The following is a 99,496-nucleotide window of genomic DNA, read 5'->3' as shown; positions in this document are numbered from 1 at the left end:
AACAGGCATCTTGCCTGTTCCTTGAATTAAGCTGTAATTCTTTATTGTTTGTGGAACAGGCATCTTGCCTGTTCCTTTAATTAAGCTGTAATTCTTTGTGGAACAGGCATCTTGCCTGTTCCTATAATTAAAGCAACCTACTTACAAACTTTTTAAGGAATAGGAACAGACCGCAACAACTTGTCAACAATCGTCTTAGCCCTTCTTCCCCCCGCCGGAATCAACCGGTGAGACAGTACGTGCGGCGCCAAATCCTTCACATCATCCGGGGTAGCAAAATCCCGCCCCGAAATAAACGCCAAAGCCTGCGACGCCCGGTGCAAAGCCACCGCGCCCCGGGGACTCACCCCCAGAGTAATCTCCTCATCCTCCCGCGTCGATCGCACCAAATCTACAATATACTGTTTCAAAGAGCCTTCCACCTTCACACCAGCGCACAAACGACGCAATTCCTGCACTTCTGCCAAAGAAATACAAGGCTGCAAATCTTCAACAGCAAAACTATCAGAAAGCCGTTCCAACATTTGCAACTCTTCCAACGCAGCGGGATAGCCCAAAGTCAAAGACAAAGTAAACCGATCCATTTGCGCTTCCGGTAACGGAAAAGTGCCTTGATATTCGATCGGGTTCTGAGTCGCAATCACAAAAAACGGCGTCGGAACATTTCGAGAAACTCCGTCTACTGTCACCTGCTTTTCTTCCATCACTTCCAGCAAAGCTGACTGAGTTCGCGGCGTCGCCCGATTGATTTCATCAGCAAGCAAAACATTAGCAAAAACTGGGCCGGGCAAAAACTCAAACTCTCCGCTGCGCGGATTCCAAATATTAGTACCGGTGACATCCGTCGGTAACAAATCGGGAGTGCACTGAATCCGCTGAAACTTCCCATCGATCGATCGCGCCAAAGACTTCGCCAGCAGCGTTTTTCCCACACCAGGCACGTCTTCCAGCAGCGCGTGTCCGCCCGAAAACACGGCTACCAGCACCAAGCGAATAGCATCCGCTTTGCCAACCATAGTTTTGCCTAGATTTTGTTTGAGCCGCTCAATATGTTGTCTCATATCCCTGATTTCTAATTGTTAATTGCGAATTGCTAATTGCTAATTGTTGAAAAGATATCAAGATTGCCAAATTCTTGAGTCTTTGCCTTGCGGACTTCGTATTTGTACAACTAGAATTTAGTCTGACTCATCTTGCACCATTTTTAAAAGCGATCGCCTGTTCTAGATCACATAATTATTAGACTTTAGCAGTTAAGAGGCTTCTAGCAATATCGCAATCTGCCTGAATTTGAGTTTTGAGAGCATCCAGAGAAGCGAATTTTTGTTCGGGTCGCAAAAACTCTACCAAACTCGCACTCAAGGTTTGACCGTACAAATCCCCAGACCAATCTAACAGGTGAACTTCCACAGTGGGTTGCAGACCGTCTACCGTCGGGCGGCAGCCAACATTCATCACCCCATTGACAAAAGATAAATTGGATGCTGTGCCGGGGATTACAGATTTGGGGTTTTCCCGCTGATAGGAAGAACTTTCCTCTTTCATATTTTCCCATCCATGCTTCAGCGAGACTCGCACTGCATACACGCCAAAACGTGGCAAAAATTTTTCCGGCGGCAGTTCGATATTAGCAGTAGGAAATCCGATCGTCCTACCCAGCCGCTGTCCCCCAACCACAGTTCCGACTAAACTGTAAGGTCGCCCCAGCAACTGATTCGCTCTTCTGAGGTCGCCGGATGCCAGACCTTCGCGGATTGCAGAACTGCTGATCCGATCGCCCTCACCGCAATTGTGCAGCGGTACAAGAGCAACATCAATACCGTAACCAGAGGCGATCGACTGCAAATCCACAGCCGTCCCAGCGCGTCCCCGCCCAAACCGAAAATCAACCCCCACACTAATTCGACTCGCTTTTAGTTGCCGCACCAAAATTTCCTCGACAAACTCACAAGCAGTCAAAGCCGCTAATTCTCGATCGAACGGCAGCAGCACAAGTTGCTCGACGCCCATGGCTGCGAGCAATTCTACCTTTTCTGCCAGAGGTGTCAGCAGTTTTTTCGGTTGACCCGTAAAAAATTCTTGCGGGTGCGGATCGAATGTCACCACAGTGCTGTAAAGTCGATCGACCCCATCAGAATCGATTCCAGAAAGGCTGTTGCCGTCGGCCCGAGCGCCTATCAAACCCTCGAACTTATGGCGGCTGTCGGCTCGATCCGGCGGTGCTGCTGAGTCATTTTCGCAGGTCGCCGGATGTTCTGTTTCCCAATTTTGATCTGTGCCAACGTTTGAGCGCAAGTTTTGCCCCGACGCAATCACCCTGGCAGAATTTTGCCCAGGCGATCGATTTAAAATTGGCTGCACGACTTGTCGATGCCCTAGGTGCAAACCATCAAAGTTTCCCAAGGCAACAGAAGTTGGAGTCAGAGCAGCGGTAGAAGAAGAAGTTACCCACACGCTTAAAATTTTGACATACTTAGTGCGATCGCCAGTCGATTTTAGATTTTAGATTTTAGATTTTAGATTTTACTCCACAGATAAATCTGGAAGGTTGAACTTTGGTCTAAACTTTTTGGTTTTCCACCACTTAAGCCGGGGGCTTGTATCCGTCTCTGAGGTCAGCCCTAACTTAAATTTGAGATTTCTGACCTCAAGATTTCAGAACCATCGGGCAATCTCAAATCCATCAGACAGGCACTTGAGGCGCTTGCACCGACACTTCAGACAAATTGTTATCAGGAGGCAGCAATTGTAACGACAAACCTTCCCGCGCCATCAAACTGTTCGGGAATCTTTGAGCCACTTGTTCTCCCACCTTGTCTAAAAACTCGTCATTGTGCAGCGGGTCGTGGTGAAAAATCACCAACTTTTTGACATTAGCAGCCTTTGCCACCTTCACCGCTTCCTGCCAAGTCGAATGTCCCCAGCCGACCTTGCTGCTTTTCTCCGCATAATACTCCTCATCGGTATAAGTAGCGTCGTAGATCAGCACCTCAGCATCCTGAGCCAAATACAGCACATTTTCGTCTAAACGATCGGGAAAATGTTCGGTATCAGTCACGTAAGCAGCCGAATACCCCCGCCAGTTTACGCGGTAGCCTATAGCTTCGCCCGGATGGTTCAGCAAAGCAGTTTCCACCTTAATCTCTCCGATTTCCAGCGGTTTGCCCACTTCTATATCGTTAAATTTCAGGTCTGCCCCCATAATTTGCAGGGGTACCGGAAAATTGGGGTGCAGCATCTGGTCGTGGAGGCGCTGCTGGATAGTAGCCTTATTAGGAGCAATAGCCCCATAGATGTGAAAGCAGTTCCCAGGAATAAAAGCTGGGACAAAAAATGGGAATCCTTGAATGTGATCCCAGTGAGAGTGAGTAAAAAACATATGAGCTTTTACGGGCATCTGGGACAGGAGAGTTTGTCCCAAAACCCGCAATCCAGTACCGCCATCGAAAATTAGGCGACTCTCACCCACTCGCATTTCTACACAGGGCGTGTTGCCCCCGTAACGTACTGTTTCTGCCCCGGGAGACGCTATGCTACCTCTAACGCCCCAGAAGTGAACCGTGAATTGGTTGTGCATACTAGACATGGGTTTTCTTGCAAGATTGTTCCGGCGAGTTATCGATAAGGTGTTTACATATTACTAAGGGCTTTACCATCAAACCCAAGTTCTTTGACGGTCGAGTTCCCCACTTGTGGGAACTGCCAAGAGTCTCGCTCATCGCGAGAATGCAAAACTGTTGGGCTTGACAACTGAGCAATAAATTACAAAGTAGACGTTGGAAGTCTCGATCGTAACTATTCTTTTCGTCTCTTCACTAGCCTAACCTCCGCAGACACACTTTGGGGCAGTAGTTCTGTCTGAGTTTGGTCAAAAGCCGCTGTTTCTCCAGCCTCTGCAATTGCCGAACCGGATTGCGCGGTCGGTTGCTTGCCTTGCTGCTTTACCGGTTTGAACCCGGATGATGGCTTTCCTGCTATCTAGTCCGGTCGATCGACCATAATATGCAGGTGGCGGGGCTGTTTTACGCCGATATCTGGCCGATATTGGCGATCGGGCGTGAACGCGCCGCTACAAGAATGACGGTTAATTTACCCGACTTGAGATGCTCCCGCCATTTAACCCCTGCCCATGAGCATCCGGGACTCCTTTTTAGCAGAACCCGGTTTAATTAACTCAACTCCCATTAATTCAAAAATCTTAGCAGTTTAGGAATGCTCCTGCTATTAATTATCAACCAATACTGTCTGGATGCTCGGCCCGCTGCGGTTCGTCCCGCTAGCGGTCAAGCTGAACCCAGCCTCATCTGACACCGGGTAGCAGCGAGAGTCCGGGCCTGCGGGCAAAAGGCTAAATTTTCGTCGTGCATTTCTTGGCGGACGAATTGAATCACTCAAAATTCCCCTATTTTCGGAAATTAAAAAATTTCGCTTTTTGGCTATCATGCCAACTCCGATCGCCATTCTGTCTCAAGAGCGATGCAGAAATATTCCCTGTTAACCTGTGGTGCTTTTCTCAACAATCTTCAATCGCTCTATTTTTGGTAAGGATTTCTCGGAATTCGGCGCATTTGCGGTACTCGCCACGGGTTTGAATTTCCGGTATCATAGAAGCTTAGAGTCTTATTTGCCGAGAATCTAAATCAGTGCTAAAAAAGCCTGGATAACTTTAAGTTATTTTTCAAAAAAGTCAGTATGAATCAAGTTAAAAAAACTACAACCAAGCTGAATAGATCGCCGGTGAAAGTGTCCGATCGCACTTTGGAACTCGGTAATCTTCCCTTGAGCGACCTGTCTTTAGAAATAACTGATGGTCAAGCTTTGAGAGAATTGAGTTCGGACGATCGCCCGTCGGCAACCCCAACAGCCACAGGCCGGACTGCCGAAACAAGACGCCGGAGGGTAGATGGTAAGACCTCCTGGGCCCGATCGCCTGTGGTTTCTACTGCGTTTCTCAAGTGGCTGCTAGAGAGTTTGACTCGATCCAAAGGTTGGCTGGCAGTTATCACCCTGGCAGCAGTTTGGGGGTGGTGGAACAGTGAATTACTGTTTTCCACAGGCCTGGGGATAGCAGCGATGATGGTGGTTTACCGAGGGCAGTCGTGGGACTGGCAATTGCTGCGGGCAAAAGGCGAGCAATTTTGGGAGGGCCCGAACCGCCGATTCGTTTTAGCCGTCGGCACCGGCGGCATTGCTACCTTGGGCGCTTACATGAGTTTGGCGATTTGGGCGGACTCTGAGAGCCACTGGATGGCTTTGAGCCTAATTTTGCAGAATTTGGGTACGATCGCGATTGCAGGGGTGTTGCTGCGGCAAGGGTTGAGTCTGGGGGCAGCAAAAGATGAAGATGCGATCGATCGCATCTTGGCGGATTTGACTGATGCTGACCCCGTGAAGCGTTTGATTGCTGTGCGGCAAATGACCGATTTGGTGAATCAGGGTGGGTTTGGCCCTGTGAGCTCTGTCAAAAGTTCCATAGCCCGTTCCCGCGCTGCCGAGTGCTTTCGCCTGATGCTGAGTCGGGAACCAGAAGCTTTAGTCCGCAATGCCCTTCTCGAAGGTTTGCAGACTTGGGACGCTACTTATGGCATGGCTTTAACTAATGCGAATGGGAAGTCCCGCGCTCTACCGAAGGTGAGCGTCGGGATGAAAGCTCGCGGTGAAAATAAATTGAGCGACAGCGAATCAATATAGTTTTTGTGTGCTACGCTCATCTTATCGGTATTCTGCAATCTTGATAAATGTATAAAGCCTACAAGTACAGAATCTATCCCACAAGTGAGCAAGAAACCTTGCTTGCAAAGTCTTTTGGTTGTGCGAGATGGTTTTGGAACTATGCTTTAAATCTATGTCAAGAAACTTACAAAAATACTGGCAAAGGACTATCTAGGGCATACATACAAGGCTTGCTCCCTCCACTCAAAAAAGAATACGAATGGCTAAAAGAACCCTATTCTCAATGCTTGCAGGTGGTGGCATTGAATCTATCTACTGCCTACAAAAACTTCTTTGACAAGAGGGCGATGCTGCCCAAATTCAAGTCAAAGCACGGCAGGCAGTCGATCGGCTACCCTCAAAATGTCAAATTCGACGGTGACTATATCAACCTACCTAAGATTGGTTTAGTTTTCTGTCGGCGACATCGTGATTTTGAGGGCGACATCAAGACCGTTACTGTGTCTCGCAACCCGGACGGCAAACATTTTATTTCTGTTTTGATTGACGATGGGAAAGAAAAGCCTGAGTTAGTCCCAGCAGATAAAGCTATTGGCATTGATGTAGGGTTAACTCATTTTGCGATCACCAGTGATGGTTCTAAGTTTGGCAATCCCAAACATTTTATCAAGCGTCAACGCAACCTAAAACGTAAGCAGCAAAAGCTTTATCGCAAAAAGAAAGGTAGTCAAAACCGAAAAAAGGCAAGACTGGTAGTGGCAAAAGTTCACTCCAAAATTGCTAGATGCCGTGAAGATTTTCTACAGAAGCTATCCCGCAAGATAGTTAACGAAAACCAAGTTATTGCAGTGGAAAATCTCAATATCAAAGGCATGGTCAAGAATCATAATTTAGCTTCATCAATTAGTGATGTTGGCTGGGGTATGTTCTGCACGATGCTTAAGTACAAGTCCGAGAGTGAAGGAAAACAATATGTCGAGATTGATCGATGGTTTCCTAGCTCTAAGACTTGCCATGTATGCCTAAATCGAGTTGATAATCTCACTCTTGATGTTAGAGCATGGAGTTGTCAGCGTTGTGGTACTCACCATGACCGTGATGTAAACGCAGCAATCAATATTAGAAATGAAGCCTTGCGGATTTTGGCGTTAGGAACTAGCGCTTCTGCCTGTGGAGAGGATGTAAGTCGATCTGGTAAAACTTCGGTTTTATTGGACGCCCCGCCCCGTTGAATCAGGAAGCCAGCGCTGTACCCCTTAAGTGGTCAGCGTCTGGTAGTTCACAATCCAAACATCAAGTCATCGACTATTAGCTGACCGTCAAAAGCGTAAAAAGTAATTTTATGAATATTCGGAGCTTTTACGCGCAGGGGAGTCCTAGGGTCGATCGGAGAATTAGACCCCACCAGATTGGGCGCCGGCATTTCATCCTGAACTATTGGGTTGCCGTCAATGTCACAAGCAGATAAAACAGTTCGTCGCGAACTGGTGACAAGTCCTGACACCCAGCGAACTGGATACTTAAAAGTTACTTCTATCAGTCCGCTTTTGGGGGCCCCCATTAACACTGTTGCCCCAGAACCAGTGAAAAATGCTGGGTTTGAAGGTTGGATGGCGACGGCATTGCTAAAAGTCACCCCCCAATGTGCAAACTGATGTTCTACTACTTCAAAGCATTTCAAGTCTTCTAAAGCTACGCGGACGATCGCAGGTACCGTGGCGCGCGATCGCACCTCTGACCCTGCGCCTGAGCGTTCTGGAGTGGCGACAACAGACTTTTTGCCGTTTAAATCCATGCTTCGATAGGCTGTATCAAATTCTGCAAACCCGTCTGATTGAAGACTTTTCGCATCAACCATAAAACCCTCGCGATCCCTTTTTCTGAGCAGTTGCATTTTAGTAGACCTCCCTGAGATTAGTTATTTCTTGTGTTTTGGAATTGATAACGGCGAGGCCCGTGATTGCCAAACCTGCAATTAGGAATCGAAACCCCATTGCCCGCCCTCCAACAAAGACTTTCGACCTCAAAAGCCACTGCTCCGCAAAATATCGTGATTAATGATTTGTGATTGGCGAGCGTCGGCCAACCTGCCGCCTGCCTGAAAGCGAGTTCTAATAGTCCTCCTTTCCGAGCGCCTGCTTTCGGGGTTAGCGAACAGACTCTATTTTGTTGAGGGGTCTCACCCATCATTTTGCTATTATCTCCGATCGGCGGTAGTTTGCAACAGTAAGGATAACTACACAGCCGAATTGCCCAAATCGCAAAACTTACTTGCTGTCTGTAGTTTCACGCTTCACCTGTACTAAAATAGATTTAAATCATTACTCAATCTTTACAAAAACGCCACCAGCTTTGCAAGTTTTTTAAACAAAGACGGGGCGACGGAAAAGAATCTAAAATATAACAGCGATTAAGGTTAGTTTATGCTTGTACCCCTCGGCTTCGGTCAGCGATCAATAGTTACTTCTCTCGGCAGAATGGTTTACTACACTGCTGAAAAAATGCCTTGGATGGGGTTGCCGACCTCAACTTCGGAAAATAAGCCGAACTTAGTATTTTTTCACGGTTTTGGCGGCGGGTCGAGTGCCTACGAATGGTCGAAAGTTTATCCGGCTTTTGCCGCAGAATATCGAATTTTAGCACCGGATTTAATCGGTTGGGGGCGATCGGAACATCCGGCAAGAAATTATCAGGTTGAAGATTATATCACAACTTTGATCGAATTTCTCGAAAAAACTTGCGGCAGTCCGACAGAGGTGATTGCTTCTTCGCTGACAGGGGCGATCGCGATTCGAGCTGCGATCGCACGGCCGGATCTCTTCAAATCCCTGATTTTGACCATACCCAGCGGTTTGTCGGATTTCGGACAAGATTACGGCAGCAGTTTCTTCGCTAAGCTAGTCAACACGCCGATTTTAGATCGCTTGCTCTACAGTACCGGAATCGCCACCGACGGCGGCATCCGTAGCTTCCTAGAACAACGCCAATTTGCCGACTCGCGTCGCGTTTACCAAGAAATTGTTGATGCTTACCTCCAATCTGCTTTGGAACCCAATGCAGAATATGCCGCCCTGTCTTTTGTGCGGGGAGATTTGTGCTTTGACTTGTCGCTGTACATCACTCAGCTAACAACGCCGACAGCGATTATTTGGGGAGAAAAATCGCAGTTTACCGGGCCCGATATCGGCCAGCGGTTGGCAAACCTCAACCCCGAAGCAATCAAAGTTTTTCAACCTCTGGAAAACGTAGGTTTGACTCCGCAGTTAGAAATTCCCGCTGTCACGATTGGCTTAATTAGGCAATACTTAAAATTGCTTTCGGAAGGGTAAAGAAGTTCGGCAACGGATTTTGTAACGGATGTAACGGATGTAAAGGATGTAAAGGATAGAAGGAAGAAGGAATATGAATTCCCTCTTCCCATTAGCAATGACTAATGACTACTGACTACTGACTACTGACTACTAATTATTCTTTTACTCGCACGTCGATAACGCTGGCGTTGAAAATGTACTTGTTGCCTTCAAGCTCTAGCGTAGTGCCAATTTTGACTTTCGTATTACCTAAAACCGGGCCATTTTCAGTAAGTTGACCTTTTCCCTCTAAGGTAAACATCATATTTCTGCTGAAGGCTTCTTCTTCTCTGGGATCGGGGAGAGCTTTCAGAGTGCCGTTGGGCTGAGGAACTGCTAGGGTTCTGGTGAGAGTTTTGACCGATTTGATGGTAATCTGACCGGACGGTTGATTGCGGATCACCACATTGATTTTATCACCTGTTTTGAACAACTCTGGAACGTTTGTTCCTTTGAGACCGATCGCAATTGCATCAATCTCTACAGGTTTGATACTGGTGCCGACTTGGGCGACGGAACCGCCAGAAGTGCCGGGAAAGAAAAAGATTCCGACTGCAACTAGCAGTACGATCAGAGCGGCAGCTACGTCTAGAATGCTGAGTTTGCCGAACAGTCGGCCTTGAGAATCTAAAATTTTCATAAATCGCCTATTATACTGATAGCGACAGGAGTATGTTTACAAGCTCAGGACTTACACAGAAATCGATGAAAAACAGATGCTGTGATTGCTTGGCTACCGCTGGCAATGACATACTTTATTGATGCGTAAGTCCTGAAGCTAAAAGATATTACCACAACGATCGCCCCAAATCCGCATGACTGGGGCACTTAACCCGGAAGGCCGTTGACGGCGGTTGGTTGGTCGTGGGTCGATCGCCCAGAAGCTGGTGGCGCGGTTAAAAATTGACAAAAAGCTAGAATAGCAACTAAGCAGCCTCAAATTACGTCTGCCTATTGAGTGACTTTTCGAGTTTTTCCTCAAATTTTATCTAACTTCTCCCACGTATCAATCATGTTAAAAAGTTTTTGGTTGACTTGCCGGCGTACTTGTGGCCGGGGGATTTATCTGTTTCTGTCCCTGATGGTGGCTGCGGGTATCTGGGTGGTTTCCCCGGAACCGACTCAAGCATTTTCTTTGCCCGAACTTATTTTTCGAGGCATTCAAGTTATTCAATTGTCGAATATGTCCGATCGCCAAGAGGTGACTATTGGCCGACAAATTAATCAGCAGTTAACCAGGAGCCAGTTTAAGATTGACCGCGATCGGGACACTACAGAATATATTAACCGTATCGGTCAACGACTCGCTCAAGAAAGCACTCGCCCCAATATTCCTTATACTTTTCAAGTGATTGACGACGACGCGATTAATGCTTTTGCAACTATGGGCGGTTTTGTTTATGTGAATAAAGGCTTGATGACAGCGGCGGACAATGAGGCAGAATTGGCAAGTGTGATCGCCCACGAAATCGCTCACATTAATGCTCGCCACGCGATTCAACAAATGCGTCAAATGGCCATCGCTTCAGGCGTAGCTTCCGCCACTGGGCTCGATCGATCTCAGGCGGTTCAGATTGGGGTGGAATTGGCTTTGCGCCGTCCCCACAGTCGCCAAGCTGAGTATGAAGCCGATCAGTTGGGATTGCAAACTATGGGGCGAGCAGGCTACGCTCAATCTGGGATGGTTGATTTTATGAAAAAGTTGCTCAACAAGCCTTCTCCTCCTAGCATTTTGAGCACTCACCCGGCAACTGGCGATCGTATTGCTGCTATTTCACAGGCGATAGATCCGGATCTTGCTAGCGGTGAAGGTTTGAATAATGAGGATTACAGGCTAGAAATCCGCAGGCTTTTAGGTTCGTAGAAATTCTCAATCTGTCAGGGGCTCTATTGTTTTCTCTTCTCTTTTCTTCTCTTTTCTTACTTCGCGCTCTTCGCGCCTTCGCGGTTCGTTAAAAAATAAATCCAGTTATATCATGTCCCATGGATTAACCATAATAGCCCGGTCGGGGCGGGTTTTTGAGATTGTCAATTATTGGCACGTATTGTTGGCTCACGGGCCCCTACAAAAATCGCGGTTCCTCCACCGGACATGATATTACTAGGGTACGTCAGAAGCAGGTTAATTTCGATTTAATTGATCGAACTTAAACTGACGCACCCTAAAACTACAAATTGATTTAACACTCCTGTGGAACAACATAATCGATCGCAGCTTGGGGGGGTGGAATCGGCTGCGGCTTCAATTGCCGGACAACTTCGTCAAAGGGCAAAATTCGGACTTGATTGTTAAATACATTTACTTGATAAACTCTGCGGTAGCTGAGGTCAAATCCTGTCAGCCAGCCGCTTTTGGGATGATAAGCACCCGTGTCAATATCCAACCACCCTTCGCCCCTGACTAATTCGCCCGGTCTGACCCCATGAAAGGTAAAGGTGATCGTGTGACCGGTGATAATTAATTTATTGGGAAAATAGGGTTTCGACATGGTGTGAAATTCCCTGCGAATCCAACACAGTTGTTCGATCGACTGTTCATCGAGCGACAGATGGGGGTCAACGCCGGCGTGAACCAGCCAGATGTCCCCTAAGTCCAGGTGCGTGGGGAGCGATCGCAGCCACTCTAAGTGTTTATACGGCATCATCCCTGTATCTCTGTAGCTCGCTACTGTCGCATCGCCACCACTGTAGAGCCAAGATTGCCACGCTCGCATATCCATCGGCGTCCCCGACAAAGCCTCCAGCATCAGTTGTTCGTGGTTGCCCAACAGAGTGTGGTAGGGGCTTTGCTGCACAAAATCTAATACCTGAGCGCTTTTGGGGCCACGATCGATTAAGTCTCCTAAAAAATAGACGCGATCGTCCAAGCCGGGGGCAAGTGCCTCTAGCAGGGTCATTAACCCGTCGTAATGCCCGTGTACGTCCCCGATAACAATGCGCCGATGCTCCATTGTGTTTATCCGCTTCCCTGACTCAAAAGCCCCATCTCTAGCTTATAGCATCTGATTTTGCTGTTATTTGCCTCCCCTCTTTTACGGTGGAGGGGTGTCACCCATTATAGTGCTTTTTATAAAGATTCTGTAAAGCTCACCAGTACCTGTTTGCGTAGCTACTGATATAAACACAGGCAAGCTGCTAATTCTGCTTCTGCAACTGCTGTTACTGAGGCAAAGCTTTGAGTTATTTCACGCTTTAGGGTGCATCAGCGATTAGCCGACGGATTAAGTCGAAAATAATCCTAGCTGACACACCGTAAAATACGATCGAGCCTTAACGATTGTCACTGAGTCAAAGCTTTGAGGAATGTCTGGAGTTCTGCCAAAAAACCTTTCTTTTTTAAGGGTTTGGCAGGTGCGGTGGAATCAGGATCGGCGCTTGGGAGAGAACCGGCTAAAATCCGCTCTAAATCGTCTCCGACAGGTTTTTGGGCGGTTTCAGAAATTAGTTGGTATTCGTCGTTTGTTTCCAGCCAGACTTGCCACGATTGGGGGTAGCAGCGGAATAAAGCAGCAGTGTCGAGGGGTCTGATATAGTAGCAGGATTCAATTTTGCTGAGGAATCGATCGCGCAATTGGCGGCCCGCATAGCCTATACCTATGGTGGCAACATCTTCCAGACGCGGGTTGAGTAGAATTACGGGGCGACCGGCCGCAGCTATATAAATTTTTTCGACTTGGGCAACTTCTACGGCTGCTGGATTGATCAAAATGAAAAGTTGATCTTCCGGTGATATTTTATCTTCAACAGGGGTGCGACTGCTACCCAAATCAGTGACTTTAAACGGTGTTTCTCCCCAGTCGCGGCGCGCGAGGGCTGCCGCACCGGTGTCGGGAAAAAAGACTTTTACTCCGGGGTATATTTCCTCAAATTCTGGGAGAAATTGTAGGGTGATAGACTGTGCTTGCAGGGCGATTTCTGGAAATACTAATTCGACTTGCAGTAGAGTTTTGCCGTCCGAGAGGGCAGCGGCGGTGGCAATGCGGGATTGGGCGATCGCCTCGTTGAGATCCTTGGGCAGTTCTGTCATTAATTTAATTGTTTTTACTCGACTTCTCTCAATCTAATTTTACCTGAGATATTGCACCATTTTCAATTACTTGTTTAGGAACAGGCTTTTCGGCCTGTTCCACAAAGAGTGAATTTTCTTGTGGAACGGGCATCTTGCCCGTTCTTGAGCATAGTACAAGATGTAAGTTTTACCGCATTAAGCAACAAAAGCTAACACCGATACAGGCGAACCGGAACCTCCCAAAAGACGCAATATTCCGATAACTAAAGTGATTTCAGCCGCAGGTAACAAGTCGAGATTTGCTAGATTTTCCAGCACTATTCGTTGCTTTTCCAATACCAATTTGTTAACCGCAAAACTTTCATCTCGCCCGGTATCGACTCCGTGGGTGTCGGTGCCAATTCCCGCGATAGAGCGTTCTTCTAGCAAAAATTGAGTTGCTGCTTTGCCAAATCCCGGAAAGTGGCAAATTCCGCGATCGTCTCGGTTGAAAAATGCTTTCTCGTCATCCCATTTTTCTTGCCAGCCAGTATACAATAAAACTAGATTTCCCGGTTCTATAAGTTTGTGCTGCCGTTCCCAAGTCAATATATCATCAATTGTTAAAGTGTAGTCGGGATTGGCAAGACTTTGCTCTCGGATGTCGATCGCAATTGCCGGCACAACGAGCGACTGCGGGGAATAATTATCAATGCTGGCGCCTCCTGCATAAAAGCTGTTGGGTGCGTTAATGTGAGTGCCGCTGTGTTCGCCCATCGAAAATTTTCGCAGGAAATACCCGTCTGTTTCTATTTGAGATACTGTGGCAATTTCTGTCGCTGGATCTCCTGGCCAAATGGGAATATTTGGGTGAATTGAATGGGTTAAGTCTACAATTGTGCTATAGGCGATCGTTTTGAGATTATTGGAGTTTAATTGGTCTGTCATCAGGTAAAATATATCTATTATTTATTAAACACAGTTTATTCAATTCTAAAATCTAAAATCTAAAATCTAAAATCTAAAATCGATTGACCGTCTGCACTCTCAATCTAAAATCTAAAATCTAAAATCTAAAATTCGATTAGTCGATCGAGGGTTGCTTCCATCACATCCTTTGTTTGCCCGGAAACAGTATACACCAAAGCTTCTCGATAAACTCTCCCCGCCGGGTGTACCGCACCGTTAGCAGCACCGCTAGAAACTGCTACCGCAGCGTGTCCGCAACGCACGGCTAAATCAATGGCTTGAGCTCGCAGCGCTAATTGTTCTGCTTTCGAGCTATGTTGAGATTGTGGGAAATTCTGTTTTAGCCGATCGAGCTTTTGCTCTAGTTTTTGGTAAGCCGCCGCTATAAAAGGTGAATTCTTAGCAGCCCCGGCGGCTGCAATTACATCCAATGCTGCTCGAATACAGCCAAAAGTAGCCGGAACAAAATTCAGTATATTTTTGGTGTCGTTTTCCGCAATCCAGCCGACAGGTTTAATTGAAATTATTTCCGATTCATGCAGCAACCAATTATCGAGAGTTGCTGTCACAGTATTAGTCGAGTTCATGGCGATTAACTGCATGATTTCGCTACAAGCTATTTTACCATATTCGCCTTCAATATTGGCAAAAGGCACTAAACCGAAAACAGCGCGTTCGTCAGGAAGTACCGCCGCTACAATAAACTTTTGAAACAAGCGAAAACCTGTTACCCAAGGAACTTTTCCTGACAGTAAATAGCCCGCTTTTGTGGGAGTTGCGGTGACGGCAGGATTGCCCGATCGCCTTAAATGCGAAAACCCAATACCCAAGCGTAACTCTTTTTGGGCGATCGCGGGCAAGTATCTGCTTTTTAGCATTTCATTGTCGCTGTTGGCAATCATCCCAGTTGCGCTGTGGTGCTGAGTTTGCAGGAAAGACAAAGCGCCGGAATATCGAGCCGTCAATTCCTGATATTTGTAAAAAATCTCGGGTGCAATTTCGGCACCGCCCCATTTTTGGGGAACTCGCAATGCTAAGAGCGATCGATCTTCCAATCCCGCAACTGCTGTTTCTAGCGCTTCCGAGTCGCTGTCGATAATTTCCGCGTGGGGTGAAACGCACTTTTGCAGGTAACTTTCTGTGCTGTTGAGAATATATGGGGAATCCATTTTATATAATTATTTTATAGCTGTTTTTCTCTAAATCATTGTGAACCAGCCTAAAAATCTGCCCTCAAACTAACTTATTTACTCACATTTTGCACCAGTCTCTAGAACAGGCTCTCCGGCCTGTTCCACAAAAAGTAAATTTGTTGTGGAACGGGCAGGATAGCCCGTTCATAAAAGGCTTACTGAGAATACCCAAAACTAATTTATTTCCACATTTTCCAAGGAGCCTTTCCTTCATCCCAAAGTTCGTTTAAATACTTGTATTCTCGATAAGTATCCATCGCAAAGAAGAAGCCATCATGACGGTAAGCCATCAACTGTCCGTCTGCTGCTAAACGCTGCATCGGCTCCTGTTCTAAAATACAATCATCTCCCCCCAAATACTCAAATACCCGGCGGTTAAATATCATATATCCAACACTGATCCAGCCATCTATTTGAGGTTTTTCAGAAAACTGTACTACGCGGCTATCGCTGTCTACATCCAAAATTCCAAAGCGAGAAATCGGACGGAATGTGGTGACAGTTGCCAGCTTACCATGAGACTTGTGGAAATCGACTAAAGCCTCAATATTGACATCAGCTACTCCATCGCCGTATGTCACCATGAAATTCTCGCGATCTATATATTTTTCTATCCGTTTGACCCGCCCTCCTGTCATGCTTTCCGCGCCAGTTTCAGCCAGTGTCACCTGAAAATCTTGTTCGAGATGTTCCTCGTGATAAGTGATCGTATTTTGCCGTCCCAGACAGATAGTAAAGTCATTGTTCATGGCTTCATAATTAAGGAAATATTCTTTAATCATGTTGCCGCGATAGCCCAAGCACACAATAAAGTTTTGGAAACCGAAGTGTGCATATATCTTCATGATGTGCCAAATAATTGGATGTCCCCCCACCTCCACTAAGGGTTTGGGACGAAATTCTGTTTCTTCTCTGAGACGAGTACCGAGACCACCTGCTAGGATAACTACTTGCATTTTTTTTATTTTTAAAAGATGATCAATTAATTTATCATCAATAATCAGGGATTTATTCAAAGAATTATTAACTTTTTCTCATAGTGAGTGAAGCTTTGTCAACCCCAGAAATCACGAATTATTATAAATAATCGTAGGGTGATCCGTGGACACCGTGTATTTAGTAATAATCCTAGGGTGTTCCGTGCACACCATGTATTTAAATGCTGCGCGCAATTTCTAACTAACAGTAGGGTGGGTACTGCGGACAGTATATTTGAATACAGCGCGCAATTTCTAACTTAGGAATGGTAGATTAGGAAATAGACAAAAAAACAGCAAACACCTATACTAAATATAAGAAAGAGATTAAGCAGCAATGAAAAATCAACTCGATCGCCTAAAAAATTTTTTAGGTATCCTCTGTGCGATCGCCTCCATAATTATATTATTCCAATGGGCTATACCTGGTGTTTACGCCACGGTTGTTGCACCGAAAATCTCAACCATACCAGAAACCACCGTAGCTTTTGTACCCAACATACCGGGCGGGGGATTAGAATTTCACGAATCAGCAGGAGGACACACTTTAGAGAGACACGTTGGTAAAACAGAAGCACAACTAGCACAGCGACTCGCAAGCGAAACGAGAATTTCTGCTGCATCTTCTTTTATCGATCGTTCCGTCGCCGAAGCGGCTATTGCAGAAGCAATGAACAGAAATCAAAGTGCGATCGACTCCTGGGTGAAAAGTCGAGGTAATCGTTATACGATCGACTACAATGCCAACAGAATCATTGGTATTACTCTGCGTCGCCGCGCATCCAAAGCAACTTCAACATCTCGCCTGAGAATCGTCCTCCAGCGCAGCGCCAAATTACCTCCCGGATACTTTATTCTCACAGCCTATCCCCAATGATCGATCAATTTCCTCATTTAACCCAATTTTTCAGTTCCTACTTTCACCAAGACTGGCAGTTAGAAGCTGACACTCCCAGCGATGTAGTGAACAACTACCGCAGCAGCGAACCGCCCGCAAGTGTTGAAGCTGCATCGCAAGAGCTCAGCAAACTGCTCGAAATGCCGATCGCCCCCGCCGATTTAGAAGCATTTATCCTCGATGAATTAGGGTGTTACTACGACCCCCAATCCGAAAATCAAACAGTCAGAGAATGGTTGGAATCTGTGCAAAAATCTTTGAATAATCCCAGCTAAACTTTATATATTTGTAAGGACGCGGCAGTGCCCTGTCCCACAATTTGTCTATATATTTGTAAGGACACGGCAGTGCCCAATGCGTGTCAAATTAAGCTTTTCGTCCGCTAGTCCTCGCGCCTACCCGCCAGTCCGCCAGGGAATGAATTCCCTGTCTAATAGTCAAAGTCCTCTAAAAGAGGACTGAATAATTCATTAGTCCTCTTTTAGAGGACTTCAGCTTTGAGGCAGGGGTTTCAACCCCTGTCGGACTATCGGTTTAACGTTAAGTTGACACGACGAAAGGCAGTGCCGTGTCCCTACAATTTGTTCACAATCTAATAGGATTGCTAGCTCACTTGCTAACCGTCAATAAGTAGCCTTCGTGGACGTTGAAATTAGGGATAACATAAGCCAAGCTGCCGCTACCAACCGAAAAAGTTTCTTCTTTAACGGTGACAAGCTTTGGCACGGCTCCTTCTTGATTGTTAGGGATCTTTTCTAACTTTAGAGTGATTTTCTGACCTCTTTGAATACCTAGCTGCTCCAAATTGCCGAGGGTTAATGTTACCGTTGTTGCTGAGGAAAAATTGGGATCGAAATAACCTAAAAGTATCTGTGCTTTACCTTCAGGATTGGACTTGCTGGCTAAAGCGACAAGGCGATTGTTATTTGACCAACTCCGCACCCGCGAATTAACTCCGTCAGCATAAGCTTTGTAAGCCCACCAAGCTGCTCTCGGTTCAAAAGTATTAGGCGTGACCATCCCACTTAGCGTATTGTTGAAGCAATTGCTAACTTTATTTGGCCCTTTAGTATCCCAACAAGCTCTGCAAGCACCGTCAGCTTTTGCATACTCTAAGTTATACAAATAACCTAAGATTTCCCCCGGCTGGTACTGCGCTAAGTTGCCGACAATTTCGTTGACGTAAATTTTTTGCAATTTCAGTTCCTTGTAAGAGGGACTTTGCTGAAAATTGCGTTTAGCCTCAATTACGTGATCGTCAACAAATAAGATCATCGTGTCGTTAAGTTCGTGCCACGAGAGGAAATTTACTTCAAGTTTGTTAGCCTTGCAGTAATCCAAAAAAGCGGCGAGATATTCTTTGCTGTAGCGGCCGAGGCTGGGCCCGCCAATCATTGCTGACGGCCCCAATTCTTCCCGCAAAATTTTGTAAGCTCTTTTGTAAGTTTCAAAGAATTGTTCTCTGCTTCCGTTCCAAAATGGATCTTTCCAATCTGGCTCATTCCATACATCCCAAATAATTTTTTTGCCTTTATTTTGCTGGGCTAATTGCCGCACGAATGCTTCCCACGCGGGGTAGTTTTGATAGGGCCAGCCATTGGGATTGCTACCGTAGCCCCACAAGTCGCTGACTACTAACTGAAACTCGGCTCCGCTGGCGATTATGCGATCGTAAATATCGAGTCTCCCCGCCCGCCAAAGTTTGGGCTGCAAGGGTTTAATAGAACTATCCGGCGGCTGGCTAGTATCAATTCCGTGCAGGATGCCACTCATGGAAATTGTACCGGTGGCTGGCTGTCCAAAATCTACTGTAACGTTCGATCGCAGTTGGGCGATCGCTCTTGGCTGTCCCAAATAGGCTATTAACAGAACAGTGACAATAGCTAAACAAATTGGCAGCAGTTTATTAATACGTGGGAACTTGAATGTAAATTGCATATCTTTTGTTTGGTTGATGTTTTGTGGAATGGGCCGGAGAGCCCGTTCCTAAGAATGCTGCAATATCTCAGTTTTAACGAACGGATGACAACACTTCAAAACCCTGTATTGATTCTATCACTTGTTGCCACGAGCGGGAGTTGATCAGCTCGTGGGTATCGAACGGAACTCCTTTTTCTGCTGCGAAAATACCAAAGTTTTTCACCCAATCAAAGATAGTTTCCGTGGTAAAATAAGGTGTGCAGGCCCAAGCAGATTGCAAATTATTCACCATCTCGGACATATCTCCCCGATCGTAAGCCTCCCAAGCTTTCCACACTAAATAATAGTATTTCAGCAGGCTATCCACTTGCTGTAGCTGCTTTTTGAGTTTCGGACTAATAGAGAAACTGTCGCTCTCATCGTCACTTACCAATGCCTGTTCAATTATTTCTCCATATTCCCGAAGCATCCGTTCTTCTTGGAATAGTTCTTCGGCTCGCGCTTTGCACGCTTGTCCTGCAAGTCTACGCGATTCGGGATTTTCTGCCCATATTTCCACCGTTTCTACCAACTCTTTTACTGTTCCTTCTGGGTCGATTGTAGGATCGGGCAGCAACTTTCCCGTATCTCCCAATTCTTCAGGAATCCCGCTGACTGCTGTGGCAATTACGGGCAATCCTTTTGCCATTGCTTCCATAATTGCTAGCGGCATTCCTTCTGCTTGGGAAGATAAAATAAAGATGTCGCTGGCGTCGAGCCAATCGGCAATATCCCAGCGCTGTCCTAAAAATTTAACCTGTTCTTCTACTCCCAATTTGCTCACAGTTGCTCTTAATTCAGGTTCCATATTGTCGTGAGTAGTAGACCCCGGCCCGGCCCAAACAAAGTAAATTTGGGGCCAAATTGGACGATTTTTCAATTGGGCGATCGCCTGCAATTGATACTGATATCCTTTAATTGGAGTCAATCTTGCCGCTGTAAAACAAACGACAGCATTTTCAGGGATTCCTTGTTCTTGACGCAGGCGTTGGCGAGTGGAAAGATTCGGTGACTCAAAATAACTATTTGGTCTGCCATAATAGATTACTTTTCCCCGTTCTAGACGCGCTTTAAATAGACTTTGGAACAAGTTTAAATTCTCGTGGGAAACTGCTACTGCTGCTTTGGCTACAATGTACTGATAGGCAACTGCATCGAAATAGGGAATTTGATCGCCGCGATCGAAGGTTTCATAATTGCGATTGATATAACCCAGACTGATGATGTACGGTATATTTTGCTCGATCGCAACTTGTTTAGCTGCAAAGTTAGCCATCGGCCAGCCGTCACTAAATATAATTAAATCCGGTCTAGCTTGGGCGTAAATCTTTTGAGCATCATCCAAATTGTAAGCTATTCGCAAAAACTCTTTCATCGTGTCGAACTCTAGCCAAATATGTTCGATACCTAGCTGTTTTTGTTCGGTAATTAAAGGATTAGAAGCTTGACTTTGAACGCTGGTTACTCGGTAGCCATCCGCCGCTAATTTACACATCAGCGAGTGGTTGAACTGAGCCAATCCGCCGACTCCTGAGTCTTCTGTGTACAGGAGTACGTGCTGTCTTGGCTGCCGAGAAGTCGAACGGGGAGCCGATTGAAACTGGTAAGGATTGTTAGCTGCGATCGCCACTATGTCTTGCCATTCCTGTAAATTGGTTAAGGCATAGGCATCAAAGTTGTAGCCGTACTGTTCCGAAACCCCCTTAAAAGTTTCCAGCCAATTAAAAACAGTTTCAGTGCCTGTCAAATGAGTGTAATACAGAGATTTTTCCAGACATTCGACCATTTCTGGCAAATATCCGTCGCGGTACATCCGCCATGCTATCCATACGAAACACTTGTAACGTTCCGCCCGTTTCAAGTCGCGGATGTGCTGAGGCAAATCTGGCCGCGCGAAAAATTGCTCCATCAAAATTTCCGTATTTTTCATTAATTTGCAGCCGTTAGACATGATATTGCTGTCGTGCTGACGATAGCAGGTTAATATCTCTTTTAACCAAACTGACTTGCAGCCTTTTAAACCTAAACGTAGCACAAAATCTAAATCTTCGGTTGGCGGCAAGCGATGCTCGAAACCGCCCAAGCGTTCCCACCACTCTCGCCGCAGCATCATGGCGCTAGGACGCACTGATTTGTAGAAAACAAAGGCTTCTAAATCTAATTTTGGTTCTTCTTCCCAAGGCTTTACTCCATAGATGCCTTCCTCGTTTTTGTCAACGATAACCCAACCTGTCTGCACCATATCTAATGTAGGGTCAGCGTCAAAGCAAGCTACTTGTTTTTCTAGTTTTTCTGGTAAGAAGAAGTCGTCAGCATCTAGAAAAGCTAAAAATTCCCCTTTTGCTAATTTGCAAGCACGATTCCGAGCAATTGCTGCTCCTTGGTTATCTTGATAGATGTATTGAATTAAATCGAGGTAAGGTGCTAAAACTTGGCGAGTGTTGTCAGTTGAGCCGTCGTCTACGACGATAATTTCCCAGTTTTGATAAGTCTGGTCAAGAACACTCTCTACGGCTCTGACAATGTAGCGATCGCAGTTGTAAGCCGGGATGATGACACTGACGCGCGATTTTTTTGAAGGAATGATATTAGCCATTAACTGTTTCCATTCTGGTAAGTTTATGAGATAATTTGCATCGATATTGCAGCCGTAGGTGTTAGAAATTTTAGTGATGCGCTTTACCCAATCTGCTATAGTTGCTGTCAGGGAGTACGGGGTATAATCCAAAGATTTTTGCAAATAGTCAGTCATTTCTGCCGGATGGCCACTGTAGTACAGTTGCCACGCCATCCATGTCAGAGCCTCATAAAAAGCAAGCTTTTCTAATTGGCGGATATCCTCTGGTAAGTCTGCTCTACTGAAGAAATTTTGCTTTAATTTAATACAAAGGTTTGCCTGTTTTATCGCTCTCTGGATGGACACATTTTGCCCGTGCTGGCGGTAGCATACTGTCACTTGAGGCAACCAAGCAGCTTCGCAACCAGATAGTGCTAAACGCACAATTAAGTCGGCATCATCTACTGAATCATACTGAGAATCAAAGCCACCGACTCGTTCCAGCCACTGCCGCGAAAACATCATGGCGCTGGGAAGTAGGGGCATATAAACAATCCAGGTTTTTAAGTCTAGCTGAGGCAAGTATTCCCAGGGTGTGACATCGAAAATACTTTCGCCTTGCTCTTTAACCATTCGCCAGCCACTATTAACAATTCCTAGTGATGGCTGAGCGTCAAATAACGCAACTTGTCCAGCTAACTTATCGGACAAGAAAAAGTCATCTTGATCTAAAAAAGCAATTAATTCACATCGGGATTCCTGAATTCCTCGGTTGCGAGCGGCAGCTACTCCTTGGTTTTCCTGATAAACATAGCGAATTTTTTCAACATAAGGCTGCAATGCTTGGCGGGTGTCGTCGGTTGAGCCGTCGTCTACGACGATAATTTCCCAGTTTTTATAGGTTTGGCTGATGACGCTTTCTACCGCTTGCGCGATGTAGCGATATCCATTATATGCTGGAATAATTACACTTACTCGCGGTGTCGGATTTGCTATTGACATGAATTTTATCGGTGATAAGGAAGGGTTCGGCAACGGATTCTGTAACGGATGTAACGGATGTAACGGATGTCAGGCAGAAGGCAGATGCAATTCTACTGTTGAGAGCAATCCGAATTTGAAATGTAAATTTGGTATTTTAACGTGCATAAAATACAGATTCAATACCCTGTACTTCCTCGACTAATTGTTGCCATTCTACTGAATTAATTAGAGAATATGTATCTAAACTATGCCCTTTAGCTGACGAAAAATTGCCAAAATATTCTACCCAGTTTAACAGCGTTTCTGTACTCAAAAAAGGTGTGTACTTCAAAGATTCTTGAAGCCACTTCTGCATTCCGCTTAGATCTTCTTGACAGTAAGCCTGCCAAGCATTCCACACTAAAGAGCTGTAGTGCACCCGGTTTTCTATCTTCGCCATTGACCTCTGCACCTTTTTTTGAGTAACAAATGGATCTGTTTGACGATCGCAAAGTAAAGCTTTTTCGATCGCCTCCATCGACTCTGCCAACATCCGTTCCTCTTTAAACACTTGCTCTGCCCGCTGCTTGCAAGCTTGACCGATTTGATGTCGCAATTCTGGATTCATCGCCCAAGCTTCTACAGTTTCCGCCAATTCCCTCGCGGTTCCCTCTGGATCGGTATTCGGATCGGGCAACAATTTCCCAGTATCGCCAAGCCCTTCAGGAATCCCGCCCACAGCCGTTGCAACTACCGGCAATCCCTTAGCCATCGCTTCCATAACTGCAAGAGAAGGCGCTGCATCTGCCACAGAAGTCAAAATGAATATGTCGCTAGCATCCAGCCAATCTAGGATATCCCAGCGTTGTCCGATCGCCTTCACGCGATCGCTCACGCCTAACTCTTTAATAGTTTCCCTCAATTCTATTTCTACATTATCAGCGCTTCCCTCACCCGTTCCTGCCCACACAAAATACAGTTTAGACCACACAGGAGACTGCTGCAACTGCTTGATTGCTTCAATCTGATATTGATGCCCTTTAATCGATGCCAATCGAGCAGATGTGAAACAGACAATCGCCTCTTCAGGAATTCCTATTTCTTGCCGCAGGCGTTGACGAGCTGCAGCATTAGGATGTGCAAAATATTCAGAAGAACGCCCCAAGTAAATCACTTGTCCTCGCTCTTTTGGCAACTTGAAATGTTGGCACAATAAATTCAAATGTTCGTAAGCGCCAACAATCAAGGCTCTAGCTTGCAGGCAGTGGTAGAGCACTCCTTCTACATAAGGCACTACATCTCCGCAGGCAAAAGTGGCGTGTTCTGGCATAACTAACCCAATCACCATCATGTATGGTATTCCCATTTGCATCACTACCTGTTTAGCTGCAAAATTGGAAAATGGCCAACCATCGCTAAAAATAATCATATCCGGTTGATTGCTAGCAAAAAGCTCTCGTGCATCCTGAGTATTTCTTAACACCCGCTGTAAATCTTTATGCCCGCTAAAATCCAGCCACAAGTGTTCTATACCTAACTCTCGTTCTCGCTCAAGCAAGGGGCTAGAATGTTTGGTTTGCACGCAGGTGACTCGATAGCCTAACAAGGCTAACTCACAGAGAATGGCATGATTGTACTGCGCTAATCCTCCCACGCCCGGATCGTCCGTGTTGTAGAGTAGAATGTGGGCTTGCGCTTTTGAAGGTGTGGGAATAGAACTCTGTTGAGATTGGGGTGGATTAGTCATCACCATCTGAATTATCTCTTGCCATTGGGCTAACTTACTCAGCGAATAAGCGTCAAAATTTTCACCATATTCTTCAGAAGCCATCTGAAAACTTTCCAGCCAATTCAACACTGTTTGTGTGGGCGAAAAAGGCGTATATTGCAATGACTCTTCTAAACACTGGGCCATCTCTGTTAGATGGCCGTCGCGATACATCCGCCATGCCAGCCACTTTAAGCATTGATAGCGTTCTGGGTTTTTTAACTGCCGGATTGACTGGGGCAAATCGGGTCGAGCGAAGAATTTTTTCATCACAATTTCTATATTCTTCATTACGCGAAAACCGATTGACATGAGATTAGAATTGTGCTGGCGATAACAGGTAAGTTTTTCTTCTAACCAAACTGCTTTGCACCCTTTTAAAGCTAAACGCAAGGCAAAGTCTAAATCTTCTGCTAGTGGCAACTGAGAATCGAAACCGGCCAATTTTTCCCACCAGTTTCGGCGCAGCATCATCGCACTGGGTCGCACGCATTTATATAGAATAAAGCTTTCTAAATTTAATTTAGACGCTTGTTGCCAAGGCTTGACAGCAGAAATCTCTCGCCCGGTTTCATCGACGATTACCCAACCTGTTTGCACCATATCTAAGGTGGGGTTAGCGTCAAAGCAAGCTAGTTGTTTCTCTAGCTTGGATGGTAGGAAATAGTCATCGGCATCGAGAAAGGCTAAAAACTCGCCTTGCGCTAGTTGGCAAGCAATATTTCTGGCTGCTGCTACTCCTTGATTTTCCTGGTATATGTAGCGAATTCTGTCACAATAAGGCTGCAATACTTGCTGCGTGCTATCTGTCGAACCGTCATCTACAACTATAATCTCCAAATTAGTAAAAGTTTGACCTAGGGCGCTTTCCACGGCTTGTACGATGTAGCGAGATCCATTATATACAGGTATAATTACGCTTACTTGCGGTGTTTGAGTAGCTGTTGACATTATTTAGCTCGCTGTTAACCTATGATTATATAGTTTAGATTAATTTGGCGGATTTTCATCATTATTCTGTGTTCGGTTGATCTAATTACAAAAACTTGAATTTTGGCAAAGTGTAGCATATAATTTTACATGGAATGACAACTCAAAAGGAAAATAAAAAATGAATTCAGAAACAGTGCAAGTGAATTTCCAGCAGCAGGCAGAAATTTATTTGGCTACAGGGAACTTCGATCGGGCGATCGCACTTTGCCAACAAATTTTGGCATCTGAACCCAATTCAGCAGAGACTTGCAAGACCTTGGGAAAGGCGCTGCAAGCTCAGGGTAAACTAGAAGACGCAAGGTATTGGTATAAAGTTGCGATCGCCCTGCAACCCGATTTTGCCGAAGCTTTTGCTAACCTAGGCACTCTCTGTGCTACTTGGGAACAGTGGCAAGAGGCGATCGCCTGTTACCAAAAAGCCATCTCCCTGCAACCAAACTTTGCAGGATTTTACCGTAATTTGAGCCGGATATTTACCCAAGTCGGTCAAGCTGAAGAAGCAGCAGATTGTTGGTATCAAGCACTCATGGTGGAACCGATAGAGATAGCAGAAGAATATCTCGATTTAGGTAATACTTTGTTGGCGCAAAACAAGCCAGAAAAAGCGCTGACTTGTTACCACCGCACGATTTATTTAAACCCCAGCTTTTGCGAAGCTTACTGCCAATTAGCAGAAGCTGCTAGCGAGCTAAAGCAGTGGGACGAAGCTATTGTTAACTACCGCAAAGCTATTCAACTCCAGCCGGAGATTTCTGATTTTCATTACAAATTAGGCAATGTTTTGCAAGCTAAGGAACTCTGGCGCGAAGCGGAGGCAGCCTACCGAAAAAGTATTGATTTAAATCCCAATTCTTTTTTGTCATACTACAACTTAGGCAGCGTGCTGCTCAATTTAGAAAAATGGCAAGAAGCTGCGATCGCCTACCGCACGGCGGTGGAAATTAACCCGGATTATTCTTGGTCTTACTACAGCATCGGTGTAGCTTGCGATCGATTAGAAGAATGGTCGGAATCCGCCGCAGCTTACCAGCGCGCTACTGAATTAGATCCGAATTTTTTTGCAGCTTTTCACCAGTTAGGAGATGCTCTTGTTAAACTAGAAAAATTGTCGGAAGCTGAGGCTGCATACGAACAGGCGATCGCACTAAATGCGGATTTATTTTGGTCTCATTATAACTTAGCTTTGACTTTAGTTCAACTTCAAAAGTTTGAAGCCGCAACACTCGCTTATCGGCGGGCGATCGCACTCAATCCAGAATTCTCTTGGACTTACCACAATTTAGGAGCAGCGCTGTTAAAAACCCAACAGTGGAAAGCCGCAGCTACCGCTTACCAACGTGCTATTGAACTTAATCCCACTATTTCTTGGTCTTATTACAATTTAGGCGATGCTTTGAGTGGAAATCACGCATGGAACGATGCTGTTTCCGCCTACCTTTGTGCGCTTCAAATCGAGCCGTCCCTCCCGAAAATTTACATAAAATTAGGTGAGGCTCTAACTAAAAGAACTCCGGTAGATTCAGATGTAGCAACTAGCTACTATCACCACGAAATGCAGCCGCTGCACGCTCCTGAATTTTACTGCGAAATAGCCCAAAAGTTTGCTGAGAGCGATCGGCTTAACGAAGCCATAATGTTGTACTTGATGGCATTAGAAATTAGACCCAAAGATCCAGAAATATCCCAAAAATTAGAGGAGATTTTAGAAAAACAGCGTCAAACAGGGGAATCTACTCTATTATTAGAGTTAGAGGCTAAGGATATTCGCGATCGCTACATTGCCAGAGTAGTCAAAGGCAAGACTTTTGCAGAAGTCGGCGGCTTGTGGGGAACTGTCAGCGAAAAAGTATCTGTAGCTAGCAAATACGGTGCAGTTTCTCTGACAATGATTGATGCCATGCCGGCATCCCTCCACTGGTGGCAAGATTTTCACGATCGCATGACAAGTTTAAATATTGCTAATTATCACTGTATCAATCAAGATATCACTCAGATTCAACTTGCAGACATTGGCGAACCTTACGATGTAGTTCACTGTGCAGGAGTTTTGTACCATCACCCCCATCCGTTGCAGATTTTAGTTGCCTTGCGTCAGATAACTCGCGAGCATTTAATTTTCACTTCAGCTATTACCCAAGAAGTTATAGAGAATGAGTTAGGACGCTATGAACTTCCGCCTTCTGGAGTAATGTTTATTCCAGCTTTGGACGACGCTGAACGAGCTATTTTAACAGCTTATTGGCGGCCATACATCAACAACAACGCACTTATAGGGATAACTGAAAAAGCAGTTTTTGACATGGACAATTTTGCGGCGTGCTGGTGGCTACCTACAGCTAATGCTTTAGAAGCTATGTGCGAAGTCGCGGGATTTAAGGTTTTAGATAAAGGATTGACTTGGGACAATAATGCTCTGACTCTGCTGCTGGGGATTTGAGGATTGCTAAACGAACAATAACAGGACTTGCTTGTGCACAAACGGCTAAACACCCGGTTTAGGAGCGGGTTCCTCATTTTCTTTCTCGATATTCCTACTAGAAACCGGGTGTTTTCCGTAAATCCTAAATAAAATAGCTGCCCACATTTTTGTGAAGAAAACAGGAACAGGGAAATAATCAATGAACAATCAGCAACCAGAGACGCCACTAGGAAACATTTTAGTAGTAGACGATACAGCAGAAAACCTGCGTCTGTTGTCTACGATGTTGACTCAGAGAGGATACACCCCCCGCTGCGTGATTAACGGAAAAATGGCTTTGAGAGCGTGCAATTCTAATCCACCAGATTTGATTTTGCTCGACATAATGATGCCGGAAATGAACGGTTACGAAGTTTGTCAGCATTTGAAATTAGAACCTAAAACTCGCGAAATTCCGGTAATTTTTATCAGCGCTAAAGATGAAGTATTTGACAAAGTAAACGCATTTGCTGTGGGAGCTGTTGACTATATCAGCAAGCCATTTCAGTTTGAAGAAGTGCTGGCCCGCATCGAAAGTCACCTCAGCCTGCGGAATTTACAAAAGCAGCTAAAAGAACAAAATATGCTGCTGCAAGAAGAAATTACGAGCCGATTAGCAGTGGAAAAAACTCTTCAGGAGAAAAACCAAATTTTGCAACAAGAAATCAGCACCCGTCGCGCCGTTGAAAAAGCTCTGCAAGAGCAAAATTTGGTACTCCAGCAAGAGATATCCCACCGCCAGCGCGCCGAATCTGCTCTATTAAAATCTAACCAAGAATTGGCGCGTTCAAATGCAGAACTAGAACAATTTGCTTATGTGGCTTCTCATGACTTGCAAGCGCCTTTAGCAACCATTGCTAGTTACGCTCAACTTTTAGAAAAACGCTACAAAGACCAACTCGACAGCCAAGGTAGTAAGTTTATCGGCAATATCGTTCAGGGCTGCACCAGAATGCAAACTTTAATTGACGATTTACTCGAATATTCCCGCGTTGGCAGGAGTCGGAAACCTTTTCAACTGACAGATTGCAATCATGCAGTCGAGCAAGCACTCGCGAACCTGCAAGGGGCGATCCGCGAGACTAAAGCCGTTGTCACCTACAGTGAATTACCCGCGGTAATGGGGGATATTTCTCAACTCGTACAACTATTTCAAAATTTAGTCAGCAATGCGATTAAATATCGCCACGATGCAACGCCTGTGGTTCATATTACCGCTTGCAAACAGGAGGAAAACTGGTTAATTTCTGTCTCAGATAATGGAATTGGGATTGCTCCACAGCATCAAACACGTATCTTTCAAATTTTTCAGCGCTTGCACACTCAAAGAGAATATTCTGGGACTGGTATTGGTTTAGCAATTTGTCAAAAAATTGTGGAACTTCACGGCGGATCTATCTGGGTGGAATCGGAACCGGAGCAAGGTTCAATTTTTTACTTTACTCTCGCTTAATTGAGGTATAGTTTCGCCAATGTATAAGCTATAATCTTGGCAAAATTAATCACTTTCTCTATTCTTAAAATGTGTTACATCGAATATATAATGTAGAAATCAAAAAAAATAATAGGGGGAGATAAAAACATTAAATAATTGTTGGTAAGGAGTGTGAGTATCGGGGTGGGGATATGGGCTACAGTTGCATTCATTGTTTTAATTGGTATAAATGGCAATTTAGAATAAAACTTCTTTTCCGTTGACAGTCTAGTTGGTGCGTGATATAATTTTACTTATTAAACATATTATTTGTAAAGATTGCTTACCCTCCCCGAATCTGACGATCGATGTATGTGTACGTGGAATTGAATGACTGCCCGGAAAATAAAAGGTAAAATTCCAGTTATTTTAATATTTTCTTGATTAACAAATATTATGAAAGCAGTTTTTAACTTAGCTTTGCCTCCTATCTGCTTTAAAGTTCTGTTAGTAGAAGACAACCCTCATGAAGCTGAGCTGATTGAAGATTTGCTGTCAGAAATAGGCGGCGCGCAGCGTATAGTGCTGACGAAAGTAGAGCGCCTCAGCGAAGCGCAGCAGCGATTGAATCAAGAAACTTTTGACATAATTTTATTAGACCTTTCATTGCCAGATAGTCGGGGAATCGAGACGGTTGCTCGGGTACAAGAGTACGGGGTAAATGTGCCGATCGTAGTTCTGACCGCCCAAAACGACGAAGAACTTGCCCTGCGGTTGATTTCTGTCGGCGTACAGGATTATTTGGTAAAAAGAAAAATCGACAGCGAACTGTTAATTCGATCGCTCCGCTACGCCATAGAACGCCAAAACAGTCAAGATGCTTTGCGAAAAAGTGAAGAAAAATATCGCTCGGTGGTGGAAAATTCCCTGATCGGCATTGCCATCATCGCTCCAATTATTGACAGCGAAATTCCTCTAAATTGCCACTGGATAGAAGTTAACGATGCCCTGTGCAATTTGCTGGGCTATGAGCGCTACGAACTCGTGCAAAATAATTGGCTAGAGTTGACTCATCCAGAAGATTTGGAGGCTAATTGTGAAAATTTTTCTCAGATGTTAGCAGGTAGGAGCGACGGTTACATCTTAGACAAAAGGTTGCTCAGAAAAAATGGCGAAATAGTTCACACGCGAGTTTCCCTGCGCTGCATCCGCCGCCTGGACAGGTCTATCGACCGGATAATAGAAGTAGTGTTGGACGTGAGCGATCGCTACCGCTACGAAGCCAAACTGAGAGCATCAGAAGAATTTTTAAACCACACCATAAATGCTACGCCAGACCCAATTTTTGTCAAAGACGAGCAACACCGCTGGATGATATTAAATGATGCTTTTTGTCAGTTGGTCGGCAAATCGCGGCAAGAACTGCTCGGCAAATCAGATTATGACTTTTTCCCCCCATCAGAAGCTGCTGTTTTTTGGACAAAAGATGAAGAAGTATTGACAACGGGTATCTGCTTGGAAACCGAAGAAAGCTTCACAGACTCTGCCGGAAAAGAACACATAATTTCTACCAAAAAAAGCGTCTTCCAAATAGCAGACGGCAGTAAAGTAATAGTGGGTACAATTAGAGATTTTACCGAATACAGACAGCAACAAAAAGCCCTGGAACAAAGCGAAGCTCGCTTTCAAAAATTGGTAGCTAACCTGCCGGGAATAATTTATCAATTACGAATGTCAGCAACTGGAAAAATGTCTTTCCCTTACATTTCTTCAGGCAGTAGCCAACTCTACGAATTAGAGGCAGAAGCAATAGAGCAAAATGCGGAACTGATTTCCAATGGAATTCACCCAGACGACCTCTTAGATTTAAAAGCATCAATGGCAATTTCAGCCACTACGCTGGAACCTTGGCAGCAGCAGTGGCGACAGACTTTGCCATCTGGAAAAGTTAAGTGGCTGCAAGGAGCTGCGAGACCAGAAAGGCTCACTAATGAAAGCAAATCTGGCAGCGAAGGCGATATTCTCTGGGACGGTTTAGTGATGGATATCACTGAATTAAAGCAGGCACAAACAGAGCGCGATCGTTTTTTCACTATCTCCTTAGACTTGCTTTGTATTGTAGGTTTTGATGGTCGTTTTAAACGTTTAAACCCAGCTTGGTCAACAGCTTTAGGGTACAGTATTAGTGAATTGTTTGCCAAGCCAATGATCGATTTTGTTCATCCAGACGATCGAAAAGTCACTGCTGCCGAAGGAGCAAAACTAATAGCGGGTACGTCCAGTATATCCTTTGAAAACCGCTACATCTGCAAAGACGGTTCTTACAAATACTTCCTGTGGACGGCATCGCCATTTAGCGAAGAAGGTTTAATCTACTCAGTCGGTCACGACATTACCTCTCGTAAACAAGCAGAGTCCCAACTCCAGCGACAAGCAGTAGCAATGGCCGCTGCTTATGACGGCATCGCTATTTTTAATAATAATAAAGAATGTATTTATTCCAACGAAGCTTATCTCAAAATGTACGGCTTGGCTAGCCCTAGCGAAATGTATGGCAAGAAATGGAAAATGCTCTACAGCAAAGCAGAAAATATATTTTTTGAATTACAAATAATGCCGATGCTTCTGCAAAAAGGGTACTGCAATATAGAAGCGACTGGTCAGCGCCGTGACGGTACTAAGTTTCCTCAAGAATTGTCGCTGACAATGCTTGTCGGTGGCGAAATTATTTCTATAGTGCGCGATATAACTAATAGAAAACAGGTAGAATCAGCCCTGCGATCGAGCCAGCGCCGCTACCAAACTTTAGCAGAAGCATCGCCAGTTTGCATATTTCACACCGACACATTTGGAAATTGTCTTTATGTGAATCAACGGTGGAGCGAAATTACGGGATTAAACGCAGAATTAGCAGCAGAAATTGGCTGGATGAATGCCATACATCCCGATGATGTGGAGCGGGTAAAAAATGAATGGCATAGCTCAATTATTGAGAAAATTCCTTTTAAATCAGAATACCGCTTTCAGCGTCCAGACGGTCGGGTAATTTGGGTGATAGGTCAGGCAATTGCAGAAATCGGAGACAAGCAGGAAATTAAAGGCTATATCGGCACTATTACTGATATCAGCGATCGCAAACAAGCAGAATTAGATTTGCTGCGAGTTACTCAAGCGGTGGAAAGCACCAGCGATGCGATCGGCATTGCTGACTTGACAGGGCGATCGCTCTACCACAATCAAGCCTTTGTTCAACAGTACGGCTACACAGCAGAAGAACTAAACACAGCAGGCGGATTAACAGCAATTTATCCTCAAACTAAAGTGCTGCTAGAAATGTTTAAAACGCTCCGTAAAGGCAAATCTTGGCAAGGCGAACTCAAAATCAACACTAAAAACAACGAACTGGTAACAACTTTATTTCGCGCCGACGGCATTAAAGATGAAACTGGTCATTTAATCGGGTTAGTGGGAGTAATTACCGACATCACCGAACGCAAACAAGCGGAGATGGCACTGCAGCAGCAATTAAGGCGAGAACGGCTAGTAGTTGCTATGCTCGATCGCATTCGCTCCTCCCTAAATTTAGAAGAAGTCCTGACAACTGCTGTCAAACAAGTGCGGCAATTTTTGCAAACAGACCGCACAGTTATTTACCGCTTTAATCCCGACTGGAGCGGCTTTGTTGTTGTGGAATCCGTGGCAAAAGATAGAATTTCGCTGCTAAATTTTAACAATATTGATGGCTGTTTTAAAGAGAAATTTGTTGAAGTTTATCAGCAAGGCGGTATTAGATCAATGGAAGATATTTACCGGGAAAATTTGACGGAATGCCACATGAAATTTCTCGAAAAAATTGAAGTAAAAGCTAACTTAATAGTACCAATTTTAAAAGCACGAGAAAGCATTTCCCAGACCCAACCGACGGCAGAAAATCAGCTCTGGGGACTGCTGATAGCCCAGGATTGCAGGGGCCCCCGTCCCTGGGATTCCTCAGAAATAGAATCTCTCCGGCAATTGTGCGTGCAATTGGCGATCGCGATTCAGCAATCGACGCTATTTCAACAAGCACAAACGGAAATTGTCGATCGCAAACTTGCAGAATCTGCCCTCCAACAAGCTGCATTAGCTGCTGAAAGCGCCAACCGCGCCAAAAGCGAATTTCTGGCCAATATGAGCCACGAACTACGCACGCCTTTAAACGGCGTTTTAGGTTACGCTCAAATCCTCAAAACCGACAAAGACTTAAGCTCAGATCAGCAAGAAAGTCTCAGCAATATTCAACAGTGCGGTCAACACCTGCTGATGTTAATCGACGATGTTTTAGATCTTTCCAAAATTGAAGCTAGAAAAATGGAACTCTACCCGGAAGAGTTGAATTTTCTAAATTTCACGAAAAACATTGCAGATCTCTTTCAGATGCGAGCTTCGCAAAAAGAAATTTTATTCCATTACGAACAAGTCTCTCCCCTCCCTAGCTGCGTTCGTGTAGATCCAAAAAGATTGCGCCAAATTCTCATAAATTTACTCAGCAATGCGGTTAAGTTTACTAACAGCGGCGGTGTGACTTTTAAAGTCGGCTATGTCGGCACAGAGGCCTGGAGTCGAGGGCAAGGAGACAATTATGAGTTCTCGACTTTGAGCTCGGAACTAAAACAAAATTATATGCGCTTTTCCCACAATCCGATCGCAGCCAAACACGCTTTAAAAATCCGCTTTCAAGTCGAGGATACCGGCACGGGAATAGAGCAAAGCAAGTTAGAAGAAATATTTTTGCCATTCCACCAAGTAGGAGGCAATACATTTGTTGAAGGTACAGGTCTCGGACTCTCGATTAGCCAGAAATTAGCGAAACTAATGGGTGCCGAAATTCGCGTCCACAGCACTTTGGGAAAAGGCAGCACTTTTTGGGTAGATTTAGAATTGCCAGCAGCTAAACGGTACTTGGAGGTGTCTCCTTTGCAGGAAAAACGCTGGCTGGTCGGTTTTATCGGCAACAAGCGGAAGGTGTTAATAGTGGATGACAATCAACAGAATCGCGATTTGTTGTCCAGGCTGCTGCGACGTTTAGGATTTGATGTGGCAGAAGCCCAAAACGGCCAAGAATGCCTCTACAAAACAGTTGAATTTCAACCGGATGTCATTTTAATGGACTTGCGGATGCCTGTAATGGATGGCTTAGAAACGGCAAGAAGACTGCGGCAGTTGCCGGAAGTAAAAGATGTTGTGTTAATCGCTATGTCAGCTAGCGTTTTCGAGGCTACGCAGCAAGATAGCATCCTCGCAGGGTACGATGCTTTTCTTCCCAAACCGATCGAAGCAAATCACTTTTTGGAACAGTTGCGCGTGCGTTTGGGACTAGAATGGATTTATGGGGAATCTTCGGAAAACAAAAAGCGCAAACCTCCCAGTTTGTCACCAGCCTCTGATTTTCCTGCTTATTCTTCTCTGTTACCTGCGGCTTCTGAGTCGGTAGTAAAACTTTTGAAACTCGCAGCTATGGGCGACATTGAAGAAATTTTTGATGAGAGTGCTAAGCTGGAGAGTTTAGAACCTAATTTAATGCCGTTTGTCTCGAAGCTGCGCCAACTTGCTAAGGGATTTCAGCTCAAACAAATTCGGAATATTTTAAAGCAATATATCGATGGTCAGTAGGCAGTAGTCAATCGATTGCGCGATTTTAGATTTTAGATTTTAGATTAAAGAATTGAAGTATTGACTTGCGCGAGATAAATTCGGCGGCTCCTTTATCGGATACAGGTTTTTTATTTCTGGACGGATGAATCACGTGGCGGGTATCCTGGATGCTTTCGGTCAGTAGTCAGTGGTCAGTGGTCAGTAGTTATATCATGTGCGATCGCTCGATCGGACACGATCTCACTCTAATAGCCAACCAAATAATTCTCCTACTGTCAGTTGCAATTCCATGGCAAAAGATGGCACGGGCAATAACTGTTCCGGTTCGTCAAACACCTCCGTTGATTGAGTCGGCCGATATACAAAAACCGATCGCTCCTCTGGATCGATTAACCAACCGATTTGAGTTCCATGTTTGAGACAATATAAAATATTTTTAGTAACTTTAGTTTGGCTTTGGTCGGGGGAGAGGATTTCAATTGTCCAATCCGGGGCGATCGCAAACACATTTGCCACACCACCATTTTCTTTACGGGGAATGCGTTCCCAAGTGAATACAGTCATTCGATTTTAGATTTTAGATTTTAGATTTTGGATTGACTTGCGCGAGATTAATTCGGGGGACGCAAGGATTTTAGATACTTCGACTTCGCGAGCGCACAAGTTTGAGATTTTGGATTGACTTGCGCGAGATAAATCACGTGGCGGGTACCACATGAAGAAATTCGCTTGTCACGTCGGGAACGATCGCTCGACCGCCAAAAATGCACCGTAGTTCTGGAAATGCTCGCGCCACCTTTTGAGGTTTGAGAGTAGCATTAGCAGCGCTTGTCAACTCGCCTTGAATGACACTATGTTGGCCTTGAGGCATCGGTTTTTGAATGATTTCACCGTCAATGTACTCGCTGGCTGGTTGAGTTTCTGGCAACTTCAGAAACTCTTGGAGTGTCAAAGATTTTGGCAGGGTTTCTACCATCCAATTTTACCTATAAAATAGAGTTTCATCTGCTATTTTACCCAAAAGTCCCGGACTCGTGCGATCGGCGCTCCACTCACTTCAACATCCGGCTCTACCACCTTGCATCCTGGGGCTAATCTTGCTTCTATATATTCAGAGACAGTTTTTGAGAGAGTTGGGATTGAAATTACTTTGCCTCAGTAACGGCCACGGAGAAGACGCGATCGCCCTTCGCATCTTGCAGGAACTGCAACAGCACCCGCATCCGCCAGAATTAGCCGTGTTTCCGCTAGTGGGTGAAGGGCAAGCTTTCGCTCAACTAGAAAACGCCCGCATCATCGGCCCGGTGCAGCGAATGCCTTCGGGCGGCTTTATTTACATGGACAGAAGGGAATTTTTGCGCGATGTCAAAGGCGGCCTGCTGCAGTTGACCATCGCTCAGTTTAAAGCCATCCGCGCTTGGGTGCGAACCCAAAAACAGTCTGGGAATCAAGACGGCGTTATTTTAGCCTGCGGGGATATTGTACCGCTGCTGTTTGCTTGGCTCAGCGGCGCGCCCTATGCCTTTGTCGGTACTGCCAAGTCCGAGTATTATTTGCGGGACGAGGACGGGCCTCTGGCTCGCAAATCCAGGGTAAGCGGTGGGTGGAATTGGTCGCGATCGGTTTATTTGCCTTGGGAGCGCTGGTTGATGACTCGATCGCGCTGTCGAGCCGTTTTTGCCAGGGACGCGCTCACCGCCGAGACCTTACAAAAGCTGGGCATTCCCGCTTACGATCTCGGAAACCCGATGATGGACGGACTCGAACCGGAAAACCCCGCCGGTTTTTACGGCCCTGACGCAGAGTTTCGGGAAATCGAGCGATCGCTCATCATCACCTTACTTCCCGGTTCTAGAGCGCCGGAAGCCTATGCTAATTGGCTGCTAATAGTAGAGGCTGTAGCCGGAATTTTATCGCTGTTTGCCGATCGCAAATTGTTATTTTTCGGAGCCATTTCTCCAGAGTTAAACTTAGAAGCTTTGCGACCTAGTTTAGAATTTTTCGGCTGGCGACAAGACGGGGAAACTAGAACGCAGCGGCCAGAAGCAAGTATTTTGCGACCTCCTGTTTCCAGCGCTCGAGAAATTCGGAAAGAATCTCCTAATTTGCTATTGCCCCTGACATTTGTGCAGAGAAATGCCACGATGATTTTGACTCAGCAAAGTTTTAACGATTGTTTGTACGAAGCCGATTTAGCAATAGCAATGGCCGGAACCGCTACAGAACAATTTGTAGGTTTAGGAAAACCGGCGATCGCCATTCCCGGAAACGGCCCGCAATTTACTTTCGCCTTTGCAGAAGCTCAAAGTCGCCTGTTAGGGCCGTCATTAATTTTAGTCAAACATCCCGCCGAAGTTGCCGGTGCCGTGCAGTCTTTGCTCCGCGACCCCGACAGGTTGCAGCTAATCGCTGAAAATGGCTGGCGCCGCATGGGAGAACCCGGTGCAGCAGCCAGAATTGCCGAGTGTTTAATTCAGCGCTTCGGCGGTGAATTCAGCAATTCTCCATTGCCCGCAATAGACTAGGGACAAAACATTGTTTTGTCCCTACCAAATATCTTTAATTCTACTTTCTTTAAAAAAATCTTGTTCGCTAATATCATGTCCGATGGATCGCCCATAATACATAAGCCAGGGCGGGTTTGTGAGATTGTCCGTTTTTGGCAAATATTATTGGCTCACGGGCCCCTACAGGAATCCGGGTAATCGACCGGACATGATATAACTACTAACTTCCGTTGTCTGTAGTGAGGAATGCAAGTCCTCTGATTTTTATGAGGACTTGCATTCCGATGCTGCAAACCAATTTTATTGTGGTTGTTCGAGTAGGTGTGCAGGGCCGCGCACCTTACTAATAAGCTGTTGCGGCCTTTAAATTGTATGTCAAAAAAAATCAAAGTCTTGTGGGGAGTAGGGGCCCTAGCGTCCCGCCCGCCCTGAATATACAATTTAAATGCGCGACAGCTTACACCACTGGCAGAAAAATTTAATTCGCCGTTTGTTCCGAAGATTGATCCCAGAAATTAGCTTGAGGAATTTTAAAATCCGACTTAACCAAAACTCCCGGTTCTCGCTGCATCGGCAGCACATCTAAAGTATCCGTTTGCGCGCAATATTTTAAATCTTCAATAACACCTAAACCGAGGAGGCGCTGACCGTGACTGGCTCTTTCCAACAATTCGTGCAACCTATCTTGCCAGTGGAGATAAAGAGCAATAGCCCCAAATACTTCATCGTTACCAGCAAAATCGCTCGCAGGAATACCGCTTTCTGCTAGGAGACTTTGGGCGATCGCACCAGCACAAACCGTATCTTCCAACGAATAACTTCCTTCCCAACCAGAACCCACAATCCAAATAGTTTCCGGCCGTTTACTTAACAAAAACTGCACCACAGATTTGCGGTTAATCAAAGCCGCCGTTAACACAGTTGCAGCAGCTTGCACTCGTTCCAGAGCGCGAGTACCATTAGTTGTGCTGATAAAAATTCGCTTCCCACTCACCTTTTCTGGCGTGCAGTCGAGAGGAGAATTCCCCATGTCAAATCCGTCAACTTTCCCGCCGCCGCGCTCTCCAGCGCGAATCCGCTTATCAGCAGGCCATTTTTCGCTGCTTGCCATTAGCTTATCTAAGTCGCTGAAAACTTGGACAGCTTCCGCCCCATTATTCAGGGCCGTTGCCATTGTCGTAGTCGCCCGCAGCACATCAACTGCGATCGCGCAAGCCGGCATTTTGTCGGCTGGCGTAAGTTCCGGGGTATGGTAAATAAAAAGCTTCACTTTTGGGCAACCTGCGATAAATCCTCATCAGTCATAATAATGGAAAATGGATGATAGAAAATAGAGTCGAGTCCTCAAAAGCAGAAAATATGTCAAAACAGTTAAATTCAAACCCCGCCCGCGCCGCCATTACCGCACCAATTGGACTCCTGGCAGGTTTCACCTATCCTTTGCGAGCTTTCACGCTGATTTTGCAAACTCCCAAGCTGTGGACTTATGTATTAGTTCCCGTGGTGCTAAATTTTATAATTGGTATTGGTCTTTATTTAAGCTTGCTATTTCCCAGTTTGGCTGGGATAGATGTTTTAGTTGCCGATTTGTCCGTCCGATTTAATGCTCTAATTGCGAGTTTTCCAGCTTGGCTGAGCTTTCTCGGCGTGTTAACAGTTGCTTTCGGCTGGCTGCTGCGCGTACTCCTAGTGTCAGGACTTTTGCTGATAATTGGATTTTTGTTAGTGCAGTTTGGCGTGATTTTAGGTTCGCCCTGGTACGGCAAACTTTCCGAACAATTGGAACTGCTGCGGAACGGTCAATTGCCCGCAGAAGCACCAATGAATTTGGCGAGTAGTTTTGGCGATATTCAAAGGGCGATCGCCTTTGAACTGCGAAAACTACAAATTTTGTTGAGCGTCGGTATACCCCTGCTGCTGCTAAATTTTATTCCTGGTGTCGGCTCTATTCTTAGCAGTTTTGGTGGCGTAGCTTTGGGCGCGACTATTGTCTGTTTGGACTTTTTAGATGCACCTTTGGAGAGGCGGAGGCGACCTTTTCAGGAGAAGTTGGAGATAATTTGGGCGAGTTTGCCCGCCAGCGGGAGTTTTGGTTTGGTTTGTTTGGGTTTGGTGAGCATTCCGCTGTTGAATTTGTTGGCAATTCCGCTGTGCGTGACGGCGGGAACTTTGTTTTTTTGCGATCGCATTTGGCCGGCCCGCTTTGCTCCCGAAGAAAGAAAGAGCGATCGAGAAACTAACATTACAACTTAAAAACTAGGGAGATGCTTCTTCCTTCGGCTGACTCTGGGAGTTAAGGCCCAAAAACGGGCTTAAAAACAGCCAGCTAATGAAGAAAAATGATGCTGTAAATAGCTGGACAATATCGATCGCCGACAAATATCCGTCAGATAATAGTGCAATACTTCTATCTGTCAGCCCGAATATCCAAGAGAGAATCCCAAACAGCCAAATGCCTTTTTGGAGCATGGGCAAAAATGCTGAAACTTCGGAGTTTTGCTGCTTGTTCATTAATTTAGCCCTTGTTTGCGAAAAGTCTGATTAACCGGGCACCCCAAGGGCTTAAGGATTTTTAGTGTCTCCTCGGATTCCCTTTGTTATCTATATGTTAAGAAATGTTTCCCGAAATGACAACGCGCCCTGGGAGGTATTTCCGCATCTATCTCAAGAGGTAGTCGCAGCGCTCATAAAGAGTGATATTTGCTACACTTTGGTAGGATGCGCGATCGCGATCGGGTTCTGGGCTAGTCTTGCCATTAGTCCCAGGCGGTTGATATAGTGGGTCACAGGCTACGTAAAAGAGCGAAATCACAAATTATGTTATTTAACAGTATTGAATTTTTAGTATTTTTTGCGATTGTTTTCGCCATATATTATTTCCCTCCGTTGCAAAAATTGCAGGTTCCCATCCTGATAATTGCCAGCTTTATTTTTTACAGTTGGAGCGCCCCCGCACTGTTGCTGATCCTGCTACTCTCCATTCTTATCAACGCTACAGTCAGCTTTCAAGTTGCCCGGATTTCTGGCAAGAAACAGCGATTTTTTTGGGCTTTATCGGGAGTCGTTCTCAATGTATTAATTTTGAGCTTGTTTAAATACGCTGGTTTGCTAACTAACTTTGTTACCGATGTTTTTAATATTGCTCGCTCCGAAGGCAGCATTGCTTATTTATTCTTAAAATTGCCTCTGCCTATCGGCATTTCTTTCTACACATTTGAAGGCATAAGTTTAATCGTAGACGTACTGACTCAAAAAAACAAAAGCGAAACCGAAGCAAACGCTTACGTCTCGCCCAACTTCACCCAACACCTGCTAAATACTTCATTTTTTATTAGCTTTTTCCCCAATTTACTGTCAGGCCCGATTTTAAAATCCAAGACTTTTTATCCCCAGATTGTTCCTAAATACTTTAAAGATATTCCTTGGAATTTCATTTTTCGCTCGCTCGTTGTCGGCTACTTCCTAAAAATGGTCATCGCCGACAACTTAAAAGACTATACCTTCTGGATCAGCTTTCCCTACTACCAAGGATTTGGAACGATTACCAACCTGACACTGCTGTTTGGCTACTCAATCCAAATTTTCGCCGATTTTGCCGGTTACTCCTTAATTGCGATCGGTTTTGCAGCCGCTTTGGGTTACAGAATTCCCGACAACTTCGACTTTCCTTACATCTCTCGTTCCCTCTCCGAATTCTGGAGAAGGTGGCACATTTCCCTCTCAACTTGGCTCCGAGATTATCTATACTTTCCCCTCGGCGGAAACCGCAAAGGCAGAATCAGAACTTATGTTAACTTAATGATAGTAATGACTTTAGGAGGATTATGGCATGGGGCTGCTTGGAGTTATGCAGTTTGGGGAATTTATCACGGCTTGGGTTTAGCCGTAGAACGCTTTTTTGGCTTCGACAAATCCAAAAACAAATTGCCAGAACCAAATCAAGCAAAAACCAAACCAATCTGGCAGCAATTATTATTGGACAGCCTTAGCGTTTTAGGCATTTTCTCTTTTGTTTCCGTGGGATGGCTGCTTTTCAAACTGCCTCGATTTGAAGAAGCGGTTGACTTCGCAGTTACTTTAGTTCGCAACTATAAAATCAAGCCCGGTTGGAGTCACATTATTCCGACGCTATTTTTTTCCCTACCAGTAGTGATTTATCACATTCCCCATTTTCCCACTTGGCAAAATCTGATGAAACAGGATTCAAATAAAAACGGCCAAAAAGTCTGGAGCGTTTATCAAGATTTAGCTTTAGGAATTATGCTAGCAATGATATTCCTCAACAGTGGCAGCTCGAAACAATTTATTTATTTCCAATTCTAGAAGGTGTTCTATGTTTGTCAAATTCCCGTTGCGACCGATTTTGCGCCCGGTACTAATTTTTCTGTTTATAATGAGTTTTTATCAAGCGCTCGTCAGCGGCGGAGTTTTGCCTGCTTCCGATGGAGTTAGCCTGCTTCAAAATAATATTGTTAAAACTCAAAGGTATGTATATCAGGATAATTCCGATCTAAAAATGGTAATGGTAGGTAGTTCTCTAGCTGCAAACCTTAATATTAAAGACATTGGAGAGGGCGTAAAGAGCATAGCCTTGGGGGGAGGAGCGAGCCAAACAGGTTTAGAAATAGTTAAAAGAAGTAAAACCAAGCCTCCTATTGTTTTGGTGGAAATTAACGATACTATTGTTCGGAAAATAGATACAGAATTAATGGATTCTTTGTATCATCCTCTTTTTTATTGGTTACGCCAGTATCTACCAATGATGAGAGAGGAATACCGTCCGATTAGCATTTTTGTGGATGTTTTTAAAAGTCGATCGAAGCCGAGTCAAAAAGTGACGCGAGAGGCTCTAGACAGATTAGAAGGTCGATATCTTACTCCCGACTTATCCCAAAAAGCTATCCAAACGATAGTAGATATTCAAAGTCAACCTTTGTCTGAACAAGATGCAGAAGCTATAAAAAAAGAAGCTGAGTTTATTAAAATTCAAATCGCAGAAATCCAAAAAAATAGCGGGGCAAAAGTAGTTTTATTTGACATACCGCAAGAGTCACGAGTTAACGCTGCAATCAGGAGAAAACAAGTCCAAGAATTGGCTAAAAAGCTGTTTCCGTCCGATCGTTTTGAGTGGCTGCCACCCCCGAAAGAGCGAGAATGGCGTACCAATGATGGCATCCACTTGATCCGCAGCGACGCTAGAGATTTTGCCGAGTTTTTGAGAGATAAATTGCTGAGTACGGTAGCGACGGGCTCTGTTGGCACCGCGCCTAGAAAAGAAAGCTTGTAATTTACTTTGAAGTGTGGCATACTACATAACGATCAAGTCTGGTTAAAGAACGATCGTGAGGTTTGTACTGATGAGGGAGAGTTATCAAAGCCCTAAAAGCCACAGCATAAACAATTTGATGATCAGTATCAACCCGGCTTGATATGAGTTCAGCGTCAATAAAATCGAACAATGGCACGCTTAAATCAGATTATTGCGATCGAAAAAGGCATCAAAAGCCGATCCGTCCAAGAACTCGCAGAAGCTCAAAAAGCACTCCAGAAGCCCGCTGTGCTTTCTGGAATCTCCCGTACATACCGCCCCAAAGACGAAGAAGGCGAACAACTGCCGCCAGAGTCCAAAAAAGTTGAAGTCAAAGCCGAAGAGATTATCCGCAAAATGACTGAATTTTTGACCAAACTCTTCGACGTAACCGCAACCAAAGATTGGACAAATTGTAGCGCCCGCGCTGACATAACTGTAGACGATCAGAACTGCTGGGTTTTATGGTAATTTATCAATCAAAGTGATACGACTTCCCCAAAAAAAAAATGCAAAACCAAGCTCTAAACCGATACAGCGTCCGTCATTTCCAATCTAAAATCTAAAATCTAAAATCTAAAATGGTATGATTTACTGCATCAATCCTCAATGCGAACAACGCGAAAATCCTGCTGCTGCTCAAAATTGTCAAGCTTGTGGCACGGATTTGTTAATTGCCGATCGCTATCGCATCCTTAAACCAGTGCGATCGCCCAATCCCGCACGCCCCACAGACATCTTTGAAGTTGAAGATTTGGGAACCGGGGAAAACGAATGGGGCACTGTCAAAATTTTAAAAGTCTTGAAACACGCCCACAATCCCGATTTAGTTCGCTTGTTCAAGCAAGAAGCGCGAGTTTTGATTTGGCTGGCCGGAAAGGGATCAGTTCCCCAAGTCGAACCAGACGGTTATTTCCCAATTAAAATCCCCCAGAACTTCCAGAAATTGTCTTGTTTGGTGATGGAAAAAATTAGCGGAGAAAACTTGGCAGAATTATTAACTAAAAAACAGTACGTTTCTCAAAAACTCGCTCTTGATTGGCTGCAACAAATTACCAATATTTTGCAGGAAATCCACAAACATCATGTAGTGCATCGGGATATTAAGCCATCCAACCTGATGATTGAAGCCAATGGAAAATTGAGATTAATTGACTTCGGCGCAGCCACAGAAGCAGATATAGAGACCGCACCCATAGGTTCTGCTGGATACGCCGCACCGGAACAAATTCTAGGTAAAGCAGGCGTGCGATCGGACTTTTTTGCCCTAGGGCGTACTTTTGTACATTTATTAACAGGCATAGAGCCGATCGACTTTCCCGTTAATGAAAAAACTGGTAAAATTAATTGGAGGAACCAGGCTGTAGATATTGACCCGTTACTCCTAGAGTCGATCGACGAATTGATGGAACCGCTACCAGAAAACAGACCTGAAAATACCCAAGTTATTTTAGAAAAATTAAAAATTCACGACGCAGACCCCCTGCAAAAGGGGGACGCAACATCGCTTCAATAAATCTCTTCCAACCTGCGAAAATCCCGCTCAACTTCCGCCCACAAAGCCCGATTGTGAGGGTCAGTTTTCACAGCCTTTTTCAAATAAATTCTCGCCTTATCAACCTGCTTTTCTCCGATCAAATGCCGTCCCCAGCGCTGATAGGCGATCGCCTGCCACTGACGCACCTCCAAATCTTCGGGAACCCGCTGGGCCAAACCCTCAATCAAGGCGATCGCCCGCGGGAACCTGTGATATTTCAGCAACTGCTGCAACTCAACATAAGCATCTTGCTTTAACTTTTGTTCCACCGCCGACAGATCCGCATGAGATTGAACCGCAGCCTCTTTTCGAGTCACCTTAACTGCCTGCGGTTGAGCTTTCACCCCCCGATCCGGCGGTGTCGAACTAGGCGGCACAGTGGAATTGGCAACTTTCGACTCCGCAACATGGTGGGGGGCAACATTCACCAGGAACTTATAAGCCTCAGTAATAGCAATAAACTTATTTTTAGCCTGTTCGTTTCCCGGATTCACATCGGGGTGATACTGTCTCGCTAACTGCCGATAAGAGGTCTTAACTTGCGATAAACTCGCACCTAACCTCAGCCCTAACTGTCGGTAATAATCTGCAATATCCATCTAGCATGAATGAGCGTTGATAGTACCATTAAATATGGCAGAATCCTTCAATGTAAAGATTCTGCCAAAATTTACCGAAAAACTGGGTTGTAGTGCGAGGCTTGCCCGCACTACGGTAGCGCAAAAATAACTTACGGACGATCTTCGATCACTCTGTCAATCAAGCCGTATTCCTTGGCTTCCTCAGCGGACATGAAATAGTCGCGATCCATGTCCTTCTCGATTTTCTCGATCGGCTTGCCAGTATTCTTAGCATAGATACCGTTGAGTTGGTGGCGCAGTCGCAGAATCTCTTTGGCCTCAATCTGAATATCCGTTGCTTGTCCCCGCGTGCCCCCAGAAGGCTGGTGAATCATGATGCGCGAGTGAGGCAAAGCTAACCGTTTCCCCTTCGCACCGGCAGCTAACAGGAAAGAACCCATCGAAGCAGCCAAGCCCACACAAATCGTCACCACGTCTGATTTAATGTGCTGCATGGTATCAAAAATAGCCATGCCTGCCGACACCATCCCGCCTGGGGAATTGATGTATAAAATAATATCCTTACCTGAATCTTCCGAATCAAGATAGAGCATCACAGCGATGATTTGATTGGCAATTTCATCGTCAACGTCCCTGCCCAAGAAAATAATCCGTTCCCGGTAGAGGCGATCGTAGATATTAATCCACTGAGTATCATAACCCCCCGGCATCTTGTAGGGAACTTTTGGCACACCGATAGGCATAATTCGGAACTCCGTTTAGTTGGTAATTGGTGATCGGGCAATTGGTTATGGTTTATTAGTTATTTGTTAGTTGTTATTTCCGGTTTTTTAGTTTGTGGTTATAATGACCAATAAACCCTAACCAATAACTAATAACTAATAACTAATACCCCCTAACCGAATTAGAGGACTCCAGCCGGCAGCGGTTTCGGCAATTCTTCAGAACTTTCAAGAACGCGATCGATCAAACCGTATTCTTTAGCTTCCTGGGGCGTCAGGTACAGCAACCGATCCATATCTTTAGTAATCTTTTCGATCGGTTGGCCAGTACAGCTTGCAAAAATATCAAGCATCGTCGCTTTATTTGCCAGCACTTCCTTAGCGCGAATTTGAATGTCGCTTGCTTGACCCCGCGTGTAAGCCTTGGGTTGGTGCAACACAATGGAAGCGTGGGGCAAACTCGCTCGAAAGCCTTTTGTACCAGCCGCTAACAGCATCGCAGACATCCCCATTGCCGAACCGAGGCAAATAGTGTGTACGGGCGGCTTAATGTACCTGATCGTATCGCAGATAGCGAAGGCTTCTGTTTCAAAGCCGACGGGTTCGCCACTGTAACCAGAAGTGCCGGTCGAGTTGATGTAGATTTTGATCGGCTTCTCGGGGTCTTCGTACTGCAAGAACAACAGTTCAGCAATAATCAGTTCTGTTACCGCAGGCACCAGAGGCATCCCCAGATAAACGATCCGCTCCTTCAGCAACAGGGATGGCAAATCGGGAGGTGGCGTCCGAGAGTTCCCTTCCCCGTAGTATGGCGATTGCACTGCTTTAATGGGTGTGTTCATCAGAAAAATGAGTCTGAAACCCCGTCCTTCTAGGACGGCTTTACATTGGATTGGGGTGGAGGGGTATGGTTGCCCCTCCGTGGAGATGTGGTCTTCTCCAAAACTCCCTTACGGGTAAAGTTAGCTTCGCCAATGTTTTTAGAGCTTGTTAAACTTGCAGCACTGTTTCAGTGACCTTAAAACTGTTTAACTGCAAATGACAGGGCAGGGGACTAGCTTCGCATCCCAGGGTGTCATGACTCAAAAAACGTAGACCTCGAAAGTCTTAGGCTGGTCAGGACGGCTCGCAAGAATCTCTTACAAGCCTCATGCACTTAGGCTGAGGTTCCTGACATAACCGAAATGTTGCCTGAACTGATGGAGCTATTCTTAAAGAAATACTAACGCAATCTTTAGGTATCCCGCATGAAAGTTAGTTTGCTCCCGGTTTTAAACGACCCTAACCTTGACGCTGCTGCGCCCTCAACGCAGCGCCAGCTAGCGATTTCGGTGTCTGCGACGGCAAGCTCGATCGACTCCAGCGTACCCTTAAACCTGTGCCTGATTCTCGACCACAGCGGTTCGATGGGCGGACGCCCCTTGGAAACAGTCAAACAAGCCGCCGGACGGTTGCTGGACAGGTTGAAGCCCGGGGATCGCTTTTGCGCGGTGGCTTTCGATCATAAAGCCAAAGTCCTCGTCCCCAATCAAATTGTGGGAGACCCCAGCAGTATTAAACGGCAAATTGAGCAATTGCGATCGGCCGGTGGCACAGCAATTGATGAGGGCATTAAGTTAGGTATTGAAGAGTTGGGCAAAGGCAAAAAAGAAGCTATATCTCAGGCGTTTCTGCTGACTGACGGCGAAAACGAACACGGCGACGACAGCCGCTGTTTGAAGTTGGCTAAATTGGCTGCCGACTACAACATGACTTTAAATTCTCTAGGATTTGGCGATAACTGGAACCAGGATATTTTGGAAAAGATTGCTGATGCTGGTGGCGGTGCTCTGGCTCACATTCAGCGTCCCGAAGATGCGGTTGACGAGTTTAGCAAACTATTTACTCGCATCCAAGGTGTAGGTTTGACTAATGCTTATTTGCTATTTTCACTGATGCCAAAAGTACGGTTAGCCGAACTCAAACCGATCGCCCAAGTTGCCCCGGATACGATCGAATTACCGGTACAGCAAGAGGGCGATCGTTTTATGGTACGCCTGGGAGATTTAATGAAGGATATAGAGCGAGTAGTTTTGGCTAATATTTATATTGGACAGTTGCCCGAAGGTACACAGGCGATCGGGCAATTGCAAATTCGCTACGACGATCCGAGTGTCGGCCAAGGTTTGCTTTCCGATCCTGTTGCACTTTCCGCTAATGTCGTGAAAGTTTATCAGCCGGCCATTAACCCGATGGTACAGCAGCACATTTTAGCTTTGGCTAAATACCGCCAAACTCAACTCGCAGAAACCCGATTGCAACAGGGCGATCGCGCCGGCGCGGCAACAATGCTGCAAACTGCTGCGAAAACTGCTCTGCAAATGGGCGATAAAAGTGCCGCAACTGTGCTCCAAACCTCTGCTACTCGCTTGCAGTCTGGCGAACAATTGAGTGAAGCCGATCGCAAGAAAACTCGGATTGCTTCTAAAACTATTTTGAAGTAATCGCGCGATTTTAAATTTTCAATAATTTTAAATTGGGCGATCGGACAATTTGGCGATGCGAAATCGCCCCTACAAAAACGAAACCCGCGCCCAGGCGGGTTTCAATATTCTGAGTCTCGCCTGCAAAAAGCGAAAGTCAGTGTAGCCGGATTGTTTCAAGCTGTGGAGCGACAAGAAGCTCGATGGTTTAGAATGTTTCTATCACCTATCAAGAGTGCTTGTATGAACCAGACAATATCTGATAAAGTACGCTGGACTACCGCCGATTTAGAACTATTGCCCGATAACGGCGATCGCTATGAAATTATTGATGGGGAGCTATTTATGACTAGAGCACCGCATTGGGGGCATCAACAGACTTGTGGCAGATTTTTTTCTTGCCTTGATACTTGGTCGATGTCTACTGGTTTGGGACGAGCCGCCATCAATCCGGGTCTTATTTTCACGGACGCTGATAACGTCATTCCTGATGTAGTTTGGGCGAGTAATGAACGCTTGGCTATCTTGCTAGACGAAGCCGGCCATTTAACCGCCGCACCCGAGTTAATTGTTGAAGTGTTATCCCCCGGTGCAGACAATCAGAGACGCGATCGAGATTTGAAACTTAGACTCTATTCAGTGCGAGGAGTGCAGGAATACTGGGTTGTGAATTGGCAATTGCAGCAAATAGAAGTTTATCGCAGGGAACAAGCAAGTTTAAGGCTCATTGCTACGCTGTTGAGCAATGATGAACTAACTTCGCCTTTGTTGCCCGGTTTTAGTTGTTCTGTCGCTCAAATTTTTGCCTAAATTATGAAATCATCATTTTACAATTTAATTGCTACTCTAGTAATCTTTACTATCTTTGGTAATATATCCCTTGCTGTCTCTGCTAAATCCTCAGCAATATTAATAGCTCAAAAAACGATTGTTCAAAATCCTGCTGAAGATTTATTCAATAGTGCTTTAGCCAAATCAGAGGCGGGAGACATTCAAGGGGCGATCGCCGATTACACCGAAGCCATCCGCCTCAACCCCAACTACGCCAAAGCCCACAACAAACGCGGCATCATCCACGGCCGCAATCTCAAAGATTACCCAGCAGCTAAAGCAGATTTCGATCGCGCAATTGAAATCAACCCCAACTACGGCGATGCCTACTACAACCGCGCCAGAGTCCGCGAGTTCTTAGAAGACAAACCGGGGGCGATCGCTGATTATCAGAAAGCAGCCGAACTATATCAAAAAGATGGCAATACCAACGATTATCAAGATGCCATCAAGCATCTTGAAATGCTGCAAAAATAGAGTGCTTTTGAAAACATAGTATAATATCCTTCGCTCTGCGTTCATCCGCATTCATCGGCGGTTAAACATTCCAAATTAACTATTCAAAAAATGCTCGAAACTTCCACCGTCACCGTCACCGTACCCGCCACAACCGCCAACTTAGGCCCAGGATTCGACTGCATCGGCGCCGCTTTAAGCCTCTACAACCGCTTCCAATTCTCCCGACTCGAACCCTCAGCAACCGAGAAACTAAAAATTACTGTTACAGGCTCTGAAGCCGCCAAAGTCAAGACAGATGACAGCAATCTCGCTTATCAAGCATTTATAAAGTTATACGATCGCCTGAACCAATCGCCGCCGCCCGTAGCCATACATATAGATATGCAAGTGCCGCTGGCTAGAGGTTTAGGAAGTTCCGCCACAGCTATTATCGGTGGGTTAGTCGGTGCAAATGAGTTAGCCGGTGCGCCTTTGAGTCAGGTGGAAGTGATGCAATTGGCGATCGAACTTGAAGGACATCCCGACAACGTTGTCCCCGCTTTACTGGGAGGATGTCGCCTCGCTGCTAGCAATGCACCCCCCCAACCCCCCCTTAGTAAGGGGGGGCTAACAGAAGAATTCCCTCTCCGTGAAGCGGGGCTAACAGAACAATCACCCGCACTTACCGAAGCTGCTAGCAATGCACCCCCCCAACCCCCCCTTAGTAAGGGGGGGCTAAGAGAACAACTTCCCCTTAGTAAGGGGGGGCTAAGAGAAGAATTCTCTCTCCGTGAAGCGGGGCTAACAGAACAATCACCCTTAGATGCGGAAATTCTACCATCACCCCCCCTTGCTAAGGGGGGGCTCACACAATCACCCCCCCTTAGCAAGGGGGGGCAGGGGGGGGGTTCATGGGAGATTTGCGATATTCCCTGGCATCCGAATGTTGTGCCGGTGGTAGCCATCCCAGATTTTGAACTGTCTACAGCCGAAGCCCGCAAAGTTTTGCCAGCAGATTACAGTCGGGCTGACGCGATTTTTAATGCTGCACACCTCGGTTTGCTAGTGCGGGCTTTGGAAACTGGCAATGAAAACTGGCTGCGCTGCGCCCTCCAAGACAAAATTCACCAACCTTACCGGCAATCTCTGATTAAGGGATATGAAGCGGTGCAGCAAGCTGCCCTGAATGCAGGGGCCTATGAAATGGTAATTAGCGGTGCCGGGCCAACGCTTTTAGCTTTAACGGATGTGGCTAACGCTGTTGCGGTTGAGAAAGGGATGGCGGCTGCTTGGATGGAATTTGGGGTAAAGGCTGAGGTAAGGGCGATCGCCCTCGATACTCAAGGCGCGCAAGTCTCCCTTTAGTTATTTCACTCCTAGACACACAACATCTACATAACCGTGTTTTGTAGGGGCAACCCCCCGTCGTTGCCCCTCTCCGTGGAATTATTCATATTTCTATTCTCTTCCTCTCTCCTTCAAATCTCTGGAAGATCAACTCAAGTCTCTTCTCGATAACTTCTGCCATTCCCTCTACAAAATTTTACCTTTAAAAAAAAGCAGTCATTGTAGGGGCGGATTCACCATAATCTCAGGCTAAAACCAACAATCTCAAAAATCCGCCCCCACCAACGGTAAATACTATTAAGGATCGCGAATTAAATAATTTACACAAGTTTGTGGGGACTAGGGGTTGGGCACTCTTAGCTCGCCCTTTCTGGACGGGCGGGACGCCCATCCCACAAGAACCATCACGCATTGTAAGTTATTTAATTCTCATTCCTAATTAACTGTGACGCAGCGGAATCTCTATCTGAATTTTAGTGCCTTTACCCGGTTCGGAAAAACACTTGAACTCTCCTTTGTGCTGCTCTACAATTATCCGATAGCTGAGAGCAAGTCCCGATGATATGGGTGATTCCGCAGGTTTTGCTGCCAAAAATGGATCGGAAATTTGGGCTGTGATATCTTTGCTATGTGCGATGTCGTTATCAGCAATCTCAATCGAAATTCGCTGACCATCGACTACCTGAGTGGTTATCAAAATCACGGGCTTAAATTTGATTGATTCCAACTCCTCCAACTCTTGAGCCGACTCTTCCAAAGCATCGATCGCGTGATTGATGATATTCAGAAAAGCTTGATTTAGCAGACCTGCATAACACTCAATCTGTGGCAAATTGCCGAATTGTTTGATCACCTTGATGTCTCGCCTTCCCTCGCGAGCCGGCAAGCGGTGCTGCAACAACAACAGAGTATTTTCTAAACCGTCGGAAACATCAAATAACTGCCAGCCCGATCGATCGCTGCGGGAAAAATCCTGTAGCGACAAAATTATTTGGCGGATGCGATCGCTCCCGGTACGCATGGAACTCACAATTTTCAATAAATCGTCCAGAACGAATTCCACATCCATATCTTGTTGTTTTTGCATAATTTCCGCTCCGGGATTGACTAGCTCTTTTTGATACAATCGCAGCAGTTCAATTAAATCGGCTGCGTAGCTTTGGACGTGAGTTAGATTGCTGTAAATAAAAGTAATGGGGTTGTTAATTTCGTGGGCTATCCCAGACACCAATTCGCCCAAACTAGACATTTTTTCATTTTGCAGCATTCGATCGCGCGACAGATCCAATTCTTGCTGGGTTAACTCCAACCGCGCCCTCAACTCGTGCGATCGCTTAGACGCGCGCACCCGCGCCAATAATTCCTGCTTAACTATCGGTTTAAACAGAAAATCGTCAAAGGCCGCATCCAATGCTTGAACTTCATCAAATTGCTCCGGTGTTGTCAGCAGAATAAAATAGGCTGCCGCCAATTCTCGCTCGGCTTTCACCAGCCGGCACACCTCCAAGAAGTTGATTTGACGCGAAGTCCCGTCGCAAATTATCGCATCGGGGGACAATTCCTTCGCCAAGTCTAAACCCTCCTTGTCGTCGGAAACGACTCTCACCTGATGTCCCTCTTGGCTGAGTAACTCTTTCACAACTTGAAAAGTCACAGTATCCGCGACGATCGCCAGAATCTTTGCCATACTTCTATCATCTCCACAAATTACTTTTTAGGATACAACCGCCAGAATTGCGCTGACAGATTTAAAATTCCAAAATAGTTCAATTACATCAAAAAACAGCCCATACCCGCTCCCTCAAAACCCAAAATAGCCCATACCATTTTAGATTTTATATTTTAGAGTAAAAAATTGGTAATGACCGAAAACATCCAGGATACCCGCCACGTGATTCATCCGTGGAGAAATTAAAAACCTGTATCCGAGAAACTTGCCGAACGTATTTATCTCGCGCAAGTCAATGCTTCAATTCTAAAATCTAAAATCTAAAATCTAAAATCGATTGACTTACTGTATAATAGTTGGGAGCTTGCCTAAAGTTGTAGATTTTTTGGGGAATGGTATCACGAGAAGGTATAATTTTAGACGGGTAATGCAAAAATGCAAATTTTCTCCTTCGTAATTAATGTTACATCAGAGCTGTCGGCCGAAAGACTGCGGAGGGCGATCGCAGATACTTTCTCAAATTGCGCCAGGAAACAATAAAAAACTTTAAAATTAATTAATAGTATCGTTAAATTCACCTTCTCGGTCAGCGCCTGAGAATGCCAATTACCAACACCACCTCAACTTTGATTCAAGCCGAAACACTAGAACTATTAGAATGGCCGCGCCTGTGTCAGCACTTGGCTACCTTCGCGGCCACCAAACTCGGCGTCGCCGCCGCCCTTGACCTCGCAATCCCGGCAACTCAAGCTCAAACAGCCGAACTCCTCGCCCAAACTCAGGAAGCTTATCAGTTAGAGAGCCGCGCTGGCGGTGCTTTGAGTTTTGAAGGAATCCAAGACATCGGCACTTCCCTGCAACGAGCCGAACTCCAAGGTTTGCTCAGCGGCGAAGAATTGCTGGCAATTGCTACTACCCTCGCCGGAGCAAGGCAATTGCGCCGGATAATTGACTCTCAGGCAGATGTGCCGACGCTCAAAGAACTAGCAGCCCAATTGCGGACTTATCCCGAACTAGAGCAAGAAATCCATCGCTGTATAGACGATCGCGCTCAAGTAGCAGACAGAGCAACTCCTAAATTAGCAGGAATTAGAGTTCAAATGCGACAGTTGCGCGATCGCATTTATCAAATATTGCAGGGGATTTTGCAGCGCCAATCCAACGCCGTACAAGAACAGCTAATTACCCAAAGAAGCGGACGCTTTGTCATTCCCGTCAAAGCTCCCCAAAAAGATGCCATACCGGGCATCGTTCACGACTCCTCGGCCAGTGGCGCGACACTCTACGTAGAACCCCACAATACAGTCAATCTTAACAACCAAATGCGGCAGTTTCTCAGGCAAGAACAAGCCGAAGAAGAAGCAGTCCGCCGCGCCCTCACCGAGCAAGTCGCAGCAGTAAAACCCGATTTAGACAGATTGGTGGTTGTAGTTACAACTTTAGATTTAGCGGTCGCTAAAGCGCGTTATAGTTTTTGGCTGCAAGCAAATCCGCCGAAATTTATCGAATTGGGAGAGCCAGAATTAGCACCAAAAAATCCCGAAAAAGAAGATGAGGAAAAAGAAGATGAGGAAAAAGAAGAAAACAGTCAATTATTAATTCGCAACCTGCGATCGCAAATTACCCTGCGCCAGTTGCGCCATCCGTTATTAGTTTGGCAACAACAGCACGAGCAAGGCTTTCCAGTCGTGCCGGTCGATTTAGCGATCGGGCCGCACATCCGCGTCGTCGCCATTACTGGCCCCAACACGGGCGGCAAAACTGTCACCCTCAAAACCTTGGGATTGGCAGCTTTAATGGCGAAAGCAGGAATGTTTGTTGCCGCCCGCGAACCCGTAGAATTGCCTTGGTTCGACAATATTTTGGCCGATATTGGTGACGAACAATCTTTGCAGCAAAGTTTGTCTACTTTCTCCGGCCATATCCGCCGCATCAGCCGCATTTTAGAAGTTTTACAAAATAAATCGCAGGCTGAAGGGGCAGAAAATTCAAACCTGACAATTACTAATTCCCAACAGCAAGACGAAGAAGTCATAGATACACAGAACACTGTTTCTGCTCTCCCAATTCTCAAACCTAAATTACAAATTCCCCAACCCCAAATCCCAATTACCAATTCCCAATTACCAATTCCCAAATCTTTAGTTTTGTTAGACGAAGTAGGAGCGGGAACAGACCCCTCAGAAGGCAGTGCATTGGCGATCGCCCTGTTGAAATACCTCGCCCAACATTCCCTATTAACAGTTGCAACTACCCACTTTGGCGAACTCAAAGCCCTCAAATATCAAGACTCCCGCTTTGAAAATGCCTCAGTAGAATTTGACGACAATTCCATGCAGCCAACCTATCGCTTGCTGTGGGGAATTCCCGGACGTTCCAACGCCCTCACCATTGCCAAAAGACTGGGTTTGCTAGCATCCATAGTCGATGAAGCTCAAACCTATGTCGGGGGAGCGTCTCAAGATGTCAATCAAGTAATTGCTGGACTCGAAGCACAGCGCCGGAAACAGGAAACCAAGGCCAGAGAAGCAACTCAACTGCTACACCAAACCGAAAAATTGCACAGAGAAGTTTCTCAAAAAGCAGCCGCTTTGCAAGAGCGGGAGCGAGAACTAAAAATAGCTCAGGAAGTGGCAGTAAATGAGGCGATAGGGTCGGCAAAATCAGAAATTGCTCAAATCATTCGTCGCTTGCAGTCGGGCAATCAGACGGCTCAAAATGCCCAACAAGCGACAGAAACCTTAAATCAAATTTCCCAAAAACACCTGCCCTCTCGGCAACAACCGGCTAAACCCAAACCGAGTTTTATGCCGAAAGTGGGCGATCGCATCCGCATTCCCAGCTTGGGCCAAACCGCCGAAGTCCTCAGCGGCCCCGACGCTAACGAAGAGTTGAGCGTTCGGTTTGGGATTATGAAAATGACTGTCAAACTAGGAGAAATTGAATCCCTCGACGGTCAAAAACCGGAAACGAAAGCTCAATTAGCCAAGGTTGCAGCCCAAGCACAAGCAGTCGCTACGGCTAAAGCTAAGCAAGCAGCGGCGGAACCTGCAAAACCCAATCCCGAAATTGCCATTCGCACTGCTAATAATTCGATCGACCTACGGGGTGCGAGAGTCTCAGACGCAGAAATCGAAATAGACAGAGCTCTTTCCAAGGCTGTGGAATACGGAGTGCTATGGATAATTCACGGTAAAGGTACGGGACAGTTGCGGCGCGGGGTTCACGAGTTCCTCGCGAATCACCCGCAGGTTTCCCGCTTTGAGCTCGCCAGTCAAAAAGAAGGAGGTGCAGGTGTGACGGTGGTTTATTTGAAGTAGTCAGGATTGAGGGATTTCTGGTGGATTACTAATTATATGTTTGGATGCAGCAAAACAAGCTGGAATGAATCTATGATTTAGACTGCCTATAGGGAGTGTAAATGAGTTGTGATTTTTTTTTACGAACCGCGAAGACGCAAAGAACGCGAAGTTTGGAAAGAGAAGAGTGTTTCACGACTCATTTAGATTCACTATCTACTGCAAATGTGGCATAATTAAGAGTTGATTTCCCACTTTAGTAACTGCCTGACTCATGAAAAAAACTCCCTCAAATGAAGTTTTGGTGGGCGACTGTCGTGAAGTGATGAAGACCTTGCCAGAAAATTATATTTCTGCCTGTATCACTGACCCACCTTATAATTATGAATTTATTGGTCATAAATGGGATGACTCAGAAATTCAAAGGCGTATTGAAAGAGTCAATGGCAAGGGAAATAAAACCCTTGTCAAAAACATTCCCTATGGCAGTGGTTTAGCAGGTGGAGTCAGAAATGAAAAATGGTATCAAAGGAATCGTAACAACACTCTGGATTATGAAAAGTGGTGCTTTGAGTGGGGTGAGCAGCTTTTTCGGATCTGCAAACCGGGTGCGACAGTTTTAGTTTTCAACAGCACGCGGACTGTTGCTCACGTACAAGTAGCACTTGAAAGTGCTGGTTTCTATGCGAGAGATATTCTTGTTTATAAAAGATCGAGCGGTATCCCTAAGGGTGTCAATATCAAACAACAGTTAGAGAAGAAAGGATATGAAAATTCTGAAAAATGGGATGGTTGGCACAGTTGTCTGAGGAACGAATGGGAAGCAATCTGCGTACTTCAAAAACCACTGGTCAATAATTACTTGGAAACTCTACAGGAGTATGGTACTGGTCTATTTTATACTAAAGATCGGTTCGGTGGTTTTCAGTCAAATATTTTAGAAGGTATACAGCGTGAGAAAACCGAGGAGTTTAACGTCCATTGCACAGTTAAACCAATCGCTCTCATGAGAAAGCTGGTCGAAATATTTGTACCGCGTTTGGAAAATTCTATTCTAATCGATCCTTTCGCAGGATCTGGAACTACATTGCTGGCGGCGCAAGAATTTGGCATTAGGTATGTTGGCATTGAAATAGTACCTGACTACATAGAGATTATCAACAAGCGCCTTGATAGTTTCAGCGGTATACAGGGAATTCTCCCACTTTTTCAATAAGAAATGACTTTAAATCAAACCCGCTTATTGTTTGTATAAACTCAAACGAATCGTCCCCTGTGTAAACTTTCCAAGTCCCTTTTTGGCACGCTGTAATAGCTGCGGGCAAATTATCTTGTCTAAGTATTAAAAAGACGGGCTCGTAATTAAGATTACGAAGTAGTTCGCCATAAGATTTGAACTTTTTCAGTGTTCCAGAATCTCCTGAGCCAATACGATATTTTGTATCTATTGCGTACCCATCAACAATCAGATCGCACGGCTCATCGCTTTCAACTTTCAATGCTGGCTTAAAGCTACTGCAATATGTTTTACACGTTTCAGTAACTAACGATTGCCAACACATACCTAACTCACGCCCCCAATATTGCCTATTTTCTTTTTTTATTATTGGAGAAATACCAAACACATCCATTAAAATATCGTGTTCTTCATTCTCTTCTGCATAAATTTTTTCGGTAAATGATTTTTGGTATCTTGCTAAAATTTGCTCTAGTCTTCTTTCAGTCATCAGCAGTTACCAGTTCAGCTAGACTAACGGATAATGCCTTGGCTATTTTGCTGGCATTAAGCAGCGTTATATTCCGTTCCCCTCGTTCAACTGAACCAATATAGGTGCGATGTAATTCAGATAGTTCTGCAAGCTGATCTTGGGAAAGATTTCTGAGCTTTCGGAAATGTCTAACTTTTTTACCAAATTGCTCCGTAATATCCATAGATGGCGCCAGATGAAGCCATGACAACTATAATCTGACAGACTATGAGTAGCGACAGACTATAAGTAGCATTCGAGAGCGCTAGGATGTTTGCATTGATATAAGTCCCGATAGTTTCAAGGCACTGATTTGATTTCGGTCACTCTGCGGCGTAGCATGGTTAGGGGTAAAAATCTATGGGTTTTGCCGATCGCGATCGATCTTCCTTGAAACCGCAACTTTTCACCCGCAACTCCGTCCTGCAGTTAGGATTGCCGGAATCAAAGCAACGAGCTATGGAGACAACTTAACAGATGTGCTGTTGCCCACAGGCTGCAAAGCTTTTATCACTGCATACTGTTTGATATCCTGCCTCAACCTGTCTTAATTTCCCGTGCTGAAGCCATGCGCTCGACCGTAAAGCCCTCCGCTCCCACAAACGAAACGGGCCCATCTCCCAACTGGGCAGAATTGACCCAAAAAGCACCAGAACCTACCCAGTTGGACAACATTAAAGCCCAACTGGATTTAGTGCTGTTAGCCCTAGAAGCACTGGCAGAAATTGGCTCAGAGGCGATGCTCAAGGTAGCAGCCGAACTGAATTTAGAGCCAATGGTAGCCGATCGGGTAGCTTTGTGGCGGCTGCGCCAATCTAACCCGCTGCGGAAAGGCCAGGGAGGGCGCAAAAAACTCGATGTGGAGGAAGCTCGATCGCTCGTTTTGATAAGCTGTCATTTGGCCTGTCAGCACCAAGCTTTAATCCGCCGCGCTGTTGCTTTGCTCGAACAAATGGCAGAGCAAAACCGCGAACCTCACACAATCGCTTTGTTGGGAGATTATATTGACAGGTTCAGCAACACTTATAGCTCGCGCATGGAAGATGCAGAAAATTTATCGGCCCGAGAACTGACTAATTTGGCCCTCAAACTCCTGATCGATTTGCTATTTTACAGCAGTCCCGGCGGCCACCGCCGCCTCTGGCTGGCACTTCTAGACCGCGCTAAAAATTAAGCTAAGCATAATGGGAACGAGAATGACAAAGCTCCGCAACAGGCAAGATGCCTGTTCCACCAAAAAATTTATTTGTTGTGGAACAGGCATCTTGCCTGTTGCTAAAAAAGCTTGTTAAGAATGCTGCAAAATATCAGATAAAACATAGTTATTCCCTCTTCCTTCTTCCTTCTTCCCTCTTCCTTCTTCCTTCTTCGCTATGGTTCTCAAACGGTACACGCCCCCCACTTGCACGCTGGAAATTACAGCCAAAAGTTCGCCTCTATCTCGCTGGGCGGGCCAACCGGTGTTTAAATCTTTAAGTTTTGAGCTGCGACTCGACGACCCCAGGCTGCCAGATACCCAACACGTTACTATCAGGGGCGATCGCATTCAACTCGAAACCCTCCACGAAGCTGTTAGCACCTACGTCCAAAACTTGCTCGGCGAATCCCGCGATTGGGAAAACAACCTCAACTCTCAAATCGATCGTACCGCAGCAGGTCCAGACTCGCCAGAAGCATCGGATAACGCAGTTATATTCGATCGAGCCGTCAACACTGCCGAACTAGCAACCTGGGCCCCCAACACAGCCTACCTTCCGGTTCCCCCCCGCTTAGAACCCCGCGGCTTGCTCGCCCACAACTTATTTTTAGGCTCTTTGAGCGCCGCAGAATCCGGGCCAGTAGTTCCCTTGAGCACCCTGCAACTGTTTGACTTAGCCACAGCACTAGATAACTGCGCCGCCGAAGTGATGGCGCTTCCCAACCTCAACCGCGAACCCCGACAACCGCTGTCCTCACCCTGGCTCAAGGTGGCAGCATTGCTGGTAGCCAGCGCCGGCCTGACGACAGGAACTATCAAAATGCTCGATCGAACCGCCACCTCCCCGCAAACCGCCTCAGCCCCCGCCACAGCCCCCGCCAATCCACAATTGAGCACCGTTCCTGGAAACCCCCAGTTAGCTGCCGGCGTTTCCCCCAGTCCAGTTCCCGCCCTACCGACACCCCCAGCACCAACACCCGCAGCCACACCCGCTTTACCGCCCCTGCCGCCCCCGCCCATCAACACCGCCGCCTCCCCCAGCCCCAGCTTACCCCCCATCGCCCTCGCCCCAACTCCAGCCACCAACAGACCCAGCCCTATCCAGCAGCCACCCCTGCTATTTCCCGCCAACGGCAACGCAGCCAGCGCCCCACAGAGCGCCCCAGCTTTCCCTCAAGGGCAAACAATCACAATTCCCGCCCCCGAAGAACCGCCCATTTCCGCCCCCCAAGCACCCGCACCAGTACCCTACGTGCTGCCCCCTCTACCGCCGAGACTGGCTCCCGCCGTACCGCCCCCCCTGCCGCCATCCCTGTCGGCTTCCCGATTTCCTGTTCCCCCGCCCCAAACCTTCCCCAGCCCCATCGAGCCGATTGTCCCCCCAGCCAGTACCGAACTCCCAGCCCTTGAGGACGCTCAACCGCCTGCGGAGTCTGAGGATAACAATCAGGTGGCGGCGAGCAAAAAAAACCGCACTTTATTTGATACTATTCCTCAAGTTTCAGAAGCTAGAACTTACTTTGAGGAACGCTGGAAGCCTCCTGAAGGAATGGAACAAACTTTGGAATACAGCGTGCTGATCGATGAAAATGGGTCAGTTGAAAGTATTATGCCGATGGGAAAAGCAGCAGCCGATTATATCGAGCAAGTTAATATGCCATTAGCCGGCGAGCCGTTTGTTTCTGCCGTTTCTAATGGAAAAAACCCAAAAATTAGAGTGGTTTTGCGACCGAACGGTAGAGTACAAACCTTTTTGGAAGAGAGTGATTAGGAATGAGAATTAAATAACTTCCACTCTTAAAAGTGGGATGGGCGGGACGCCCGTCCAAAAAAGACGGGCGGGACGCCCATCCAAAAAAGACGGGCGGGACGCCCATCCCACAATAACTATTAAAATTGTAAGTTATTTAATTCGCGATCCTTAAACGCTCTCAAACACATTGTCGAGATGGGAAATCCCGGTTAATATCATGTCCGCTCGATTGACCCTAATATCCCGGTCGGGCGGGTTTTTGAGATTGTTAATTATTGGCAGATATTGTTTGTGAACCCGCCCCTACCTGATTTATGGTAATCGACCGGACATAATATAATTGCTAATCTTAAACAAGTTCAAATCAAATCAAATTTAATTTGTTTTCACTGTCAAAACTTGCGGCGGCGACGCATCGGGCGGATAAATAAAATCCACTTCTACAAGCCGCTTTTCTCCCGATTTCATCTCTAGTTTTACCAAAGGTTCCCCCTGCTGTCCCCGCCGCTGCACTAAATGCACGTACCGAGTTTGAGGCACTTTATTGTCATCATTATAGCGCACTCTGACAGTTCCCCTAAAAAAAGTTTGAGGTGCCGGAGGTTCTAAAAAACTAAGTCCTCCTGAAGTTAATTTGTCTGTCTTAATTGGAGTTTGAATCGCGACAGTTACAGTTTGATTTTTGCTGGTAGAATTGTATAGCGGCAAGCTGAGACTGTATTGAATTCCGTAATTGCCGTGGGCGCGGTATGCTGTATCTGGGTAGCGGACTAGCATTCTCGCACTTTGCACTTGATTTGTTCCCAGCATTCCGCGCGGGAGGCTGCTTAATGGGTAGGAAAATGCTGTTCCGGGTTGGGGAATTGCTAGGTTTGAGGTGGCGGGGTTGTCTGAGAGAAGTGCTCGCCATTGTGAACCTAATGCTACACCGGCAACTCGGCCGTAAATTATTTGACCTTCGGTGATTTCGGGCGGTGTGGGAGTTCGATCGCGCGGCCCGGCTATATTACCATTGTCTAATAAGTTTTGCCATTCTGTTAAATTGGGCGATCGCTCGTTTCCCTGTGCGTCAACTCGGGCAAACATCGCCAGACTGGCAACATAGACTATACCATTGCTGCGTAACCGCATCAAGGTCGATCGACCGTTTAGCGGCGGTACTAATTCCCGCACCGGTATCGGATGATTCATCAACAGTTGGCTTTTTCCCGGTGGAATAATTAACTGCGGATCAAAGTCAGACTGTCTCCTTCCTCTGAGAATATCATTCACAGCGCGACTTCCCGGCCCGGCGTAAATATTACTGTTTGAATTATCGACTTGCGGCGGCAATTCAATAAAAGGTGCATCGGGTTGACTGAGATAACTCGCAGCTTGCAATATATCTAATTTTACAGGTTTATTGCCCGGATTATAAACAATTACTCCTTGATACAATGTTCGCAAATCTTCCGGGGAAGGTGCGCGGGCTATGTGGTGGGCAAATATGTCGAAACGTCCTTGAAAGGGAAAGTTTAAATGTGCCGCCGGAAATCTTTTACTATCTGGGGGAAATGTCGAAAGCAAAATTCCTTCTTGCAGCACTAATTCTGGGCTGTTGCTGTTAAATACTGGTATGTTGTCTAACTCTCCGGGGAGTGGTCGCACTTCTTGGATTTGGAGGATTTCTTGAGGTGCGGGAGGGGTTTGGGCTAAGGGGATGATTGATAGAATTGGCAGCATTTTTTGAGATGAGTTTTTTTTACCGCAGAGGGCGCAGAGGGCGCAGAGGAAGAGAGGGAGGAGAAGAGGATGTGAATATTTGTGTCTGGGGGGGTTTGTACGGAGATTTTGCTCGATTCTAGCAGAGATTGGGATTTTTACCGCGCCCACTGTTGTAATATGTATTTGTAAAATTTGGCTGTGTCTACTTTATCCATTGCTTGAATTTTTCGTCCTCCTATTTTAACTTTTGTGCGTCCTTGGCTGATGCCTTCGGTCACAATTTCTGTTTCCCATTCTCGCAGTTGATAAAATTCTGGATGCGCTAAATAAGCGGTTGCCAAAATGTCCCAAAAATAGTAATCTTGAGATATTGCTAGGGCATAACACTGTCCGGCTAAGTCGGAAATTGGATATTTGCGCTGTTTGGCTAAGAGATTGGAAAATTCTACAGTTAGCGGTACATTATTCGTGATGTCTAAAGGACACATGACAACGGGAATTTGGGTTTGCCAAATTCTCTCGATTGCTATCGGGTCCCAGTAAGCATTCCATTCCGCCGACATATCTTGTCCGGGTTCCATATCTTTGCTAACGTTGCCGATAACGTTGAGGGCGCCTCCCATCCAGACAATTTCTTGAATTTTGCTTTCAATTTCTGGCGCGATATCTAAAGCTTGCGCTACTGTTGTTAACGGCCCCGTTACCATTAATGTGACTGGTGCGGCTGCATCTTGCAAAACTCGCACCATAAAGTTTTGTCCGGGTTCTGATATTAACGGCGTGTCAATGGTTCCTTTTTCATTTAGAATGGGAAGTCGATCGACTGCAAAGGAATCTCGCCGAAATAACGCCGGAAATGGGTTGAGTCCCCGCACCGTACTCGCCGCCACCGGAACTTCTGAACGCCCCATCAAATCAAGGATTTTGCGCGTTGCACTCACCGCCGGTTGAATGTAGCAGTCCGCAGGAGTTACAATTACTCCCAGAGTTTCGACTTCCTCCATTGTCATCAGCAACACGACTGAGAGATAGTCGTCAACTGCACCGTCGTGATCCATTAGTACGAGTTTTTTAGACATTTTGCTTCCCCGGTCACTGAATTACTGTAAACTACAAATATTATTTTTTTTGTGCGAGAAACACAACGGCCTTAACTATATGACCACAGTATCACCTTACGGCTCTTGGAAATCACCTATTTCTTCGGATTTAATTGTTTCTGGAACTGTCGGACTCGGACAAATTGCTATTGACGGCGATGATATTTACTGGGTTGAGGGAAGACCTTCGGAAGCGGGGCGAAGCGTCCTCGTGCGGCGCACTCCTGATGGTACAATCAACGACGTGACACCGCATCCTTTTAATGTTCGCACTCGCGTTAACGAATACGGCGGCGCTGCTTTTGCAGTTGCTGGCGGTGTTGTCTATTTCTCTCATTTTGCTGACCAACGTATTTATGTTCAAACATTAAATTCTCAACCCGAACCTCTGACTCCTGCTGCTAATTGTCGCTATGCAGATGCGATAGTTGACAAGCAACGAAATCGCCTGATTTGCGTGCGCGAAGACCATGCGGGTGAGGGGGAACCTGTCAATACTATTGTTAGCATTAATTTAGATAACGGCGAAGATATTCAAATCTTAACTCAGGGCAAGGATTTTTATGCTTCCCCTCGTTTAAGTCCAGACGGTTCTCAACTTTCCTGGATTTGTTGGAACCACCCAAATATGCCGTGGGATGGCACAGAATTGTGGGTGGCAGAAATTAAGGCTGACGGTTCTTTAGGTGAAAAATACTTGGTTGCTGGCGGGGTTGAGGAGTCGATTTTTCAACCGGAATGGTCGCCCGATGGAGTTTTGTATTTTGTTTCTGACAAGTCTAACTGGTGGAATTTCTACCGCTGGCAATCTAGAACCCCCCTCAATCCCCCCTTGGTAAGGGGGGAAGCAGAGATAGAAACCAGCTTGTGCGAAATGGCGGCTGAATTCGGACTTCCTCAGTGGGTTTTTGGAATGTCTACTTATGCCGTTGTCTCGGAAAGCAAAATTATTTGCACCTACACTCAGCAAGGCCTGTGGTATTTAGCGAGTCTTGATTTAACGACAAAGCATTTGACAACAATTGACACGCCTTACACTGATATTTCCTCCGTCAAAGCGCGGGAAGAAAATGTGGTTTTTCTGGCAGCTTCGCCGACAGAATCTAGTGCTATTGTACAATTAAATTTAGCAACAAGTCAACTAGAAGTTCTGCGAAAATCGAGCGATTTAAGCATCAACTCTGGTTATCTTTCTGTACCGGAACCTATCGAATTTCCCACGGAAAACAATTTGACTGCTTTCGGTTTCTTCTATCCCCCGAAAAATCAAGATTTTGCAGCACCTGCGGGTGAAAAACCGCCGCTTGTTGTGAAAAGTCACGGGGGCCCAACTGCTGCTACTTCTAGCAGCATGAATTTGAAAATTCAATATTGGACGAGTCGCGGTTTTGCCGTGCTTGATGTTAATTACGGCGGCAGCACGGGTTACGGCCGAGAATACAGAAAAAGACTGCAAGATAGTTGGGGAATTGTCGATGTTGACGACTGCGCTAACGGTGCTAAATATTTAGCTCAAAAAGGTTTAGTTGATGGCGAAAGAATGGCGATCGCCGGAGGCAGTGCAGGGGGGTACACCACTCTGTGCGCTCTTACTTTCCGCGATGTGTTTAAGGCCGGTGCGAGCTATTATGGAGTTAGCGATGTGGAAGCTTTGGCAACGGATACTCACAAGTTTGAAGCGCGCTATCTGGATGGATTAATCGGGCCTTATCCTGAAAGAAAAGATTTGTATGTAGCTCGTTCGCCGATTCATTCCGCCGAACGTTTATCTTGTCCCGTTATCTTTTTTCAAGGATTAGAAGATAAAGTGGTTCCGCCCAATCAAGCGGAAATGATGGTAGACATATTGAAAGCTAAAGGTTTGCCGGTTGCTTATGTTGCTTATGAAGGGGAACAGCACGGTTTTCGCCGTGCTGAAAATATCAAAAGAACTCTTGACGGCGAATTCTATTTCTATTCGCGGGTGTTTAAGTTTGAGTTAGCTGAACCTGTGGAGGAAGTGGTGATTTTCAATCTTTAGAAAAAATTAAGTTTGCAGTTGCTATGTCTTCGCTCAACGGCAACTGCAATCTTAGCATAATCCGCCAATTTTTAATGTGATTTACTTCACAAATTTTGCTGTTTACTATCACAAATTTTGCTGTTTATTGTCACACATTTAAAGGCAATACAGCTATAAATTTTTATAGTGCGATCGCCTTTGGTTGCCGCAGAAACGCCCGATCGCGCGATCGTCGAGTGAGAGAGTCAATTACTATGCAAACTCCTGTCCACCTGATTCCATCTGCTTTGGGCGAGCTGTTTGCCGAAGTGAATCAAAATGGCTACATTACTCTAGCGGATAGGTACGGTTTGATGGCTGCTATTTTTGATGAAACTTTGACTGAGGAAGACAAACGCTCGATCGATCGCCTGCTGCGATCTGTGTGCCGGGGAAAGATAAAATTAGTTAACGAACTGTCTACGATCAGATAAGTGCCGATAATTTTCCTTGACGATAACTTTAAAATTCTCCACCATCAAAAAAAGTCCTAATTGTGTCATAATTAGGACTTCGAGGGAGGAAACCATTTTTAATTTTTGAACGATACAGAATTTACGCAAAAAAAGGGTGCGCTGCACCTTACATATTTAGATTCTGGCCCAACGAGTGAACAAGTTTAACGTGCAGGTATAGTTGTCGCCAACTGTAACTTGCTCAAACTTTCTTCAGGCTGAACATCCATCTGATAGCTGAGTGCCGAAGGAATACCGAGCACGCAGCACGGAAAATTATTGCCTAGTTCCTTAACCAGCGGGTGGTTGCCAGAATCGCAGCCCAAGAAGAGTAAATTTGCTGCTTCTAATTCCACCACATTTCTCAGTTCTGTAGCAACCCGCCCGATGCGTAAATGAGCTTTGAATAAACCGCGCCATTCCTCAGCCAAACAGCGCGCTTGCCACAGCAACTTATCTGCAACCTCGTACTCATTATTTTCACCATAAATTGCTTGGAAATAATGCGGGTCTATCCAATCTTTGTGCTGGGATACCGAGGGGATTTGGGTGGGTAAAGCGATCGCAGGCGCTGCACAATTTAGGGTGAATGTTTCCTCTAATTCCCACAATTTTGGCGTGTTAGCCAGGGAATTTTCCACAGCAAAATTTCCAGTATCTTCGCCGTAACCTTTTGGCGCTTCGTCGATCACGTAGACTACTTGAACCGTGACTTCTTTAGTTGTTACTAAACGAGTTTGATGCGCCATCCAAAGGGTAATATCCAGAGCTATTTGACTTTGAGCAGAACTGTTGTAACCGACAATAAAATTGATAGTTTTTGGCTGTTGTGGAGATTTGGATTTCTTAGAAATGGGTACTTTTGGCTCCGGCAGCAATACCATTTCTTCTGCTAAATTTTGGTATCCCAATGCACTTTCAAAACGCGCTAACATTGTTTTGAGATTCACAGGCTTGACCTCTATTAAGTGAATTGTTTTCTCTGTTCGTCGGGCGTTATTCGTCTTGGGTAAAGTAGCGATCGAGAAAATTCAAAGCATAGTTGCGGAGTTCGTAATACTCCTGGGATTCCCGCAACTCTTGGCGATCGCGCGGGTGCGAAAACGGCACTGACAAAATTTCACCTATCGTCGCAGCCGGGCCGTTTGTCATCAGCACAATGCGATCGGACATATATATAGCTTCATCCACATCGTGAGTAATCATCATTGCAGCTTGTCTGTGATTTTCCCAGATGTCCAGCACCTGTTTCTGCAACTTGCCACGAGTCAGAGCATCCAGCGCTCCAAACGGTTCGTCCATTAATAACATTTTCGGTCGAATCGCCAAAGCTCGCGCAATTCCAACTCGCTGTTTCATGCCCCCTGAAATTTCGTCTGGATATTTATCGGCTGCTGCCGTTAAGTTTACCATTGCTAGGTGTTCGTTGACAAGACTAATCTTCTCGGAACGGCTAAGACTTTGCAAAACTTCATCAACTGCCAGCCGAATATTTTCCCGCACCGTCAGCCAAGGCAGCAATCCGTAGTGCTGAAATACCATCATGCGATCGGCTCCAGGTTTGCGAATTTCTTTTCCTTCCAGAGTCACCATTCCCCCGCTCTGTTTTTCCAAACCAGCCACTATTTTTAGCAGCGTTGATTTGCCACACCCAGAGTGACCGATTACCGAAATAAATTCGTTTTCTCCAATACTTAAATTGATATTTTCGAGAACGCTAAATTCTGTACCGTCACCATTTTTGTAAGACTTGAACAAATTCTCTATTTCCAGAAATAGACGATCGCTCTTGACCGAACTTTGGGTACTGGTAGAAGTAGAAGTGTATTGGCTCACGGTATTCTCCTAAAAAGTAGTAAAGTGTTAATGGAATTTTCTTGCTATTGCCTAAATCCTAAAATTGGGCAGTCGGTTTCAACCGACTTTAGCTATTAGCCAGGGAATAAATTCCCTGGCGGGACATGAGGAAAAAGGCAACATCTCAAACATTAAGACTGAAAAAAAGACTGAGGGCGGTTGGCTCCAATTTCAAAACTCTTCAAATAACCCACCGGATCGCTTGGATCGAATGCCTGTTTATCAATAAAAAGTTCTGCAGGTTCCACTTGGTAATCCTCCTTCGGACAATCGATCGCCATTTCGGCAACAATCTGTCGGTAAAGGTCGGTTCTCCAAGCTTTTTTAGCTAATTCCTCAGCATTTTTCGGCACTTCTTTAATCTGTCCCCAGCGAGCGGCTTGAGTCATCAACCAAATACTTTGAGACTGCCACATAAATGTTGAATGATTTCCCGGTATTTGAGGCAAATTCTTAGGAATGTCATAGAAAATAGTTGCATCGGACGATTGTATGGTGCGGTCTTTTTCGTCAAACCCTCCATAGTTGTAGTCGCCAACTATTGCCGGTCGCGTAAATTTGTCGATCGCCCCTTGTTTCGGTTTCGCCCCCGTAAACGATCGCTCAGTCAGCAGCGCCGCTATTTCACTGCGATTTTCCGGCTTGCTGCAATACTGACAAGCTTCCACCATTGCCTTAACCAGCGAGTAATAAGTCTTCGGATTTTCCTCAATGAATGATTCCATTACTCCCAAAAGGCGATCGGGATGCCCCAGCCAAACTTCCTTGCCTTGCACGAAGGTAAAACCCACTCCCAAATTGCCTTGAATTGCCCGCGTGTTCCAAGGTTCGGCCACCATGTAAGCCTGCATGGCGCCAATCCTGATATTAGTTACCATCTGCGGTGGCGGCACAATAATTACCCGAAATTCTTTCAACGGATTCACACCCGCAGCCGCCGATATGTAGCGGACAAAGTATTCGTAAATCGAAGAACTCAGAACAACTGCCCAAACCCTGTTTTCTGGTGGCTGACTGTCAAAAAAGGCTCGAAATTGTTTGCCAAATTCTTCCAAATTGCCGTTGTATTCGTGCCACGGGCGCAAACCGAAATCCCACATAGCTTTGTTCATCGTCATGGCGTTGCCGTGGCGGTGAATTGTCATTGCCGCGCACAGGGGTGCGTGCCGCGCTCCTTCTGCGCCAATTCGGGCGTTTGTGACCGCGCCGGATACGACTGGGGAGGCGTCGAGGCGGCCGAAGATTAGGCCATCGCGGGAGGTTGCCCAGCTTGCTTCGCGGTTGAGTTGGACGTTTAAACCGTATTTGCGGAAAAAACCTTTTTTCCAGGCGATCGCAAATGGTGCACAATCGTTAACCGGCACGTATCCTACGGTTAAATTTGGTTTTTCTAAGGTTCGGGAATCGACAACCTGCTTTACGGCTGAGGCTTCTTCTGTGAGTCCTTTTGCCGATCGATCCGCGCTAATTGCACAACCAGATAAAGCCATTCCCGCCGCCGCCATTCCCATTCCTTGCAAAAACTCTCGGCGCTTCCATTCATTGGAAAACTTGTCACTCATACAATTTTAGATTTTAGATTTTAGATTTTAGATTTGAAGTTGTAGTAGTTGTAGGGTGCGTCGCCACCAACCATCACAAACAAAAATCGACCATCGATGAGCGACGCACCTTACAGTTGACAGTTGATAGTTAACTGTTCGCTGCTGACTAATGACTGATGACTACTGACTAATCGCTAATGATTAATGACCGATCGATGCGTTACTAATTCCTGAACTTTGTCAACAGCAGCGTCGAGCCAAAGTCCAGTTAAGCCAATTACAAACACCGCTAAAAAGACCGAACTCAGATTCAAACGGCTCCACTCATCCCAGACAAAAAAGCCAATTCCCACGCCGCCTGTCAGCATTTCCACCGCTACAATTACCAGCCAAGCAATCCCCAAACTAATCCGCAAACCTGTAAAAATGTATGGCAAACTCGCCGGCCAAATTATCTTGGTAATTCGCCTCCAGCGTGGCATTTCCAAAACTTGCGCCACATCCAGATAATCCTTGGAAACGTTAGAAACTCCCAAAGCTGTGTTGATAATTGTCGGCCACAAAGACGTGATGAATATGACAAAAATGGCCGACGGCTCTGCTAAATTAAAAATCGATAAAGCTATGGGCAGCCAAGCTAGCGGCGACACCGGTTTGAAGATTTGAATCAGCGGATTGAGCGCCATCATTGCTGGTTTAGACATCCCGATGAGAAATCCCACGGGAATCGCAACTGCTGCACCCAGCAAAAATCCCACCAACACCCGCCGCAAACTCGCTAGCAGCAGCCAGCCAATGCCTATATCTCCAGGCCCGCGCTGGTAAAATGGATGCAATATGTAATCTAAATTAGCGATTAAGGCCTGATAGGGAGTGGGAATCAAATCGCTGTTGAAGCTGGCAACAATCCACCACAAGCAAAGAATTCCCAAAAAACCCGCAGCAGGTAACAAAACTGCATCTCGGATGACAACGGGTTTTACACGCTTCCACGTTGCAACTCCTGCAACTACGATCGCAGATAAATTAAGCTGTATGAACATTTCAAACTCCTTCAGAGTCAGGGCAGGTACAAGAATCTTGAACAATACCAACCTGAGACACTGACGAAGCCAAACAATCTTTTTCAGAACATTTGGCTTTTCAGTCTCTTCTCAATGCCTGCGAAGTTAGCTGACGGGCTAGGACTGAGAGATGTCCTTCTCCTTAGTTTTCAAAATCAAAAATTACACTCAAATTTGGCAATTTTTAACTTTGCTTTTTAATTCTGTAGAGATTCGCCCCGAAAATTGGTTCCTCCGCTCCAGCCACACGCTTGGTTCGATCGCGCACTGCTGGATTAGGCTTGACTTTTTAAGCCAATTTCAATAAAATTAGCACTAGCATTTCATTTTGTCAATATGTCTTGAGGAGTAGCTATTGGCGATTTTAGATACTTTGGTATTACCAATCAATTTTTCTTCCTTCTTCCTTCTTCCCTCTTCCTTCTTCCTTCAAATCAGAAACCGAATAGTTACATAAACAGCCGCAGCCACCAATTGCAACGCCATCACAGGAAATCCGTAACGCAGAAAAGTTTGAAAAGAAATCCGGCGCCCGTGCTGCTCGGAAATTCCCGCCGCCACTATATTAGAAGAAGCTCCTATCAAACTGCCATTTCCCCCTAAATTTGCCCCGTACATCATCGCATAAAATAGCGGCAGCACTTCGATTGGAAACTGCCCTGCAAAATCTGGAGCCAGGATTTCTGCCGGTGCGAACCCGACATTGACAACGTATTGTTTTAGCAGTGGCACCATCGCCACCACCAGCGGAATGTTGGGTACCACGCTCGACATCAAACCCACAACAAATAACAAACCTAAAGAACCCAAAAAAATATTTTTTCCTAAAATAACTGCTAAAAAACCTGACAGATGACCGATAATCCCGGTTTTTTCCAAACCGCCAATTAGCACAAAAAATGACATAAAAAATAGCAGCGTGCTCCAATCTAAATCCCGCAAAATATTATTAACAGAATCAATTTGGGAATGGTGAGCTAAGAGCATTGCCAATGCAGCCCCCAACAAAGCAACCGCCGCCGGTGAAATAGGCACGGGCAGAGACTCTCCTATTACAAAAAATGTCAGCACGAAAGCTATAATTACACCGCCCACTGCTAAGACTCGCTGGTGATTAATTTTTGGGTGCGGCAAGTTATCCAAATCTTCTAATTTTTTGTTCCAGATTTCGGGAAACAGCCAAGGTAGGATCGCCACTAAGACTGCTACTGAGATCGCCCCGCCCAAACTTAATTGAGCTAGGTAATCTGCAAAGCTCATGTTAATAGCATCGCCAACAATAAATGTCGCCGGATCGCCCACGATTGTCAGCAGTCCCGAACTGTTAGCCACAAATACCATTAAAATCAGTAAGGGTACAAAATCTACCCCGACTTCTTCGGCTATTGGCGGAATTAATGGTGCTAGCAGCATGACTGTCGTAGCATTGGGCAAAACTGCACAAATTGGCGTAGTAATTGCGACAATGCCCAGCAATAAATTTTTGCCTTTGCCTTTAGCCAAAATAACTATTTGAGTTGCCAAATATTCAAATACTTTGGTAGGCTCAAAGGCTCTCACCATTACCATGACTCCGAAAAATAAGCCCAGTGTTGCGTGACTCCGACTGATATATTCGATCGCGTTGTTTAACGTCATCACGTGGGTAAAAACCAGAATTACCGCTCCCAGAAATGCCGCAACTGTTAGGTGTATCCATTCTGTAATTATTAAGAAAACTACACATATAAATGTTGTTGCAGCAATCACAGCTTGTACGTTTTCCATTTATTCCCCTGAAAAATTTAAAACTTAAAATTAAAAACTATTAGTGTGAGGCAATCTACTACTTTATGGCTCTTCTGTCAATAGGTTGAAGGGCTGATTATTGTAGTAACAAGCTGGGATCGACCCCTAGAGAGAGTTCCGGCACTGGGAAAAAATCACATCTAAACTACTTCTTTTGGCAGGGTCGCGATCGCCCGAAGTTTGATATGGCGATCTGGCGATCGCTCCACTACAATGAAGCATGGGCAATCTCTGCCAAACTCAACCCCCACGCAGACATCATGGACTACAGCCAAGTGCTCGCCGACAAAACCGATACTATCGTCAAGAAGTGGATTGAAGCAGTTCGTCAGGATCGGAAAATTGAAAGCGCTGAGGCATTACCGCACTCAGCAATCGAAAATCACATACCTCACCTGCTGGCGGCGATGGCCACAGTGCTTTCCCAATATCAAAACAGCGAAATAAAACTAATAATTGAAGCCAGTTTAGATCACGGATTTCTCAGAGCAGAACAAGGCTACGACGCAGCAGAAGTAGCCAGGGAATACCACTTATTGCGTCAAGTAATATTCTCGCAGTTAGAATCAGAATTGCTAGCAGGAACCACCGCCGACGTATTCAGAGCTTTTAGGCTGATAGATGCCGTAGTAGACGAAGCAATTGCCCAGTGTTTCAATAGCTACGTCGCTCAGAGGCTCCAGGAACTTCAACAAATTCAAACTCAGTTAAAACTCACCAATCAAGAACTCGCTCGCCTCGTCAGCGTTAATAAAGAAAACGTTTACCATTTAGCTCACGAACTCAAGACTCCTCTCAACTCCATTATTGGTTATTCCGAACTGTTCTTGCGCCAAGAAAAATGGCAATCTGAAATTAAAGATACCCTCCCAGGTATCGAACACATCGAGCGAGTATTGCGTAATGGCAGACAGTTGCTTCGCCTGATTAATGACACACTAGAACTTTCTCGCGCCGAGGCAGGAAAAATTAAACTTAACTTGCGGCCAACTAATGTACGATCGGTAATTAACACCGTAGTAGAAATGATGCAGCCAATTGCTGATGCTAAAGGACTAAAGCTCGCCGTTACCAGCGACGGCGGCCCAACACAAGTAATCTCCGACTATGGGCGGCTGCAACAAATTCTGATCAACCTGCTGAGCAATGCCATTCGCTATACAGAATCTGGTAGCATCGAATTAAGTTGCCGCCATGCTGGAGAAGGAAATTGGGCGATCGCAATTACAGATACCGGCATTGGCATCGCCCCCGAAGATACAAACCGCATCTTTGACCCCTTCTTTCAAGCAGGAGAAGCAGGCAAACAGCTCTTTCCTACCGACAGCACCGGTCTGGGATTAGCGATAGTATCGCGGCTCGTCACGCTGCTGCAAGGCAAAATCGAGTTAGTATCAGAAATAGGAGTCGGCTCAACTTTTACCGTGATTCTGCCGCAAGAAGTTAAAATACTCCAAGAAGTAAGCTAAACATTAAGTTCAAATTTTTACATCCGAAAATCCTATGCCCGCAGCCAACCTTAGCCCTTCCACCACCGCCTTTCCCCTCACCGCCGTAGTCGGGCAAGAAGCAATCAAATTAGCCCTGCTGTTAGCAGCAGTCGATCCCGGATTGGGAGGAGTTGCGATCGCAGGCCGCCGCGGTACAGCAAAATCAGTAATGGCCCGCGCCTTGCACTCCTTACTGCCACCCATTGAAATTGTTAAAGATTCTTTTTGCAACGCCGAACCTAATGAAATTGTTGCAGAACAGGCATCAGGCTTGTTACCAGAAAATGGCGGGCAAGATGCCCACACCACCGATAGTAATTCCCCAAATACAGAAATAATTCCCACACCCTTCATTCAAATTCCTTTGGGTGTCACCGAAGACAGACTCTTAGGTTCAGTCGATGTCGAACAATCAGTGAAATTCGGCCAAACCGTATTTCAACCCGGACTCTTAGCCCAAGCAAATCGAGGCGTACTTTATGTTGACGAAATCAACCTCCTCGATGACAACATTTCCAACCAATTGCTAACAGTATTAACCGAAGGGCGCAACCAAATAGAGCGCGAAGGCATTAGCTTTCAACACCCATGCAAACCTCTATTTATCGCCACCTACAACCCCGAAGAAGGGCCACTGAGAGAACATTTGCTCGATCGAATCGCGATCGTACTTTCAGCCGACGCAGCACTCGAACTACAAGAAAGAGTCTATGCAGTAGAACAAGCTTTATCCTACTCCAGCTCCCCCCAAGACTTTCTCAATCAATACAGCGAAGACACCGACAACCTCAAAACCCAAATCATCCTAGCCAGAGAATGGCTCAAAGATGTCAGCATTAAACGCGAACAAATTGCCTACCTAGTAGAAGAAGCCATCCGGGGTGGCGTTCAAGGACACCGCGCCGAAATATTCGCAGTCCGCGTCGCCAAAGCCGCCGCCGCCATCGAAGGACGCACAGAAGTTAACGCCGAAGACCTGCGCCGCGCCGTAGAATTAGTCATCGTACCCCGCGCCACCATCATCCAAACTCCCCCAGACGAAAACTCTCCTCCTCCTCCCCCCCCACCGCCTCCCCAAAAGCAGTCAGAACAAGAACAAGACGAACCAGAAAACGAGCAAGAAGACGAAGAAGACCAAGAGGATGAAGACAACCCGGAACCTGAAGAAGAACCAGAAAAAGATACCATTCCCGAAGAATTTCTCTTCGACCCCGAAGGCGTAATTCTCGACCCCAGCGTGCTTTTATTCGCCCAACAATCCGCCAACAAACAAGGCAAATCCGGCAGCCGCAGCACCATTTTCTCGGAAGATAGAGGCCGTTACGTCAAGCCAGTATTACCCAAAGGCCCCGTTCGCCGCATCGCCGTTGACGCCACCCTCAGAGCCGCCGCACCCTACCAAAAAGCCCGCCGCGACAGGAATTCTCACCCCCCCCAACCCCCCCTTAGTAAGGGGGGGCAAGAGGCGAGTCAACCCCCCCGAAGCTTGGGGGGGCAACAGACGAGTCAACCCCCCGGTCAAGGGGGGGTTCAGCGCAGTGTATTTGTGGAACAGGGAGACATTCGGGCGAAGCGCTTGGCCAGAAAAGCTGGAGCTTTAGTCGTCTTTGTCGTCGATGCTTCCGGTTCGATGGCCCTCAACCGAATGCAGTCGGCCAAAGGTGCAGTCATGCAGCTACTGACAGAAGCTTATCAAAGCCGCGACCAAGTTGCTCTCATTCCCTTTCGCGGAGAACAAGCAGAAGTGCTGCTACCGCCGACTCGCTCCATAGCCTTGGCCCGCAAGCGTTTGGAACGGTTGCCCTGTGGCGGCGGTTCCCCCCTGGCCCACGGTTTGACTCAAGCCGTGCGGGTGGGAGTCAACGCCCGTCAGTCTGGAGATATCGGTCAAGTGGCGATTGTCGCAATTACTGACGGGCGGGGGAATATTCCTTTGGCTCGTTCTTTGGGGGAACCGATTGTAGATGGAGAAAAGCCAGATATTAAAGCTGAATTGTTAGAAATTGCTGCCAAAATTCGCGGTTTGGGAATGCAGTTGCTGGTGATTGATACCGAGAGCAAGTTTATTTCGACTGGCTTTGCGAAGGAATTGGCCAAGACTTCTGGAGGGAAATACTATCACTTGCCGAAAGCTACCGAACAGTCGATCGCAGCTATGACTAAAAATGCTCTGCGCGACGCGATCGGCTAAAATCCTGATATCCTGATTGATCTGCGATTATCCGCGTGTATCTGCAGTTAAAAATCCAAAAATTAGACTTTTGGCTAAAAGTCTAATTTTTAACTCTCACTTTCCGGCGAGTCAGCGCCAGCGAACCCGCAACTAAACCCAACCCTACCACCGCCGAAGGCTCAGGAATTCTTGCCGGGAGAGGCTCCGGCTTTGCCGGCCCCCGGCTCGGTATTCCAGAATTTGCTTGGGTGAATTGCTCGGTATTTTTAGCCAGCAGCCAATTTTCTGAACCCTGCCCAGAAGTAGCGGTATAAACGGCTCGGACATTAGCTGCAACGGCAGGTTGACCGCCGGAAATAACGGCGGCAGCCAATAAAATTCCGGCTGTAGGTGGCAATAATTTGCGCTCAAAAAATGTGGGCATTGGACATTACCTATTTAGCAGTTTTTCGATAGAACTCGATCTATTCATTAATTTTCTGGGTATCCTCTATCTGAGCTACCTTAGTAATTAACGGAAGCGATTTTTGATTGGCGATTTTACATTATTGAAGTTTCTGGTCTCTAGTTTAAACTAAATCGCCCATCAAAAGCCTAAAATTAACTGTGATCCCTGCCTCTAGCATATACTCCTTAATCCGCAATCGTAAATCCCCCATCCCAAATTGATTTACATCCGCTATTTGCGATTTTATCGACTTTAAGGTAGCCCTTGACCGCAGATAGCGCCGACCTCTTAAACTCAATTATAGCTTAGCCACGACGCGCAACGGTGCGAGAGGGCGACACGGCACAGACCTGTACGCAGTCGATTATAAACAATCGATCCCTGCGTTGGAGTGATTTCACCCCCGTTCTTTATCAAATCTTTAAACTCTTTGAGGTTTTGCAAACAAAGTGTAAAGCTGTCAAAATGATAGATAGCAATTCTCAGCCCAAATTAGGTAAATCCTCGTGAGTAACACTAGCAATTTCCGCGAAGCCGTGCGCGAGGCCAAAAACCACGCGCTGGTAGGCCCCAACGTCATCTCCAACGCTCTCCCCTTCGTGGGCGGCGGACTTGTCTTAACTGCTGTCGGCACCTACGGCGGCCTCGGAGTGATTCGTAACTATCCTGGGATCTTCTTTCCCACGTTCATCGCCGCGATCGTCCTACAATTAATTCTGTTCTTTGTCGCCCGCGGCGCAGCCGAACAAAATAACAAAAATACCGCTTTGCCTCTGCTGGCAACCTACAGCTTGCTTACAGGCTACACCCTCAGCGGATTGGTGTCTATAGCCCTCAGAAGCGAAGGCGTCGGCATCGCCGGTATTGGTTTTGCAGCCCTCGGCTGCGGCATTACCTTTATCGCCGCCCGCCAAATTGGCTCCAACCTTTCTGAACAAGACGGCATGGCCCTCACCAAAACTATCAGTTTAGGTGTGATTGCTTTGTTAGTCGTCGTTGGCGGCCAGTTTCTGCTATCTCTATTTGGCGTCTACACCCCAACCTGGTTGGAAATTGGCATTTCTGGCATCGGCGTGTTTATATTTGCCGGCGCTGCGATCGTCGATTTTTACATATTACCCCGCAGCTACCGCGACGACCAGTATTTGCCCGCCGCTCTGTCGATGTACTTGACCTACATCAACTTGTTCATTTTCATTCTGCGCCTGCTGATTGCTCTCAACGGCCGGGATTAAGTGAAACTTTAGCTTAAAAAAACCGCGGCTCGATGTCGATCGAGCTGCGGTTTTTGATTAAAATTTGAAATCAAGCAAGATAGTCGTCATCGCCGCCTCGGTCTTTATACAAAAAACTTATATCATGTTCACAGCCTGCAGGCATAAGGTATAATTTTAATTTTTAATCACTCAATCACACCTCTTGTTATCTAATTCTGTCGATCGCGATTTCAATATTAATCACAAATTAATTGGAGAAAACTCATGTACTTAAAATATGAAGATATCAGGAGAGTCAGCGTAGAAATTACCTCCAGGTGCAATGCAGCTTGTCCCCAGTGTCCCCGCACCGGCAACCCGATTTTGCCGGGGGCAGAATTAAAGATGGAGGATATTGAGAGAATTTTCCCACAAGAGTTTTGCTCTCAGTTGGATTTGGTGTATATGTGCGGCAACTACGGCGATGCTATGACTAGCAATACCACAATTCCCGCGATCGAGTATTTGCACCGCATGGGAGTTCCTCAAATCGGGCTTTATACTAATGGTAGCGGACGCAATCCCGACTGGTGGCAAGCCCTGGCAAAGGCGATGACAGGAGAACACGATAGCGTAACTTTTAGTATCGACGGGTTGGCAGATACTAACAGCATCTACCGCCAAAATACCAACTGGGACAGAATAATGCAGTCTGTTAATGCCTTCATCCAAGCTGGCGGAAAAGCTGTATGGCACTACTTGATTTTTGAACACAACCAGCACCAAGTAGAAGCAGCACGGGATTTAGCCCAAAAATTAGGATTTGTCGAGTTTGTACCGAAAGCAACCTCTCGTTTTGTGGCGAAAGAGATTTATGAAAAAGAGTCCGCCAATCAACAGCCTCAGAAGGCAGAAAAGTCTCAGGTAGATGCCAAGAGCGATCGCCCAAACCAACCAGCAACAAATAATGCGTCAGCTCCTCAAAATCAAACACAGACCGCTGTTGGATTGCACAAACAAGCTGAGGAATTCTTGAAACAAGGAAAGCTATCAGAGGCGATCGCAGCCAGCCAACAAGCCCTAAAAAATCAACCTAATTTTGCAGCAGCCTGGAAAACTTTAGGCAATGCTGTTCAAGGTTTGGGGAAGATGCAAGCAGCAGCAGACTGTTACGCCAAGGCCCTCAAAATTCAGCCTAATTTTCCAGAAGTTTATGCTAATGTCGGCAGTCTTTATGCTCAACAGCAACAGTGGCAGCCCGCTAGTGCTTATTACCAAAAGGCGATCGAGCTTAAACCCAATTTTGCAGGAGCTTATCGCAATTTGGCTAAAGTGTTGACACAGTTGGGGCAACCAGAAAAAGCAAATTATGCTTGGTATCAAGCTATAGCAATCGAAACCACTCAAGCACCAGAAGCAACTCCTTCTGTCCCATCAAAGCCAGCCAGCGAAGAACTCCAACCCCCATCCTTGGAACAATATAAAAATCCCCAGGGAGACCAATTTCTGCAAGCTGTAGAAAAATTTGGTAGCCTAAACAATTACTACCGAAATGTAGAAATTAGCTGTCAAACTCAAGCCAGCAAAGAGATTTTCATCAGTTTTGAAGCGGAACTCTGGCCTTGCTGTTGGGTCAGCCATACTAAATACGCTGTTTATAACCACACTTACAGACCGCAAATGCTGGCTTTAATTGAAAAGTATGGAAATGGCTTTAATTCTCTCAGAACTCAATCAGTGAAAGATGCGATCGCCAGAGATTGGTTTCGCGAAGACCTCACAAAAAGTTTTTCCTGTTCCAAAAGGTTGGACGTATGCGCTCACGAATGCGGTAAAACTTTCAATTCAACCGGTTCGCAGTATATATAGCAATCCTAAATGAATCGTAAATTTTTTACCCCACCCCAACCCTCCCCTTATCAAGGGGTTTGTGTGTACACGGTAGCCTTAGCAAGGGGGGCTGGAGAGGATCTTTCTCAACAGCTACGCGAAGCATTAGCAGCACCGGGGAAAGAGCGAATTCGAGATTTAGTGAAAAATCCCCTGAGATGCCCGCTGCTGTGCGGCACTTGGCAGTCGTTGGATGGGGATTTGCCGGATACTAAGGCGAAGCTTTATCAACGGTTTGTGACAACTTTGTATCAGTGGAAAAAACCGCGCCTGAATTTGATTCAGCAGCAGGAATTGAATGCTGCTTTGGGGAAATTGGCACTTTCAGGGATGTTAAATGAAACGTCCCGGTTTCAGTTGCGAGAAAGTGTGGGATATCGGGTGATGGGTGCATCGCAGTTTGAGTTAGCTTGTCGTTTGGGTTGGCTGAATTTAGTGGCGAGGGATGCGGAGACGGCGGAGGGGATTTATGCTTTTTACCATCCGACGTTTCAGGAATATTTTGCGGCGTTGGCGGTTGAGGATTGGCACTTTTTCTTGAATCACTTTCCTAAGAATCCGCAACATCCTGATGCTAGGTATCGCATTTTTGAGAAGCAGTGGAAGGAGGTTATTTTGCTGTGGTTGGGGCGTGAGGAGGTAGGGAAGGAGGAGAAGGAAGCGTTTATTAAAGCGTTGGTTAAGTTTAAGGTTGGGTGGGATAAATTTTATGGATATCGGGCATATTTTCTAGCGGCTGCGGGGATTGCTGAGTTTAAAGATTGTAGTCTTGCTGATGAGATTGTGTCGCAGATTGTTATTTGGGGATTTGGTTATTTTAATAAGCAAAAACAGGAGTGGCGGACATTTCTCGATCCAATTGTCGAGAGGGCAAGGGAAGTTCTGAAAGAAACAGATCGCCAAAGGGCTATCTCCGCTTTAATCGAGTTGATCCGCAATTCAGGTGATGAATATACCCGGAGGGAAGCGACCAGAAGTTTGGGGGAAATCGGCAAAAATTGCCCAGACACGATCGCCACTTTAGTCGAATTAATCAATACTTCTCAGGATGAAGTTACTCGGTGGCAAGCGGCCGATATCTTGGGTAAAATTGATAAAGATAGCCCAGTAGCGATCTCCGCTTTAGCAGAGTTAATTCACACTTCTGTTGAGAAAAACACCTGGAAGCGAGCGGCATATAGCTTAGGGAAGATAGGAAAAGATAGCCCAGAAGCGATCGCCGCTTTAGTAGAACTAATCCGCAATTCAGTTGAGAACGGTTTCTACCCGGTTTTCGGGTGGTCTAACGTACCTACCTGTATAATAGTGGCATATAGCTTAGTGAAAATAGGCAAAAATAATCCAGTTGCGATCGCCGCTTTAGTCGAGTTAATCCGCACTTCAGATAATAAAGTTACTCAAGGGCGAGCGGCAGAAATTTTAGGTAAGATAGACAAAGATAACCCGGTAGCGATCGAAACTTTATTGGATTCAATCCGCAACTACCGTCCTAAAGATAATCGTTATCAAGCGGCAGAAAGATTAGCAACAATCGGCAAAAATAACCCTGTTGCGATCGCTGCTTTAGTCGAGTTAATAAGCACTTCCCGCAATCAAGTTACCCGGTGGCGAGCCGCAGAATGTTTGGGAAAAATAGACAAAGGTAACACAGTAGCGATTTCAGCTTTAGGCGATTTAATCCGCACTTCAAACAATAAAATAACCCAGTCATCAGCAGCAGCAAGTTTAAACAAAATAGGCAAAGATAGCCCAGAAGCAATTTCCCTTTTAGTCGAGTTAATCCGCCATTAAGGTGATGAATTTACTCGGCGTTTAGCGGCAGGAAGCTTGGGGGAAATCGGTAAAGATAGCCCAGAAGCAATCTCCGCTTTAGTCGATTTAATCGCTAATTCTCAGAATGAATATACCCGACGGCAAGCAGCAGAAAGCTTGGGGAAAATCGGCAAAGATAGCCCGGAAGCGAACACCGCTTTAGTCGAGTTAATCCGCAATTCAGGTGATGAACATACCCCGTGGGAAGCAGCATCTAGCTTAGGGACAATAGGAAAAGATAGTCCTGAAGCGCTCGCCATCTTAGTCGAGTTAATCGGCAATTCAGGTAATGCAGATACCCTGTGTCGAGCGGCATCTAGCTTAGGGAAAATAGAGAAATATTACACAGTTGCGATCGCGACTTTAATAGAGTTGATTCCTAATTATCACCCTGAATATTCTATTTTTGACCCGGCAGATAGCTTACTGAAAATTATGAAAGGTAAACATTTCGCTACCGCAGTTTCAGGTTTAAAAAAATGCCTAACTTCCGAAATCTACAAAAATAATTTGGGTCGCAATGAGAAGTGCTACGGAGTCATCTGGGAGTGTGCCGAAAATATGACTTACCCAGAATTTTATCAAGCATGGCACGCTTAACCCACCGCTGGAATTGCCCTTAACAGGTTTTGGGCCAAATCAAGAGGACTTGCCGAATGCGGTACAGAATTGGATGGGAGGGATGGGTTCGCGATCCAGGGGCCGGACACCCCACCGTGCCCAAGGCATGACAACTTAACGTTAAACCCAGTCACAGACTGCTGTTTGACCATTAAATCTCGATCCCCCCTAGCCCCCCTTAAGAAGGGGGGGACAAGAGTCCGATCAAAGTCCCCCTTCTTAAGGGGGATTTAGGGGGATCTAGACTATGGTAAAAAGGAGATTTCTCAAAGGTTGGAGTCTTAAGTTGAAACGAAGAAGGGCAATGCCGTTTCCCTACAGGTATTACAAAAACGTGCGATCGACCAAAAGCAGATGCGAACCAATCCTTTAACCTACAATACTATTTTTAGAGATGCCATCACCGAGCCTCCCAAAGACTCCCCCAAACCATGCCCAAACCAAAAAAGACCCCCGCCAAAACCTACACTGAAATCAACCTCAGCGATCCTCAATATTACTTCAACCGAGAACAAAGCTGGCTAGAATTCAACAACCGCGTGCTTCACGAAGCTCTCGACCCCCGCACGCCCATCCTAGAAAGGCTCAAATTTCTAGCTATTTTTAGCTCCAACCTAGACGAATATTTTATGGTGCGCGTGGCCGCCCTCAAACAGCAAGTACAAGCAAAAGTCAGCAAATTGACTTCCGACGGCAGCACCCCTCAACAACAGCTAGATGCCCTTAACCAGCGACTTTTGCCAATGGTTTCTCAGCAACACTCTTATTTTGAGCAAACCCTGCGGCCGAAACTAGCAGCAAGCGGCATCTACATTCTTGACTACATTGACCTCAATCAAGAACAGCGGAATTACTTGCATCGCTACTTCAAAGAACAAGTATTTCCCGTACTCACTCCCCTAGCAGTTGACCCCAGCCACCCATTCCCCTACCTTTCCAATCTCAGCCTCAATTTAGCAGTAGTAGTCAGGGACCCCGACACGCGGGAAGAATTATTTGCCCGCGTCAAAGTACCGCAGGTTTTGCCGAGGTTTTTGCCACTACCGGGGGATTTGCAGTGGCAGCAGAGGGGCAAATCTCCGGTTTGGACTGGCGTGCCCCTAGAACAGGTGATTGCCCACAATTTAGAAGCTTTGTTTCCGGGGATGGACATTCAGGAATATCACCCGTTCCGCATTACTCGCAATTCCGATTTGACGGTGGAGGAAGATGAGGCGGAGGATTTGCTGTTGGCAATAGAACAGGAACTCCGCAAGCGCCGGTTTGGAGGTTCTGCGGTGCGAATGGAAATTCAAGCGATTATGCCACCTGCACTGCGAGATATGCTGATGGAAGAGCTGGATCTCGGTGAGCAAGATGTTTACGTCGTAGAGGGGCTGCTAGGCCTCAAGGATTTGATGTCTTTTGTGGGGCTGCCGGTGCCGGAACTGAAAGACCCGCCTTGGACTCCGGTTGTGCCGCCCCGTTTGCGGAACTCGGAATCACCAATGATTTTAGGCAAATTAATGTTGGATGCTGAGGAGGGCGAGGATATTTTCACCGCCATCCGCCAGGGGGATTTGATGCTACACCATCCTTATCACTCGTTTGCGGCGACGGTACAGCGGTTTATTACTGAGGCGGCGCACGATCGCTCTGTGTTAGCGATTAAGATGACTTTATACCGCACTTCGGGAGATTCGCCGATCGTCAGCGCCTTAATTGAAGCAGCAGAAAACGGCAAGCAGGTAGCCGTTTTAGTAGAGCTCAAAGCTAGGTTTGACGAAGAAAATAATATTAATTGGGCTCGCAAGTTAGAACAAGCTGGAGTCCACGTAGTTTACGGTTTGGTGGGGCTCAAAACCCACACCAAAATTGTGATGGTAGTGCGTCGCGAGGACGATTACATCCGCCGCTATGTCCACATCGGCACCGGCAATTACAATCCCAAAACAGCCGGACTCTATACCGATGTGGGTTTGTTGAGTTGTCGCGAGGATTTGGGATCGGATTTGACGGATTTGTTTAATTATTTGACGGGTTATTCGCGGCAGGTATCTTATCGCAAATTGTTGGTGGCACCGGTCAATATGCGCGATCGATTTTTAGCTTTAATTCGCCGCGAGGCAGACTTCTGCCGCTTGCAGGCCGAAGGTGGCACCGGTAGCTGTGGCCGCATTGTCGCTAAAATGAATGCTTTAGTTGACCCTCAAATCATTGTTGCTTTGTACGAAGCTTCCCAAGCGGGAGTGAAAATTGATTTGATTATTCGGGGGATTTGCTGTTTGCGTCCCGGCGTTGAAGGTGTTAGCGAAAATATCAGAGTTATCAGTATTATCGGCCGCTTTTTAGAGCATTCTCGGATGTTTTATTTTTTCAACGGTGGCGACGAAGAGGTGTATATTGGTTCTGCTGACTGGATGCAGCGCAATCTCACCAGACGGGTTGAGGCCATAGTTCAAGTGGAAGACCCGACAATTGCTAAGGAATTGCAAGAAATTTTGGGCGTAATGCTGGCTGACAACCGCCAAGCTTGGGATTTGCAGCCGTCAGGACACTACTCTCAGCGGCGGCCGCCTGCTAATTGCCCGGAGGTGAGCTCTCAGCAAATTTTGATGGATATGGTTTTGAATTAGTTATTAGTCATTAGTCATTAGTCATTAGTCATTAGTTGTCAGTTGTCAAATTTGCAGTTAGCAGTGTAGGTTCTTGTTAGCTATTAAGCTGTACTGCATTTAATTTTGACTTTGGGGGCGGGCAAGATGCCCACCCCACAAGATTTTTACTAACATAATTATCCAAATTAAATGCGCGACAACTAATGACTACTGACTAATGACTACTGACTAATGACTACTGACTACTTAACTGTTAAAAGTACGCTTGAATTCTTCTAAGAGATCATCAATTTCTTCGATCGCCTGACTCACATCTATTCTCAGGGATCCCAAGTCCGATCGATCTAACAGCCGCACGAGGGATTCCCGCTTGACTTCGATCTGTGCTACGCGCTCTTTGAGTGTTTGTGCATCCATGGTTTTTTGCCTTTGCTACTATTAACAAAAATATTTGACATTCCCCCCTGCGAACAGACGGAGATTCTTAATTCACCGACATCCCTTTTTGGGCAAATCCTTCACTGTTTTTATATGGTAAGTGATGAACCTGCTCAGGATTTTTTGGTCTGTGTTATAGTTTGATTGTACATCAAAACCTCAGCCAAACTTCAGCCACATTTTAGCGCAAAAAAGGCGGACGTTTGGTATCTGCGGGTTTATTTTTCATCATTCCAGCTAAAAATCGCTTCAGGGCTTTCTCCCGGTTTTTCATAAAAGCCGCCCAAAATCCCGGTTGATATTCATCCATTGTCTTGGCTAGGGCCCAGACATCGATCGCTAAGATATTATAAAGCCTTTCATCTTCGCGCTTGAGCGAGTTAATCTGCTCCAGAACCGCCTTGTTTGCTCCAGCAGTTTGTTTGTCTTCGTCTTTAATCATGTCCGAAAAATGGTTGAAAGGGCAAGAGTGTCGATCGCGATCGCCACTCTGTATACTTTGATGATACTGCCGATCTCGATTGCCTTCTGGAACCAAAGCCGCGCAATTAACACGGATATTTACCAATGGCGCGCCCGGACGAGTCCGGCTGGATAAGCTTCTGAAGCTAGAGACAAGACTGTGGATGCACACCGCTCCCGCGCTCATCGATGCTAGCAGTTTTTGCAGGTCTTTTGGCAAAAAAACTAAATTTATTCAAGACTTTTTGACAGATAATAATTAAAGTATATTTTTTCTGTCCGACTACTTACCTCACTAATATGTTACGTAAAATTTCTTTAGCAAACCTAGCCTTAGTTGTGGGCGGTATTATAGCAGCAGTCGGTTTCGGAGCCTACTTCACAGACAGACCTACCCTGAACCTAGCCGGTTTTTTTTATGGAATTCCGCTGTTGCTAGGAGGTTTGGCCCTGAAAGCCGCCGAACTCGAACCGGTGGAGTTCACCGAACCTACCTCTGCTGAAGTTCTTCTCCTGCGAGAAAGTCAGGCCACAGATACTCAAAACCAAGTCCGCAAAGATGTCACCCGATTTCGCTACGGCCAACCCGCGCACTTAGATGATGCTTTGGAGCGCTTGGGCTTAGCCCCGACAGACGAGGAACGGCCTCTCCTGCAAGGGTTGCGGGAAGTTGATGTTGATGGTGCTTATGGGTTAATTTTAGAGTTTTATTCGCCACTACTGCCGATCGACTTATGGGAAGAAAAGCAAGACAAAATAGCTACTTTTTTTGGGCCCGGTTTGCGCGCACAAGTGACTCAAAAGGCTGGTGACAAAATTGAATTGGCTCTAATTAAAAATACTCAAGTTTAAAGTATTCTGAAGTTTTGAGTGCAGAAATTTTGAAGTCGCCAATTAATAATTAATCCTGCACCGGCTCAGATACTGATTTTAGCGGCAGCGTGAAACCTGTCGCTATCAACAAAAGCTCAATCCGCAATTGGGCGATCGCCAAAATTGGATTTTCCTTCATTACAATAGTGATCGGCAATCTTACAGCAATTTGCGACCAAATTGCTGTAGATCAAAACTTAAATAAAAATAGGTTTTTTCGCTGCCATGAAAGAAACCGGGTTTCAGGCTTAAGCAAATTCATGTTTTTAGAGAAACTGCAGGCAAGTTAAGGATAAACAGAGTTAATCAGCATTAACAAACAAGCGAGAACGAGTAATAAAACGCTCTCCCTCCGGCCCTTCTAGGGAAAAATCGCTGCCTCCTGGCCCCGATGCCACGTCTATAATTAACTGCGTGTGCTGCCAATATTTGTATTGCTGCGCTGCAATATAAAAGGGACAACCGCCTATTTCGCCCAGCAATACGTCACCATCACCGATTATCAATTCGCCATCGGGAAAGCACATGGGGGAACTACCGTCGCAGCAGCCGCCGGATTGGTGAAACATCAATTGTCCGTGTTGAGTTTTGAGATGGTTGATTAATTTTAAAGCGGCTTCTGTTGCGGTGACTTTGGCAGTTTCCATTGCAGTCTCTTTGTGTAGCAATTTTATTTCGTTTTTGAATGAGATTTTTTTTTATAAACCGCAGAGGGCGCAGAGGGCGCAGAGAAGGAGAGGAAAGAGAGAAAGAAGGAGTTCGCGAATCATTGAAGTTTGTCTTTCTTCTTTCTTTCTTCCCAATGACTAAAATCTTAGAAGAAACCTAATGCTTTCGGGCTGTAGCTGACTAACAAATTCTTGGTTTGCTGGTAGTGATCTAACATCATTTTGTGATTTTCGCGGCCGATACCGGATGATTTGTAGCCGCCGAATGCTGCGTGGGCTGGATATAGGTGATAGCAGTTTGTCCACACGCGGCCTGCTTGAACGGCGCGGCCCATGCGGTAGGCGGTGTTGATGTCGCGAGTCCAAACTCCGGCACCTAAACCGTAGAGGGTATCGTTGGCAATTTCTAATGCTTCGGCTTCGTCTTTGAAGGTGGTTACTGCTAATACTGGGCCGAAGATTTCTTCTTGGAAAATTCGCATTTTGTTGTTTCCTTTGAAGACTGTTGGCTGGAAGTAATAGCCGTCTTGCAAGTCGCCGGATAAGATGTTTCTTTCGCCACCAATGAGGCATTCTGCGCCTTCGGCGTGACCGATTTTGACGTATTCGGCGATTTTTTCCATCTGGTTGATGGAGACTTGCGCGCCGAGGGCGGTTGTCGGATCTAAGGGGTTGTCTTGTTTGATTTGGCGGATGCGATCGATCGCCCTTTCCATGAATCGATCGTAGATTGACTCCTGAATTAAGGCGCGGGAGGGACAGGTGCACACTTCGCCTTGATTAAATGCAAACATGACTAATCCTTCGACTGCTTTGTCGAGGAATTCGTCGTCTTGGGCGCAGATATCTTCAAAGAAAATGTTGGGAGATTTGCCACCTAGTTCTAGGGTGACGGGGATGACGTTTTGGGAGGCGTATTGCATGATTAGCCTGCCGGTGGTGGTTTCCCCGGTGAAGGCGACTTTGGCAATCCGGGGACTGGTGGCGAGGGTTTTGCCGATTTCGGCGCCGGGCCCGTTTATTACGTTGATAACGCCGTCTGGTACTAAGTCGGCGATGATTTCCATCAGTACCAAGATTGAGGCGGGGGTGGGGCCTGCTGGTTTGAGCACGACGCAGTTTCCGGCGGCGAGGGCTGGGGCGAGTTTCCAGGCGGCCATTAATATCGGGAAGTTCCACGGGATGATTTGTCCGATGACGCCTAGGGGTTCGTGGAAGTGGTAGGCGACTGTTGTTCCGTCGAGTTCGCCGATCGACCCTTCTTGAGCTCGGATGCAGCTTGCGAAGTAGCGGAAATGGTCGATCGCCAGCGGTATGTCTGCGAGGCGGGTTTCGCGAATTGGTTTGCCGTTGTCCCAGGTTTCGGCGATGGCGAGGCGATCGAGGTTTTCTTCGATGCGATCGGCTATTTTGTGTAAAACCCGCGCCCTATCGGCTGGGGAAGTCTTACCCCACTTGTCTTTCGCGGCGTGGGCGGCATCCAGTGCCAATTCTACATCCTCGGCGGTCGATCGGGGGATTTGACAAATTGATTTTCCTGTAATTGGAGACAGGTTTTCCGAGTATTTCCCTTTCACCGGTGGCACCCACTTGCCGCCGATAAAGTTGTCGTAGCGAGTTTGAAAAATCGACTGACTGCCGGATTGAACAGGTGCTGCTACTACCATTTTATTACCTGATTAAAATTTGTTTTCGCTGGCAATTGAAATCTCTTGCATATCAACTATCGTCTATTTTCCGCAACTTCGGTCAGTTCATATACAAAATTTTACATTTTTCCAAAATTTTGCAGTCCCTGTAGGGGCGGGTTCACCAACAATCTGAGGCTAAAACAAACCATCTCAAAAACCCGCCTCCACCCTACGGTAAACACTATTATTAATTAACTGTTCCAGTATCGTTTATTTTCGCTCTCTTCGGTCAGTTTATATACGAGGTTTTACATTTTTAAATTATTTCGCAGTCCCTGTAGGGGCGGGTTTACCAACAATATCTGGCTAAAACAAACAATCTCAAAAACCCGCCCCCACCCAACGGTAAACACTATTAATTAACTGTTCAATTCTCGTCTATTTTCGATAAGTTCGGTCAGTTCATATACAAAATTTTACATTTTTAAATTATTTTGCAGTCCCTGTAGGGGCGGGTTCACCAACAATCTCTGGCTAAAACCAACAATCTCAAAAACCCGCCCCCACCCAACGGCAAACACTATTAATTAACTGTGATGCAGCTCTCCTTTGTGCTGCTATAAAAACATCCGCTAGCTGATAGTAATTTTTGACGAATGGCGGGTGGTGCCAACCAAAAATGGAGCCAAAATGGGGGCTGTAAGGTATTTGGTAATTCCCATATCGTTATCAGCAACCTCAATATAAATCTCCTGAGCATCGACCACTTTAGTGCCAATCCAAATCACCGAGTTAAATTTGAGTGATTGCAACTATTACAACTTTTGATCCGACTCTTATAAAACATCGCGTAATTAAGGCTATTCATAAAAGTTTAATTTATCAGAGATGTTGCACCATTCTCAATAAGCTTTTATGAACAGGCTTTCCGGCCTGTTCCACAAGAAAATTCACTCTTTGTGGAACAGGCCGGAAAGCCTGTTCTTGAGAAGGGTGCTGTGAGATTAATCCAAGCTGCCTACCGCTCAATCTGTGGCAAATAGCCGAATTATTTCCTCACCTTGATGCCTAGCCGTCCGTCACAAATAATCACGTTTTTTAAATTTGCACCCCAAAACTCAAACCATCGCAGCGTTTTATTGCTAAAATTGAAAAAAATAGTAAATAAGTGCATTCATCATTATCAATGTGACGATTTTGCATAATATTTATTAGCACCATCAGCAATAAGGGTTAAAACACTCAATGTCTGCTCAAGGGTTTTATCGTCGTTCACTCCCCGATTCTGCTATTGCCTTTTCCTCCGTAGAGGGAAAGCAAATATTTCGAGAAGCCTTGGCATTGGGAGGTATGGAAGGGTATTTTGCTCTAGCGGAACAGTTTCACACTCAAGCAGAACCCGCTTTTTGTGGATTGGGTAGTTTAGTTGTTGTTCTTAATGCCTTATCCATCGATCCGGGTCGCATTTGGAAAGGGGTGTGGAGATGGTATGGAGAGGAATTTTTAGACTGTTGCTTACCTCTTTGGGTCATTAAAGAAAACGGTATCACCTTTGATGAGTTTGTCTGTATAGCACGTTGCAACGGTGCTGTTGTAAAACCTAACCGTTACCACCAAAGCAGCTTGGAAAACTTTCGGCAAGCTGTTGAGGAGGTGACTGCGGCATCAGGTGATATTCATCTAGTTGTTTCCTACAGCCGAAAGGTATTGGGACAAACCGGTGATGGTCACTTCTCACCAATTGGTGGCTATCATCCACAGCGGGATCTAGTTCTTCTGCTGGATGTTGCCCGTTTCAAATATCCACCTCACTGGGTTTCTCTGCCTTTGTTATGGCAAGCATTTGAACCTCTCGATTCCGTCACTAATCAATGTCGAGGTTATATTTCCTTGCAGAAGAGTGAAAGGTTGCCAGAAACCTTTTTTCATGTTGCTTGTGATTTACATCAGTGGGGTAGTGTTGCTACTTACTTTGCAGAAATACTCCCCGACATTGTGAGAAAAGAGCAACCTGATTCAATTGCTTCATTTGTCAGTACCCTTCTGCACCATTGGCCTGTTGAATTCACAACTATGCTGCATACCTCGTCAGAAACGGCAGAGACACTTGAGAAATTACGGGCAGCTATTCAGTTAAATTCACTGTTTGATATTGTTCACCAATGCTTGTCAAGCGATGACTGGGATGCAATGTCTGTTGTAGGGAAGTGGTCGCAACAGCCATTCGTAGCAGAGATAATAACAGCAATATTACTCTCGTGCCCCGAAACGCTTTATGCAACTCTCAAACCTGAGTTACGACTGTGGTTTAGTGATGTTCGCCACCTTGAGAAACTACTCCCTCCCTGGGATGTAGAGATATCTAGATTGAGAGAACAAATGTCAGCACTCCAAGAGTTTTACATTTTATATTCAAAGGCACATCAGTGTAATATCCCTAGTGCGGGCTTTGGAAACTGGGAATGAAAACTGGCTGCGCTGCGCCCTCCAAGACAAAATTCACCAGCCTTACCGCCAATCTCTGATTCAGGGATATGAAGCGGTGCAGCAAGCCGCCCTGAATGCAGGGGCCTATGGAATGGTAATTAGCGGTGCCGGGCCAACACTTTTAGCTTTAATGGATGTTACTAATGCTGATGCGGTTGAGAAAGCGATGGCTGCTGCTTGGATGGAATTTGGGGTAAAGGCTGATGTAAGGGCGATCGGCCTCGACACCCAAGGCGCACAAATCTCGACTTAATTAAGTAGAACTTACGCATGGCGACCCAGAAACCGGGTTTTGACGAAAATACTGGTTACAGCCCGCAGATTCGGTGAAAAACCCGGTTTCTTTTGTGGGGTGCGTGACTCCTAATATTGATTGATTTAGAGGCGATCGCTTTTACAGCCAAAATTGTTTATCCCCATCCAATGCACCCGGAGAAATCCCTTGTAAACGACGATAAGCGATGCGATCAGAGCCATATAGCGGTACAGGTAAGCGCGGCTCTTTAAGGGCTCCATGATGTAGTAAGGTAAGTTTAAGAGTTGCTTCTACTACACTATCAAGTGATACTTGCTGTCCTTCATCAGGAATAACCCTCAAACGCAGGGGATAAGGTAAACCCATTTTCTCAGATTTCACTTCAGTTGTCACTAAAATCACTTCATGGGAAGACAAGCAAAGTGATAACCCTTTTTTTGGTGCTTTCAAAACTGACTGCTCAAAGTTGTAAAGTCGGGGAATTCCTGACTTTATGCACTCCACTAGAATAAAATTGGAACCAATGGCTTTCGATCGTTCCCGTAAATGCTTGATTTCACTACCGCAAAAGTGACCATCACGGTAAATTAGTACAGTTTTGCGACTGAGTTCAGCAGCAGGGAGAAACCTTTCTAGAGTTCTTTTATCGATTTCTTCACCTTCTATAAGAGCATCTTCTAGCCGATAGCGAATAAACTCTCCTTGTTTACTGTAGAGACGGACACTTGCACAGACATTTAGGCTTCCAGTTCCCTTCTTTTTGGGAGTTCGGGAAATATCGAAGCCGATAAAATAATCCGCAACCTCCAGAGGTTCAGCTAGAATAAAAGGCAAGTTTCCCAATTTGGCCAAAATTCCCGGAATGACTTGATTGAGGATATTTCCGTGATTGCTAGTATCTTTCAGCGTGTCCTCGTAAATGACTTGGCTAGCAATTCCACGGCGAAGTAAGCGCGAAGATATATAAGCATAAAAGCTGCCATCCTCGCTATTGTCAGCGTGGCGATCGCTCTGGGGTAGAAATGTCAAAACCAGATCCGGGGGAATTGGCAATAACTCATCTATCGCTTGTTCCACTCGGGCTTTAGCCTCATCTGGACTCAAGCCATCTGTCAAAACTACCTTTACTCTATCTTCATCAATCTTTTTGCTCTCTCGCTCTATCAAAGGGATGCTTTCAAATTTGTATAGTTTGAGCCGCTGAGAGATTTGTTCAAGGAAGAAAGAATTGACTTTAAAGTTACCAATTTTTAAAACTGAAATGCGAATTTCTCTCGATGGATCTTCTTCATATTCCTTATGCTTTCGATAAACACCACCTCTAGACAGTCCCTTTAAGACTTCACCTCTTTTGCCAATAACATTTTGACCGGACTTGTCTTTTCCGAAAAGTAGTTTTGTTTCATCAAGCTTAAATGGCAGCGATCGAAATATTTTGGGCTGCTGACGGCTATTGATACTATCTCCTAACTGAAAACCATAAATAGCTAGATGTTCTCCAGCCTTTTGTTTGTAGGAGGTTAAACAGTTCTTTCGTTCTAGGTAGGGAATTTTAGTATGCTTGAGTAAATCCCCATATTCCACCTCGATTTTGTGAGCTGTATCCTTTGTTATACAAGGATAAAGAGCTGCCATGGCATAGTGAAATTCTTTTGTCTCCTTGCCAAACTGAACAGCTACTACTGGTTGCTCGTCAGGTGCTGCTCTGAGTTTTTCTTTGCTAATTGAACCAGTTGCTTTCTCAATCAATTCTTCTCTACGTTCGCCAATGTTTCCTGCCAGATTAACAATCGTAGCAGAACTATTAGTTTCAATTACTCGCACTTTCATTCCGATCAAAAGCTCTTGAGGCTTGTGTCGGTAAGGATGATTTTCATAGAAATCAGAGAGAGTACCATTAAAAGTAAAGTAACTGTGAGGCGTTAAAACCATTGCTGGGTATAGAATTCCTTGCAGTTCAAAAGTTTCTGCCCAAAAGTCAACTTCACGCTTGACTGCAACACGATTATCAGACCAAACAGTGTCAGCAGGTGAGAATGTCCGCCTGATTTGTAATACCCTTACAGCTAGTTGAGCAAAGATACAAGCTGTTGGCTCTGGTTGATTTACCCATTGAATTGAGTAAGAGCGATCGCCAATATCTTTTTTCAACTCTTCTATAATTTCATTCAGGGCTGTTCGCCATTCACCTTGGTTCGGCATTAGTTGATCGGGTTTAGTTAAAACCCAGAAACATTTATCTTCCCAAATGACGATCGCATCAGGAAATTTCTGACTGAAACGCCAGCTAAATCGATTGCCAATCTTGCGATCGACTTCGGGAGCTAGCCGAAAGCAGATTAAATTTGGTTGAGAAATACTCAGTTGAAAAATTTCACTCAGATATGTAGGAGATGGGGCTGATGGCCGAGAAATTTGAACGGGAGCAGTAGTCATGCAGCAACCTCTGATACAGAAGAAAATTGACAAATTGAATTAAAGGAACAGTAGCCACAGCTAAAACCTGGATTCGCTGGAAAAATAATACTGAAATCAGCAGGATTATCTCTGTAAAGCTTTAACTGTTTCTGATGCTTTTGAGCAATTAGTGCTAACTCGATCTGAAAAGCTTTGAGTGTACCAGCAGTTGCGCTAATTGGGTCAGACTGCTTGCCAGTCTCCAAATTGTAGAATGAGGCAATAGCTGGTTGGTTCGGATAGAGATAACTGGCTGCTAGCAGGTAAATGTATGCCTGTCGTCTGTCAAAATCAGATTTACCTGTTTTGAAGTCCAAAATGTGCAGCCTGCCATCAGGCTCAACAAAAATGCAGTCAATTGCTGCATAGAAGTTAAACAGATAATTCCCCTGCTTGATGATAATTGCTTGGGGAAATCCCTCATCACCTCGACTCAATTGAATGATGTTCTTGCCAAAAAGAATAGGATGCTGTTGGTAATTTTGTAAGATGAGCTTTACTCGCTCCTCAACCACGGCTGACTGTTGATTTAATTTCAGCATTTCTGCTACTTGCTGTGCACCATCTTTTCGGGATAACAGTTCAGGGGCTTGATGAAATTCATAAACTCCTCTTTGTGCCAGCAGTCCAATTGTCTGAGGTTGGCTGTCAGTCGCTAACAGTGCTGCTATTTGAGGTTCTCGCTGGAGTGCTTTGGCAAAACCGCGCTTCATATCGCAGTGTAAGTGTTCTTTTCCCACTGGTGGAGCAAACTGCAACCAGAGATTATAACTGGCAAATGCCCAAATTTTTTTCACAGGCTGAGCCCTCTATAATAGAGGGCAGTTATTGGTTCATTTCGTGAGAATTGCGTGAATTGCCTCTTTGGCTTTAGCTGACTTGGAAATTCCAGTCTGGTTAGCTAGTTCCAAAGTACGCAAGCCTTCTAGCATTTGTTCGACAGCCTTCCTGACGTTTGGATTCCGGCTCGTCTTTTGCACTTCTTCCAGCAGCAGTGGCAGGGGTCGGCCGATTGAGAAGCACAGTTGATCCGGATTCGATTGCTGTTTTTTCATACTTTGCCTCCTGTATAAAGCTTTGTAACTCAACAACTAGAGGGATGCCAGTCTTAGTTGATATATAATTTCAACATACTGGCTAGATACCTCTAATGTTGAAATTATATGCAACATGAAAAATTATGTCAAGGGGTCGAGAGATAAAAAAGTGTGTTGACATAGCTATTCAACATCAGCTACGATCGACCTATAAGTTATGGTGGATTAACCACTTTGGGTAATAGCTCGACAATAAAAGCATTGAAACCCTTATGAGGTAAAGGTTGTAGCTTTCACTCCCTTTGAATGCTCGCAACGTTAAAATTAGTGGGCTTAGGGAATCTCGTCAGTAAATCGGATGTGGCTATGGATAAACAAGAAGGTCAAAGTTTTGGTGCGGTTATTTGGCAAGCCCGCAGGAAAAAGCGATTGAGTCAGAGAGAACTGGCTGTAAAGGTAGGAGTGGACTACACCTACCTTTCAAAACTGGAAAATGACCACCTTGAGCCAAGTGAGAAGGTCATCCGCTCGTTAGCAAAGCATCTAGAGTTGAACGCAGAGGAATTGATCTACCTAGGCGGTCGCATGACCGAACATGACACTGAAGCTCTTGAGGAAATGGTCAGGGCGAATTACAAGGAAATGCCTGCTTTATTCCGTCGAGTGCGGGAAAATCCTGGCATTGACTCATTCGTAGAAGCACGGGAGGATCAACTCGCAAAACTACAAAAAGAAAATGCTACCCTCCAATCCAAAATTTCAGAGCTAGAGAAACAACTACGGATCTATCGTTTTTTTTCCAAAGCGGAAATAGAACGCAGTGCTAATGAAATTCTGCAGCGCATGCAAGCAAAAAATTTTATTCTTAAATCGCCCTTTGATGTCACTCGTGTAGCTGATTTTCTAGAAGTTAGTATTTGTTATGCTATAATTCCTCCTGATGAAGAAGGACCAATTGTCGCTAAAATTTTACGTCAAGAACGCACCATTATTCTTAATAAAGATATTTGCGAATTTCACAATAAACTTTCCTCTTCAACAATTGCTCACGAAATAGGACACTGGGTACTACATCAAGTTAACCAAGATGAAGTTGAAACTTTATCTGAACAGCATAAAAATAATTCTAATTTTGAAAAAAAAGGAGATATATTCTTGTGTCGCCTTGCTAGCGAACAACTCGATCGGTACAGTTTGAATAAGCAGGAGAATTGGGTGGAATGGCAAGCTCAATATTTTGCTACTTGTTTGTTAATGCCTCGATATATTCTGGAAGAGAAGCGAATGGGACGTAATTTAACAAACTGGTCACACTTCTACGCAATGGCTGATGAGCTTGGCGTAACACTATCAAATTTGACAAATCGCCTGCAAGATTTAGGCTGGGTTTACATACCAAAAGGTTCCCGACAGATTTACCCAGGTAAAGGCTAGCTCAAATGATATTTCCATAGGTTTGATAACAATTGTAAAAAGTGAGGATAAGAAAAAATGAGTTTATTTAAGCCATATCGCTTCTTAAAAAAAGAAGAAATAGAAGGTAAGGCAAATGAGGTTTTAATGCAGATGGAAAAAGAAGGTTTTCTGACTAAGTGGCCTTTTGAAGCGTCTCTGGTGGCTGATGCTCTGGAAATCCGTATAGTTTGGGACAAAATACCATCAGATAATGATGGAATAATAGCAGCTAAAATAGAACCTATCAAACGTCGAATTACCATTAATGAACTGTTCGCAGAGTTAGAAAAAAATGAAGGGCTGCAACGATCGACAATAGCTCACGAAATAGGACACTGGATACTTCATGTCAACCAAGATGAAGCTGATGGTGTTGTAAAGCAGCTCGAACTACCTCTAATGTGCAAAGCTACTGAACAGCTATTTTTGTGTCGCAGTGTCGGTCTTCAGAGTGATAAAATTCCTTCTCCAACTCAATCAAATTGGAAGATTGAATGGCAAGCTCAATATTTTGCTAGCTGTTTGTTGATGCCTCAATATATGTTGGAAAAGACGCGAAGGGGACGTAATTTGACAAACTGGTCTCACCTCTATGCAATGGCTGACGAACTTGGCGTAACAATATCAAATTTAACAAATCGCCTGCAAGATTTGGGCTTGATTAACATTTCCAAGGGCTCCAAGCAGATATATTTAGGTAATTCAAGACCTAATGGGCAGCAAAAGTTGTTTTAGAAAAGCACGATCGCTCGTCTGATACAATCTTGACCGATCGCACTCATAACGAATCTAGAATCCTCAAGCCCCGCCCTAGGTGGGCTAAGTCAATCGTAAATCAAAAATTTAGTTATTTTGGATACAATTCGCGACTCAACAGTCGATCGAACGCCTCAATTTTCGATGGGGATCTAAAATTCACCTAAAGTTCGACGCCCTTTGGCAAAACCCTCCCTAAGATAGAAGTTAGGGGACGATCGGTCACATAGCCGATTCAGGGGCAAGTGTCAAGGACTCCATCGAACCCAAATCCAGAGCCGCAAGACAGGGAGGACATCAAAATCATGGTAAACGCGCCGACAGGGGAAACCCGCCTGGGCCCGATCGATCAGGTGCAATCCTTAGACCGCGATTGCACAACTCTATCCCGTCACGTACTCCAGCAACTTCACAGCTTTAGTGCAGATGCTCAGGATCTCAGTGCCCTGATGAATCGCATCGGGCTGGCGGCTAAGCTGATCGCGAGGCGGCTCAGCAGAGCCGGGTTAATGGAAGATGCTTTAGGGTTTACAGGGGCTACGAACGTGCAGGGAGAATCCGTCAAAAAGATGGATATCTATGCCAATGAAGTGTTTATCTCGGTATTCCAGCAAAGCGGACTTGTCTGCCGCTTGGCTTCGGAGGAAATGGAAAAACCCTATTACATTCCCGAAAATTGTCCGATCGGGCGTTACAGTCTTCTCTACGACCCCATAGACGGTTCTTCCAATCTTGACATCAATCTCAATGTAGGCTCCATATTCAGCATCCGCAAGCAAGAGGGGGACGATGAAGATGGTTCTGCTTCCGACTTGCTGCAACATGGACACAAACAAATTGCCGCTGGCTATGTACTCTACGGCCCCAGTACCATGCTGGTTTATTCGATCGGTCAGGGTGTTCATTCCTTTACCCTCGATCCCAGTTTGGGCGAGTTTATTCTAGCTAACGAAAACATTAAGGTTCCCGATCGCGGCCCGATTTACAGCGTTAATGAAGGCAACTTCTGGCAGTGGGAGGAATCTTTGAGAGACTACATTCGCTACGTACACCGCAGCGAAGGCTACAGCGCCCGGTACGGTGGGGCTTTGGTGGGAGATTTCCACCGGATTTTATTCCAGGGAGGCGTGTTTTTGTACCCCGGAACGGTGAAAAACCCCGAGGGCAAATTGCGTTTGCTCTACGAATCGGCTCCTTTGGCGTTTTTGATGGAGCAAGCCGGCGGGCGCGCCAGTACGGGAGTTCAAGACATTTTAGACGTTGTGCCGACCAAACTGCATGAGCGATCGCCCTTGATTGTCGGCAGTAAAGAAAATGTAGCAATGGTGGAGTCTTTTATTCAAGATCGATCGCGCAATCCTAGAACAGTCCAAAAGTGAAGGAAGTTCGGCAACGAGCAATGTACGGGATGTAACGGATGTAACGGATGTAACGGATGTCAGGAAGAAGGAAGAGGGTTTTAACTTATAACTTTCGACTCCCAATTACCAATTCCCCATTGCCAATTTTCAATTACCACTTTTCAATTTTCAATTTCCAATTTCCAAGTCCCAATTAACAGCTATCAAATTGTAGGAGTTACAGTAATGACAGCAACACCAACGAATCACCTGTTAGAAATCAAAGAAATTGGCCAAAGTATCTGGATGGACAATTTGACTCGCGATCTGATCGAGTCCGGCGAACTCAAACAGATGATTGAAAGTCGGGGACTGCGCGGGATTACATCTAATCCGGCTATTTTTGAGAAAGCGATCGCGGGTAATGTGATTTACGACGCGGATATCGAAGCGGGCATCCGGGCGGGTAAATCTGTAATGGAGATTTACGAATCTCTGGTATTTGAAGATATCCGCAACGCTTGCGACATCTTCGCCCCAGTTTACGCAGAGTCGAAGGGTTTGGACGGCTACATTAGCATTGAAGTGCCACCGACGATCGCCAACGACACAGAAAGCACGATTAGCGAAGCCCTGCGCTATTACAAAGCCCTTGGCAAAGAAAACGTGATGATTAAGATTCCGGGAACCGCTGAAGGTTTGCCCGCAGTCGAGCGAGTCATCAGCGAAGGGATTAACGTTAACGTGACTTTGCTGTTCTCGGTTGACAGCTACGTCGAAACTTTCTGGGCTTACATTCGCGGTTTGGAAGCGCGGGTGGCTAAAGGTTTGGATGTGAGCAATATTGCTTCTGTTGCCAGTTTCTTCTTGAGCCGGATCGACATCAATGTCGATGGCAAGATTGATGAGAAACTCAAAAATGTCACGGATATTTCCACCAAAGCCAAACTGGAAGCGGTGAAAGGGAAAGTGGCGATCGCCAATGCGAAGGTAGCTTACCAGAAGTATAAAGAGATCGTAGCGAGCGATCGCTGGCAAGCATTAGCGGCCAAGGGAGCGAAAGTACAGCGCTTGCTGTGGGCTTCCACCAGCACCAAAAACCCCAACTACAGCGATGTCATGTACGTCGATGAACTAATCGGCCCGGACACGGTTAACACTTTGCCGCCGAACACCGTTGAAGCTTGTTTCGATCACTGCGATGTCGCACCCCGGATTGAGAACAACGTTGCAGAAGCTTACACGCTGATCGAAAGTCTCAAAGATCCCGACATTGACATCAACTTGGATCAAGTGATGGCAGACTTGCTCTTGGACGGGATTGATAAATTCGTCACCCCGTTCCAATCCCTGATGGATTCCTTGCAAGAGAAAGTGCAGAAGTTGTCACCCGTCGCCTAGACAGATATCTGTATCCTTAAAGGCAGAAGCATTTAGGAGTCGGAATAGATAATTGTTTTGGCTCTTGAGTGCTGAGTTTTGAATCTCAAACCGGGAAAATTTGAGACCAATTGGTCTCAAAAATCCGACAGAGGAAAATCAAATCCCGATTACTTTGGCTCTTGGCGCTGAGTTTTGAATCTCAAACCGGGAAAATTTGAGACCAATTGGTCTCAAAAATCCGACAGAGGAAAATCAAATCCCGATTACTTTGGCTCTTGG

General features: G+C 45.7%; 76 protein-coding genes, 3 pseudogenes and 1 riboswitch. Of the genes and pseudogenes, 40 read left to right on the top strand and 39 right to left on the bottom strand.

What is annotated here, in order from left to right; genetic code table 11:
* Nucleotides 1–152 precede the first annotated feature (152 nt).
* From QT973_RS00615 to QT973_RS00605, 3 genes are all read right to left on the bottom strand, one after another.
* A complete protein-coding gene (locus tag QT973_RS00615) occupies nucleotides 153–1,061 on the bottom strand; it encodes a MoxR family ATPase (RefSeq protein WP_333057199.1) in 909 nt (302 codons plus the stop codon).
* Nucleotides 1,062–1,239: 178 nt separating this feature from the next.
* On the bottom strand, nucleotides 1,240–2,454 hold the full coding sequence (locus QT973_RS00610; protein WP_333057200.1) for a bifunctional riboflavin kinase/FAD synthetase: 1,215 nt from the start codon (nucleotides 2,452–2,454) through the stop codon (nucleotides 1,240–1,242).
* 229 nt (nucleotides 2,455–2,683) lie between these two features.
* The gene (locus tag QT973_RS00605) at nucleotides 2,684–3,586 is read right to left on the bottom strand and encodes an MBL fold metallo-hydrolase (protein ID WP_333057201.1); all 903 of its coding nucleotides are present in this window, start codon (nucleotides 3,584–3,586) and stop codon (nucleotides 2,684–2,686) included.
* A gap of 1,106 nt (nucleotides 3,587–4,692) precedes the next feature.
* Here QT973_RS00605 and QT973_RS00600 point away from each other — a divergent pair.
* Entirely contained in the window at nucleotides 4,693–5,691 is a 999-nt protein-coding gene (locus QT973_RS00600; RefSeq protein WP_333207666.1) for a hypothetical protein, read from the top strand.
* Nucleotides 5,692–5,738: 47 nt separating this feature from the next.
* The gene (locus QT973_RS00595; protein ID WP_333313803.1) at nucleotides 5,739–6,905 is read left to right on the top strand and encodes an RNA-guided endonuclease TnpB family protein; all 1,167 of its coding nucleotides are present in this window, start codon (nucleotides 5,739–5,741) and stop codon (nucleotides 6,903–6,905) included.
* Nucleotides 6,906–6,952: 47 nt separating this feature from the next.
* Here the strand turns inward: QT973_RS00595 and QT973_RS00590 are convergent, their stop codons facing one another.
* Nucleotides 6,953–7,567, bottom strand: a complete 615-nt coding sequence (locus QT973_RS00590; RefSeq protein WP_333055673.1) for a hypothetical protein — start codon at nucleotides 7,565–7,567, stop codon at nucleotides 6,953–6,955.
* Nucleotides 7,568–8,096: 529 nt separating this feature from the next.
* Here QT973_RS00590 and QT973_RS00585 point away from each other — a divergent pair.
* Nucleotides 8,097–9,002 carry an alpha/beta hydrolase gene (locus tag QT973_RS00585; protein ID WP_333207669.1) on the top strand — a complete coding sequence of 302 codons (906 nt, stop codon included), beginning with the start codon at nucleotides 8,097–8,099 and terminating at the stop codon, nucleotides 9,000–9,002.
* A 136-nt stretch (nucleotides 9,003–9,138) separates the two neighbouring features.
* On the opposite strand, the gene QT973_RS00580 is transcribed toward QT973_RS00585, so the two are convergent.
* Nucleotides 9,139–9,663 (bottom strand): DUF4330 domain-containing protein, encoded by a 525-nt coding sequence (locus tag QT973_RS00580; protein ID WP_333055675.1) that lies wholly within the window; start codon nucleotides 9,661–9,663, stop codon nucleotides 9,139–9,141.
* A gap of 372 nt (nucleotides 9,664–10,035) precedes the next feature.
* Here QT973_RS00580 and QT973_RS00575 point away from each other — a divergent pair, with 372 nt between their 5' ends.
* Complete coding sequence (locus QT973_RS00575) at nucleotides 10,036–10,887, top strand: M48 family metallopeptidase (protein WP_333055676.1); 852 nt, start codon at nucleotides 10,036–10,038, stop codon at nucleotides 10,885–10,887.
* 316 nt (nucleotides 10,888–11,203) lie between these two features.
* Here QT973_RS00575 and QT973_RS00570 read toward each other — a convergent pair whose 3' ends face one another.
* From QT973_RS00570 to rfbF, 5 genes are all read right to left on the bottom strand, one after another.
* Nucleotides 11,204–11,974, bottom strand: a complete 771-nt coding sequence (locus tag QT973_RS00570) for a metallophosphoesterase family protein (RefSeq protein WP_333055677.1) — start codon at nucleotides 11,972–11,974, stop codon at nucleotides 11,204–11,206.
* Between the two features lie 329 nt (nucleotides 11,975–12,303).
* A complete protein-coding gene (locus tag QT973_RS00565) occupies nucleotides 12,304–13,050 on the bottom strand; it encodes a DUF1995 family protein (RefSeq protein ID WP_333055678.1) in 747 nt (248 codons plus the stop codon).
* A 177-nt stretch (nucleotides 13,051–13,227) separates the two neighbouring features.
* Complete coding sequence (locus tag QT973_RS00560) at nucleotides 13,228–13,959, bottom strand: cyclase family protein (RefSeq protein WP_333055679.1); 732 nt, start codon at nucleotides 13,957–13,959, stop codon at nucleotides 13,228–13,230.
* Nucleotides 13,960–14,084: 125 nt separating this feature from the next.
* Entirely contained in the window at nucleotides 14,085–15,149 is a 1,065-nt protein-coding gene (locus QT973_RS00555; protein WP_333390291.1) for an acyl-CoA dehydrogenase family protein, read from the bottom strand.
* A 203-nt stretch (nucleotides 15,150–15,352) separates the two neighbouring features.
* Nucleotides 15,353–16,129 carry a glucose-1-phosphate cytidylyltransferase gene (rfbF, locus tag QT973_RS00550; RefSeq protein ID WP_333055681.1) on the bottom strand — a complete coding sequence of 259 codons (777 nt, stop codon included), beginning with the start codon at nucleotides 16,127–16,129 and terminating at the stop codon, nucleotides 15,353–15,355.
* Between the two features lie 358 nt (nucleotides 16,130–16,487).
* On the opposite strand from rfbF, the gene QT973_RS00545 reads away from it, so the two are divergent.
* Both QT973_RS00545 and QT973_RS00540 read left to right on the top strand, forming a co-directional pair.
* Nucleotides 16,488–17,027 carry an RNase A-like domain-containing protein gene (locus QT973_RS00545; RefSeq protein WP_333055682.1) on the top strand — a complete coding sequence of 180 codons (540 nt, stop codon included), beginning with the start codon at nucleotides 16,488–16,490 and terminating at the stop codon, nucleotides 17,025–17,027.
* Nucleotides 17,024–17,323, top strand: coding sequence for a contact-dependent growth inhibition system immunity protein (locus tag QT973_RS00540; protein ID WP_333055683.1), 300 nt, complete (start codon nucleotides 17,024–17,026; stop codon nucleotides 17,321–17,323). Before QT973_RS00545 ends, QT973_RS00540 begins: the two co-directional genes overlap by 4 nt.
* Nucleotides 17,324–17,657: 334 nt before the next feature.
* Here QT973_RS00540 and QT973_RS00535 read toward each other — a convergent pair whose 3' ends face one another.
* The 3 genes from QT973_RS00535 to QT973_RS00525 form a co-directional block, all read right to left on the bottom strand.
* Entirely contained in the window at nucleotides 17,658–18,986 is a 1,329-nt protein-coding gene (locus QT973_RS00535) for a GH39 family glycosyl hydrolase (RefSeq protein WP_333390288.1), read from the bottom strand.
* A 73-nt stretch (nucleotides 18,987–19,059) separates the two neighbouring features.
* Nucleotides 19,060–22,566 carry a glycosyltransferase gene (locus QT973_RS00530; RefSeq protein ID WP_333390286.1) on the bottom strand — a complete coding sequence of 1,169 codons (3,507 nt, stop codon included), beginning with the start codon at nucleotides 22,564–22,566 and terminating at the stop codon, nucleotides 19,060–19,062.
* A 136-nt stretch (nucleotides 22,567–22,702) separates the two neighbouring features.
* Entirely contained in the window at nucleotides 22,703–25,246 is a 2,544-nt protein-coding gene (locus QT973_RS00525) for a glycosyltransferase (protein ID WP_333207671.1), read from the bottom strand.
* Between the two features lie 160 nt (nucleotides 25,247–25,406).
* On the opposite strand from QT973_RS00525, the gene QT973_RS00520 reads away from it, so the two are divergent.
* The 3 genes from QT973_RS00520 to QT973_RS00510 all read left to right on the top strand — a co-directional run bounded on the left by QT973_RS00520 (nucleotide 25,407) and on the right by QT973_RS00510 (nucleotide 34,812).
* Entirely contained in the window at nucleotides 25,407–27,725 is a 2,319-nt protein-coding gene (locus QT973_RS00520) for a tetratricopeptide repeat protein (protein WP_333233799.1), read from the top strand.
* 181 nt (nucleotides 27,726–27,906) lie between these two features.
* Nucleotides 27,907–29,199 (top strand): ATP-binding protein, encoded by a 1,293-nt coding sequence (locus tag QT973_RS00515; protein WP_333055688.1) that lies wholly within the window; start codon nucleotides 27,907–27,909, stop codon nucleotides 29,197–29,199.
* 417 nt (nucleotides 29,200–29,616) lie between these two features.
* A complete protein-coding gene (locus tag QT973_RS00510) occupies nucleotides 29,617–34,812 on the top strand; it encodes a PAS domain S-box protein (protein WP_333390282.1) in 5,196 nt (1,731 codons plus the stop codon).
* Nucleotides 34,813–35,034: 222 nt separating this feature from the next.
* Here the strand turns inward: QT973_RS00510 and QT973_RS00505 are convergent.
* Nucleotides 35,035–35,358: pseudogene (locus QT973_RS00505) on the bottom strand (Uma2 family endonuclease); the annotation flags it as partial.
* A 169-nt stretch (nucleotides 35,359–35,527) separates the two neighbouring features.
* Nucleotides 35,528–35,770 (bottom strand): annotated as a pseudogene (locus QT973_RS00500) (Uma2 family endonuclease); the annotation flags it as partial.
* A 163-nt stretch (nucleotides 35,771–35,933) separates the two neighbouring features.
* On the opposite strand from QT973_RS00500, the gene QT973_RS00495 reads away from it, so the two are divergent.
* Nucleotides 35,934–37,319 (top strand): lipid-A-disaccharide synthase-related protein, encoded by a 1,386-nt coding sequence (locus tag QT973_RS00495; protein ID WP_333207674.1) that lies wholly within the window; start codon nucleotides 35,934–35,936, stop codon nucleotides 37,317–37,319.
* A gap of 460 nt (nucleotides 37,320–37,779) precedes the next feature.
* On the opposite strand, the gene QT973_RS00490 is transcribed toward QT973_RS00495, so the two are convergent.
* Nucleotides 37,780–38,571 carry a 2-phosphosulfolactate phosphatase family protein gene (locus tag QT973_RS00490; RefSeq protein WP_333055691.1) on the bottom strand — a complete coding sequence of 264 codons (792 nt, stop codon included), beginning with the start codon at nucleotides 38,569–38,571 and terminating at the stop codon, nucleotides 37,780–37,782.
* An 89-nt stretch (nucleotides 38,572–38,660) separates the two neighbouring features.
* Between QT973_RS00490 and QT973_RS00485 the strand changes: the two genes are divergently transcribed.
* Nucleotides 38,661–39,554, top strand: a complete 894-nt coding sequence (locus QT973_RS00485) for an EI24 domain-containing protein (RefSeq protein WP_333260707.1) — start codon at nucleotides 38,661–38,663, stop codon at nucleotides 39,552–39,554.
* 3 nt (nucleotides 39,555–39,557) lie between these two features.
* Here the strand turns inward: QT973_RS00485 and QT973_RS00480 are convergent, their stop codons facing one another.
* Nucleotides 39,558–39,812, bottom strand: a complete 255-nt coding sequence (locus tag QT973_RS00480; protein ID WP_333207675.1) for a hypothetical protein — start codon at nucleotides 39,810–39,812, stop codon at nucleotides 39,558–39,560.
* 306 nt (nucleotides 39,813–40,118) lie between these two features.
* Here QT973_RS00480 and QT973_RS00475 point away from each other — a divergent pair, with 306 nt between their 5' ends.
* From QT973_RS00475 to QT973_RS00460, 4 genes are all read left to right on the top strand, one after another.
* The gene (locus tag QT973_RS00475) at nucleotides 40,119–41,624 is read left to right on the top strand and encodes an MBOAT family O-acyltransferase (RefSeq protein WP_333233797.1); all 1,506 of its coding nucleotides are present in this window, start codon (nucleotides 40,119–40,121) and stop codon (nucleotides 41,622–41,624) included.
* Between the two features lie 10 nt (nucleotides 41,625–41,634).
* Nucleotides 41,635–42,588, top strand: coding sequence for a hypothetical protein (locus tag QT973_RS00470; protein ID WP_333055695.1), 954 nt, complete (start codon nucleotides 41,635–41,637; stop codon nucleotides 42,586–42,588).
* A 171-nt stretch (nucleotides 42,589–42,759) separates the two neighbouring features.
* Complete coding sequence (locus QT973_RS00465; RefSeq protein ID WP_333233796.1) at nucleotides 42,760–43,080, top strand: DUF7873 family protein; 321 nt, start codon at nucleotides 42,760–42,762, stop codon at nucleotides 43,078–43,080.
* Nucleotides 43,081–43,195: 115 nt separating this feature from the next.
* Nucleotides 43,196–44,125, top strand: coding sequence for a serine/threonine-protein kinase (locus tag QT973_RS00460; protein ID WP_333233795.1), 930 nt, complete (start codon nucleotides 43,196–43,198; stop codon nucleotides 44,123–44,125).
* On the opposite strand, the gene QT973_RS00455 is transcribed toward QT973_RS00460, so the two are convergent.
* The 3 genes from QT973_RS00455 to QT973_RS00445 all read right to left on the bottom strand — a co-directional run bounded on the left by QT973_RS00455 (nucleotide 44,119) and on the right by QT973_RS00445 (nucleotide 46,291).
* The gene (locus tag QT973_RS00455) at nucleotides 44,119–44,745 is read right to left on the bottom strand and encodes a DnaJ domain-containing protein (protein WP_333055698.1); all 627 of its coding nucleotides are present in this window, start codon (nucleotides 44,743–44,745) and stop codon (nucleotides 44,119–44,121) included. The two genes, QT973_RS00460 and QT973_RS00455, sit on opposite strands and share 7 nt — an antisense overlap.
* A 131-nt stretch (nucleotides 44,746–44,876) precedes the next feature.
* Nucleotides 44,877–45,470 (bottom strand): ATP-dependent Clp protease proteolytic subunit, encoded by a 594-nt coding sequence (locus QT973_RS00450; protein ID WP_333055699.1) that lies wholly within the window; start codon nucleotides 45,468–45,470, stop codon nucleotides 44,877–44,879.
* 161 nt (nucleotides 45,471–45,631) lie between these two features.
* The gene (locus QT973_RS00445; protein ID WP_333055700.1) at nucleotides 45,632–46,291 is read right to left on the bottom strand and encodes an ATP-dependent Clp protease proteolytic subunit; all 660 of its coding nucleotides are present in this window, start codon (nucleotides 46,289–46,291) and stop codon (nucleotides 45,632–45,634) included.
* Between the two features lie 405 nt (nucleotides 46,292–46,696).
* Here QT973_RS00445 and QT973_RS00440 point away from each other — a divergent pair, with 405 nt between their 5' ends.
* The 4 genes from QT973_RS00440 (at nucleotide 46,697) to QT973_RS00425 (ending at nucleotide 50,545) form a co-directional block, all read left to right on the top strand.
* The gene (locus QT973_RS00440) at nucleotides 46,697–47,932 is read left to right on the top strand and encodes a VWA domain-containing protein (protein WP_333207677.1); all 1,236 of its coding nucleotides are present in this window, start codon (nucleotides 46,697–46,699) and stop codon (nucleotides 47,930–47,932) included.
* A 222-nt stretch (nucleotides 47,933–48,154) separates the two neighbouring features.
* Nucleotides 48,155–48,721: a Uma2 family endonuclease gene (locus QT973_RS00435; protein ID WP_333055702.1), complete on the top strand. Its 567-nt coding sequence runs from the start codon at nucleotides 48,155–48,157 to the stop codon at nucleotides 48,719–48,721.
* Nucleotides 48,722–48,724: 3 nt separating this feature from the next.
* Nucleotides 48,725–49,219 carry a tetratricopeptide repeat protein gene (locus QT973_RS00430; RefSeq protein WP_333207678.1) on the top strand — a complete coding sequence of 165 codons (495 nt, stop codon included), beginning with the start codon at nucleotides 48,725–48,727 and terminating at the stop codon, nucleotides 49,217–49,219.
* 90 nt (nucleotides 49,220–49,309) lie between these two features.
* Nucleotides 49,310–50,545, top strand: coding sequence for a homoserine kinase (locus QT973_RS00425; protein ID WP_333055704.1), 1,236 nt, complete (start codon nucleotides 49,310–49,312; stop codon nucleotides 50,543–50,545).
* A gap of 421 nt (nucleotides 50,546–50,966) precedes the next feature.
* Here QT973_RS00425 and QT973_RS00420 read toward each other — a convergent pair whose 3' ends face one another.
* A complete protein-coding gene (locus QT973_RS00420) occupies nucleotides 50,967–52,214 on the bottom strand; it encodes a response regulator (RefSeq protein WP_333055705.1) in 1,248 nt (415 codons plus the stop codon).
* A 608-nt stretch (nucleotides 52,215–52,822) separates the two neighbouring features.
* On the opposite strand from QT973_RS00420, the gene QT973_RS00415 reads away from it, so the two are divergent.
* Both QT973_RS00415 and QT973_RS00410 read left to right on the top strand, forming a co-directional pair.
* Complete coding sequence (locus tag QT973_RS00415) at nucleotides 52,823–55,516, top strand: endonuclease MutS2 (protein ID WP_333390352.1); 2,694 nt, start codon at nucleotides 52,823–52,825, stop codon at nucleotides 55,514–55,516.
* 253 nt (nucleotides 55,517–55,769) lie between these two features.
* Entirely contained in the window at nucleotides 55,770–56,711 is a 942-nt protein-coding gene (locus QT973_RS00410; protein WP_333055706.1) for a site-specific DNA-methyltransferase, read from the top strand.
* On the opposite strand, the gene QT973_RS00405 is transcribed toward QT973_RS00410, so the two are convergent.
* Both QT973_RS00405 and QT973_RS00400 read right to left on the bottom strand, forming a co-directional pair.
* The gene (locus QT973_RS00405) at nucleotides 56,674–57,222 is read right to left on the bottom strand and encodes a hypothetical protein (RefSeq protein WP_333055707.1); all 549 of its coding nucleotides are present in this window, start codon (nucleotides 57,220–57,222) and stop codon (nucleotides 56,674–56,676) included. The genes QT973_RS00410 and QT973_RS00405 overlap by 38 nt on opposite strands.
* Nucleotides 57,215–57,427 (bottom strand): helix-turn-helix transcriptional regulator, encoded by a 213-nt coding sequence (locus QT973_RS00400; protein WP_333044298.1) that lies wholly within the window; start codon nucleotides 57,425–57,427, stop codon nucleotides 57,215–57,217. The genes QT973_RS00405 and QT973_RS00400 overlap by 8 nt, the downstream gene beginning before the upstream one ends.
* A gap of 384 nt (nucleotides 57,428–57,811) precedes the next feature.
* Between QT973_RS00400 and QT973_RS00395 the strand changes: the two genes are divergently transcribed.
* Nucleotides 57,812–58,417: a DUF3038 domain-containing protein gene (locus tag QT973_RS00395; RefSeq protein ID WP_333260719.1), complete on the top strand. Its 606-nt coding sequence runs from the start codon at nucleotides 57,812–57,814 to the stop codon at nucleotides 58,415–58,417.
* A 199-nt stretch (nucleotides 58,418–58,616) separates the two neighbouring features.
* A complete protein-coding gene (locus QT973_RS00390; protein WP_333234327.1) occupies nucleotides 58,617–60,212 on the top strand; it encodes a DUF4335 domain-containing protein in 1,596 nt (531 codons plus the stop codon).
* 357 nt (nucleotides 60,213–60,569) lie between these two features.
* On the opposite strand, the gene QT973_RS00385 is transcribed toward QT973_RS00390, so the two are convergent.
* Both QT973_RS00385 and QT973_RS00380 read right to left on the bottom strand, forming a co-directional pair.
* Nucleotides 60,570–61,916, bottom strand: a complete 1,347-nt coding sequence (locus QT973_RS00385) for a DUF3370 domain-containing protein (RefSeq protein ID WP_333055710.1) — start codon at nucleotides 61,914–61,916, stop codon at nucleotides 60,570–60,572.
* 137 nt (nucleotides 61,917–62,053) lie between these two features.
* Nucleotides 62,054–62,977, bottom strand: a complete 924-nt coding sequence (locus QT973_RS00380) for a nucleoside hydrolase (protein ID WP_333055711.1) — start codon at nucleotides 62,975–62,977, stop codon at nucleotides 62,054–62,056.
* Nucleotides 62,978–63,056: 79 nt separating this feature from the next.
* On the opposite strand from QT973_RS00380, the gene QT973_RS00375 reads away from it, so the two are divergent.
* Together QT973_RS00375 and QT973_RS00370 are read left to right on the top strand one after the other, a co-directional pair.
* Nucleotides 63,057–65,018: a S9 family peptidase gene (locus tag QT973_RS00375; RefSeq protein ID WP_333055712.1), complete on the top strand. Its 1,962-nt coding sequence runs from the start codon at nucleotides 63,057–63,059 to the stop codon at nucleotides 65,016–65,018.
* Between the two features lie 236 nt (nucleotides 65,019–65,254).
* Entirely contained in the window at nucleotides 65,255–65,473 is a 219-nt protein-coding gene (locus QT973_RS00370) for a hypothetical protein (protein ID WP_333055713.1), read from the top strand.
* A gap of 185 nt (nucleotides 65,474–65,658) precedes the next feature.
* Here QT973_RS00370 and QT973_RS00365 read toward each other — a convergent pair whose 3' ends face one another.
* The 5 genes from QT973_RS00365 to QT973_RS00345 all read right to left on the bottom strand — a co-directional run bounded on the left by QT973_RS00365 (nucleotide 65,659) and on the right by QT973_RS00345 (nucleotide 71,726).
* Nucleotides 65,659–66,444, bottom strand: coding sequence for a universal stress protein (locus QT973_RS00365; RefSeq protein WP_333232654.1), 786 nt, complete (start codon nucleotides 66,442–66,444; stop codon nucleotides 65,659–65,661).
* Nucleotides 66,445–66,490: 46 nt separating this feature from the next.
* A complete protein-coding gene (locus tag QT973_RS00360) occupies nucleotides 66,491–67,330 on the bottom strand; it encodes a nitrate ABC transporter ATP-binding protein (RefSeq protein ID WP_333390279.1) in 840 nt (279 codons plus the stop codon).
* A gap of 152 nt (nucleotides 67,331–67,482) precedes the next feature.
* Entirely contained in the window at nucleotides 67,483–68,913 is a 1,431-nt protein-coding gene (locus QT973_RS00355; protein WP_333390277.1) for an ABC transporter substrate-binding protein, read from the bottom strand.
* A gap of 176 nt (nucleotides 68,914–69,089) precedes the next feature.
* On the bottom strand, nucleotides 69,090–69,938 hold the full coding sequence (gene ntrB, locus QT973_RS00350) for a nitrate ABC transporter permease (protein WP_333055717.1): 849 nt from the start codon (nucleotides 69,936–69,938) through the stop codon (nucleotides 69,090–69,092).
* Between the two features lie 100 nt (nucleotides 69,939–70,038).
* Nucleotides 70,039–70,251, bottom strand: a riboswitch (cyclic di-AMP (ydaO/yuaA leader).
* 137 nt (nucleotides 70,252–70,388) lie between these two features.
* Nucleotides 70,389–71,726 (bottom strand): ArsB/NhaD family transporter, encoded by a 1,338-nt coding sequence (locus QT973_RS00345; RefSeq protein WP_333207686.1) that lies wholly within the window; start codon nucleotides 71,724–71,726, stop codon nucleotides 70,389–70,391.
* Nucleotides 71,727–71,932: 206 nt separating this feature from the next.
* On the opposite strand from QT973_RS00345, the gene QT973_RS00340 reads away from it, so the two are divergent.
* Nucleotides 71,933–73,216, top strand: a complete 1,284-nt coding sequence (locus QT973_RS00340; RefSeq protein ID WP_333055719.1) for a HAMP domain-containing sensor histidine kinase — start codon at nucleotides 71,933–71,935, stop codon at nucleotides 73,214–73,216.
* A gap of 34 nt (nucleotides 73,217–73,250) precedes the next feature.
* Nucleotides 73,251–75,428, top strand: coding sequence for a VWA domain-containing protein (locus QT973_RS00335; RefSeq protein ID WP_333055720.1), 2,178 nt, complete (start codon nucleotides 73,251–73,253; stop codon nucleotides 75,426–75,428).
* Between the two features lie 82 nt (nucleotides 75,429–75,510).
* On the opposite strand, the gene QT973_RS00330 is transcribed toward QT973_RS00335, so the two are convergent.
* Complete coding sequence (locus QT973_RS00330; RefSeq protein WP_333055721.1) at nucleotides 75,511–75,834, bottom strand: PEP-CTERM sorting domain-containing protein; 324 nt, start codon at nucleotides 75,832–75,834, stop codon at nucleotides 75,511–75,513.
* A 530-nt stretch (nucleotides 75,835–76,364) separates the two neighbouring features.
* On the opposite strand from QT973_RS00330, the gene QT973_RS00325 reads away from it, so the two are divergent.
* From QT973_RS00325 to ppk1, 6 genes and pseudogenes are all read left to right on the top strand, one after another.
* Nucleotides 76,365–77,093, top strand: a complete 729-nt coding sequence (locus tag QT973_RS00325) for a Bax inhibitor-1 family protein (RefSeq protein WP_333055722.1) — start codon at nucleotides 76,365–76,367, stop codon at nucleotides 77,091–77,093.
* Nucleotides 77,094–77,339: 246 nt separating this feature from the next.
* Nucleotides 77,340–78,923, top strand: a complete 1,584-nt coding sequence (locus QT973_RS00320) for a tetratricopeptide repeat protein (RefSeq protein ID WP_333055723.1) — start codon at nucleotides 77,340–77,342, stop codon at nucleotides 78,921–78,923.
* Between the two features lie 9 nt (nucleotides 78,924–78,932).
* The gene (locus QT973_RS00315; RefSeq protein ID WP_333270604.1) at nucleotides 78,933–80,735 is read left to right on the top strand and encodes a HEAT repeat domain-containing protein; all 1,803 of its coding nucleotides are present in this window, start codon (nucleotides 78,933–78,935) and stop codon (nucleotides 80,733–80,735) included.
* Nucleotides 80,736–80,759: 24 nt separating this feature from the next.
* Nucleotides 80,760–81,122, top strand: a pseudogene (locus QT973_RS26960) (HEAT repeat domain-containing protein); the annotation flags it as partial.
* Nucleotides 81,123–81,191: 69 nt separating this feature from the next.
* Complete coding sequence (locus QT973_RS26955) at nucleotides 81,192–81,356, top strand: hypothetical protein (RefSeq protein WP_445242992.1); 165 nt, start codon at nucleotides 81,192–81,194, stop codon at nucleotides 81,354–81,356.
* A 452-nt stretch (nucleotides 81,357–81,808) separates the two neighbouring features.
* Nucleotides 81,809–83,992 (top strand): polyphosphate kinase 1, encoded by a 2,184-nt coding sequence (ppk1, locus tag QT973_RS00305; protein WP_333055725.1) that lies wholly within the window; start codon nucleotides 81,809–81,811, stop codon nucleotides 83,990–83,992.
* 228 nt (nucleotides 83,993–84,220) lie between these two features.
* On the opposite strand, the gene QT973_RS00300 is transcribed toward ppk1, so the two are convergent.
* On the bottom strand, nucleotides 84,221–84,391 hold the full coding sequence (locus QT973_RS00300; RefSeq protein ID WP_333055726.1) for a hypothetical protein: 171 nt from the start codon (nucleotides 84,389–84,391) through the stop codon (nucleotides 84,221–84,223).
* Nucleotides 84,392–84,593: 202 nt separating this feature from the next.
* The gene (locus QT973_RS00295; protein WP_333055727.1) at nucleotides 84,594–85,094 is read right to left on the bottom strand and encodes a hypothetical protein; all 501 of its coding nucleotides are present in this window, start codon (nucleotides 85,092–85,094) and stop codon (nucleotides 84,594–84,596) included.
* An 80-nt stretch (nucleotides 85,095–85,174) separates the two neighbouring features.
* Here QT973_RS00295 and QT973_RS00290 point away from each other — a divergent pair, with 80 nt between their 5' ends.
* Entirely contained in the window at nucleotides 85,175–85,726 is a 552-nt protein-coding gene (locus QT973_RS00290; RefSeq protein ID WP_333055728.1) for a DUF2854 domain-containing protein, read from the top strand.
* Between the two features lie 323 nt (nucleotides 85,727–86,049).
* Here the strand turns inward: QT973_RS00290 and QT973_RS00285 are convergent, their stop codons facing one another.
* The 3 genes from QT973_RS00285 to QT973_RS00275 form a co-directional block, all read right to left on the bottom strand.
* Nucleotides 86,050–86,394, bottom strand: coding sequence for a DUF779 domain-containing protein (locus tag QT973_RS00285; protein WP_333055729.1), 345 nt, complete (start codon nucleotides 86,392–86,394; stop codon nucleotides 86,050–86,052).
* Between the two features lie 167 nt (nucleotides 86,395–86,561).
* Nucleotides 86,562–88,082 carry an acetaldehyde dehydrogenase ExaC gene (exaC, locus tag QT973_RS00280; protein WP_333055730.1) on the bottom strand — a complete coding sequence of 507 codons (1,521 nt, stop codon included), beginning with the start codon at nucleotides 88,080–88,082 and terminating at the stop codon, nucleotides 86,562–86,564.
* 596 nt (nucleotides 88,083–88,678) lie between these two features.
* On the bottom strand, nucleotides 88,679–88,858 hold the full coding sequence (locus QT973_RS00275; RefSeq protein ID WP_333270609.1) for a hypothetical protein: 180 nt from the start codon (nucleotides 88,856–88,858) through the stop codon (nucleotides 88,679–88,681).
* A 433-nt stretch (nucleotides 88,859–89,291) separates the two neighbouring features.
* Here QT973_RS00275 and QT973_RS00270 point away from each other — a divergent pair, with 433 nt between their 5' ends.
* A complete protein-coding gene (locus QT973_RS00270; protein WP_333313177.1) occupies nucleotides 89,292–90,512 on the top strand; it encodes a phytochelatin synthase family protein in 1,221 nt (406 codons plus the stop codon).
* Nucleotides 90,496–90,786 carry a hypothetical protein gene (locus QT973_RS00265; RefSeq protein ID WP_333390272.1) on the top strand — a complete coding sequence of 97 codons (291 nt, stop codon included), beginning with the start codon at nucleotides 90,496–90,498 and terminating at the stop codon, nucleotides 90,784–90,786. Before QT973_RS00270 ends, QT973_RS00265 begins: the two co-directional genes overlap by 17 nt.
* A gap of 141 nt (nucleotides 90,787–90,927) precedes the next feature.
* Here QT973_RS00265 and QT973_RS00260 read toward each other — a convergent pair whose 3' ends face one another.
* The 3 genes from QT973_RS00260 to QT973_RS00250 are packed head-to-tail and all read right to left on the bottom strand — an operon-like array spanning nucleotide 90,928 to nucleotide 94,301.
* Nucleotides 90,928–93,225, bottom strand: coding sequence for a Piwi domain-containing protein (locus QT973_RS00260; RefSeq protein ID WP_333055733.1), 2,298 nt, complete (start codon nucleotides 93,223–93,225; stop codon nucleotides 90,928–90,930).
* The gene (locus QT973_RS00255) at nucleotides 93,222–94,043 is read right to left on the bottom strand and encodes a PD-(D/E)XK nuclease family protein (protein ID WP_333055734.1); all 822 of its coding nucleotides are present in this window, start codon (nucleotides 94,041–94,043) and stop codon (nucleotides 93,222–93,224) included. The genes QT973_RS00260 and QT973_RS00255 overlap by 4 nt, the downstream gene beginning before the upstream one ends.
* Before the next feature lie 36 nt (nucleotides 94,044–94,079).
* Nucleotides 94,080–94,301, bottom strand: a complete 222-nt coding sequence (locus tag QT973_RS00250; RefSeq protein ID WP_333055735.1) for a hypothetical protein — start codon at nucleotides 94,299–94,301, stop codon at nucleotides 94,080–94,082.
* Nucleotides 94,302–94,649: 348 nt separating this feature from the next.
* Between QT973_RS00250 and QT973_RS00245 the strand changes: the two genes are divergently transcribed.
* From QT973_RS00245 to tal, 4 genes are all read left to right on the top strand, one after another.
* On the top strand, nucleotides 94,650–95,717 hold the full coding sequence (locus QT973_RS00245) for a helix-turn-helix domain-containing protein (RefSeq protein WP_333055736.1): 1,068 nt from the start codon (nucleotides 94,650–94,652) through the stop codon (nucleotides 95,715–95,717).
* Nucleotides 95,718–95,774: 57 nt separating this feature from the next.
* Complete coding sequence (locus QT973_RS00240; RefSeq protein ID WP_333055737.1) at nucleotides 95,775–96,473, top strand: ImmA/IrrE family metallo-endopeptidase; 699 nt, start codon at nucleotides 95,775–95,777, stop codon at nucleotides 96,471–96,473.
* Nucleotides 96,474–96,799: 326 nt separating this feature from the next.
* Nucleotides 96,800–97,873: a class 1 fructose-bisphosphatase gene (gene fbp, locus QT973_RS00235; RefSeq protein WP_333055738.1), complete on the top strand. Its 1,074-nt coding sequence runs from the start codon at nucleotides 96,800–96,802 to the stop codon at nucleotides 97,871–97,873.
* A gap of 207 nt (nucleotides 97,874–98,080) precedes the next feature.
* Nucleotides 98,081–99,235, top strand: a complete 1,155-nt coding sequence (gene tal / locus QT973_RS00230; protein WP_333207695.1) for a transaldolase — start codon at nucleotides 98,081–98,083, stop codon at nucleotides 99,233–99,235.
* Nucleotides 99,236–99,496: the final 261 nt, after the last annotated feature.

The organism is Microcoleus sp. Z1_A1, from assembly GCF_036700305.1.
Classification (GTDB): domain Bacteria; phylum Cyanobacteriota; class Cyanobacteriia; order Cyanobacteriales; family Microcoleaceae; genus Microcoleus.
The sequence above is the reverse complement of the archived record's forward strand: the minus strand, read 5'-3'. Positions and strand labels throughout refer to the sequence as shown.

What these genes read in the sequence shown, in the direction of transcription:
- QT973_RS00615 (WP_333057199.1), bottom strand. Translation starts at nt 1,061, where the DNA reads ATGAGACAACATATTGAGCGGCTCAAACAAAATCTAGGCAAAACTATG.
- QT973_RS00605 (WP_333057201.1), bottom strand. Translation starts at nt 3,586, where the DNA reads ATGTCTAGTATGCACAACCAATTCACGGTTCACTTCTGGGGCGTTAGA.
- QT973_RS00600 (WP_333207666.1), top strand. Translation starts at nt 4,693, where the DNA reads ATGAATCAAGTTAAAAAAACTACAACCAAGCTGAATAGATCGCCGGTG.
- QT973_RS00595 (WP_333313803.1), top strand. Translation starts at nt 5,739, where the DNA reads ATGTATAAAGCCTACAAGTACAGAATCTATCCCACAAGTGAGCAAGAA.
- QT973_RS00590 (WP_333055673.1), bottom strand. Translation starts at nt 7,567, where the DNA reads ATGCAACTGCTCAGAAAAAGGGATCGCGAGGGTTTTATGGTTGATGCG.
- QT973_RS00585 (WP_333207669.1), top strand. Translation starts at nt 8,097, where the DNA reads ATGCTTGTACCCCTCGGCTTCGGTCAGCGATCAATAGTTACTTCTCTC.
- QT973_RS00580 (WP_333055675.1), bottom strand. Translation starts at nt 9,663, where the DNA reads ATGAAAATTTTAGATTCTCAAGGCCGACTGTTCGGCAAACTCAGCATT.
- QT973_RS00575 (WP_333055676.1), top strand. Translation starts at nt 10,036, where the DNA reads ATGTTAAAAAGTTTTTGGTTGACTTGCCGGCGTACTTGTGGCCGGGGG.
- QT973_RS00570 (WP_333055677.1), bottom strand. Translation starts at nt 11,974, where the DNA reads ATGGAGCATCGGCGCATTGTTATCGGGGACGTACACGGGCATTACGAC.
- QT973_RS00565 (WP_333055678.1), bottom strand. Translation starts at nt 13,050, where the DNA reads ATGACAGAACTGCCCAAGGATCTCAACGAGGCGATCGCCCAATCCCGC.
- QT973_RS00560 (WP_333055679.1), bottom strand. Translation starts at nt 13,959, where the DNA reads ATGACAGACCAATTAAACTCCAATAATCTCAAAACGATCGCCTATAGC.
- QT973_RS00555 (WP_333390291.1), bottom strand. Translation starts at nt 15,149, where the DNA reads ATGGATTCCCCATATATTCTCAACAGCACAGAAAGTTACCTGCAAAAG.
- rfbF (WP_333055681.1), bottom strand. Translation starts at nt 16,129, where the DNA reads ATGCAAGTAGTTATCCTAGCAGGTGGTCTCGGTACTCGTCTCAGAGAA.
- QT973_RS00545 (WP_333055682.1), top strand. Translation starts at nt 16,488, where the DNA reads ATGAAAAATCAACTCGATCGCCTAAAAAATTTTTTAGGTATCCTCTGT.
- QT973_RS00540 (WP_333055683.1), top strand. Translation starts at nt 17,024, where the DNA reads ATGATCGATCAATTTCCTCATTTAACCCAATTTTTCAGTTCCTACTTT.
- QT973_RS00535 (WP_333390288.1), bottom strand. Translation starts at nt 18,986, where the DNA reads ATGCAATTTACATTCAAGTTCCCACGTATTAATAAACTGCTGCCAATT.
- QT973_RS00530 (WP_333390286.1), bottom strand. Translation starts at nt 22,566, where the DNA reads ATGTCAATAGCAAATCCGACACCGCGAGTAAGTGTAATTATTCCAGCA.
- QT973_RS00525 (WP_333207671.1), bottom strand. Translation starts at nt 25,246, where the DNA reads ATGTCAACAGCTACTCAAACACCGCAAGTAAGCGTAATTATACCTGTA.
- QT973_RS00520 (WP_333233799.1), top strand. Translation starts at nt 25,407, where the DNA reads ATGAATTCAGAAACAGTGCAAGTGAATTTCCAGCAGCAGGCAGAAATT.
- QT973_RS00515 (WP_333055688.1), top strand. Translation starts at nt 27,907, where the DNA reads ATGAACAATCAGCAACCAGAGACGCCACTAGGAAACATTTTAGTAGTA.
- QT973_RS00510 (WP_333390282.1), top strand. Translation starts at nt 29,617, where the DNA reads ATGAAAGCAGTTTTTAACTTAGCTTTGCCTCCTATCTGCTTTAAAGTT.
- QT973_RS00485 (WP_333260707.1), top strand. Translation starts at nt 38,661, where the DNA reads ATGTCAAAACAGTTAAATTCAAACCCCGCCCGCGCCGCCATTACCGCA.
- QT973_RS00480 (WP_333207675.1), bottom strand. Translation starts at nt 39,812, where the DNA reads ATGAACAAGCAGCAAAACTCCGAAGTTTCAGCATTTTTGCCCATGCTC.
- QT973_RS00475 (WP_333233797.1), top strand. Translation starts at nt 40,119, where the DNA reads ATGTTATTTAACAGTATTGAATTTTTAGTATTTTTTGCGATTGTTTTC.
- QT973_RS00470 (WP_333055695.1), top strand. Translation starts at nt 41,635, where the DNA reads ATGTTTGTCAAATTCCCGTTGCGACCGATTTTGCGCCCGGTACTAATT.
- QT973_RS00465 (WP_333233796.1), top strand. Translation starts at nt 42,760, where the DNA reads ATGGCACGCTTAAATCAGATTATTGCGATCGAAAAAGGCATCAAAAGC.
- QT973_RS00460 (WP_333233795.1), top strand. Translation starts at nt 43,196, where the DNA reads ATGATTTACTGCATCAATCCTCAATGCGAACAACGCGAAAATCCTGCT.
- QT973_RS00455 (WP_333055698.1), bottom strand. Translation starts at nt 44,745, where the DNA reads ATGGATATTGCAGATTATTACCGACAGTTAGGGCTGAGGTTAGGTGCG.
- QT973_RS00450 (WP_333055699.1), bottom strand. Translation starts at nt 45,470, where the DNA reads ATGCCTATCGGTGTGCCAAAAGTTCCCTACAAGATGCCGGGGGGTTAT.
- QT973_RS00445 (WP_333055700.1), bottom strand. Translation starts at nt 46,291, where the DNA reads ATGAACACACCCATTAAAGCAGTGCAATCGCCATACTACGGGGAAGGG.
- QT973_RS00440 (WP_333207677.1), top strand. Translation starts at nt 46,697, where the DNA reads ATGAAAGTTAGTTTGCTCCCGGTTTTAAACGACCCTAACCTTGACGCT.
- QT973_RS00435 (WP_333055702.1), top strand. Translation starts at nt 48,155, where the DNA reads ATGAACCAGACAATATCTGATAAAGTACGCTGGACTACCGCCGATTTA.
- QT973_RS00430 (WP_333207678.1), top strand. Translation starts at nt 48,725, where the DNA reads ATGAAATCATCATTTTACAATTTAATTGCTACTCTAGTAATCTTTACT.
- QT973_RS00425 (WP_333055704.1), top strand. Translation starts at nt 49,310, where the DNA reads ATGCTCGAAACTTCCACCGTCACCGTCACCGTACCCGCCACAACCGCC.
- QT973_RS00420 (WP_333055705.1), bottom strand. Translation starts at nt 52,214, where the DNA reads ATGGCAAAGATTCTGGCGATCGTCGCGGATACTGTGACTTTTCAAGTT.
- QT973_RS00410 (WP_333055706.1), top strand. Translation starts at nt 55,770, where the DNA reads ATGAAAAAAACTCCCTCAAATGAAGTTTTGGTGGGCGACTGTCGTGAA.
- QT973_RS00405 (WP_333055707.1), bottom strand. Translation starts at nt 57,222, where the DNA reads ATGACTGAAAGAAGACTAGAGCAAATTTTAGCAAGATACCAAAAATCA.
- QT973_RS00400 (WP_333044298.1), bottom strand. Translation starts at nt 57,427, where the DNA reads ATGGATATTACGGAGCAATTTGGTAAAAAAGTTAGACATTTCCGAAAG.
- QT973_RS00395 (WP_333260719.1), top strand. Translation starts at nt 57,812, where the DNA reads ATGCGCTCGACCGTAAAGCCCTCCGCTCCCACAAACGAAACGGGCCCA.
- QT973_RS00390 (WP_333234327.1), top strand. Translation starts at nt 58,617, where the DNA reads ATGGTTCTCAAACGGTACACGCCCCCCACTTGCACGCTGGAAATTACA.
- QT973_RS00385 (WP_333055710.1), bottom strand. Translation starts at nt 61,916, where the DNA reads ATGCTGCCAATTCTATCAATCATCCCCTTAGCCCAAACCCCTCCCGCA.
- QT973_RS00380 (WP_333055711.1), bottom strand. Translation starts at nt 62,977, where the DNA reads ATGTCTAAAAAACTCGTACTAATGGATCACGACGGTGCAGTTGACGAC.
- QT973_RS00375 (WP_333055712.1), top strand. Translation starts at nt 63,057, where the DNA reads ATGACCACAGTATCACCTTACGGCTCTTGGAAATCACCTATTTCTTCG.
- QT973_RS00370 (WP_333055713.1), top strand. Translation starts at nt 65,255, where the DNA reads ATGCAAACTCCTGTCCACCTGATTCCATCTGCTTTGGGCGAGCTGTTT.
- QT973_RS00355 (WP_333390277.1), bottom strand. Translation starts at nt 68,913, where the DNA reads ATGAGTGACAAGTTTTCCAATGAATGGAAGCGCCGAGAGTTTTTGCAA.
- ntrB (WP_333055717.1), bottom strand. Translation starts at nt 69,938, where the DNA reads ATGTTCATACAGCTTAATTTATCTGCGATCGTAGTTGCAGGAGTTGCA.
- QT973_RS00345 (WP_333207686.1), bottom strand. Translation starts at nt 71,726, where the DNA reads ATGGAAAACGTACAAGCTGTGATTGCTGCAACAACATTTATATGTGTA.
- QT973_RS00340 (WP_333055719.1), top strand. Translation starts at nt 71,933, where the DNA reads ATGGCGATCTGGCGATCGCTCCACTACAATGAAGCATGGGCAATCTCT.
- QT973_RS00335 (WP_333055720.1), top strand. Translation starts at nt 73,251, where the DNA reads ATGCCCGCAGCCAACCTTAGCCCTTCCACCACCGCCTTTCCCCTCACC.
- QT973_RS00330 (WP_333055721.1), bottom strand. Translation starts at nt 75,834, where the DNA reads ATGCCCACATTTTTTGAGCGCAAATTATTGCCACCTACAGCCGGAATT.
- QT973_RS00320 (WP_333055723.1), top strand. Translation starts at nt 77,340, where the DNA reads ATGTACTTAAAATATGAAGATATCAGGAGAGTCAGCGTAGAAATTACC.
- QT973_RS00315 (WP_333270604.1), top strand. Translation starts at nt 78,933, where the DNA reads ATGAATCGTAAATTTTTTACCCCACCCCAACCCTCCCCTTATCAAGGG.
- QT973_RS26955 (WP_445242992.1), top strand. Translation starts at nt 81,192, where the DNA reads ATGAAAGGTAAACATTTCGCTACCGCAGTTTCAGGTTTAAAAAAATGC.
- ppk1 (WP_333055725.1), top strand. Translation starts at nt 81,809, where the DNA reads ATGCCCAAACCAAAAAAGACCCCCGCCAAAACCTACACTGAAATCAAC.
- QT973_RS00300 (WP_333055726.1), bottom strand. Translation starts at nt 84,391, where the DNA reads ATGGATGCACAAACACTCAAAGAGCGCGTAGCACAGATCGAAGTCAAG.
- QT973_RS00290 (WP_333055728.1), top strand. Translation starts at nt 85,175, where the DNA reads ATGTTACGTAAAATTTCTTTAGCAAACCTAGCCTTAGTTGTGGGCGGT.
- QT973_RS00285 (WP_333055729.1), bottom strand. Translation starts at nt 86,394, where the DNA reads ATGGAAACTGCCAAAGTCACCGCAACAGAAGCCGCTTTAAAATTAATC.
- exaC (WP_333055730.1), bottom strand. Translation starts at nt 88,082, where the DNA reads ATGGTAGTAGCAGCACCTGTTCAATCCGGCAGTCAGTCGATTTTTCAA.
- QT973_RS00270 (WP_333313177.1), top strand. Translation starts at nt 89,292, where the DNA reads ATGTCTGCTCAAGGGTTTTATCGTCGTTCACTCCCCGATTCTGCTATT.
- QT973_RS00260 (WP_333055733.1), bottom strand. Translation starts at nt 93,225, where the DNA reads ATGACTACTGCTCCCGTTCAAATTTCTCGGCCATCAGCCCCATCTCCT.
- QT973_RS00250 (WP_333055735.1), bottom strand. Translation starts at nt 94,301, where the DNA reads ATGAAAAAACAGCAATCGAATCCGGATCAACTGTGCTTCTCAATCGGC.
- QT973_RS00245 (WP_333055736.1), top strand. Translation starts at nt 94,650, where the DNA reads ATGGATAAACAAGAAGGTCAAAGTTTTGGTGCGGTTATTTGGCAAGCC.
- QT973_RS00240 (WP_333055737.1), top strand. Translation starts at nt 95,775, where the DNA reads ATGAGTTTATTTAAGCCATATCGCTTCTTAAAAAAAGAAGAAATAGAA.
- fbp (WP_333055738.1), top strand. Translation starts at nt 96,800, where the DNA reads ATGGTAAACGCGCCGACAGGGGAAACCCGCCTGGGCCCGATCGATCAG.
- tal (WP_333207695.1), top strand. Translation starts at nt 98,081, where the DNA reads ATGACAGCAACACCAACGAATCACCTGTTAGAAATCAAAGAAATTGGC.